This is a genomic window from Rhodoferax sp. AJA081-3 (assembly GCF_017798165.1).
In the GTDB taxonomy this organism is placed as follows: Bacteria; Pseudomonadota; Gammaproteobacteria; order Burkholderiales; family Burkholderiaceae_C; genus Allorhodoferax.
In genome coordinates, this window is record NZ_CP059068.1 from 3,889,641 (window position 1) to 4,002,850 (window position 113,210).

Here is a 113,210-nt window from a genome sequence, read left to right on the forward strand (position 1 = left end):
CTGGTGTACTGCGTCAGCAGGCTGTACTTCAAGCCCAGGTCGGTGATGGCCTTGCTGTAGCTGTCGCCACCCACCAGCGATTCCTGGTCGCTCAGCGATGCAATGCGGTGGCGGGCCCACAGGTGGCGCAGGGCGGCCGTGTCCGCAGCTGTGTTGGCGCTGATCTCCATGGTTTGTTGCACAGGGCCATTGGCAGAGTTGCCCTCCAGGATCAGCTTGCCCTTGGCCTCGCCGCGCCATTTGCCAAACACGATCACCGGGCGTTGCGCCAGCAGATCGGGCAGGTTGCGCGGCTCCACGTCGTACACGTCCAGGCCTTCGACGCGCAGTTTTACATTGGTCAACACGGGGGATTCGATCATGGTCTTGAAGCGGGCTGCTTGTTCGGCAGCCTCTGCGGGTTTGGTGATGATGAAAGGCTCACCCATGCCGGCGCGGGCCAGTCCTTCCATCAGGTGGCGGTTGACGCTGGAGCCAATGCCGAACGAAAACACATTGGCCTTGGAAAGGTTGTTGCGCACCAGGTCAAAAGCTTCGCGCTCCACGGTTACATAGCCGTCAGTCACCACGACCACGGTGCGTGACACGTCGGCAGCCTTGGGTTCGGCGTACACCCGTTTCAACGCGGGGATCAGTTCCGTGCTGCCTCCACCGCCCATTTGGTCAATGGTGCGCACGGCCTGTTCGATATTGGCCTTGGTGGCGGGCACCGAGTGGTCGTTCAGGAAGCGGTTGCTGCCGGAGAACAACAACACGTTGAACGTGTCGCTGGGGCGCAGGTTGCCAATCAGTTCACGCAACAGGGCCTTGGCAGTGTTGAGCGGAAAGCCGTGCATGGAGCCCGAGATGTCCACCACAAAGATGTAGTCGCGCGGCGAAATGGCACTGGCCGGCGGTGCCTTGGGTGGTTCCACCATGGCCAGGAAGAAGTTTTCATCCTGCCCTTTGTAGAGCATCACGCCGCTCTCGATCTTGTCGCCCGCCAGGCGGTAGTCCAGGATGAAGTCGCGGTTGTTGGCTGGCTCCACGTTGGGGTTCAGGCCAATGATGGTGGCGCCGCCCTGCTCGGTAGCGCTGCGGATGTCGTGTGAACTGGAGCGCACTTCCTTCAGGCCAATGGGCGTGTTCAGCGTGACATGGATATCAAACGCTGCGCCCGTGTGCTGGCCTTTGGGCATGAAGGGCTGTGCCACCCAGGTGGCGCCTGCCTGATTGCTCTGGGGGCTGTTGTAGCGGGGGCCTACAACCGTGGGGAACACAAACTGGTAGTTGCCGTTGGTAGGCACCAGCAGCTCGGTGTAGCGCAGCTCCACCTTTACATCGTCGCCGGGCAGGATGTTGGCCACATTCATCTGGAACACATTGGGCAGGTGTTGCTCCAGCAGCGCTGCCGTTTTGCCTTCTTGCTTGGCGGCGTCGTATTCCACGCGGGCTTGCTGTTTCTCCTTGATCTTGGCGGTGATCAGGCGGTCGGCCAGGCGCACATTCATGCCATGCACGGCCGCGCGGGTGGAGCCGGGAAATACGTACTTGGCTTCGATGGCGCGCTGGCCTTCATTCTTGTAGGTTTGCACGACCGTCACGTCGGCGATGACGCCGCTGACACGCACATCTACCTGGGTGGACTTGAGCGGCAACTGGTCTACACCAGGGTTGTCGCTTTTGACAAAGAAGTAGGGACTTTCGGTCTTGAGGCGGGGGGCGGTGTCACGGTCTTGTGCCTGTGCGGGGCTGCTGACCAGCACCACAAAACAGGCGGCTGACAGGGTGGTGGTGACGAGCCACAACCAGCGCGACATGCGAGCGGGCGCTTGCGAAGGGGGTGGTGCGGTAAATGCCGGGGCTGTGATAGCCATGGTGCTTTCTCCAAACGGCGTGCGGTATTGCACGGTGGAGAGAGCATCCCGCGCCAGCGAGAAAACAATGCGAAGGCTTTAGCGCCTTGTGTGAAAACTGTGTGAAATGTCGGTGAAAGCTGCGCCCATCAGCTTGCGCGTGTCTTGGTGCTGCGTGGCAGCCACAGCCTGGCAATGGCACCGGTTGCACCTGCTGCTTCGCCGGCATCTGAACGGTTGCCCAATGCGATTCGCCCCCGGTGCAGGGAGGCGATTTCCTTCACAAAACTCAGGCCCAGGCCGGTGCTCTTCTTGCGCGAATGCGGGCGGGCCAGCGAGTAAAACTTCTCAAACACCTTGTCTTCTGCATAACTGGGTATGCCCGCCCCCTGGTCACATACGGTGATGCAGACCCAGCGGCCATCCAGGTGCAGGCCCAGCTCCACCTGCCCGCCCTCGGGTGAAAAATCCAGCGCGTTGTCCAGCAGGTTGCTGACGGCGCGGCGCAGTAAAAAGGGGTCGGCCTCCACCGTGGCGTCTGTGTCGGCCGCCACCGTGATGCGGATGCGCCGTTGTGCCGCAGCGCCGTGGGATGCATGGGCCAATTCTTCCAGCAAGGGAAGCAGTGTTATAGGCTCTACGGTGTCCAGCACGCGGCGGGTTTCCAGCGCGGTCAGCTCCATCATGCGGTCCACCATCTCCTGGATGCGTTCAGTCTCCCGCTGGATGTTGCCCAGAAAGCGCTGGCGCTGTGCTTCTTCCATCGGCTCCTGCAACAGCTCTGCCGCTCCGCGTATGGCGGACAGCGGGCTTTTGACTTCGTGTGTCAGCGTTTGCACATAGTCGGCCACATAGTTGCGCCCGGCTAGTGCGTCGCGCATTTCGTCGTAGGCGGCACGTAGCAGCTGCCAGGCGCGCCGCACCAGGCGCCAGGGGTGGAAGCCCTGCTGCGCGTTGACATACCGCGCATAGTCGGCGATCAGGCCAAAGGGGCGCACCAGCCACACCGACACGGTCACCGCCAGCACCAGCACCGCCACCACAGACAACATGCCGGCGTACAGCGTGCGGCTGCGTGCGGCGGCCACAAACTGGCCAAAGGTCTGCACCGGTTTGCCCACGGTGACGACACCAATGATTTCGCCGCTGCCGGTGCCCTGTGCATTGGTGTTCCAGTACACGGGGGCGGCCATGTACATCACGGCGGAATTGGGGTCACCCGGGATATCCATCGAGGTGCGGGCGCCGTATTCACCCTTGAGTGTCATGCGCACATCGCGCCACTGCGAAAAGTCCTTGCCCAGCGATTGGCCGGTGGAGTCAAACACGACGGTGCCGTTGCGGTCGGTGACATAGGTGCGCAGCTCCACGCGGGTCTTGCGGATATCGAAGATCTGCGCCTCAAACTGGCGTGCATACACGGCCTTGAACAGCACCTCCAGTCGCGCCGTATCCAGTGCGCCATCACGCACGTCCTGCTCCACCAGCGCGGCCAGCACCTGGGAGGTTTCCACCAGCGACTCTTCGGCAGACTCACGGTAACGCGGGTCCAGGTCCGAGACCACGTGGTACAGCACGGCGGCCAGTCCGATGGCATAGATCAGCAGGATGCCTAAAAAAATACGCGTGCGTTTAGACAAAATGGCCGCCAGACTTCGCGATCAACTGGGTGTCCCGGGTAGGTCTTCGTTGAGCGCATACCCGGTACCGCGCAGTGTGCGGATGGGCTCCAGACCCGGCGCCACGGACTTGAGCTTGGCACGCAGGGTCTTGATGTGGGCGTCCACCGTGCGGTCAAAACTGTCGTTGGCATCGCCCCAGACCTTTTGCAGCAGCTCGTCGCGGGTGTACACGCGGCCCGGCTTTTGCACCAGCAGGCGCAGCACGCCGTATTCGTAGCGTGACAGCTCCAGCGCGCGGCCATAGAAGCGGATCTGGTGGCGCTCTTCGTCCAGCAGCCACAAGGCGGGTGTTGGCGCGGAAGTGGTGGGCGTGGGAGTTGCCGCGATTGCCACTGCGGTTGCGGTTGCTGCCACAGGCCGCGCACTGCGGCGCAGGATGGTGCGCACCCGTGCCACCAACTCGCGCGGCGAAAAAGGCTTGGCAATATAGTCGTCGGCCCCCAGCTCCAGTCCCACCACGCGGTCAATCTCGTCGCTGCGCGCCGTCAAAAACAGCATGGGCACCTGGTGGCCGCCGGGCAGAGCCTGCAGGCGGCGGAACAGCTCAAACCCGTTCATGTCCGGCAGGCCCACGTCCAGCACGGCCAGTGCTGGCGGCTCGGCGGCAAACTGGGCCAGGGCCTCGGATGCGGTGCTGCACCACACGGGTGCAAAGCCGTCGGTGGACAACACGTATTGCAGCGTGTCCGCAATGCCGGATTCGTCTTCCACCAAAAGGATACGCGGTTTGGGAGTCATAGGGTGGTAATGGTAACGGGCGGTCTGCGGCAAGGCTTGCGGCCGGGGTGGATGCGAAAAGTAACAATATTTTGTCGGTTGCTGCATCCGTTTGTCGCGCAACTTCGTTTGTAATGGGTGCGGTGCATGTTGCAGCGCATCCAATTTACCGAGGGTGGTGTGTATGAAAAGTTCTTTTGCTTTCCTGGTGCTGTCGGCCAGTATGGCCCTTCCGGCATGGGGCGCTGGCAGCGTAGACGCCGGGCGTCTGATTTTCCCCGTGTGCCAGAGCTGCCACACGGACCCGGTGACCGCGCCGCGTTTCACGCCCTACCGGTTCAACGGCACCGAACTGTTGGGCGCCTTCCAGAGAACACCGCAGATGAATGTGTATGCGGACCTGGGCACACAGACCATTGGCGACCTGGCCACCTACTTGGGGCTGCCAGACAGCAACGACACGGATCGCTTACTGGACTGGGGCGAAGACACCTTCCCGCAGCTGTTGTCGCCGCGCCGCCAGACCACCGGTCAGGCATTGGGCTATACCTACCGCTTTTACCCGGATACCGGCGTCTACGTGGGGACCAAGGACGGCATCGTCTGGCTCTACGAGAGCCGTGCACCCGGCGCATCACTGGATACCATCGTCCGCCTGGGCACCATGCGCAGCTACCTGGACCAGATGCCCAACAACCGCTGAACCACCGTTCCTGTTCTCCCATGCGTCAATTTTTTGCGCGAGCTGCGGCGCTGGTCTTGGGTGCTTTCCTCGGCCTGCCGGCCGCTGCGGTTGAGGTGGGGGATGTGCCTCCCGCCTTTAACCTGACCGGGCGTGTTGGTGCCGTCAAACTCAGCGACTATGCGGGCAAAACGGTGTACCTGGACTTTTGGGCCTCGTGGTGTGGGCCGTGCAAACAGTCGTTTCCGTGGATGAACGATATGCAGGCACGCTACGCGGCACAGGGGTTGCGTGTAGTGGCAATCAATGTGGACCAGAAAGCCGAGGACGCCCAGGCGTTTTTGCGCAAGACGCCGGCCCACTTTGACCTCGCATTCGACCCCACGGGCCAAACCCCCAAGGCCTACGCTATCAAAGCCATGCCCACCGCGGTGCTGATAGGCCCGGATGGCAAGGTGCTCAGCGTGCACAGCGGTTTCAAGGACAATGACCGCAGCGCACTGGAGCAAAACATTCGCCAGGCCCTGCGCCTGCCTTAAACACCCTGCAAGGATGACGGTTCAGATGATGAAAGCATTGGTTTGGAGCCTGCTCACGGTGGGCCTTGGGGGCGCTTTGGCTGGCTGCAGTACACCTGGTCCGGTGCAGGCCTGGGAAAAGGGCAACCTGGCCAAGCCCGGTATGGCCATGGACGCAGACCCGCTGGACCAGCGGTTCATGCAACACATCTACACCAGCAAAGAAAACTCCACCGGCGGCGCCAGTGTGGGTGGCGGCGGCTGTGGCTGCAACTGAAGAAGGGCCCCGCGTGCAAACCCCCGTTTTTACCCAACCAAGCCCTACCACCCGCCATCACTCCGCCGGTGGCAGTGTGCTGCTGGCGTCCCTGGTCTTGCCTGGCCTGGCCGCGCTGGCCTGTGTGGCGCCGCTGACTGCGGCCGCTGAAACGGCGCCCGACAAAACTACGGTGGCACTGAAATACGGCCACTACACCGACAGCCAACCGGGTTGGGAACGTGTGACCGCGCGCTCGCCCCAGCTGTATGTGCAGGCGCCAATTGCCGGAGATTGGTCCCTCGAAGCCTCTGCGGTGATGGATGCCGTGTCGGGCGCGACACCACGCTGGCACACCCAGAACGCCGCGTTTTCGGGTGCCAGCCGTATGGACGATGTGCGCCGGGCGGGCGACGTCAAGGTGACGCGTTACTTCGCGCGCGCCGCCGTGTCGGCCAGCCTGGCAAACTCCAATGAAAACGACTATGCCTCCCACGCTGCAGGGCTGGAGGCGCGCTGGTCCACCGAGGACAACAACCGCACCTGGTCTGCCGGGCTCGGCCTGTCCAATGACCGTATCGACGCGTCCAAAACGGGCGGCAGCGGCTCTGGCGGACAAAAGAGCACGCGGGAGTACCAACTGGGCCTGACCCAGGTGCTCACCACCGATGACTTGGTACAGTTCAATCTGACGCGTAGCCTGGGCCGTGGTTATTACAGCGATCCCTACAAGAGTTTTGACCAACGCCCGGACCTGCGGGATGCCTGGATTGCACTGGCGCGCTGGAACCACTACCTGGCGCCCTTTGACGCAGCATTACGCAGCAGCTACCGCTACTACAACGACAGTTTTGGCGTCTTGTCCCACACCCTGGGTCTGGATTGGGTGCAAAGCGCCGGCGCGTGGACGGTCACACCCGGCCTGCGTTACTACAGCCAAAGTGCGGCGCACTTTTACCTGGACCCTATCCTGAACGCCCAGGGCCAATACGACCAGATTGCGGTCATCACCCGTGCGGTCAATCAACGGGGCCGCAACCAATCCACAGACCAGCGCCTGGCCGCGTTTGGCGCGGTCACGTTGTCGGTCAAACTGGCCTATGCCTTCAACCCCGACACCTCGGTGGATGTCAAACTGGAAACCTATAGACAAAGTGCCAGCCTCCAACTGGGCGGCGAAGGCAGCCCCGGGCTGGACCCGTTCAGGGCCAATTTTGTGCAGCTGGGCCTGACCCACCGGTTTTAAGAGGCCACCGCCGTGAGCCGCTGGCGCAGCCTGCGCTTCGAGTTTTCTGCCATGGCCTCGCCCTGCAGCCTGCAGATGGATGGCCAGGATGAACAGGGCATGCGCACCGCCGCTGCCGCAGCCATTGCGGAGGTCCACCGCATTGAGGCAAAGTATTCACGCTACACCGAAGACAGCATCATCAGCCGCATCAACCGCGCGGCCGGCCAGGACGCCGTGGATGTGGATGCAGAGACTGCCGAGTTGTTGGGCTTTGCCGACAGCCTGTGGACGCTCAGTGGTGGCCTGTTTGACATCAGCTCTGGCGTGTTGCGCCGGGCCTGGGACTTCAAGGCAGGCAAGCTCCCTGCAGTGGATGCCTTGCAGGCTTTGCTGGCCACAGTGGGCTCGCAGCATGTGCAGCGGCAGGGGCATCAGGTGCGCCTGGCCTTGCCGGGCATGGAGCTGGACTTTGGTGGTTTTGGCAAGGAATATGCTGCCGACCGGGCGGCGGCGGTGTTGCTCCAGCATGGCATCCACCATGCGCTGGTCAACCTGGGGGGCGACATCCACGCACTGGGTGAACGGGGTCTGCCGGAACTGCAAGGCGCGCCGTGGAGCGTGCACATCCAGCACCCGCGCGCAGATGCAAGCGGGGGCGATACGACTCTGGCGGTGCTGCCGCTGGCACGCGGCGGCCTGGCGACCAGTGGTGACTATGAGCGGTTTTTGATGGTGGACGGCGTGCGCTACTGCCATGTGCTCGACCCGCGCACGGGCTGGCCAGTTGCGCACTGGCAGTCGGTGACGGTGCTGGCGGCCAACACCACAACCGCCGGTGCGCTGACAACCATTGCCATGCTCAAGGGCGTGGACGCCATCGCCTGGTTGCAGGCGCAAGGCGTGCGTTACCTGGCCGTACAACACGACGGTCAGGTGCTGTCACAGGGCGCGTCAGACGCTAGGTCATGATGGTCTTGCGGGGCGTGTCGGGCAGGGTCAGCACCAGCCCACCCGTTCCCCGCATGACCAACTGCGCGTGCTGGCTAAAGGCTGTGCCGTCAATCTCCGAGAGCTTTTTGGCGCTGCACCACAGTGTCTTTTCCAGCCGCGCCAGCGGAACTTCGTAGTACGCGGTGACATGGCCCCTGCTGTAGCAGGAGATGGCGCACGCTTCGTAGACCAGGTGGTCATCTTCCAGTCGGGCGGCATCGACCAGCCACAGCACCAGGGTTTCTTCCAGCTCGGTGCGCGCGGGGCCATCCTCCAGCCGCAGCGCATTCAGAAAACATTCGACGGTATGGGCGGTGTGTTGCAAGTCTTGCGGGCGCATGGTCAGGCTGTCATCAACACCGCGTTGGCAGACGCTGCACGGACCTGTTCAATGATCCTGGCAGACAGTGTGTCAAACCGGGTGGTCTTGCACTTGAGCAGGTTTTCTGCCATGCGTGTGCTGCGCGGAAACCTGCGGCGCTCCAACACAAACGCCGTGCCACTGGTGCACTCCAGCCGCAGCTTGCCCAAAGTGGGCGACAGGGTCATGCGTTTCACATTGCCAAAGTAGACGATGGTATTGCCGCACAACAGGTAGCGCGGCCCCAGCAGCAACTGGCGGGGTGTGGCCAGCCAGGCAATCAAGGGCACTGCCAACAGCACAGCCGCAGCGGCACTGGCCAACACCGCCGTGGCTACCACGGCGAGCAGCAGGCTGGCGCCCGTAAACAAAATGCGCAGCGGGCTGCGGCTAACCCCATCGGCGTGTTGGTAGCTGAAGCGGGTGAACGCGGGTTGCCATGTCATGGCAGGGCCTTCAGCGCCAGTGGCAGAGCAGTGCCCAACGCGGCCTGCACCGCCGCATCACTGCTGGCCCGAACACCGGCATCCAGCGCGCGCAGGAATGCTTTGGTATTGTGCATGCGCGCCAGACCGGCCTGGCTGGCAAATGCGTCATCCCATGTTTTCAACGGCGCGGGTGCTGCCAGCGTGCCGATATACCCGGTCCAGAAACCGGCATCCAGCAGGCCGCGCCGTGCCGCGTAGAGAACGGGCCGCGTCAGCCGATCCGCCTCACCGTAGATATAAAAATGTTCACCGGGCGGCGCGATCTGGCTCTGCACGGCCAACAACATGGCCTGCAGTTGTACCGCGTCGATGGCAGGGTTGAGTGCCAGCTGCAGCATCAGGTCGGCAGCATGGGCCACCGCATGGCGCCAGCCTTCACCGGTTGCGAAACCCCGGTAGTCTTTGATGCTGGTCAGGTACTCCGCGCCTGCTGTCACCAGCGCCGCGCGCTCATCGTTACTCAGGAAGGGTACCAGGCGATCCGCCCGCGCCACCTCGGACAACACCAGCGCCGCGAAGGGCTTGGCAAAACCATGGGTATCACTGGCCGTAGGGCTCAGCTGGGCTAATTGCGATTGGTAGATGGCGCGCTGGGTGACGGCAGATAACTGCTTGCTGCGCAAAAGCGCACTCAAACCCTCAAACGCCACGCCATCGCGCAGTGCAGGGTCGGCATGGCCCAGGCAGGGCACAAGGGCCAGTGCCACGGCCTGGCGCTGCGTGTCATCCGTCAGCTTCCATTGGTTGGCCTTGAGGCGCTGAAGATCTGCCGGGGGCCATGCAGGCGGCGGGCATTGTGCGTGGGCCACCGCACCACACCCCAGAAGCAGACCAAGGGCACCGTGCAGCAGGCCTGTCGTCAGGCGTCGCATAGGCTTTACTCCGCCAATGCCAGCGTGGCCGTGTCGATTTTTTCCAGCACCGAGGGCGTGAGCTTGTCCAGCACGGCCAGTGCGCCCAGGTTCTCCTGCAGTTGCGACATGCGTGATGCGCCGGTGATCACGGTGCTGACACGCGGGTTGTGTGCGGCCCAGGCAATGGCCAGTTGGCCCATGGTGCAGCCCAGCTCGGCTGCAACGGCCTCCAGCTTGGTCACGGCGGCATTCTTCGCAGCATCGGTCAGGCCCTTGAGCAAAAAGTCCATACCCTTGACCGACCCGCGGCTGCCTTCGGGCACACCGCTGCGGTACTTGCCGGTCAGCAGGCCACTGGCCAGCGGGCTCCAGGTCGTCAGGCCCAGGCCAATGTCTTCATACAGCCGGGCGTATTCCACCTCCACGCGTTTGCGGTGGAACACGTTGTACTGGGGTTGCTCCATGACGGGCTTGTGCAGGTGGTGGCGCTCGGCAATCTCCCAGGCCGCGCGGATGTCGCTGGCCGACCATTCACTGGTACCCCAGTACAGGGCCTTGCCCTGGCTGATCATGTCGCTCATGGCCCACACCGTCTCTTCAATCGGTGTGTGGGGGTCCGGGCGGTGGCAGTAGACCAGGTCGATGAAGTCCAGGCCCATACGTTTGAGCGATCCGTCTATGGCCTGCATCAGGTACTTGCGGTTCAGTGTGTCCTTGCGGTTGATGGGCTGCTCATCACGCGACAGGCCCCAGAAAAACTTGGTGGACACCACGTAGTTGATCCGTGGCCAGTTCAGGGCCTTGATGGCTTCACCCATGACCGTTTCGCTCTTGCCCAGCGCGTAGACCTCGGCGTTGTCAAAAAAATTGACACCGGCGTCGTACGCTGCGGCCAGCATCTCCTTGGCGGCGGATACATCGACCTGGTTGTGGTACGTGACCCAGGAACCCAGTGAGAGCGTACTGACTTGCAGGCCACTGCGGCCCAGACGGCGGTATTGCATAGATGCACCTTTGTAATTGGATAGAAATCTCAGTGAACCGATTCTGCCAGCTGCCTGTCTGCACCTGCATTTTTACGCTTTTTATACACCAGGCCCAGATATCTCAACTGCGTTTTTACGCGTCCAAAACCATACTCATCAGCATATTTCATAGAGAGGTCAATCATGGATGTTGTGTTTGTTGGCGGCGCCATTGGGCTGTGGTTCGCCATGGTCTTGGTGGTTTGGGGCTTGAAGAAACTGGAAACACCGGAGGCGACAAGGCCATGAACATCTTGCACGTGATGTATGGCGGCGGCGCCTTGGTTGCCGCCCTGTTGTTGGTCTATCTGGTTTATGCGCTGTTTCGCGCCGAGGAGTTTTGATGAGCGGCTCAGCTTGGGGCTTATTGGCCCTGTTCCTTGTGGTTTTGTTGGCGGCGTCCTGGCCCCTGGGGAAATGGATTGCCCGCATCAGTTTGGGCAGTCTTCCGCGCTGGATGTTGCGCGTGGAGGCCCCCCTCTACAAACTGGCAGGCACCTCTGCCGACCAGTCCATGAAGTGGTCGCACTACGCACTGGCCTTGTTGGCCTTTAACGCCCTGGGCGTATTGGTGCTGTATGCATTGCAGCGCCTGCAGGTTCATCTGCCGCTCAATCCCGCCGGAATGGCGGCTGTGTCTCCCGATTCGTCTTTTAATACCGCCGTGAGTTTTGTCACTAATACCAATTGGCAGGGTTATGCCGGTGAGTCGACCATGGCTTACCTGACCCAGATGTTGGGCCTTGCGGTGCAAAACTTTCTGTCGGCTGCTACCGGCGTTGCCGTGGTGTTTGCGCTGATCAGGGGTTTTGCTGCGCGCTCTACAGCGGTGATTGGCAACTTCTGGGTGGACATCACACGTATCACCATGTGGCTGCTGGTGCCGTTGTCTGTGGTGTTTGCGGTATTTTTGGTGGGCCAAGGTGTGATCCAGAATTTTGATGGTTACAAGGAGGCAACCACACTGGAGATCACCCCGTTCCAGACTGCAAAAGTGGATGTTCAAGGCGCGCCCGTAGTCGATGAAAAGGGTGCCCCCGTGATGGAAGTAGCGCAAACCGACAAACAAACCCTGCCCATGGGCCCGGTGGCCTCGCAAGAGGCCATCAAGATGTTGGGCACGAATGGTGGTGGTTTCTTCAATGCCAATTCTGCGCACCCCTATGAAAACCCCACAGCACTCAGCAATTTTCTGCAGATGCTGGCCATCTTCCTGATTCCGGCGGCTTTGTGTTTTGCATTCGGCATCGAAGTGGGCGACAAACGCCAGGGCTGGGCCATTTTGGCGGCCATGACCGTGATGTTCGTTTTGGCGGTCGTAATCATCACGCCGGCCGAACAGGTGGGCAACCCGCTTTTGCCGCCCTTGGGTGTGGACCAGTCGGCCAGTGCCATGCAGTCGGGCGGCAATATGGAAGGCAAAGAAACACGCTTTGGCATCAACGCGAGTAGCCTGTTTGCCGTCATCACCACGGCAGCGTCCTGCGGTGCGGTCAATACCATGCACGACTCCCTCACCCCCATCGGCGGCATGGTGCCCATGGTGATGATGCAACTGGGTGAAGTGGTGTTTGGTGGCACCGGAACCGGCCTGTACGGCATGTTGGTGTTCGCTATCCTGGCGGTGTTTATTGCCGGTCTGATGATTGGCCGCACACCGGAGTACCTGGGCAAGAAGATCGAGGCCCATGAGATGAAGCTCACATCCCTGGTCATCCTGGTCACCCCTATCCTGGTGCTGGCGGGTACGGCCATTGCGGTGATGTCGGATGCGGGCAGGGCTGGTATTGCCAATCCTGCCGCACACGGCTTCTCCGAAATCCTGTACGCCCTGACGTCTGCTGGCAATAACAACGGCAGCGCCTTTGCCGGCCTGTCCGCCAACACACCTTTCTACAACACGCTGCTGGGATTGGCCATGTGGTTTGGTCGCTTTGGTGTGATCGTGCCCGTGCTGGCCATTGCAGGGGCGTTGGCTGCCAAAAAGCGCCTGCCCGTGACGCCCGGTACCTTGCCAACACACGGCCCGCTGTTTGTGGTGCTGTTGATGGGAACCGTGTTGTTGGTGGGGCTGTTGAACTATGTACCCGCTCTGGCTTTGGGGCCTGTGGTCGAGCATTTGATTCTGTGGCCTGCCCATTGAACCGCACGGAGCAAAAGAACCTATTATGAAAACCAATACTTCTCTTACGCTGTTTGACCCGGTGCTGGTGGTGCCCGCCATCAAGGCATCGTTTACCAAACTCAGCCCACGCGCACAGTGGCGCAATCCGGTCATGTTTGTGGTCTATATCGGCAGCATACTGACCACACTGATCGGCATCCAGGCCTTGCAGGGCAATGGTGAAGCCTCCGCCGGGTTCATTCTGTCCGTGGCGGTCTGGCTGTGGTTCACCGTGTTGTTTGCCAACTTTGCGGAAGCACTGGCGGAAGGGCGTAGCAAAGCACAAGCCGCCTCGCTGCGCGGCCTCAAGAAAAGCACCTGGGCCAAGAAACTGCAGGAACCGGTGCATGGCTCCACATGGCTTCCCGAGCAGGCCGAAAACCTACGCAAAGGGGATGTTGTACTGGTGGAAGCGGGTGAAATGATCCCCATGGATGGAGAGGTCATCCAGGGCGTGGCTACCGTGGACGAAAGTGCTATCACCGGCGAGTCTGCACCCGTAGTGCGTGAATCCGGTGGCGACTTTGCCTCGGTCACCGGCGGCACCCGTGTGTTGTCCGATTGGCTGGTGGTGCGCATAGGCGTCAACCCTGGCGAATCGTTTTTGGACCGCATGATCAGCATGGTCGAAGGCGCCAAACGCCAGAAGACACCCAATGAAATCGCACTGACGATTCTGTTGGTGGCGTTGACCATTGTGTTCCTGGTGGTCACGGTTACTCTGCTGCCGTTTTCCATCTTTAGTGTGGATGCCGCTGGTTCCGGCTCGGTGGTCAGCATCACGGCCTTGATTGCACTGCTGGTGTGCCTGATCCCCACCACCATCGGCGGGCTGTTGTCCGCAGTCGGTGTGGCGGGCATGAGCCGCATGATGCAGGCCAATGTGATTGCCACATCGGGCCGTGCCGTGGAAGCCGCTGGTGACGTGGATGTGCTGTTGCTGGACAAGACCGGCACCATCACCCATGGCAACCGCCAGGCGTCGTCTTTTGTGCCGGCTCCGGGTGTGAGCCAGTCACAACTGGCGGTGAGCGCCGCCCAGGCTTCCATGGCCGATGAAACACCAGAAGGCCGCAGCATCGTGGCCCTGGCGCAGCGTGCCGGCAGCATCCCCGCTTTGCTGGGCGAAACCTTGGAAGTGCCTTTCACGGCGCAGACCCGCATGAGCGGTATGGACGTAAAGTTGCCCGATGGCAGCACGCGCCAGCTGCGCAAGGGTGCGGTAGATGCCGTGCGCAAACATGTCGAGGCCTTGGGCGGTCAATTGCCTGCCGAAGTGGTACGGGCTGCCGACGAGGTTTCGCGCCGCGGCAGCACGCCCCTGGCGGTGACCGACGGCAAGGTGGTGCTGGGCATTGTGGAGCTCAAGGACATTGTCAAAGCCGGTATCAAGGAGCGTTTTGGTGAGCTGCGCCGCATGGGTATCAAGACCGTGATGATTACCGGTGACAACCGGCTCACGGCTGCGGCCATAGCGGCGGAAGCCGGCGTGGACGATTTTCTGGCCGAAGCCACCCCGGAAGAAAAGCTCAAGCTGATCCGCCAGTACCAGGCGGAAGGGCGCCTGGTGGCCATGACGGGTGATGGCACCAACGACGCGCCCGCCTTGGCGCAAGCCGACGTGGCTGTGGCCATGAACAGCGGTACCCAAGCCGCGAAAGAGGCCGGCAATATGGTGGACCTGGATTCCAACCCCACCAAGCTGCTGGAGATTGTGGAAACCGGCAAGGCCCTGTTGATGACGCGCGGCTCGCTCACCACGTTCTCCATTGCCAACGACGTGGCCAAATATTTCGCCATCATCCCGGCGATTTTTGTGACCACCTATCCGCAGCTGGCGGCGCTGAATGTGATGCAACTGGGTAGCCCGTCTTCGGCCATTTTGTCGGCCGTGATTTTCAACGCCCTCATCATCATGTTCCTGATCCCCTTGGCACTAAAGGGTGTGAAGTACCGCGCCGTTGGTGCTGCCGTCCTGCTGCGCCGCAACCTGTTGATCTACGGCCTGGGCGGACTGGTGGTTCCCTTTGTCGGTATCAAGGCTATTGACCTGTTATTGGTCGCCCTGGGACTCGTTTAACTATTTAACTCAGAAATATTCCATGAACTTCAAAACCAAATCCATTCTTGTTCTTGCAACTGCTGCCCTGTTGGGCACCACGGCCATGGCCCAAACCGCGGCGCCTGCGTCCACGGTGAGCTTCAATGTGGGCGTCGTGAGCGACTACCGTTTCCGCAGCGTTGCACAAACATCGTTCAAACCCGCCCTGCAAGGCGGCGTGGACTTTTCCCATACCAGCGGTTTTTACGCGGGTGCCTGGGGCTCCAACGTCAGCTGGATCAAGGACTATGTGGGCGCCACCGATGGCACCTTGGAGATTGATCTGTACGGCGGCTTCAAGGGTGAAATCACCTCCGGCCTGAACTTCGACGTGGGTGTCATCACCTACCAATACCCCAACAACACCGCGGACCGCGTGCTGGTCAATGCCAATACCACTGAGGTGTATGGCGCACTGACCTTCGGCATCGTGACCGTCAAATACAGCCACTCCACCGGCAACTTCATTGCCAACCCCAACAGCTCGGGCAGCGCCTACCTGGAAGCAGCTGCAGCCTTTGACCTGGGCAACGGTTTCTCGCTGACACCCCACGTGGGTCGCCAGACCATCCCCAACCAGGGTGGCAATGGTGACTACACCGACTTTTCCCTGACCCTGGGCAAAGACTTCGGCAATGGCCTGTCCGCATCCCTGGCGGCCTACACCACCGATGCCAAAGACGTCTTCTACAAAGTCGGCACCTTTGACAACCTGGGTAAGAACGCCGTCACCGTCGGCGTGAAGTACACGTTTTAATTGGAGGCAAGCAAGATGAACAAGATTCTTCGCCCCGCACTGGTGACCTTTACCGTGTTGACGCTGGTGACCGGTGTGGCCTATCCGCTGCTGGTCACCGGCATGGGCCAGTCGTTATTTCCCACCGAAGCGGCTGGTAGCCTGATCCAGCGTGATGGCAAGTTGGTGGGCTCCGCCCTGATTGGGCAAAACTTCTCGGACCCAGGCCACTTTTGGGGTCGCCCATCCGCCACCGGGCCTTATGCCAACAACGCAGCGGCTTCCAGTGGTTCCAACCAAGGTCCGTTGAATCCGGCGCTGGTAGAGGCCGTCAAGGGTCGGGTGGAGGCGCTACGTGCAGCGGACCCCGGCAATACCTTGCCGGTTCCCGTCGAGTTGGTCACGGCTTCGGCCAGCGGCCTGGACCCCCACATCAGCCCCGCCGCAGCCCAGTACCAGGTGCAGCGTGTTGCGAAATCCCGCGGCGTGGATGCTGCGAAGGTCCAGGCCCTGGTGGCCGACCATACCCAACGCCCGCTTCTGGGCATACTGGGTGAGCCGGTCGTGAATGTGCTGCGCCTGAACTTGGCTCTGGACGCCGTGCGGTAATGCCATGAGCGGACAGTGGTTCGAACTCTTGCTGGCCCTAGCTGTGTTGTTGCTGCCCATGCTGGTGGCCTGGGCCTTTCTATCGTTTCAAGCGCGGCGCAGACGCGGACAGGGTGCATCCAAATGGCATGACACATCCCGGCGCCGTGGTCACAATTGAGTTCTGGAGGTTTCCGAGATGAGCGGACCAATAGACAGTACGCGGGCCACACGCCCATGCGCTGCATAGGCAAAAGATGGCTAACAGTACCGACTCCCGCCCCAACCCCGACGCCCTGCTGGCCCAAATGCAGGATGAAGACCGCGCCCTTCAGCGTGGCAAGTTGCGCATTTATTTTGGCGCCAGTGCCGGTGTCGGCAAGACCTACGCAATGTTGAGTGCCGCCCAGCGGGCGCAGCGGGCCGGGCAAAAGGTGTTGGTCGGCGTGGTCGAAACCCATGGCCGCAAGGAAACCATGGAGCTGCAGGCCGACCTGAAGCTGCTGCCTCTGCGCAAAATTCCGTACCGAGGGCAGGTGCTGCTGGAGCTCGATCTGGACGCTGCACTGGCGGCCAAACCCGATGTGTTGTTGGTCGATGAACTGGCGCATACCAATGCACCGGGCTCGCGCCACCCCAAGCGCTGGCAAGATGTGCAGGAGTTGCTGGACGCCGGCATCGACGTCTGGACCGCCTTGAATGTGCAGCATCTGGAAAGCCTGAATGGCACCGTCGGCGCCATCACCGGCATTCGTGTCAATGAGACGGTGCCCGACACCGTGCTCGACGGTGCCGATGAACTGATACTGGTAGACGTGACGGCAGACGAGTTGTTGGCCCGCTTGAAGGCCGGCAAGGTCTATGTGCCCCAGCAAGCCGAGCGTGCCACACAAAACTTCTTCCGCAAGGGCAACTTGTTTGCATTGCGCGAAATCGCCCTGCGCCGAACGGCGGAGCATGTGGGTGATGACGTGCGCAGCTACCGGGCCAAACAACACCTGTTGGCAAGCCACGGTCCCTCCAAAGGGAATCCCTCCTGGAATACCTCGGGCACCCTGTTGGTTTGTGTGGGGCCGGATGCGGGCGCCGAACATGCCGTGCGCTGTGCGGCGCGGCTGGCAGGGCAGCTCAATGTGCGCTGGCATGCTGCCTATGTGGAGACCCCGGCACTGCAACGGTTGCCAGCGGAAGTGCGTGACCGTACCTTGGCCGTCTTAAAACTCGCCGAAGAGCTGGGCGGGAACACGGCCGTATTAACGGGCGACGACATTGCCAGCGTGCTGCTCGAACAGGCACAGACGCTCAATTGCGCAACCGTTCTGCTGGGGCGCCCCCAGGAGCGTGTGTGGAGCCGGCCGGGACGCGCTTTTAAACCCACACTGACGCGCCAACTGGCGAGTTTGGCCCCCACGCTGGACATTATGGAAGTGGGCACAACCGAGAGTGTGCGCCGTTTGGCATCTGCCGTGCCGGTGGGTAAGCGGGACGACGATTCGGAGTCGGGCTGGCTGGAATCCTGGCCCCGTTATGCCTGGGCGCTGGGCGCGTGTATAGCAACCACCCTGTTGACCTTGCCCATGTTGGCGCTGTTTGATCTGGCCAACATTGTGATGCTGTTTCTGCTGTGTGTGGTGTTGGTGGCCGTCAAACTGGGGCGCGGCCCCGCCATGTTGGCAGCCATCCTGTCGGTAGCGTCCTTTGACTTCTTTTTTGTGGCACCACGCCTTTCGTTTGCGGTGAGTGATGTTCAGTACCTGGTGACCTTTGCGGTCATGTTGGGGGTGGGCCTGCTGATCGGACAGTTGACTGCCAATTTGCGGTTCTCGGCCCATGTGTCTGCCAGCAGGGAGCGCAGGGCGCTCGCGCTGTTCGAGCTCACCCGTGACCTCTCTGCGGCGCTCCAGTCGGTCCAGGTGGTTGAGTTGGGCGAGGCCGCCGTGCAGCGCATCTTTGGCGGACAAGCCCGCGTTTTTATCACCAGTGCCAATGACAAGCTGGAGTTGGGCGACAGCCTGCCCGACCAGCTGGATGCCAGCATTGCCGACTGGACGTTTCACAATGGGCAACGGGCTGGCATGGCCACCGCCACACTGCCCTCCAACGCCTGGCACTATGTACCGCTGCAGGCGCCCATGCGGATACGCGGCGTATTGGTATTGCAGCCCAACCAGCCCCGTTGGTTGGTGATTCCGGAGCAGGTGCAACTGCTGGAGACGCTGGCCAGGCAAATTGCCATCGCGCTGGAGCGGGTGCATTATGTGGAGGTTGCGCAATCGGCGGTGGTGGAGATGGAGTCGGAGCGGCTGCGCAACACCCTCTTGGCAACCATGTCGCACGATGTGCGTACACCCCTGACCGCCTTGATAGGCCAGGCGGAAACACTGGAGCAATCCCCCACCTTGACGCAGGAACAACTGGCGTCTGTCCGCGCGATTGCCCATGAGGCCCGCGAGCTCAGTGCCCTGGTGACGAACTTGCTGGATATGGCGCGCCTGGAGAGCGGGCAGGTTCAGCTGCGCAAGCAATGGCAGTCGGTGGAAGAGGTGGTGGGCAGTGCCATTCGCTCCGCACGCCACGCCCTGGGTGGTGTGTCGGTGGGCACAGCGCTGGAGGCAGACTTGCCCCTGGTCGAGTTTGACGCCGCATTGGTTGAACGCGTGTTGGTCAACCTGCTGGAGAATGCTGCCAAGTATGGTGTGCCCGCTGGTGCCCCGTCACCGGCCATCCTGGTTGCTGCCGAAGCCAAGCCCAGCTGTCTGGTGCTACGGGTCCGGGACCATGGGCCGGGTTTGCCAGCCTCCAGCCGCGGCCATGAACAGACGCTGTTTGACAAGTTCACGCGCGGGCAGGCCGAGTCGGCTACCCGCGGCGTGGGTCTGGGCCTTGCGATTTGCAAGGCCATTGTGGAGGCACACCGCGGCACCATCACAGCTGCGCAGGCAGGTGGCGGTGGTGCAGAATTCACCATCACCTTGCCGCGCACGCCCCCACCCGTTTCCCCTGAGCCAGAAGAAACCTGATCTCTTTCCAAGACGACCCACATCCATGTCTGCCCCCGTTGCCATACTGATCGAAGACGAGCCCCAAATTCGGCGCTTTGTACGCGCTGCTTTGGAAGCCGAGGGCTGGGTGGTGCATGAGGCCGATACGGCAAAGCGCGGCCTGCTGGATGCTGGCACCCGCAAGCCGGATTTGTTGGTGGTCGATCTGGGCCTGCCCGATGGTGACGGGCTGGACGTGATCCGCGATGTGCGGGGGTGGTCCAACGTGCCGATTGTTGTGTTGTCTGCCCGGGCGGACGAAACCGACAAGATTGCCGCACTGGATGCTGGAGCCGATGACTACCTCACCAAACCCTTTGGCGTGGGGGAGTTGTTGGCCCGGGTACGCGCCAATCTGCGCCGGCCCCGCGGTGGGTCTGGTGAGGCGTCTGCCCAGGCTGCAGGTGAAGCAGACCCCTTGTTTCGCTTTGGCGAGGTCGAAGTGGACCGGCAGGCGCGCCTGGTGCGCCGTGGGGGCGCAGAGGTGCACCTGACCCCGATTGAGTACCGGCTGCTGACGTTGCTGGTCGCCAATGCCGGTCGGGTGATGACCCACCGCCAACTGCTCAAAGAAGTGTGGGGCCCGGCGCATGCGGAGCAAAGCCACTACCTGCGCATTTACATGGGCCACCTGCGCCAGAAGCTGGAGCGAGATCCTGCACAACCCGAACATCTGCTGACCGAGACCGCTGTCGGATACCGCTTGCTGCGTGACAACTCAGGGCATTAACCGTGACCACCCCCGACACTGAAGCACCCCCCGCGCGGGTTCGCTTGTTCCATGCCAGCCTGGTATGGCCCTTGCAAATTGAACCGCTGTCGCTGGAAGTGGGTAAGGTGCGCCACTGGGAGGAACTGGTGCGCACCCAAGGCACCCATCCCTGGAAAAGCCTGGACGACGAATTCACCGAAGACCCCGGCATGTTCCGCGAGCGGCACTACCGGGAGTTCGTGTCTTTTTTGCCGTACGTGCAGCGTTTTCTGTATGGCGAGGGGCGCTGCGACCGGCCCAAGGGATCCGATAGCGTCAAAGACTCCCCCATGCACGTGTTCCGCCGCAAGGACATTGCTGTGCTGCGGGTGACACTGCGCGAAGGATCGGCACCGGTGGAGCTGGAAGTGGTGCATATCGACCTCTACTTCTTTGACGATCTCGACCTGGTCCAGTTGAATGTAGAGGTGCGTGCGCGCAACCTGTCGCTGGACACGGTACGCAACATCCTGTTCCGGTTTGGTAGGGCTTATCCCTCAGGCTGGGACGAAGAAGGTGGTGGCCTGCACAGCGCCCATGCGGTTGAATGGGTGGGGCTGGACGGGCAGGTGATGGCGCGGTCTGACACGGCCAATCGCGAGAAGTTTCTGAAGTTTGTGTGCCAGCACCGCAGCCCTTGCATCTCGGAGCACTGGGCCAGCCTATTGCGGCCCCTGGTGCTGGCCGATTCGGACGAACCCGGTGCCCTGCGCTTTCGCCTGATTGAATACCACCGCATGCCCATAACGGCTTATGTGGCCCTGGAGCAACCCCGTGCGCTGAGCGCCGAAGAGTGGATTCGCCTGGGGCTGGCCTCCAGGCTGCACCCGGACGAGCCACTGCCCATCCATGAGCCCACCGTCATTGATTTTGAAAAACTGTACTGCCAAGACCGTTTTTGGACCAACACCGAGGCAGGCCCCAATACCCGATTCATCTGCACCGGCAGTTCCATGATGATGGTGGGGGACTGCGACTCGGCATTTTTTATGGATGCGGAGCGTGGCGTGTTGGCCCAGTTTCGGCACCAGTATTTCCTCGTCTTTTTATTGGCCCATGTGCACCGTGCGGCGCTGCTGGTTTTTTCGGACATTCTGGTTGGCGCGGTGAATGCGCTCACCGTGAGCAACGACGACTCGGTGCGCGCTTTCAAGCGCCGCATCCGCAGCAATTTTGAAACCTTCTTGCGGTTTACCCACCGCTACTGGTTCCATGAACTGTCCGAGCGGCCCCATGTGCAGGCGGCCTTTCGCATGTGCTCCAACCACCTGCGCAACGACGCGTTGTACGACGAGGTGCGCGACGAAACCAAGGAGATGAGCCACTACCTGGACAGCGACTCGCAGCGCCGCCAGTCCAACACCGTGGTCCGGCTGACCGTGATCACCATTCTGGGCTTGATTACCACGGTCACCACCGGTTACTTTGGTATGAACATCATTGCGTTTGGAGATGGAGCGCCCTGGGAGAGGCTGTTGCACGGGGTGCTGGCGACCAGCGTTTTTGTGGGCATGGTGCTGTTTGCCATCGTGCGCTCCAAGAGTTTGTCTGAACTGTTGGAGGTGTTATCCGACGAACGCGCGCCCCTGCGCAGCAAGGCCCGCGCGCTCTGGCGGGTGATGACCTTTCGCAAACCCTGAATGCGCAGCGCCAACTTTATTTTCAAACCCGCGAATCCGTTTGCGTGCTGGGAGCCTCTTAGCTACTGGGAATGTTCCCGTATTGCTTGAATAAGGTCTCACCATGTCTGCTTTTTATGTCAAAAACGTCCCGGGTTGGGAGCGCGCATTGCGCATCGTGGCCGGCTCTGGCGCCGCCGCCTATGCGCTGTACAGCTTTGCCGGACCCATGGGATGGCTGCTGGCTGCCAGCGCGGCGGGTATTGCCATCAGTGGCCTGGTCGGCTTTTGCCCCATGTGCGCCATGGTCGGGCGCCGCCTGGACAAGAAGGCCTGACCGCCATGGCCCTGGACGCGCAGCAAACCCTGGTCTTGCAATCTGCCCACGCCGGCGACCTGGGCGCGCTGGACACGCTGCTGCGCCTGTGCCGCCCCGATGTGCGCCGCTACGCCCAGCGCCACTGCCTGATCAGTGATGTGGACGACGCAGTGCAGGAGGCGCTGATGGTGCTGGCGCGCAAGCTGCAGTCGGTGCGCACACTGGCTGCCTTCTCGGGCTGGCTGTTCCAGGTGGTCAAGCGTGAATGTCGGCGCCTGGGCCGCCAGGCATTTCAGTATGACCCCTATGACGAAGCTGCAGTGGAGCAATGGGTGACGAGCCACACAACGGATGAACTGCGGGTGGACCTGGCGGCCGCCCTGCAATCCCTACCGCCCACCCACCTGGAGGTCATCCTGCTGCGCGACTTTGAAGAGCTGTCGATCGCCGAGATTGCCACCCAGCTGCAGCTGACCAACGCAGCCGTCAAAAGCCGCCTGCACCGGGCCCGTACCCTGACGCGGGAATACCTGCTGGCCTGAGCGCCCGGCCCGGTTACCTGCGGGTTACCGCACGTTACAACTCACACACTTTGACGCGTCTTGGGCAGCACGGCCCCCCACACAATGGGCCACCCGCAACAGCCGTCCATTGGAGTCCACCCATGCAAGACCAGAGTCAACAAGCCTGCCAAGCCGCCACCGCCATCAAGGCACTCGACGCCCTGTACGCCAAGTTTGTGCAAAGCGCCAAACTGCCGTCGCCCAACTGGAAGCCGGAGCTGGGCAATATTGCCGCGGCGCCATCGGGTATCACCTGCTACGGGCTGGGCTGCAAGATCACGGCCGCACCCCGCGCGGTAGCCCTGCACGGGCGCATCCAAGCGCTGGATTTTGACTTTGTGCACACCTGGGCGGGAGGTGACGATCCGCTGCTGCGCCTTTACCTGCAACCCACTGGCTGGTTCACACGCGATCTGTTGGGCCAAGAGCAGTTCCATACCCATGACGACCCTGCCATCAAGGATGACCTGGTGCTGGAGCTGTGCACGGCCCTGCTGGCATCGCCCGCCTTTGCACCCAAGCCGGGTACACCAGTGGTTGACACCACCCGTGTGGTCAGCCTGGGCGCCTCGTACCGCGGGCGGGTGCAGGCGGTGGGATAACAACTCGTCTAATCAAACCGGTAGCCCACTCCATGCACGGTACAGATGATCTCGGGGTGTTTGGCGTCCCGCTCCACCAGTTTACGTAGCTTGGAGATGTGCTGGTCCAGCGTGCGGCTGTTGGGAAAGTATTCGCGGCCCCAGCAGGTGTTGAACAGCGTGTCGCGGTCCACCACTTGGCCGCGTTGTTCGAACAGGCATTGCAAAATCTTGACATCGCGCAGACTCAGGTCCATCTGCTGCTCGCCCCGACGGGCGCGCAACTGGGTGGGGAACACCTCCAGGTCGCCCAGGCGCAGCGATTCGGGCGACAGCTCTTGGGCCGGGCGTTGCGCCAGCGTGCGGCGCGTGACCGCTCGGATGCGCGCGATGACTTCGCGTACCCCAAAGGGTTTGACGATGTAATCGTCAGCGCCCAGTTCCAGACCCACCACCCGGTCAATCTCTTCCGATTTTGCACTGATGAAAATCACCGGTACTTGTGTGTCCACGCGGCGGATCTCGCGGCACACGGCATAACCATCGCGCTTGGGCATCATGATGTCCAGCAAGATCAGTTGCGGTGCATGGGCGTGGAACAGCTGCAAGGCCTGCTCGCCATCACGCGCCAACACCGGCGTATAACCTTCGGCCTCTACCACCGCACACAGACCATCACCAATGTGCTGGTCGTCCTCGGCAATCAGAATCTTCATGGGGTCTCCTTGGCCTGCGGGGTGTGCAACGTGACCTGGAAGCAGGCGCCCTTGTCCACGTCCTGCACCACCAGGTTGCCCCCATGCAGTTGCGCCAGTTCGCGGGCAATACCCAGCCCAATGCCGGTGCCACTGACACCATCGGTCAGCCGCGAGCTGACCCGGTAAAACGGCTCAAAAATGCGATTGTGGTCCTGCGGCGCAATGCCAGGGCCAAAGTCGCGCACTTCAATCGTACTGACGTCTTGGTCTTGCCGGCTGCTGATGTGGATGGCACCACCTGCCGCTGCATACTTTTCGACATTGCTGACCAGGTTGTTCAGAATCTGTTCCAGTGCCTCAGGGTCCAGCATGACCCTTGCGGCTGCGTGGGCGTCCACCTGCACGGCGATGCCTTTGGCGTCCAACGCAGGCTGAAATGCGGCTACACACCGCGTAATCACGTCATCCACGCAGGCCGATTGCCGTGCCAGTCGCAGTTGTGACTTTTGCGACTGGCCCAGGCTCAGCACATTGGCAATCAGGCGCGACAGGCGCAGGCTCTCGGTGGTGATCACGCCGATGTATTGGTGCGCCTTGGCGCCATCTTGCACCGGTGCGTCCGCAAAGCTATCGGCCACCTCGGCCTCCAGCAGCTCCGCATACATGCGGATATTGGTCAGCGGCGTCTTCAACTCGTGCGACACCTGGTTCACAAAATTCACCCGTTGCTGGGCGGTGCGCAGCTCACGCTGGTGCTCTCGGTACAGGTAAAGGGCCAGACCGGCGAGTGCCAGGCCAATACTCAGTACCGCCGCCAAGATGCCGAAGGTGTTGACTGCTGCGCCGCCTTGCAGGGCTGGCGCAAAGTACTCCAGCTTCCAACTGGCCAAAGGGTGGCTCAGCGGCAGCATGGCTAGGCTGCGTTCCTTGTCGGCGGGTTGGTAAGGTCCCCACTCGTAGACCGTCCGACCACTGCCATTGACCAGCCGTGTGCGGGTCTGGACCGGACTTGTTTCCCCGCCGGTATTGGGCAGGCGCGTGATCACGTCGGATAACAGCGTAACCGGCGCCAGCTCCAAAGCGATGAGCCGGTTTTGCGGGTCACGCCACCAGAACAGATGGTGCAGTTGCGCATTCCAATGCCAGGCATACCAACCCGACTGCGCGGGGCCGGCTTCTGCCTTGTCCATGCCCTTGCCCACGGGTGACAAACGGAATTTCTTTGCGGAGCTACCCAGGCTTGAAGTAGTGGGTGCCATAGGCAGTGGGCCGCCCTGGGTCAGCAGACTGGGGTTGTCCCACAGTGCCGACGTGCGTTGCATAAACTGCTTCTCCGACTCGCTAAGCGGGGCGCCTGGGGCCGGTAGCACGCGGCTGCCGTCCGCCGCCATCACCAGCACTTGCTGCACATGCGCGGATTCCAGCGCCATTTTTTTCAAGCTATCGTTGTCCAGTGGCCGCAGCGTCAGTTGCGCCAGCAGGCTATCTTGCAAGTCCAAAAAATAAGCCTGAATGGCCTCGTCTACACCCTGCAACTGCGCGTGGACGAGGCCCTGCACCTGCGCCGCCGCCATCTGCTTTTCGTTGTGCGCCATGCGCAAACCCAACCACGCCAGGCCCGCCACGGGCAGCAGCACGATCAGTAGCAGGGTGATGGCGATCTTTTTTTGCAAAGTGGGATTCCTGGGTGAGGGTGTGGCTCAGCGCTGTTGCTTTTCCAGCTTGTACTGCTCTTCCTTCATTTTCTTGCGAGACACATTCCACTCGGCATTGTCTTTGGAGTCTAGCTTCGAAGCCTGGCTGCGCGACTCGGCTTCCATCGCGGCTAGGGCTGGAGCCGGTGCGGCGGCGCTACCCAAGGAGACGGCCTTGTCGGCCAGGTAGTTGCTGTTGGCCTGCATCACCTGCTTGGCTTCTTCCACCTTGCCGCTGTCGCGTAGCCGCAGGGCCTCTTTGCTCATCTCGTTGGATACCTGTTGCACAGCCGATTCCATGACCTTCTTGTCCGTGGCCTTGGCAACTGCCTCGGTCGATGCGCTAAAGCTGACCGCAACCGCACGGCTCATGTTGTCCTTGCTCTTGCTCTGCATGTTCAGATACGAGACATCGACCGCGGCCAGGTCCATTTGGGCGCCTGCTTTTCCGGCGGGCACTTCCACTTCCAGCACCACATATTTCTCCTGCTGGCTGTAGAGCTGGTTCATGCGCAGGCGCACCACGCCGTTGGTGATTTCACCTTCACGGCCCAGAATACGCACGGGGCGAATGCCGTGTTTGAGCCGAATGGTCAGTTCCACCTCTTGCGCCACGACCGAGCCCACATCGCCAAACTCGCGCTGAAAGATGCGTACCAGGTCGCGCGAGTTTTCAACAAACGCATGGTTGCCATCGCTGTTGGCGGCCAGTTGTGTCATCAGGTCTTCGTTGTAGGACGTGCCCAGCCCAATGGTCGTGACGCTGATGCCCTGGCGCGCCAGCATGGCGCCCAATTGGCCCAGCTCGGCGGGTGAACTGGGGCCAATATTGGCCTGGCCGTCCGACAGCAAGATGACGCGGTTGACGCGGGTCTTGTCCAGGAACTTGTGCACCTCGGCCGCACCCTTGCTGACACCGGCAAACAAGCCTGTGCCACCGGCCACGCGGATATTGTGAATGGCTTGTGTGATGCGGGCCTTGTCCGACACCTTGGTGGCGGGCACCACCACGTCGACCGTGTTGTCAAACGCCAGGATGGCGACGATGTCGTTGCTGCCCAGCCCATTCACGGCCATGGCGGCGGCCTCTTTGGCGCGATCGATGCGTTCGCCCGACATGGAGCCGGACTTGTCAATCACGATGGCCACATTGGCCAGTGGTCTATCGCCCTGGCTCGCCAGCTCAAAGCCGGTGAGCGCCACCTTAAGGAATGCGGTCTGTGCCTTGCCCGCTTGCACCACTGGCGTGGCCAGACTGGCTTGGAAGTCTATGGTCTTGGCCTGTGCGCCGTGTGCGGCCAGCAGGGCGGCGGTCAGCACCTGCAATAGATGGCGCCAGCGGGGGAGAAGGGGAACGGTTTTCATGGGAGGCTCCTGAAATGAAGGGTATCGCAGTGATGAAGGGTCATTGCAAGGCCAGTGTTTCGGATTCTCCCTTTTAGGTGGTGAAGCAAAGTTGAGAAATTTGTGAGAAATTTGTATGCGGGTGGCCCAGCGACCGCGCGCAATTTAGGCGATGGGCAAACCGCCGCGAGCCTGGGACAAGGTGTCATGCAGGTCCAGCACGTCGCGGGCTTCGAGGTGCACGACGCCGTTGCCTACGCTTTCCAGGAAGCTGCACGCGGCGTGGGACTTGGCCGCCGCTTCGTAGTCGGCGATCCAGGCGTTGCGAAGCGGTAACCGATCCGCAGCCACGGGCCACACACCGGGGCGCGGCCGCATAGGGCTCTGGATGCCGATGCGCCAAGGCTTGGCGGTAAGGCGCGCACGAAAGCATTGCTGGTTCAGGCACATGGCCACGTACAGTGGGTCGGTGCCCAGCGCAGCGAAAAACTCCGCGACGGCGGGCTCGTTGGGTTGGAAGAGCCTGTGTGTTGCGGCCACACGCAGGCCCGCTGGCGTCTTGTACACGCGGAGATTCCAGTCGGGGTGCCGGGCCACGAATGCGGCGATACGTTTACGAGCGGCTTGCTCGGCTCCACCGGCAGCAGCCTGTACCAAACGAAAAACGGGGCTAACCAGCGCAAAACCCAGCAGCAGTGTCAATACCACCAGGCCAATGCCGACCGCGCGCGAGCCACTCAGCCAAGCCGCCGCGCCACTGAGCAGTAACAGCGTCAGCATGAAGGCTGCGGTAAACCGCAGCGGCTGCCCATTCGGAAAATCGATGTCCGCAAACAGCACGTTGGGTGTATTCAAACAGCGTGCCCCATACGAATTGCGGGTAATGATGGTCTCGCCCTGGCGGTCCACAATTTCCTCACGGATCGGCACGCCCGCCGCCCCGTTGTAGGGAATCTTGGGGTCGATGCGGGCCAGCTTTTCGCCGGACAAGATGCGGTCCAGCGCCTGCTTGACGCGCACATCGGCGCTTTGCTGCGCGTCGGCCAAGCTGGTGTCGGACCAACCAAAACGGCGCACCGTGACCTGGCGGCCTCTTGCTCGGTGTTGCAGGCGGCTCTCAGCCCAGAATTGGGGGACGATCATTGTGGTCTATATGAATGTAATGCGCTATAAATAGTATAGCTATATAGGCTTATATCACGGGGGCTAGGGTCCAATCTGACCACAAGGCTTCTTGGTTGCAAGCCATTGAGGGCAGGTTGGTTTCCACCACGTGCCACTATGGATTGCTCACGTCTACCTCGCCAGCATACCCGCGTGTTTGCATGGATGCGTCTGGAGATTCTCAACCGCTGGACCACGCTACGATAGCGCGCTTGGCGCCGGGCAAGTCTTTTGCGCCATACCACCACAATTGAGGGAGATGGTTTGATGCAAAGCCTGCACGAGAAGGTGAGATTGGCTGGCGCGTGGTTTTGGCGCGCGGTTTTGTTGGCGCTGTCACCCGTCGCCTGGCTGCTGCGTCAGGTGGTCGGCAGCCCAAATTGGCAGGCACCGGAATGGTTGCAGTGGGCCACCGAGCGCTTGGCGCCACTGGGGCGCAAGGCGCAAGACCAAGCGGCCTGGGTTGCATTGGCGGCTGCGTTGGCATTGGGCGGTGCCTGGGGCGCTCTGCACGGCCCGCAGGGTGGCTGGAAGAATTGGTGGAACTGGCAGACCTTTAATGGCGCCAAGGAAGATGCCGCCAAGGTCAGCCTGACCGGCCTCAATCTGACAGGCCCCGAGCGCACGCCCTACGACGGCGACGCCAAACCCCGCCCCGTGGTGTTGAACTTCTCCGCGTCGGCAGCACCGCTGGCCCGTGTGGGCAAGGAGGCGGTGGATGTGTCGCTGTCCCCCGCATTGGCAGGCAAGTGGACCTGGGCCACGGTCAACCGCCTGGAGTTTTTGCCCGACCAGGACTGGCCGATTGGCGAGACCTACACCGTGAACCTTGGCCCCAAGGCGCTGGCGCCCCATGTGTCGGCACAGCGCACGCTGACCTTTCGCTCGCCCGCTTTTGAAGTCGACTTCAAGAACGCCACCTTCTACCAAGACCCAGTCCAGGTGACCTTGCGCAAGGCCGTGTTTGATGTGGGTTTCTCGCACCCGGTCAACCCCGAGACGTTCGAGAAGCGGCTGCGCCTGGAGGCCGATGGCGCAGCGTCCGGCGTGTTTGCCAAATCAGGCGATGCGCTCAAATTCACGGTCACCTACGACAAGCTGCGCTTGAATGCATCGGTGCACTCCGAGCCGCTGCCCATTCCACAGGCCTCTGCCAGCATGGCCCTGCGCATCGCGCCGGGTGTGGTGGCGCAGCGCGGTGGCAATGCAACCAGCCAGGAGACGGTCAAGGCGGTGGCGATCCCCGGTCTGTTCAGCCTCGATATTGCCGAACTCAAACAAATGATCGTGACGGCCGACACTGGCGAGCCCGAGAACGTGTTGCAGATCACCGCTGGCATGCCGGTGCATGAGAAAGAAATGGCACGTGGCGTCAGCGCCTGGCTGCTGCCGCAGAAGAATGCGGCCAATGGCAACACGGACGAAGTCTACGCTTGGAGCGACCCCGAAGAAGTGACCGAGGCCGTGCTGAAGCAGGCCAAGAAAGTTGCGCTGAATGCCTTGCCGGTAGAGCGTGAGATCAACGAAACCCATGCCTTCAAATTTGCGACCGAACCAGGCCGCTACCTGCTGGTGCGCATCCAAAAGGGCTTGAAGTCTGCCGGTGGTTACCAGCTAGGCGCCACACGCGACGAGATTATTCGCGTCAAACGCTCGGCGCCCGAGCTGGCGATCATGAGCAAGGGCTCCCTGTTGGCTTTGTCAGGCGACAAAAAGCTGCCCATCATCGTGCGCGATCTGCCGGGCGTGAAGCTGGAGATTGGTCGGCTCTTGCCGCAGCAGTTGCAGCACCTGATCACGCAGGCACAGGGCGACATGACCAAACCCGAGTTTTATGCCGGCATCACACCAGACAACCTGACCGAGCGTTTTGAGAAGAAGCTGACCTACAACCAACGGCCTGGCAAGACCCACTACGAGACCATTGATTTCTCGGAGTACCTGAAGGCCGACGCCTCGGACCGCCGTGGTGTGTTTGTCGTGTCGGTGCAGGGTTTTGACCCTAAGGCCGGCGGAGCCCCTGAAGGCGAACAAGAGCCGGACAGCCAACGCAACCCCGACCAGGAGGGTTATGAGGGTGAGGGCGAACCGCAAGACCCCAGCGAGATGGTCCCACCATCCCAAATGAAAGACCGCCGCCTGGTCATCGTCACCGACCTGGGCCTGGTCTCCAAACTCGCGGTAGACGGCACGCGTGATGTGTTTGTGCAGTCCATCGCCAATGGGCAGCCCGTGGCCGGTGCCGTGGTGGAAATCTGGGCGCGCAACGGCAGCGTGTTGTCGACCCAGGTGACCGACGCCACAGGCCGCGCCCGCCTGCCCAGCACGGCCGGCCTGGTGCGAGAAAAAGCGCCGGTGGTGTTGGTCGTGAAGAAGGCCGGCGACCTGAGCTTCTTGCCGCTGAACCGCGCGGACCGCAATCTGGACCTGTCGCGTTTTGATGTGGGTGGCGTGCGTTTTGCCGGTCTGCCGAACCAGATCCAGGCCTATTTGTTCTCGGACCGTGGCATTTACCGCCCTGGCGACACCATGAACATCGGCATCGTTGCCAAGTCCACCAACTGGGCACAGAAGTTGACCGACCTGCCGGTGGAGGTGGAGGTGATTGATGCCCGCGGTCTGACCATCCGGCGGGACAAGCTCAAGCTGGGCGCCAGCGGCATGGCGGAGTTCTCACACACCACACAAGACGTGTCGCCCACCGGCAACTACACCGTTAACCTGAACCTGGCGCGTGACTCCGGCTCGGCCAACCCCGGCGCGCCCGAATCACCCGCGCAGCGCCTGGGCGCTGTCAGCGTCAAGGTGCAAGAGTTCATGCCCGATCGCATGAAGGTATCCGCCAAGCTGTCGACCGAAGTAGTCGAGGGCTGGATAACACCCAAGGACCTGAAGACGCGCGTCAACGTGCAAAACCTGTTTGGCACACCCGCACCCAACCGGCGTGTAGACGCCGCGTTGACGCTGGCGCCCGCCTTCCCGGCCTTCCGCAGCCACCCGGACTACAGCTTCTTTGACCCCAGCCGGGCCAAAGAAAGCTTCCGTGCCGACCTGGAAAATGGCACGTCCGACGACCAGGGTAATGCCGAGTTCGACTTGGGGCTACAGCGCTACGCCCAGGCCACCTACCAATTGCATGTGCTGGTCAAAGCCTTTGAGCCCGAGGGTGGGCGCAGCGTGGCGGCAGAGGTCAGCGCCTTGGTGTCCGACCGCCCCTACCTGGTGGGCAGCAAGGCCGATGGCGATGTGGGTTACATCACCCGCAACGGTGTGCGCAACGTCAGCTTTATCGCCATCGACCCCAACGCCAAGAAGAAGGCCGTGGGCGACCTGCGCCTGGCGCGCATCGAACGCAAGGTGGTCTCGGTGCTGGTCAAGCAGCCCAACGGCTTGTTCAAATATGAGTCGCGTGCCAAGGAAAGCGTGCTGAAAGAAGATCCGTTCAGCATCGCGGCCAACGGTACAAACGTGATTCTGGCCACACAAACGCCGGGCAACTTTGCCTATGCCGTGCGTGATGCCAATGGCCTGGAGTTGGCGCGCGTGGTCTACAGCGTGGCGGGCACGGGCAATGTGTCGCGCTCGCTGGACCGCAATGCCGAGCTGCAGATGACGCTGAACAAGAAGGACTATGAACCGGGCGACGAGATCGAGATCAGCATCCGCGCGCCCTATGCCGGCGCGGGCCTGATCACCATCGAGCGGGACAAGGTGTTCACCCACAAATGGTTCATGACCAAGGACACGTCATCGGTGCAAAAAATCACCCTGCCCAAGGACTTTGAGGGCAATGGTTATGTGTCGGTGCAGTTTGCCCGCGACCTGGGCTCGAACGAAATCTACATGAGCCCCATGAGTTATGGCGTCGTGCCCTTTGCCACCAGCCTGGCCAAACGCACCAACCCGATGACACTGCAGGTGCCCGAGCTGATCAAGCCAGGGCAGACCGCCAAGTTCAAGCTCGAATCCAAAGTGCCCAGCCGCGCCGTGTTGTTTGCGGTGGACGAAGGCATCTTGCAGGTGGCGCGTTACCAGGCGCCCGATCCGCTGAAGTTCTTCTTCCAGAAACGGGCGCTGGAGGTCAGCACCCAACAGACGCTGGACCTGATACTGCCGGAATTCAAGAAGCTGATGCAGGCCGCGCCCGGTGGTGATGGTGAAGGCCAGACCGGCAAACACCTGAACCCCTTCAAGCGCCGCACCGACAAGCCGGTGGTGTTCTGGTCCGGCGTGGTGGACATCAATGGCAGCAAGGAGTTCAGCTACACCGTGCCAGAGAGCTTCAACGGCAGCCTGCGGGTGATGGCCGTCACCATCAACGACGACACGGTGTCGGCCGCCACCAAACAAACCGTGGTGCGCGGCGATGTTGTGCTGCTGCCCAATGTGCCGGTGGCGATCACCCCCGGCGACGAGGTTGAAATCGGCGTGGGTGTGGCCAACAACACCAAGGGTTCGGGCAAGGATGCGGCGCTGGCATTGGCCCTGACCGTGTCCCCCGGCTTGGAGGTGGTGGGCCCCGCCACACAGCAACTGAAGGTGAGTGAGCGCTCAGAGGTCGCCACCAAGTTCCGCTTGCGTGCCAAGCCCGGTGCGCAAGCAGTGCTGGGCTCGGCCAGTGTCATCTTCACCGCCCAAGTGGGCGAGGCCAAGGCCCGTTTGTCCACGGATGTCAGCGTGCGCCCGGCATCGGCCTTTGTCACGCTGGTGCAAACCGGGATGTTCCGTGGTGACGCGGAGATCAAATCGCAGGCCGATATGTACCCCAACTTCAAGCGCAGCGAGGCCGCATTGTCGTCCTCGCCGTGGGCCTTCTCCACCGGCTTGATGCAGTACCTGGAGGTGTACCCCTACGGTTGCACCGAGCAGATCACCAGCCAGATATTCCCGGCCGTGCTGCTGGCGGCGCAACCCGGCGTGGCCGAGCAACTGCAGAAGATGAACCAGCAAGGTGGCAAGGCGCCGGACCCTAAAAAGTCGTTCGAGCGTTACCTGGCACAGGTGCGTGCACGGCAAACGGCCGATGGCGGCTTTGCCATGTGGCCGGGCGGACCGTCGGACCTGTTTGCCACCACCTATGTCGTGAACCTGCTGGTAGAAGCCAAGGACCGCAAGTTTGCCGTGCCCAACGACATGCTGCAACGGGCCAATGTCAGCCTGCAAACCCGCATTGCCGAGGTCAACAACCGCTACGACTACACCTGGCGCGTTCAGGCCCAGGCCGCCTATTTGTTGACACGCCAGGGGGTGGTGACAACGGCAGCACTGACCAACCTCAACGAGGGCCTGCGGCAAATGACTGCCAGCGCCAGCAACGACAAACAACGCGAAGCACTGCGCCGCGACCTGGGCGCCGTCTACCTGGCGGCCAGCTTCCAGATGCTGAAGCAGGAAAAGATTGCACAAGAGTTGTTGCAACCCGCGCTGAAAGAACTGCTGGCCAACACCGACCCGTGGAAGGATTGGTACTGGCGCTACTACTACGACCCGCTGGTGCACCAGTCCACCACGGTGCAATTGTTGGCCCAGCATTTCCCGGCGCAGATCAAAACACTGCCCATGGACTACTGGAGCCGCATGGCCACCGCCATCCGCGAGAACTACTACCAGAGCCTGTCCGCGGCCCGCATGTTGCTCGCCATTGATGCCTATGCCAACCTGGCGGCCCAGTCCGCTGCGGGCAAGGTGGCTATCAGCGCGGTGAATGCGGCCGGTGTGGCCAAGGCGCTGGAGCTGCCCCAGCAACTGGCGCTGGCCAAGCTGGCCGTGCCGCTGGACAGTACCAAGCTGACCATGAACAACGGCGGTGACTTGCCCTTGTTTTACAGCTGGGCCGAATCCGGCTTTGAGCGCACCGTGCCCAAAGAGGCCGTCAACAAGGGCCTGGAGATCATCCACGAATTTTTGGATGCCAAGGGTACTGTGGTGACGGAAGCGGCCGTGGGTGATGAGCTGACCGTGCGGGTGCGCGTGCGCTCCACCGAGCGCAGTGATGTACCCCAGGTGGCACTGGTAGACATACTGCCCGGCGGCCTGGAGCCGGTGTTGTCCGCAGCGTCAGATGACGATGCGCCCGACTTGCCCATCTGGCGCCGCCGCCTGGGAGGCAAGAGCAGCTGGAACATCGAATACGCCGACATCCGGGAAGACCGCGTCGTGTTTTACGGCGGTGTGGAAAGCCGCCTGACCGAGGTGACCTACAAGGTGCGTGCAACCAATATCGGCGAATTCATCGTGCCGGCTGCTTATGCGGAAGCCATGTACGAGCGCCGCATCTTCGGCCGCTCGGCCGGTGGCAAATTTGTGGTCAAGTCGGCCGGTAAATGATGCGTGGGTTGCCGCAGGACGTGGATGCGTGGGCCACCGCGCTGTTGCTGCGGTTGTCACGGGTTGGCCGGCGTGCCAAAGTAGGTCTGCTGTGCACACTCGCCCTGTTGGTGGTGCTGGTGTTGCCGCGTGTGCTGCTCAAGCCGCCGCTCTCCAGCCTGGCCCCATCATCACGCAGCATCACCGCTGCGGGTGGTGAACTGCTGCGGTTGACGTTGGCCTCTGACGAGCAATACCGCCTGTGGACGCCGTTGGACGACATTGCCCCGCCCATGCGCGAGGCGGTGCTGTTGTATGAAGACCGCTGGTTCTACTGGCACATCGGCGTCAACCCTTGGGCGCTTGTGCGGGCCGCAGGGTCCACGGCGGTGGGCCAGCGCCGCATGGGCGGCTCCACCATCACCATGCAACTGGCCCGGCGCGCCTATGGCATCGACAGCCGCGATTACCAGGGCAAGCTGCGCCAGGTGGCGGCGGCGCTGTGGCTGGAGTGGCGCTACAGCAAGCGCGACATTCTGGAGGCGTATCTCAACGTGGCGCCCTTTGGCGGCAATATTGAAGGCGTGGGCGCCGCCAGCCTGGTGTATCTGCGCAAGCCCGCACGCCTGCTGACGGCGGCCGAGGCGCTGAACCTGGCCGTCATTCCGCAGAACCCGCGCAAACGGCTGGGCGAGTTTGCGGGCACGTCAGCTTCCACCGAGCTGCGCGCAGCGCGCCAGCGCCTGGTGCAGCACTGGGTGGCGAAGTACTCGGCCGATGCGCGCCTGCTAGAGGCCAACGCCTTGCAGACGCCCTTCAAGACGCGCGCCAGTCTGCCGTTCCACGCCCCACACTTGGTGGACGCTTTGCTGCGCCAAAGTGGCGAGCGCGAGCTGGTGGCCAGCGTGGACCTGCCCACACAAAAGGTGCTGGAGCGGGTGCTGGGCGAATACGTCAAATCGCGGCACGATGTGGGCATCAACAACGCCTGCGCTCTGTTGGTGGATACGTCGAACATGCAAGTCAAGGCGCTGGTGGGCTCGGCGGACTACCGCAACGAAGCCATTGCTGGCCAGGTCAATTGCGCACTGGGTCGGCGCTCGCCTGGCTCCACGTTGAAGCCCTTTATCTACGGCCTGGCGCTGGACCAGGGGCTGATCCATTCGGCCTCCATCCTCAAGGATGCGCCCAGCAGTTATGGCGGTTTTTCGCCCGAGAATTTTGATGGGCGTTTTGCCGGCCCCCTGCCCGCGCAAGAGGCCCTGATCCGCAGTCGCAACCTGCCCGCAGTGGAGCTGGCATCGCGCCTGGCCCGCCCCAATCTGTACGACTTTTTGAAACTGGGCGGCGTGCAAAAAATGGCCTCCGAATCCCACTACGGCCTGGCCCTGGCCCTGGGTGGCGGCGAGCTGACGCCCGAGGAACTGGCGCAGCTCTACGCCATGCTGGCCAACCGGGGCCAGTGGCAAGAGTTGCAGTACCTGGCGAAGTCAAAGCCAACACAAGCCGCGTTGAGGCTGTTGAGCGAGGCCGCGTCCCAGATCACGCTGGACATGCTGCGCCAGACACCCCGGCCCGACACCTTTGCTCCCGCACGCCCGGCAGTGGCGTGGAAGACGGGCACATCCTGGGGCTTTCGCGATGCCTGGACAGCGGGTGTGTTTGGTCGCTACGCCTTGGTCGTGTGGGTCGGCAATTTCGATGGCTCCAGCAACCCCGCGCTGATCGGCATCGAGGCCGCCGCGCCCTTGTTCCTGCGCATCGTCGACGCCTTGCGCGCGGAACGCCTGGCCCCTGCTGAAATGGCCTTTACCCAGCCTGCGGACTTGCAAAAGATCGAGGTCTGCGCCGCCAGCGGCGACCTGCCCAACGACGCCTGCAAGGTGCGCCACAGCGCCTGGTTTATCGCCGGCAAGTCCCCCATCCGCCAAAGCACCTTGCACCGCACCGTGCTGGTCGATATGCGCAGCGGCAAACTGGCCTGCGCGCCCGGCCCGCACACGCGGCAAGAGACGTTTGAATACTGGCCGTCCGACATGCTGGCCTTGTTCAAGCGCGCCGGCTTACCCCTGCGCCTGCCACCCGGCGGTGAATGCGCCAACACCGCCGTGCTTGATGGCGCACCACACATCGTGCTGCCGCTGCGCGGCGTCACACACATGTTGCGCCTGAACCAGCCGCAGCCAATCCAACTGCGGGCCGAGGCGGGCAGTGGCACGCTGCTGCACTGGTTTGCCCAAGACACCTTGCTGGGCCAGAGCCGCCCCGGCGAGACCCTGGCCTGGACACCACCACAAGCCGGGCGCTACACGCTGCGCGTGGTGGATGCGGAGGGGCGTTCGGAGACGCGGGAGTTGGCGGTGGAGTTGGTGCAGTAACAATGTATGTGCTATCGTAAACGTAGCTAACTGCTTATATCCAACGGGGGCTAGAGGCTGTTTTCGTTAATCGACAGAAAGGCATAAACATGACACGCGTCCGAGTAGAGGGCTTCAGCATTTCGCTGGACGGATACGGGGCGGGGCCAAACCAAGACCTCAGCAACCCGCTCGGCGTGGGCGGGACCGATTTGCACCAGTGGCTGTTCCCCACCCGCACGATCCAACGGACGCTGTTTGGTGCCGATGGTGGCACAACGGGTGTTGATGACGACTTCGCTGCGCGGGGCTTCAACAATGTGGGCGCCTGGATTCTCGGCAGAAACATGTTCAGCCCCGATCGCGGCCCCTGGCCCGACAACAACTGGAAAGGCTGGTGGGGCGACAACCCGCCCTACCACGTGCCAACATTCATCTTGACGCACCACGCACGTGATTCCATCGAGATGGAGGGTGGAACCACATTCCACTTCGTCACGGGCGGTATCCACGAGGCGCTGGACCGGGCACGTATGGCCGCCAACGGAACAGATGTGCGCATTGGCGGTGGGGCCAACACGATCCAGCAATACCTTCGTGCGGGCCTTATCGATGAGATGCACTTCGCTATCTCGCCGGTCCTGCTGGGCGGGGGCGAGCGGCTGTTCGAGGGGGTTGATGCGCGCGCTCTGGGGTATGAGTGCGTGCAGTTCGTGGCGTCGGAGAAAGCCACCCAAGTTGTACTGCGGCGCCAAGGACGCACTGACGCCTAGCCGAGCACACCCAGTGGAACCTTCGAAGTGGTGAGCATCAAGACGAGCCGGGCGGTGGGCTGAGAGATGTTGTAAGCCATTTAGGCCTCTAGCCCCCGTAAAACAACACTATTACGCTGTTGATTTAGGAGTGCAATTTGGGGCACTGGCGCTTCGCGCGCCTGCGCCAACAGCCAGGTGCAAAACAGGTCCAGCTTCTGGCTGCGTTGCGCGCGCCGTTTGGCCACATAACGGTAGCCACTGTCGCAAAAGCCCAGCGGTGCCAGCAGGCGGCCTGCCTCAACATCGTCGGCCACCAGGTGCCAGGGCGCTACACACACACCCAGGCCCGCCACTGCGGCCTGCAGCGTGAAGTAGTAGTGCTCGTACACCGTGCCATTGACTGGTGGCGCTGCGCAGCCCTGGGCGGTGGCCCACATGGCCCAGGCGTTGAGCCGGGTTTTTGACTGCAGCAGGGTGTGCCGGGACAGATCGGCAGTGGTGTGCAGCGGCAGGCGCGATGCAAGCGCGGGTGCCAGCACCGGGCCTAGGCGTTCTGGGAAAAGTGGCAACGTGTTGTCGGCATCCCACGCGGGTTCTTGCGTGCCTTCCTCCACCGTGATGCTCAGGTCGCAGCGTGCGCGCTCCAGATCATCCAGCGGTCCACTGGTGCGCAGGCGCACCTCGATATCGGGGTAACGCGCGTTGAAGTCGAACAGCCGGGGTATCAGCCACTTGACGGTGAACGTGCTGAAGCAGGCCACATCCAGCGTGCCGGTGGTGTTGTCGCTGACGGCGCGCACGGCGGCCTCCATGTTGTCCAGCGCGCTGGACAGGGCTGGCAGCAGCATCTGGCCGGCGGGGGTGAGCTGGGGTTTGTTTTTGCTGCCCTCAAACAGGCGCTGGCCCAGGCTGTCTTCCAGCAACTGCACCTGGCGGCTGATGGCGCCGGGCGTGACGGACAACTCGTCCGCCGCGGCCGTCATGCGGCCCAGGCGGGCGGCGGCCTCAAAGGCGCGCAGGGCGTTCAGGGGCGGTAGACGGCGTTTCATGATTTGAGTTTAAGTCACATAGGGTCTGCGGAAGTTTCGCTTTTCTTGACGGGTAGCCTTGAGCAGAATTCTGGTTTCTTTACTTGATTTGAGAATTCATCACATGCCATTCATCCGCACCAACCTCCACCAAGACACCAGCCCGGCCCAGCAACAGGGCATTGTGGAGGGCATTCACCAGGCCCTGATCGACAGTATTGGCATGCCGGCCGACGAGCTGTTCAACATGGTTGCGCCATACGCGCCGGGGCAGTTCTGGTTCAGCCGCACGTTCAACGGCGGCGCCCGTTCAGACCGCATGGTTGTGGTCGAGATCACCATGCGCCGGGGCCGCAGCGACGCGATGAAACGTGCGCTGTACGCGGCCATTGCCAAGAACCTGCAGGATCGCGCGGGCGTGGCCCCGCAAGACGTGTTCATCTTCACACACGAGAACGACTACTCTGACTGGTCGGTGGGGGAGGGCCTGTTTGCGATGAACCTGGTGCAGCAGCCGGGATCAGCGCACTAGGGCCGCCGCCTGTGCCCATTGCCGCGCCATGGCCGGTGTGTTGTAGCAGGTGGTGGCGTGTTGTGTGCTGCACACCGCACGCTCCATCAGCTGGATGTCGGCCTCGTGCTGGCGCGCCACGTGCGGGTCTTCAAAAAAGATGACCTTGTCGCAGCGCTGGTCCAGCACCAGTTCGGCAATCTGCGCGTCGCCACCCAGCGGACCGCTCTGGTAGCAGGTCACCCAGGGCTGGTCCGCAGGCCATCCGCGCGACCAGGCCAAGGCGTTGAGGCGGCGGCCCGTGGTGCCGGTGGCCACACGGCCGGCAAAACGCGACAGGGTGTCGAAATGTTCGGCGGCAAAGGCCTCCATGGTGTCTTTCAGCGCATCGTGGGCAATCAGCGCGGCCACCTGCTTCTCCAGCGCAAACAGGGTTGCCACGCCGGGCACGCCGGGCGTGGTCAGGCCGGCATTGGCCAGTTCCACAGCCACCCATTCCATGGCACCGGCCAGCGTGGACACAAAAGGTTTGCCATGGATCACACACTGGCGTTTGAGCGCCAGGGCTTCGGGGTAGATGGAGGTGGGGTCCACCGGATCGATCAAAAAGAACACACCCTCCAGCGCGTCCTGCGGCTGCAGGCCACCGGCCATGCGCGATACCAGGCGCATCAACCCGCCGTCACGCCCATGGCCCACGGCGGTCAGCCGGTCGCTCAGCAGTTTGTGGTTGTTCAAGGCGTTGTAGGCACCGCCTGTGGCGTGCAAACGCAGGCCCAGGGCCTGCAGGCCTGGCTCGCAGGCTTGTGCCCAGCGCAGCAGGCTGCTGTTGGGTCCGTGTCGGTGTAGGCGGTGGGCGGCGAGTCCAAAGTTCATGGGTGTGTCAGCCAGGCGTTGGCCAGCTCTTCGTGTGCAGCAGGGAAATACTCAATCTGGAACGGCACCATACTGTTGAACAGGTACAGCAGAGCACTGTCGCGCCAGCGCAGGTCGCCCACCACGGCAAGGCGGATGACATGTTGCTTGATGTACTGGTCCACATCAATATCGTCCCAGCTGACCAGGGCCTGCATGCCCAACATGCCGGTTTCCAGGCGAATCATGATGACGCACCTGCCGTGGGCTTGCATCAGGTCGTGGATCTGGTGTTTGGCCGCGTCCACATCGGCACGCAGCATCAGGCCATCCACACGGACGTCCACGCGGTTGGACGGAGTGAATTCAACGCGAATCGTCATACGGGTGCGCTCACTTCTCTGGTGAGGGGTGGATAAAAAACACCATGCCGAAGGCACCCCAGGACACGGTTTTGCCGTTCACCGTGGTGTAAGACGCCACGCCCAGCGGGTGGTAGGTGGACGCAAAGGCGGCCAGTGCACCAATGCCCAGTGCCCCGGCCAGCGGGCTGCGTTCGGCAACAGCGGCCTTGATCTTGGCGCGGTGCTGGTCGGCAGACGGATTGAGCACAAAGGCCAGTGCGACCACGGCGCCGGCCACCAGGGCGTAAATGAGTGATTTTTGTGACATGTGTGGCATCCTAACTGTCAAACACCGTGTCCATGTTTTCAAAACCTTTGACCTCGATGGGGTTGCCCGACGGGTCCAGGAAAAACATCGTGGCCTGCTCCCCCGGTTGGCCCGCAAACCGTATGCCGGGCGGCATCACAAACGCAATTTGGTGTGCGATCAGCTTGTCGGCCAGCGCCTGCCATTCGGCCATCTGCAGGATCACACCCAGGTGTGGCATGGGCACCATATGCGCGCCCACCTTGCCGGTGTTGCTGGTGGCAAAAGGGGTGCCCAGGTGCAGGGAGATCTGGTGGCCGAAAAAGTCGAAGTCAACCCAGGTGTCGGTGCTACGCCCCTCGCGGCAGCCCAGCAGCGTGCCGTAGAACTGGCGTGCGGCCTCCAGGTCGTGGACGTGGAAGGCGAGGTGGAAGATGGATGGCATGGAAGTCCCTTTGAAGTCGCGCAGGCTTGGGAAGGGTGATTGTGCATTGCAACTCCGCAAGATTTGTCATGCCGCTGTTCCTAGACTGCAGACCATGTTCAACCCACCTGGAAACTGCACCATGACAACCCCTTCTTTCCCCCAACACTTTGATACCCTGGCCGACGCCATCACCGTGGTCGGCATTGAGCTGCGCACCGACAACACCGTGGCCGCGCAGACCATACCGCCGCACTGGCAGCGTTTTGGCCAGGAGAACGTGCTGGCCGCCATTGCGAACAAGCGCGGTGAAGACGTGTTTGCCGTCTACACCCACTTTGCCCATGCGGGCAGCAACAACACCGGCGTTTATTCGCTGGTCATTGGTGCGGCCGTGGCGCCCGATGCGCCGGTGCCCGCGGGCATGGTGCGGGTGGTGGTGCCTGCATCGCCGCGCGCGGTGTTTGCTGTGGAGAAGGGGCGTTTTGACCTGGTGGGCGCCGCCTGGCACGCCATCTGGCAGCGCAATGATCTGGCCAAGACTTTCATTGCAGAATACGAGCAGTACCACGCCAACGGTGACATCACCGTCTCGATTGGTCTCAGTGCCGCAAACCCCAACGCATGAATGAACAAAAGCCATAGCTGGACCGACTACCAGGAGCGCCTGAGCCGCGTCACCGCCTACATCCACGACCACCTGGCCGAGGAGCTGGACCTGAACAAGCTGGCGGAGGTGGCGCACCTGTCGCCCTACCACTGGCACCGGGTCTACCAGGCGCTAAATGGCGAGAGCATTGCCAACACCGTGCGGCGCCTGCGCCTGGCGCGCGGCACGGGTTACCTGGCCAACACCACACTGGCGGTGGAGCAGGTGGCGCGCAAATGTGGCTACCCCAATGCCCAGTCTTTCACCCGCGCCTTTACCGCGCTGTATGGCTTGAGCCCAAGCCGCTACCGCGCCGAGGGCGCCCATGTGGCCTTCCGCCAGGCACTGGCCCAGGGCCAGCAGGCCGACACGGGCGGTTACCCGGTAGAAGTGCGCTGGGTGCCCGCCGTGCCCATGGCGGGCTTTGCACACCGTGGCGCCTATTTAAAGATCGGCAAGGCCTTCGAGCAGGCCTACACACGCATGGCGGCGCAGGGCTTGGCGCGGCCCGACATGCGCTGGATCGGCGTCTACTACGACGACCCGTTTGCCGTGCCAGAGTCCCAACTGCAATCCCGCGCGGGCCTCAGCCTGCCGCAGGGCACCGTGGCCCAGCCACCGTTGGAGCCGTTCACGCTGGGCGGCTGCTGGTGCGCCGTGCTGCGCCACCAGGGGCCGTATGCAACGATGCGTGCGGCCTACCAGTGGCTGTATGGCTACTGGCTGATCCAGTCTGGGTATGAGGCGGCTGATAGCCCGGTGTTTGAGGACTATTTGAACAACCCGCGGGATACGCCGCCGGATCAGCTTTTGTCGGACATCTACCTGCCGCTGGTGGATGGTGCATTGCCCAGCGCCTAAACGCCTTGCGCTTGCCCAGGCGCCCAGGTGGAGGGCAGGCAAAACGTGCCGTCCACCACTTCCGCAAACGTGCGTTCCTCGCGCAGGATGAAACGTTTGGCCTGCGCTAGCTCAAAGTTCGCCCGGCCCTCGGCGTCGGTGCGCAGCCGGGCGCGGTAGGCCTCATACGCGGCCAGGCTGTTAAAGGCGATCAGGCCCCAGGCGATGTCGTTGGTGCCTTCGTGCGGCAAGAAGTAGCCCAGCAGGTGGCCACCGCAACGCGGGATGATGCGGCCCCAGTTTTGCGCATAGGCCTTGAAGGCCTCGCGCTGGAACGGGTCGATCTGGTAACGGATAAAGCAGGTGATGGTGGTGCTCATACAGATTCCTCGGCAGTGGTGGTCGTGTGGGTGGCAATGGATTGCAAAAATTCGTTGGTGTGGCGGTACAACACGTCGCGCTGGCTCTCCAGGTGCATCAAATGGGTGGCGCGTGCGATCTTGCAGTCGGCCCTGTGCATGCTGCCCAGTGCTTTGAGCAGGGTCGTGGCGTCTGCATCGGTGCACAGTGAATCCCATGCGCCACGCACCAGCAGCGTGGGTGCTTCCACGCAGGCGGGGTCATACAACCACTTGCCAGACCACCAGGCCTGTACGACCGCGCCGGGGCCAGCGGGAGTCCACACCGATGGAGGAGTGCGTGTAAGTGCCGTTGGGTCCGTCACCAGATAGGCTTCGCCCCAGGCCTGGAAGTGGGCTTCGTCCAAGACCTGCGGCTGGCCCCGTGGCACGTCTTCCACAAAACGGCGGTACTGCGCCCATAACGAGACGGGGTGGTGGCTGACCACGGGCGCCGCAGGTGCAACGCCATGTGTTGGTGTGCGCGGAGCTATGGGGCCAAACAGCACTAACGCACGTACGTCCTGCGGGTGCAAGGCTGCATAGGCTGCAGCCACATTGCCGCCCCATGAGTGCGCCACCAGGGCCAACGGGCGGTCACCATTGCGTGCGCGGATGGCGTCGACCACGCGCTGCAGTTGCGGCAGCACGTCAGCCATACGCCCCACCGGCGTGGTGACGCCTTGGGGGTAACGATCAGAGTGGCCGTAACCTGCCCAGTCAAAGCCCCACACCGTATGGCCGGCGCCATTCAGCGCATCGGCCCACGAGCGCCCGTCCAGGCGGTAGAAGACTGACAGGTCGGCACCAAAGGTGGAGCCGTGTAGATACAGCACATCGGACCTTTCATCCGCGCTGTGCGTTGGGTGCTGCACCTGCAAGGTCAAACTCGGTTGGCCGGGTGCACTGAGTGGGATACGGGGTCTGGTGGGAAAGGTCTTTTGCACAGGGCGGTCCTGGTCTGTTGGTGGTGGTTGCTGTGGGTCAAATGGTAGGTAGATACACCCTCCACATGCTTCGTCGCAGAACGAACCATCAACGCCATGGGCTGGTCTACCATGCACGCATGACGACATCCCCATCCACCCTGAAAGACGGCCCCCACATCGCCCGTATTGCCGCGCTGATTGGCGACCACGCCCGTGCCGAGGTGCTGACCGCGTTATTGGCCGACCGCGCAATGACCGCGACCGAACTGGCCGACGTGGCCGGCGTCAGCAAGGCGACGATCAGCGCCCACCTGGCCAAGCTGCTGGATGCCAACTTGATTGCAGTAGAGCCACAGGGTCGGCACCGCTACTTTCGCCTGGCCAACCATGATGTGGCGCATCTGCTGGAGAGCCTGATGGGTGTGGCCTTTCGCAGTGGCGCCGTGCGCCTGCGTGGCAGCCCGCGCGAGCCGGCACTGCGCAAGGCGCGGGTCTGTTACGACCACCTGGCAGGTGAACTGGGGGTGCTGGCTTTTGACGGACTGCAGCACAAGGGTGTCTTCAACAACGCGCCGCAAAGCGAACTGGAACTGACCGAAACCGGCCACACCTGGTTCAAGGCATTGGGCGTGGATGCCGTTGCCTTGTCTGCACAACGCCGGTGCTTTTGCCGCCCGTGTCTGGACTGGGGTGAACGCCGCAGCCACCTGGCTGGCGCCTTGGGTGCCGCGCTGCTCAGCCGTGTGTATGAACTGGGGTGGGCGCGCCGCGCCAAGGATTCGCGTGTGGTGCAGTTCACCGAGCCCGGTGAATATGCATTCCGCCAGTTATTCAGATCGTGACGGCTACAAGCCCCACGTAAACTGCCAGCCGAAAAAAGCCAGCAGGCCCAGCATGATGGTCAGCAATTGGTGGCGCGTGGTGATGCACACCGCTATCGCAAACAGCGCAGCCACCAGTTGTGGGTTGCGCCAGCTCAGTTCCAGCCCCTGGCCGTGGGGCGCTAGCACCATGGGCACGATGATGGCGGTCAGCACCGTGACCGGCACAAAAGCCAGGGCTTGCTTGGCGGTGGGTGAGAACGCAATGCGGTCGCCCAGAATGAAGACCAGTGCCTTGATGCCAAAGGTCAGCGCGGCCATGCCCAGGATGGTCAGCGTGGCGATCATGGGGCACTCCCTTGTGCCACAGCTTGCCCCCGCAATCGGGTCAACAACAGACCCACACCCACGCCTGCAGCCACGGCCGCCATCAGCCCCAGCTTGTAAGGCAGGTCCTTGAACAGATAGGCCACACTGCCCGCTGCCACCGCCGCTGCAAAGTGCGGCACGCGCACCAATTGCGGCACCACGATGGCAATAAAAGTGACTACCATCGCAAAGTCCAGGCCCAGGGTCTGCAGTTGGGGAAACGCGGCGCCAAACACCAGGCCCACCAGCGTCCAGCACTGCCAGTTGGCATACATGGCCAGGCCAGAACCCAGAAAATACCAATGGCCCAGCGTGGTGCCGGGGTGCTGGCGGTAGTAGCTGTCCACCACGGCATAGGTCTCATCCGTCAGCAGAAAACCCAGCGCCCAGCGCCAGCGCGCGGGCAGGTCCTGCACATGGGGTAGCAGGGCTGCCGCATACAACATGTGGCGCAGGTTGACGATGACCGTGGCCAGCCAGATCACCAGCGTGCTGGCCAGCCCCGCCATCAAGCCCACGGCAATAAACTGGCTGGAGCCGGCAAACACGCTGAGCGACATCAGTTGCCCCTGCCAGGGGGCCAGTTGTGCCGTGCCCACCAGGGCGCCAAAGATCATGCCGAAGGGCGCGGCCCCGACCAGCATGGGAACACTGTCGCGGGCGCCGGCCCAGAATAAACGGCGTGGAGAGGTTTCTGTCATGGGTTGGCATCTTATGGACGCCACCCCGGCCGCGCTTGTATGTTCTTGCGCTGGGGTCTACATCTGCCAGCGGCCAGGGGCCACACCAAAAGCCCGCTTGAAGTGGCGCGTGAAATGGCTCTGGTCGGTAAAGCCCTGGGCTGCGGCCACCTCGGTCACCGACAGTCCTTGGCGCAGCAAACCCTGGGCGCGGCTCAGGCGCACCTGGTTGCGCCAGGCATGGGGCGGCATGCCCACGGTGCGCGAGAACAGCCGCGCTGCATAAAACGGCGACAGACCCACGGCGGCGGCCAGGGTGGACAGAGCCAGCGGCGCGGTCATGTCTTCCACCAGCAGGGCCTGCATGCGCGCCACACGCACGGCGTCCGGGTGCAGTGCCTGGGCCTGCACGCGGTTGCGCGCGTAGCGCGACAGCAGCAGTGCAAAACCTTCGGTCAGTGCGGCCTCGGCCTGCAGGGCATCGGCCTGGGCCTCCAGCAGGCGGTGGGCCAGGCCCAGCTTGGCCGCCACCTCAGTATCGTGGATGCTGCCATCCGGCAGCCAGGGTATGTCCATGCGTTGGCCAGTGATGTCGGATGCCAGTGCTTGCATCCATGCCACCGACGGGTAAAACGCGCGGTAGGTCCAGCCGTCATCCGTGGCCCGCTCGCCGGTGTGGATTTCACCAGGGTTGATGGCCGCAATGCTGCCCACACCGGCAATACATTTAGCGCCACGGTAGCGGTAGCTTTGTGCACCGGTCTGTATGACCGGTATCGCAAAGCCATCGTGCCAATGCGGCGCAAACTCCTGGGCGTAATACTGCGCTGTCAGCAGTTCGGCATCGGGCAGCAGGGGGCTGCGCCAGAAGCGGGCCTTATCCTGTGGGGGCTTGGCCATGCCAGCTGCCATTGTGGGCTTAGCCGCGTACCGGTATCGCCAGGCCCCGCACCACTGCAGGCCGCGCCACAAAGGCCGCCAGCACACGCAGCACGTGTGGGAAGTTGTGGATGCCCACCAGCTCACCCGCGCCATAAAACTCGATCAGGTTGCGCACCCATGGGAAGACGGCGATGTCGGCGATGCTGTAGTCATCTCCCATGATCCAGTCGCGGCCGGCCAGGCGCTGGTCCAGCACAGCCAGCAGGCGTTTGGCTTCGTCGATGTAGCGGTCGCGTGGGCGTTTGTCTTCAAACGCCTTGCCTGCAAACTTGTGGAAGAAGCCCACCTGGCCAAACATGGGGCCCACACCGCCCATCTGCCACATCAGCCACTGGATGGTCTCGTAACGGCGGGCGGGGTCCTGCGGCAGAAACTGCCCGGTCTTTTCGGCCAGGTAGATCAGGATGGCGCCGGACTCAAACAACGCCAGCGGCTGGCCACCCGGGCCGTTGGGGTCGATGATGGCGGGGATTTTGTTGTTGGGGTTCAGCGACAAAAACGCGGGCGACAGCTGGTCGTTGGTCTCGAAGCTGACCAGGTGGGGTTCGTAGGCCAGCCCCAGTTCTTCCAGCAGGATGGACACCTTCACACCATTGGGCGTGGGCAGTGAATACAGCTGCAGGCGATCGGGGTGCTGGGCGGGCCACTTGGCCTGGATGGGATGTTGGGCGGATGTGTTGGGCATGGGTTCCTTGGCTGCGCTGGTTGGCGGGTGGTAGGGGTGTGCGTGCCATTGTGGCGAACGGGCAATAGGCATGTGCAAGCAGGGTTTTACGGATTTCTTATACGAAGAATTGCCCCCTAGCCCCCGTGAAATAAGTATGTATTGCTATCAATACAGGAGTATGTCGATCCACGAAGTTGCGCAAGCCTAGTACGCCAACAGCGCCGCCAGCACGTCCGCCGCGTGTTCACACTGCGCACGTGTCACATCCAGGTGGGTGACGGCGCGTATGGTGCGGGGGCCAAAGGCATTGACCAGCACACCCTGTTCGCGCGCCCGTGCACTCAGGGTGGGGGCATCCAGCGGCATGGCGTCGGGCAGGTGGAAGACCACGATATTGGTCTGCACCGTTGCCAGGTCCAGTTGCACCGGCACGGCCGCACTCAAGCGTTCGGCCAGAGCCCGTGCGTTGGCATGGTCTTCGGGCAGGCGGGCCATGTGGTGGTCCAGCGCATACAGGGCCGCTGCGCTGAAGATACCGTTTTGCCGCATGGCGCCACCCAGGCGGCGCTTGTGGCGGTCGGCCGCAGCGATCAGCTCTTTGGAGCCCGCCAATAACGAGCCGCCGGGTGCACCCAGTCCCTTGCTGAAGGCCACTGCCACCAGGTCAAAGGGCTCTGCCAGCACGTCCAGTGCCAGGCCGCTGGCGGCACTGGCATTCCACAGCCGGGCGCCATCCAGAAAGGTGGCCAGGCCCAGCTCACGCGCCACGGCGCAAATGCGCAGCACCTCCGGCTGCGGCACCACCACGCCGCCGGCCCGGTTGTGGGTGTTTTCCACCTGCACGAGTGTGGTCATCGGAAAGATGGCGAAGTTGCGCGGCTTGGTGGCGGTGCGCAACTCTTCGGCGGTGAAGACACCAGCCTGGCCAATCTCGTGGATCTGCACACCGGCGTTGGCCGCGGCGCCCCCTACCTCATGCCAGGCCGCGTGGGATTCGCTGCTGGTCACCACTTCGTCCCCCGGCCGGGTCAAGGTGCGCAGGGCCACCTGGTTGGCCATGGTGCCGCTGGGCAACCATACGGCAGCCTCTTTGCCCAGCATGTCTGCCACCCGGGCCTGCAGGCGGTTGGTGCTGGGGTCTTCGCCGTATTGGTCGTCGCCCACCTCGGCGGCGGCCATGGCGGCACGCATGGCCGCGGTGGGGCGGGTCACGGTGTCGGAGCGCAGGTCTATGGGTTGTGTGTGCATAGCGGTATGGGTAGCGGGGTTGCAGGGTATTGCGGGCAGGGGAGGGTGCGCTGCCGCACCGACCAAAACTGTGTGCGCCAACACACTCAGTGCATGTTACAACTGGACGACTTCGACACCCCTGCCTTAGCGGCAGACCCACGCCACACCACGCCGCATCTGTCCCTCGTGCCGGACCCGGCGCCGCTGGTGAGTGTGATTGTGCGCAGCATGGACCGCCCCATGCTGCACGACGCGCTGGAATCCATCGCACTGCAAACCTACAGCCATGTCGAGGTGGTGGTGGTCAATGCCAAGGGCACCGCCCACAGTACCCTGGGCGACACCTGTGGCCCCTTTCCCCTGCGTGTGGTGCAGGGCGCAGGCCCGTTGACCCGCTCGGCCGCTGCCAACCTGGGCATGGCCAACTCCACAGGCAAATACCTCATCTTTCTGGACGATGACGACTTCTTTTTGCCCAACCACCTGGCCAAGCTGAGCACTGCGCTGGCAAGCAGTGGCGCGCGGGCCTGTTACACCGGCGTGCAACTGGTGGGCAGCGAGGGGCAAACCGTGATGGTGCTGGACGAACCCTGGGACGCAGACCGCCTGCGGGGTGCCAACTTTCTGCCCATCCACGCGGTGCTGTTTGAACGCAGCTTGCTGAACGCGGGTTGCCGTTTCAGAGACGACCTGGAGTGCCTGGAGGACTGGGAGTTCTGGTTGCAGCTGTCTGCCCAGACGACCTTCCAGCATGTGCCCGAGGTCAGCGCGGTGTACCGCGTGGCGCTGGGCACATCCGGCCTGTCGGCAGAAGCGGACGCCGAAAAACACATCGCCAACCGGGCCCGCATTTTTGAGTCGTGGTTTCCCCGGTTCACGTCGCGCGACTGGGTGCGCTCCATCCACTGGTTTGAAAACGCCAGAAGCCACTTTTACCAAATGGCCTTGGACCGGTACCACGAGAACCAGCAGCTGGAAACCCGCCTGGTGGCCAGTGGCGAAGCGCTGGCAGACCTGCGCCTGCAACTGGCGGCCGCAGAAGCCCACGCCGTCACCATGCGGGCCAGCATGGACCGCCTGAACCGGCAACGCGGCGCCGCCAAGGATCTGGCGGTCAGAAACGCGGCCCGTGCCGACAGTCTGGAAAGGACGATTGAAGAACTGTTTGCCTCCACATCCTGGCGCGCAACCGCACTGCTGCGGTTTGTGTCACGGCTGGCGCGTGGTGAGCACGAGCAGGCGATGGACGGTGTGCGCCGCCGCTTGCGCGCCCTGGCGACCCGTGTGGGTTTGCACATGCCACCCCCAGCGACCGGAGTGGTGCCGGCCGAAGTGTTGACTGCTGCGGGTCTGAACAGTCCCGGTCCTATTGTCCACCTGCTCGCGCCTGCAGACACATCGCAGTCGCAGATGCTGGACATGGACGCCGTGGCGCCCATAGACACCGTGCCCGATGGCCGTATCGCCATCCACGCCCACATCTTTTATGCGGATGTGGCACCCGAATTTGCGGACTACCTGGGCCACGTGCCGTTTGCGTTCGATTTGTTCGTGTCCGTGCCCTCGGAAGACGTGCGCCTGGCCTGCGAGCCCCTGTTTGCGCGCCTGCACCGGCTGCGCCACCTGCGGACCGAGGTGGTGCCCAACCGCGGGCGCGATGTCGCCCCCATGTTCTGCACCTTTGGTGCAGAGCTGCGTGGTTACGACTACCTGGCCCACATCCACAGCAAGAAGTCGCTTTACAACGATGGTGCAACCCTGGGCTGGCTCGAATACCTGCTGGAGCAACTATTGGGCAGCCCCCAGCAGCTGCGCAAGATTTTTACCCTGCTGCGCAAGGACAGTGGCATTGGCCTGCTGTATCCGCAAAACTATTCCAAGCTGCCGTACTGGGCCAACACCTGGCTCTCCAACCGGGCAACAGGCCAGGCCTGGTGTGACAAGCTGGGCATTGCAGACATGCCCAAGGGCTACTTTGACTACCCCGCAGGCTCCATGTTCTGGGCGCGTACCGAGGCCCTGATGCCGCTGTTTGACGCCGGCCTGTGCCTGGACGATTTCCCGCCAGAGAGTGGCCAGCAGGACGCAACACTGGCGCATGGCCTGGAGCGGCTGTTTGCGCTCACCGCCAAGCAAGGTGGCTACAAAGTAGCCATCGTGCGGGATGCCGAAACGCCACGCGCCTCGGCCTGGGGGCTGGAACAGTACCTGGGCCAGACCGAAGCCGGTGTGCGTGCCGTGGTGGCCAGTGCGGACCTGAAGGTGGTGGTGTTTGATATCTTCGACACCCTGCTGCTGCGGCCCCTGTTGAACCCCGAGAGCACCAAAACCATCGTGGCCCAGCGGGCCGGTGGCGATGCGGGCACACGTTACCTGCAGTACCGGGCAGAGGCCGAGGGCCAGGCCCGCCAGCAGGCCGGGCGTGATGTGGACCTGGATGCCATCTTTGTGGAGTTTGCGGGCCTGTCGCAGTTGCCAGAAGACAGTTTGAAACTGCTGCGGCAACTGGAAGAAAGTGTGGAGCGGGCATCGGTCGCGCCGCGGCCCGACGTGGTGGGGCTGTTGCAGTTCGCGCTGTCCCAGGGCAAACGGGTGGTGCTGGCCAGCGACATGTATTTGCCGCGCGCGGTGATCGAATCCATGCTGGCGGCCCACGGCATTACCGGCTGGCACACGCTGTACCTGTCGTCGGACGTTGGGCTGCGCAAGGACTCGGGCGCGCTGTACCGCCACATGCTGACCCAAGAGCAGGTCACGCCGGACCAGATGCTGATGGTGGGCGACAACGAACACTCCGATGTGCAGATACCTGGCGACATGGGCATGAAGGTCTGGCATGTGATGCGGCCGGTGGAGCTGGCGCAGGCCGCCACCCGCCTGGGGCCGCTGGTGAAGCAGGCCCTGACTGGAAATGACCTGCACGAGGAACTGACGCTGGGCCTGCTGCTGCGAGCCAGCCTGGCGCCGGTTTTTTACCCGCAGTTCAGCTCGCGGGATCTGGTGCCAGCCAGTTACCAGGCCATGGGTTACACCGTGCTGGGGCCGCTGGTGTTGTCGTTTGTGCAGTGGCTGGCGCAACAAGCCGCAGCCGATGGCATGGACCGGCTGTACTTTTTGTCCCGCGAGGGTGAGTTCCTGAAGACGGTGTATGACCTGTGGACGCCGCAGTCGGACACGGCCCCGCCCTCCCAGTACCTGGTCATGTCGCGCCGCGCGGTGACGGTGCCCATGATCCGCGCGATGGAAGAGATAGAGGCCATCGCCCGCACGCCTTATTTCGAGAACGATGTGGCCGCGTTTGTGCGCGAACGCTACGGCGTGGTGCTGACCGAAGACGAATGGGCGTCCCTGGCACGCCAGGGGTTTTTGCGCGAAGACCGGCAGGTGGAGGTGACCGATGGGCAGATAGAGCACATCAAGCCGCTGCTCGCCGCACTGTCGCCGCGCATACTGGCGCAGGCCAAGGCGGAGTTGCCGGGTGTGCTGGCCTATCTGGATGGCATGGGGCTCAATGACGGCAAGAAGTTTGCGTTGGTGGATGTGGGGTATTCGGCCACCATCCAGGGGCGGCTGAACCAGCTGCTGGGCGGCAAGGTGCACGGGTATTACATGATGACCGACAGCCGTGCGCGGGCCGTGTCCAGCCGCTTTGATGTGATGGTGCAGGGCTGTTTTGGCCAGTATGTGCATTTCACCGACGATGCCACGGCCATGCTGCGCCAAAGTTTTGATCTAGAGAAGCTGCTGAGCTCGGACGAGGCGCAGATCATTCGTTACAACCTCCAGCCCGATGGCACGGTCGCACCCGAAGTGCGGGTGTTAAGCCGCGACGAAGTACGCTGCCAGCCCATCCGCGCCGACATCCGCAAAGGTGCGCTGCAGTTCATCACCGACGCCATTGCGACACGCACGCAGGTGTTGCCCGACTATGTGGTGCCCACACCGCTGGGCCGGCGTCTGTATGAGGTGCTGGTGAAAAGCCCCTCCGAGCGCGAAGTGGCCTTGCTGCGCGAGCTGGTGCTAGACGACTACTACTGCGGCCGCGACCTGGTTAATTGAGCGCGGCCCTGTGGGCGCTGAACACAAAAAACGGCACACCCATATGCCCCGCCCAAGGGCCCCAGTACAGGTTGGCCTTGGGCTGGGTAAAGCCTGCGGCCTGCAGCGTCTCCAGCAGGTCCCAACCAAAATTCTGGAAGCATAAAGAGCCTTCGTTGGAGACCGGGTTGCCGTGGAATTCGGGCGGCAGAATGTGCTGGATAGTGCCTTGTGCATCCACCGTGGCGCGGATGCCCGTCTTGGCCTGGTCGTAGAAAAACGGCACGGTGAACACCAGTGCGCCGCCGGGTTTCAGCACACGCGCGCACTCCGAAAACGTCTTGGCGTAGGCCGGTACGTGTTCAAAAACATCCTGGGTCAACACCAAGTCAAAACTGCCATCCGCAAAGGACAACCGGCTCAGGTCTTCATGCCGCACGTGCCCGTGGTTTTTGAAACCCGTGGCTATCTCACCGGGCTTGTAGTCGGGTCCCAGGTATTCGCTGCCGGTGACATCGGCAAACAGCTTTTGGAAGACCGAGAAAGACACTGTGGTCTGCTCCGCAATGTAGATGCGTGCGCTGGTGGGTGTGTTCAGCTGGCTGGTCAAAAAATCGATCAGTGCGCGCATGCGGCTGTTTAGGCCGCAGCGGTTGCAGGCGCAGGTCTCCGTCCACGCGGGGTGGACTGACCCGGCCGGGTTGGTTCCGCAGTAGTGCCAAGTCACACGCATGGGGGTCACGGCGCTGCAGGCCGCACACCAGGCCTTGATCTCAAACGCATGGCGCGACTGCAGCATGCGGTCGTCCATGGCGGAGATCACCTCCAGCTGCGCACTCAGTTCAGCGGCGCGGGTATCAAACTCCGCCTTGCTGCCGAAGGAGGCCAGCCATATCGAAGGCAAATGGGATTTTGCATGGGTCATGAAAGCACTCCTGTTTTTAAATGTTGTCTTTGCACCTAGGCCTGGGGAGTGCCTTACCGGTCGGCTTGGGGTTCGCCGCCTGCTCTGAGTATGGCCGAGAATGCGGGACTTGCCATCGCTTTAACCATGACCCCAAGTAATTCTTCTGCGCTTTTCCAGGCCTCTGTTCCGGTGTTTGTGCGGTACCTGGGCCGCTTGCAGCACCTGCTGGCGCGTGCCCAAGAACATGCAGCCCTGACGGATATGCCAGAACAGGTGCTACTGGACGCAGCATTGGCACCCGACATGTTGCCCTTCGCCACCCAGGTCGAGGTGGCCTGCAATTTCACACTGCGTGCCACCTTCCCGCTGGCGGGCCTCCCCATACCGCCGTACGGTGCGTTTGAGCGCTCGTTTGCCGGGCTGCAGCAACGCTTGCTGCGTGCCGAGCTTTTGTTGGATGAGCTGGACCCTGCGGCCTTTGATGCAGCGCCGGCACGCACCATCCAGGCCGAAGCCGGGCAGGCCACCCACACCATGACGGCCAGTGAATATCTGCTGCACTATGCCTCGCCCAACTTCTTCTTCCACACAACGGCTGCATTTGCCATCCTGCGCCAGCAGGGCGTGCCGGTGGGCAAGGCGGACTTTGACGGCTACCACGCCTACGGGCGGTAAGCCTATGGGGATGTTGCGGCACCCGAGAGCGAAGCCCGCAGGGACTCCACACGCGCGCGGTTCACGCCCATGTCGCCTTTGCCAATACGGGACGCCGATCGCACCTGTATGACCTGTTGGACCGGGTCAAACCAGAACTCCACGTCGTCAACAAACCGCATCCAGCGGCTGGTGTAGCGCACATACAGGTAGTCTGGCTCGCTTTTCACCACGGCCACATCGCCGCGCGCCTGAAGGATGGCCTTGAGCTTTGCCAGCGTGCTGGGGCCGTCGCCCTGGAGCGCCAGCGGTGCAATCTGCGCGAATGCGCGCTGCGGATGGTCTGGATACAGCGAAGCCTGGCTACTGACGCTGTTGGGCGTCAGCGCCGGTGGTTTCAATCGCCCGTTGTTCACGCCGAGATCGGTGGGGGCCGTACCGCCCAGCCAGCCCAACTGGCTAACGCCCAGCGCCGCCAGCACCAGAACGGCCAAGGCAATCAGTATCCATTTGACGACGACCATCTGCGCACTCCTATTCATCCGATTGACAAGGCAAGCCTACAGCGGCTTGGGTACAAAACCAATAACCAGCCCGGCATCCGTTACCGTGATGTTGCCGGGCTGCAGCCCCACCACATCGGCCAGTGCCAGGTCTTGCGGGCGCAGCTGGTGCAGCACCACCTCCAACATCGACTGTTGGGCCAGTGCCGGGCCATAGGTGTTGAGCATGTCCACTACGCCGGGTTGCAGCGTGGGAAACTGCAGGCGCTTGAAGCGCAGCTGGTGGGCGCGGATGCTGCGGTCACTGGCCTCGTAACGCAGCGCAAAACTGATCTCAAACGTGCCGTTATGGCTGCGGTTCAACGCGGGGCCTGCGGCGTTGGCAACCATCTCGGCGCTGATGCGGTTGTGCTCCGGCAGCAAGCGCAGCTGTGGCACCTGCAGGTCCAGGCTTAAAACGCCGGGCACCGGGTACCGCAGTGGAAAACGCGCTGCCACCGAACGTTGCAGTTGCGCGGCCGACACGGTGTAGCGGGGGCCTGGGGACTTGGCTTCGGTCTCTGTGCCGTCTTGCGGGGCTGGCTGCGCGGCGTGGGTCCAACCCAGAAGGCCAGCACACAGCACCGCGGCAACCCAAAGTTTGTGGGACAGGGCAGGTGTGTTGTGGCGCACGGGCTGGAGCCTCAGGCCGCGGTGGCCATGCGCAGCCTGCGTGCTGCGTCTTCGGCCCGTGCGTCGTCAATCTCGCGCAGCACGGCCTGCATGTCCACATCGGCATGGGCGCGCTCGAACTGTCCGGTCAAAGGTGTTTCGTTGCTCAGCCGCCCGGCCTGGTACAGGCTCCAGATCTCGGGGCCGAATTCGGTGGTGCGCAGCTCGGGGGCAAATTGGCCAAAAAAGTCGCGCAGGTTGGCCACGTCGCGCATCAGCATGCGTTGGGCGTGGTTGTTGCCCGCCGCGTCCACCGCCTGGGGCAGGTCGATGATGACGGGCACATCGACTCCGTCGGCGCCGTCTTCGCCGTGTAGGTGGGCCAGCAGGATGTTGAACTCCGACAAGTCCCCGTGCACCACACCGGCACACAACATGCGCACCACTTCCGCCACCAGGGTGGCGTGGTGGGCACGGGCTTGCTCGGGTGTAAAGGCCACATCGTTCAGGCGCGGGGCTGCGTCGCCCTGGGCGTCGGTCACCAGCTCCATCAGCAGCACACCGTCGTGGAAGTTATACGGCTGCGGCACCCGCACACCCGCGGCGGCCAGGCGGTACAAGGCGTCCACCTCGGCGCTTTGCCACGCGGCCTCCTGTTCCTGGCGGCCAAAGCGGCTGCCCTTGGCCATGGCGCGGGCCGAGCGTGAGTTTTTGACCTTGCGGTTTTCGGTGTAGTCCACCGCCTGGCGGAAGCTGCGGTGGGTGGCTTCTTTGTAGATCTTGGCGCAACGGGTGTCGTCACCACAGCGCACGACAAACACCATGGCCTCTTTGCCACTCATCAGCTGGCGCACCACGCTGTCGATCAGACCTTCTTCAACAAGGGATTGCAGTCGGGGAGGGGCTTTCATGGGTGGCGCAGTGCAGCGGGTAAAGAAGAGCGTTGGATTGTCTCCTACTCAGGTGGCCTGGGTCTGTGCGACAGCAGACACTCCGGTTGGGGCGCGGGTACAGGCCCGGTACACTTGAAAAGCAGTTGCCAACACACGTTTGTAGTGCCGAGTGCCTCATATGAAAAACTGGGCTGTAGCCCCCGTGAATATTGATGGTATCACTATTAAAAACATAGCAAATCCATGATCCCGCAAGACTTGTTCGACGCCGCGCTGCCGCCCGAAGCCGCGCACCAGCAGCTGGCTCCCGGCGCGGTGTTGCTGCATGGTTTTGCGCGCGACATGGACGCCGCGTTATTGCAAGCCATAGAAGCGGTCATTACCCAAGCGCCATTGCGTCATATGCAGACCCCGGGCGGATACACCATGTCGGTAGCGACCACCAACTGTGGTTCGCTGGGTTGGGTGTCGGATTCCCATGGCTACCGTTATGCCGTGCTGGATCCGCAGAATGGCACTCCCTGGCCCGCCATGCCAGCATGTTTCTTAGACCTAGCAGGTCGCGCCGCAGCAAAGGCGGGTTATGACCACTTTGCGCCCGAGTCCTGCCTGATCAACACCTACCTGCCTGGCGCCAAGCTGTCCTTGCACCAGGACAAGGACGAAAAAGATTTGTCTGCCCCCATCGTGTCGGTGTCACTGGGCTTGCCTGCAGTGTTTCTGTTTGGCACGCCCAACCGCAAGGACCGCGCGCAACGCTACCGTCTGGTGCATGGCGATGTGGTGGTGTGGGGCGGTCCATCGCGCTTGGCGTTCCACGGCGTGATGCCGCTGGCCGATGGTGCCCATGCACTGCTGGGGCGCAGGCGTATCAATCTGACGTTTCGCAGCCCGTTGGACAAACTGGCGCAAAGCTAGGGTGCTTCACTGTCCCCAGAAAGCGTCTTCTTGCGCCTGGTCGCTGGAGAACAGCTTGACTTCGACGATCTTGCCGTCTTCGATGCGGATCAGATCCACACCCGCTTGCCTCATCTTGAGGCCATTGGCCTCGCCCGCAAATTCAATGGTGATGGCGACCCAATCCCCATTGGCCATGTAGTGGTCGGCGCGGGTGATGGCAAACGTGCCTTTGGAGACTTCCATCATCGCGCCCAGCATGGGGCCGACAACAGCCATGCCGCGGTGTGTGCCAGAAAAGCGGTTCTTGCCTGGCTGGTGCCAAATCACGTCGGGCGAAATGATGCCGCCCAGTGTGGCCTGGTCGTTGGTTTGTACGGCCTTGATGTAAGCCTTGGCGATGTCGATGGTGTTCATGGTGCGTTCCTGTGTTGATTGGGATATGGTTATTGTTGGACAATCAAGCGCCGTTTACACGGTATATAGGCGCCCAATGCTGATACATATTGGACTTATTGGCTAAATCTCGTGCAGAGCTAACCAAGCGACACGACCAACACCAGGAGGGACCAAAGTGACGATGGAGATTCAGCGCCTGGGTTATCAACCGCAAGCGCTCTACAGGCTCGACCTGGAAGTTTTTTCGGTGGCCGACCTGAGGCTTCGGGCCAAGGAAGAATTGCGCCTCACCCATCGGTACGAGTTCCACACGCTGGTGTGTGTCACGCAGGGCACGTCCACCCAGATGGTGGACTTCCAATCGGTCACCTGTGCGCCGGGGTCCCTGCTGGTGGTGCGGGCGGGCCAGGCCCACAACTACGGGCCGGATGAAGAGTGGGACGGTTGGAACCTTTTGTTCCGCCCGGAATTTGTCTTGCCGGTTTCAACAACCTCGCACGATCTCAAGCTCTCGCTCGATTTGGAGCGGTTGCCTGAACACATGGTCCTCAGTGACTCAGAACTGCGCAAGGCAACGGACTTGCTGCAGCAGATGCGCGAAGACACTCTGCTCGACGCGCCGCAGGAAGACGTGCATGCATTGTTGCGCCACCAACTCCATACGCTCTTGACGCGCTTGAGTATTCTGCAAGGCAGACGGCAAACGCAGGCGCCGCTGATATCTCCAGCGTCGCAACGTTTCCAGCGTTTTCAGCAACTGGTGGACAAGCGCTTCGCGCAATGGCACCAGGTGGCCGACTACGCCAACCAACTTGGCTACACCGAAAAGAGCCTGGCACGCGCTGTGGCCGCGGCAGCAGGCACAACCGCCAAAGCCTTCATTGCTGCGCGCATCAATCTGGAAGCCAAGCGCCTGCTGGTGCACTTGGACATGCCCGTTGCCACCATCGCCGATCAGTTGGGGTTTGACGAGGCGACCAACTTCAGCAAGTTTTTCAAGCGGGAAGTGGGCTGCACGCCGGCAGAGTTTCGGCGGCGGCAAAGGCTCCCCTACAGTCAAACCAAATCGGGATGACGCAGCGGTAGTTACAACACGCTATTAGCCCCGCGCGTGCGTCACGCCGCCATCCACCACCAGCGTGGAACCCACCACATAGTCACCGGCGCGCGATGCCAGGTAGATAGCCGCACCGGCCATGTCTTCGGTGGTGCCAATACGCCCAGCCGGAATATGCGCTGACACTTCCGCTGCATGGTCGCGCGCATCTTTGTTCATCTCGGATGCAAAGGCACCCGGTGCAATGGCAGTGACGACGATGTTGTCCTTGACCAGGTGCAAGGCCATGCGGCGCGTCATGTGGATCAGGCCTGCTTTGCTGGCCGCGTACGAATAGGTTTCCATGGGGTTGACGGAGACGCCGTCGATGGACGCGATGTTGATGACCTTGGCCACCTGACTCTTGCCCGCTTTGCGCAAATGGCCATGCAAGGCCTGGGTCAAAAAGAAGGGTGTCTTCAGGTTCAGGTCCACCACCTTGTCCCAGCCGCTTTCGGGGAACTCGGCAAACGGCGCGCCCCAGGCGGCACCGGCGTTGTTGACCAGGATGTCGAGCTGGTCCTCGTGTTTGGCATACGCGGCCACCAGTGCGCGGGCGCCCTCCACGGTGGATACGTCGGCCGGTAGTGACACACAGGTGCCCAGTGCCGACAGCTCGGCCGCGGTCTGGTCGCAGGCGGCGGCCTTGCGTGCGCTGATGTAGACCTTGGCGCCCTGGCGCAAAAAGCCTTCGGCAATCATGCGGCCAATGCCGCGTGAGCCACCGGTGATGAGGGCCGTGCGGCCTTTGAGGGAGAAGAGTTCGTTCATTGCAATGCTCCAGCAAAAAAGTTGGCGTGGGCCAGTGGTGATGGCCGCAAGCTTAGGAGCAAAGAACGCAGTTGTCGGTCGCCTAGGTGATTGCTCCGTAGGCCTGGGCCACTGCGGACGCCAGTCGGGCGTTGTTCAGCACCAGTTGGATGTTGGCGGCCAGGCTGTCGCCACCGGTCAATTCGCAGACCCGGGCCAGCAGGAAGGGCGTCGATTCCTTGCCACCGATGCCTTGGGCCTGTGCCTCCTGCAGCGCCTGCTCCACCGCCGCATCAATGGCGGCGCGGGGCATGGCAAAGGTCTCGGGGATCGGGTTGGCCACTACCAAACCACCGCGCAGGCCCATGGCCCACTTGGCAAACATGACCTTGGCGATGGCCTGCGGCGTGTCCAGCTGGTAGTCCACCTTGAAGGCGCTGTCGCGGGTAAAGAAGGCGGGCAGCCATGGGGTCTGGTAACCGACCACCGGCACACCATGGGTCTCCAGATATTCCAGCGTCAGGCGCAGGTCCAGAATGGACTTGGCACCGGCGCAGACCACGGCCACCGGCGTCTGTGCCAGCTCCTGCAAATCAGCCGATACGTCAAAGCTGGTCTCGGCACCGCGGTGCACTCCGCCTATGCCACCGGTGGCAAATACGCGTATGCCGGCCATGGCGGCAATCACCATCGTGGACGCCACGGTGGTCGCACCGGTGGCACCCGCTGCCACGATGAAGGGAATATCGCGTCGGCTGACCTTGGTCACGCTGCGGCCCGTAGTGCCCAGCACTTCGATCTCGGCTGGCGTCAAACCCGCCTTGAGCCGTCCGCCGATGATGGCGATGGTGGCCGGCACGGCACCGTGTTTGCGCACTTCGGCTTCCACCTCCAAAGCAGTCGCCACGTTCTGCGGGTAGGGCATGCCGTGCGAGATGATGGTGGACTCCAGGGCCACCACGGGCTGGTTGTGTGCCAGGGCGTGGGCAACCTCGGGATGGATGTCGAGATAGGTGTTCGTGTTTGTGTTCGTCATAGTGGGTTGGCATTGTGCATGCACTGGGTCACGGCTGCTACCGACAGCCCGGGGTGGTTGGCGTGTTCAGACGCCAAGGTCAGCGCCGCACAGCCCAGTGCAAAGGGTAGGGATGTGCGCAGGTCTTGCCCATCTACAAACGCGTGGACCAATCCCGCCATCAGCGCGTCGCCCGCACCGGTGGCATTGACTACGGTGGTCGGTAGGGCGGTGTGCCAGCCTTGGCCCGCATGGCGTGCACTCCAGTAAACGCCTCGCTCGCCCAGGCTCAGCACAACCTGCGCCACGCCCAGCGTGTGCAGGCAGTGCGCGGCGCGCTCCATGTCGGCATCGGTGTGGATGCCAAAACCGCACAGTGCCTGTGCTTCCAGTCGGTTGACCTTGAGCAGGTGCACGTGGGCCAGCCAGGGCCGCACGCGTTCGCATTTAAAGGCTGACACCGCGTCCACAAACACCGGTGTGGCACTGCGGTGGGTAAAGAGCCACTCCAGCGCCGGTGCGCCCAGATTGCAGTCCACCACCAGTGCGTTGGCCTGCTGCACCTGCGGTGCGTGGGGCGCCAAGCGCTCGGGGGTGATGCAGTCCAGAATGCCCATGTCGTTCACGGCAACCGCCATGTCTCCATCAGGGCCGTGCAGCGACACATAGGTGGATGTGGCCTCGTCTGCCAGCACCCAACAGCCGACCACATCGACACCGGCCTGGCGGGTGGCATCCAGCAGGCTGCGGCCATACAGGTCGTCACCCACAGCCGTCAGCAGGCGGGTGGTGTTGCCCAGCCGCGCCAGGTTTTCTGCAACATTGCGGGCCACACCACCGGGTGCGCAGCGGATACGGCCCGGGTTGGAGTCGGACAGTACCAGTGGCCGTGTGGTGCTGCCCGAGATGTCCATATTGGCGCCACCGAGCACCAGCACACAACGGTCGCTGGTTCGGGTGTGTGGCAGGGTGGAATCTGGGGGGCTGTTTTGCATGGAGGGCATGGTAGTCGAAGCTACACAGCCCGCCACATGCAGCGGGCCCCCTGTTAAGGCGACAGCGTCATGCGCTTCGTGGCATGGGCTTCCACTTGTGCGGGGTCAAACCACCACGGCTGGCGTTCACCCTTGGCCCACAGTTTGGTCTGGTCATTCTGGTGCGGCTGGAAGTGCCGCTCACTGACACCACCGGCCAAGACGGCCTCCACCTTCTGGGTGTCGGCCAGGTCCATCACGATCTGCATGGAGCCGAAGAAGTTGACGTCGAACGGCTTCTGGAAGTCGTAGACACCACGGTGCAGCGTCTCACCGCTGCCGGAGCGCTCAAAGCTCATGCCGCCCACCAGCTCCTGGCCCCAGCCGTTTCTGCGCAGGGGGCTGACAAACCGCACGGGGTGTGCCTTGCCCCAGCGCCAGTTTGCCGGGTTGTCGCCCTGTGCTGCCGCAATCAGCGCGCGCGCACGCGGTGCCGCCGCGCGTATCACATCGTCCAGGTTTTCGCGTTTGCCCTGTGTTCCCACATCGTCAAACCAGATGGCGTCGGGCGTGGCTACCAGGGCATCAAAACGCTGCTGCCAGAAGTACCAGGTGGACAACATGTCTTTGGCGACGGACTCACCCAGCTCGTCGGTGAATGTGCCGATCACCATCTCGCGGTACAGCGCCTGGTAGACCAGGGGTGCGGCCTGTTCGGCGCGGTCCACACCATCCCATTGCGACAACAACTGCACCAGGTCTTTCTGTGCGGGGTCGTTGGCCAGAGCCGCCACCATGCGTGGTCGCAGCACATCGGACTGCAGGTTGCGGTCGTCGTGCATCAGGGCCCAATGATCCTGCACGCTCATCTTCTGCGCCGCACCCAGCACCTCACCCATGCGGCGGTAACGGTAGTTGGGCGACACATAGTTGGTGTAGTACCACGGAAAGTCTTGCGGCCGTGTGTCGTGGTTGGCCGTGCCCACCCAGGCGCGCGGCGGGTTGAACATGCCGGGCATGCGGTCCTTGGGGATATAGCCCGTCCAGTCGTCGCTGCCGTCGGCGGCGGGCAGGCGCGCAAAGCCACCATCGGCGCCGGATCGTATCGGCACGGCTCCGGTCGCGCGGTGGCCAATGGCACCCTGGTCATCACCAAACACAAAGTTGAACAGCATCAGGTCAATCTTTTGCACCTGCTGGTCAAAGGCGGCGGCGTTGGGTGTGTTCAGCAGGCCTTCGATGCCAATCTCACTACCCAGGCGCTCGGCGTCGGTAGAGCGCAGCACCAGCAGCTTGTCGCCCTTGGGGCCTAGGCCCGGGTGGTCGGTGATGACCGGCCCGCGCTTGGTGAAACGAATCTTCAAGGGCTGCGTGCGGTAGCCGCCGGGTGCCGACTTGTCTTTGATCTGGATGGTCTCGGTGACCACCTCAAACGGCACACTGCGCGCTCCGTCCATGTAGTGCTCGGCATTGGCCGGGTCGCGGGTTTCCACATACAGGTCCTGCACATCGCCATAGGCGTTGGTCACACCAAAAGCCACGTGTTGGGTGCGCCCCACCAGGATGCCGGGCATGCCGGGCAAGGCAGCGCCCACGGCCTGTATGCCGGGTGCAAACAAACCGATGGGGTGCCAGGTGCCAGGCAGGATGCGGTTGTCCAGGTGCGGGTCATTCGACACGATGGCCTTGCCCGAGGCCGAGCGTGTGGGCCCCACCGCCCAGTTGTTAGAGCCCAGGCCCTGGTGGTTCAGATCGTCCGGCGCAATGTTCAGGTCACTCCAGGCAATGTTCAGTTGCGCCGTTTGCGGGGCAGCGGTTGCACTGGCCTGCGGCGCAGGCTTGCCATCGTTCCAATCAGGGTTGATGGTCAGGGGGAAGATGGCCCGTGCCCGCTCCAGGCCCAGTGTGTCGATCAGCTTTTGCGCTACCACCTCGGCCTTGAAATTGGTGGAATGGGTGTAATGCACATAGTGGACCAGGGCCACCAGGTCGGCCACCTGCCACGCGCTGGGTTTCAGGCCCACGGCCTTGAGTTCCAGGGGGTGGTCGCCGGGGTGGGCGGAGATGTAGGCGTTGATGCCGTCCACATAGTGCTGGAAGAAGGCGCGGGAGGCGGGGCTCAGCTTCTCGGCATGTTTGTCGCCATTGCGGCGTATGCCCAGCACCCGCATGCGGATGTCGCTTGGCAGCAGGTCCGGGCCCAGGGTGGCCGCCATTTCTCCGCGCCAGGTGGCGCGGAACAGTTCCATCTGCATCAGGCGGTGTTGTGCGGTCACAAAACCCTGGGCCTTGATGAGGTCTGGTGTGTTGTTGGCAAAGATGTAGGGAATGCCCAACTTGTCGCGCAGCACCTTGACCGGAGCACTCAGTCCGGCGAGCTTCATGTCGCCTTCCACCTGTGTCTGACCGGCCTGGCGCAACTTGACATATGCCACAGCCCCTGCGCCCACCACAACGACCAGCAGCACCAGCGCGCCGCGTTTAACCACCGAACCCAACCGCATACCCATGGTGTCTCCAATTCTTGGTTGTCATTTTTTGCCGGCGTGTTGTACCCGGCAGGGCTGCATCGTAGGCAAGGCAGGGCTTTGCGCCAATACCTAAAATGGACATTCATGAAGCCAATACCGCCAACTCAACCGACCTCCACCCCACGGCGCCTGCATGTGGATCTGCTGGTCTACCCCGATTCGATGCTGGGCCTGACGCTGGCCGTGGTGGACCTGCTGCGCTTGGCCAACACCCTGGCACAGTTACAGGGTGGGCCCAAGGCGCAGCCGGTGTCGTGGCAGTTGCTGGATGCCCAGGCCAAACCTTTGTCGAGCGCCGACCCCTTGCTCGGCCCCTACTGCTGCCGGCGGCCTGTGCCTGCCGCCAGTGATACGTCGGTCATCCGCGCCTGTTTTGTGGCCCCGCTGTTTGCGCCCAGCGTGCCCACGCTGCGCACCGCGGTGCGGCGGCAGGCTGCCTTGCGCGGCTACCTGGCGCAGTACCTGCAGAACGGCGACATGGTGGTCAGCCTCAGCAATGGAGTCTGGCTGTTTGCCGGTGCGCCGGGCATGGAGGGGCGTGCGGTTGCGGTGGCCTGGTATTACGTGGCCAGTTTTACGCTGGACTTCCCGGCGCTGGTGCTGCACTCGGAATCGGATTGTGTGGAAGACGGGCCGGTGGTGACCGGCGGCACGATGTCGGCCTTGCCGCAAGTAGTAGTGAGCCTGCTGCGCCGCGCCCTGGGGGCCGAGTTCATGCAGGCCTATGAATCCCTGCTGCTGCACGCCGGAGAGCGCCACGCCATGGCACTGCAGGCCACGCGGCAAAGCCATATTCGCCCCACACGTGACAGTGTGATGGCGCGTGCCTTGTTGTGGCTGGACGAACACCTGGAAGACAGCTACAGCCTGGCAGCAGTGGCGCAGGCCGCGGCGGTCAGCCCGCGCACGCTGTTGCGGCATTTTCAGCAGGTCATGGGTTGCACACCACTGGACTACTTGCACAACCAACGCTGCAAGCGCGCACGCATCATGCTGGAGGTGACGCTGGACAGTGTTGCCACCATCGCACGTGCCTGTGGTTACACCGATACTGCCGCGTTTCGCCGTGTGTTTCTGCGTTACGAAAAGACCAGTCCGGCGGCCTACCGCAGCTCACATGCGCTGCGCACGTCACGCCTGCGCTGGCAGGTAGAGGATGTGCGTGCCGACCCGTGATCGATGGCCGGGTTTGGGCCCGTGGTATGCTTAAACCCATGTTGTGCCCCTCCAAGCTCCACCCCATCCGCACCGTGCAAACGGTCTGTGGCGGTGCGCCCGTGATGGCCCACAACATGATTACCACCATTATGAACACGGCCGCCTGAGCGTCGTTCAGGTGGCCGTTCCGGCTGCCTACTGGTGTCTCTCCCCCCCGATAGAACATTCCCAGCACAGGCAGCTGGGTTAGCAACTGTTCGTCGGAGAGAGTTTTATGTACCAAGATCACCAAGCCAGCTTTGCTGTCAAAAGCCCATTGCATGCTGTTGCGTCCTTGCGCGCCATTGCGCCTATGCACGCCATTGCGCCCCTGCGTATTGGCATGTTGGGCCTGGGCACGGTGGGCATGGGTACCTACACGGTGCTGCGGCGCAACGCGGAGCTGATTGCGGGGCGGACTGGCCGACCGATTGAGATGGTGATGGTGGCCGTGCGCAACCTTGCACGCGCTGCCCGCCTGGTGGACGATGAAGAGGTGGAGCTGGTGGATGACCCCTTCAGCGTCGTCAATCACCCGGACATCGATGTGGTGGTCGAAGTGATTGGTGGCACCACCCTTGCCCGCGAGCTGGTGCTGCAGGCGATAACCAACGGCAAACACGTGGTCACCGCCAACAAGGCACTGCTGGCTGTACATGGCAGCGAGATCTTTGCCGCGGCCCAGGCGCAGGGCGTCGTGGTGGCGTACGAAGGCGCAGTCGCCGTCAGCATCCCCATCATCAAGGCCCTGCGCGAGGGCCTGACCGCCAACCGCATCGAATGGATTGCCGGCATCATCAACGGCACAACCAACTACATCCTGTCCGAAATGAAGGACAAGGGCGCGAGCTTTGCCGACGCGTTGGCCGATGCACAGGCCAAGGGGTATGCCGAAGCCGACCCCGCGTTTGACGTGGAGGGCGTGGACGCCGCACACAAGCTGACGCTGCTGGCATCCAACGCCTTTGGGGTGCCCATCCAGTTCGACAAGGTGCATGTGGAGGGCATTACCCAACTGGACGCGGTCGACGTGGCCTTTGCCGAGCGCTTGGGCTACTGTGTCAAGCTGCTGGGCATAGCCAAGCGCAACCCCCAGGGGCTGGAGCTGCGCGTGCACCCCACGCTGGTGGCATCCAACCATCTGCTGGCCCAGGTGAACGGGTCGATGAACGCGGTAATGGTCAAGAGCGACGCCGCCGGTGTGACCATGTACTACGGTGCCGGTGCAGGGTCGGAGCAGACCGCGTCCGCCGTGATTGCCGACCTGGTGGACCTGGCCCGGTCCAGCAGCGTGGTGCACCGCCACCGCGTGCCCAGTCTGGCCTTCCAGCACAACGCCATTGTTGCGCTGCCGGTGGCGGCGATTGAAGACGTGGAGACCGCCTACTACCTGCGGCTGGATGTGGCCAAGTTGTCACGCACCTTGCCGCAGGTGCTGGCCCACCTGGCCTACGCCGGTGTGCGGGTGCAGCAGCTGGATGTGCTGGAGCATCCGCACGACCCCGAGCTGAGCGCCGTGGTGGTGCAGACTGAGCCCACACAGCAGCGCCTGCTACAGGTGGCATTGGCCGCGCTGGAACAGTTGCCGACCGTCATGGGCTTTGCCAAGACCCTCCGTATGGAGCGTCTGGAATAAGGTATGCAATCAAATCGGCCCCTAGACCCCGTGGAATAAGGGTCTATTGCTATACATTCAGGAATCTCCAACCCACCCTGCCGAACGGCATCGCCCCGTATGTTTCGCACCCACTACCTAGACTACGCCGAACTCACCGCCCAGCTATCGGCCTGGGCCACGTCCTACCCCGAATATGTGTCGGTGTCCAGCCTGGGCAAAAGCGCCGAGGGGCGCGACATCCCGCTGCTGACCATTGGCCGCAACCCGGAGCAGGTGCGCCCCGCGGTGTGGATTGACGGCAATATGCATGCCGTCGAGGTCTGCGGCTCCAGCGTCGCACTGGCCATGGCCGAAGACGTGATCGCCATCTACGGCGGCAAAAACGAGGCGGGCGGCAAGCCGCTGCCAGCGCACATGGCGGACGCCATTCGCAACACCCTGTTTTATGTGGTGCCGCGTATCTCGCCCGACGGTGCCGAGGCCATTTTGAAGACCGGGCGTTATGTGCGCTCCAGCCCGGTCAATGAGCGGGCCAACCAGGCCCACCCGCACTGGGTGGCGAGCGATGTGGATGGCGATGGAACCATGATCACCATGCGCCAGCAAGACCCGCATGGTGAAGTGGTGGAGCTGCGCGGTGACGACGGCCAGCCTTTGAACCCGCCGGTCATGGTGCCACGCCTGCCCGAAGATGTGGGGCCTTTCTACAAGCTATACCCGGAAGGGCTGATCGCCAATTTCGACGGACAGCACATTCCAGACCCCTATTTCCTGGGCGACAACCAGTACGACTTCAACCGCAATTTTTCCCACCACTGGAAGCCGGAGCCCGAGCAGGCCGGCGCCGGCCACTACCCCGGCAGCGCGCCCGAGACCCGTGCGGTGATGGACTTTGCTATTCGAAACCCCCACATCTTTGCCTGGCTGAACCTGCACACCTTTGGCGGCGTGGTGATACGCCCCATGGGTGACAAACCCGACAACAAGATGGACCAGACCGACCTGGCCATCTACAAACAGGCAGAAGCCTGGATGACCGAACACACCGGTTACCCCACGGTCAGCGGCTTCCATGAATTTTTGTACGAGCCCGACAAGCCTCTGCACGGCGATCTGGTGGACTGGGCCTACCACCAGCGCGGCTGCCTGGCGTATGTGGTGGAGCTGTGGGATCTGTTCACGCAGTTGGGCATCGAGCGCAAGAAGCCTTTTGTGGACCATTACACCCACCTGCAGCGCAAGGATTTTGTGGCGCTGTGGAAGATGGACCGCGACATCAACCAGGGCCGCATTTTCAAGCCCTGGCGTGCTGTTGACCACCCCCAACTCGGCCCCGTCGAGGTGGGTGGTTACGACGGGCGTGTGGGCGTCAGCAATCCGCCGCTGGCCAAACTGGCCGAAACCTGCGCGGCGCAAAGTGCGGCCTTCCTGCGGGTGGCCGCCCTGGTGCCGCGCATCCACGTGGAGCATGTCAGCACCGAGAAGCTGGGTGACGCCCATCTGCGTGTGGAAATCCGTGTGCGCAACAGCGGCTACCTGGGGAGTTACGGCCTGAGCTCGGCCAAGGAACTGCCAATCTCCGAGAGCCTGCGCCTGAATGTGGAGGGCGACAACTACACCGTGGTGTCACCCGCCGAATCGGTGCAGGACATGGGCCACCTGGACGGCTGGGGTCAGGGTCTGCACCACGGCATCAGCATTTTTATGCCGTGGACACGGGGCAATGTCAGCGAAAAAACCGTGAGCCTGGTGGTCAAGGGCGCGGGGGACTTGTGTATCAAGGTGGGTAGCTGCCGCGTGGGATGGCAATCGTTGGTGGTGGCAACGGATTAAGCGCTGCTCCAGGTGCTGCCTTATGGAAAACTGGCCTCTAGCCCTCGTGAAATCTATCTAATGCGCTATCGAGTTAATAGCAATCTCATGCCAACGGTGTGCCACCGGCAAAGGGCGGCTGTATCAGCGGTGCCAGCCGCTGCACCATCATTTCCACAAACGCCGTTACCGCGCGCGGCACGTGGTGGCGGCCAGCTTGTGTCACGACCTTCCTTGTAGAACCAAGGTAGACCCGACTTTAGATTGTTGACGTTTGCATTGGGTCACTGTCATGGATGATGACCAAAGCAGGTAGGGCGATCCCCAGACCTATGACCAGTATCTCAAGTCGATTACTCCTACTAAGCAGCCTCTCTGCACCCTCTTTCATTTTCATATGTAGCTTTGACGTTCTATCTTTGTAACCCAAGGGACGACCTGCTTTACAACTAAAGAGTTCACGCTGTGGCGTCAAAAAACCAGGGTGGAAATAAATCCACCCAATGACGAAAAGAAGAAGAACTGGACGGCTCGACCCCAGCGATTTCTGGTTCGATGGAACGTCCACGCTATCGGATCGTTAAGGTCTTTCAAAGCTCGCACTTCACCCCACAGATCATCTTTAAACGACCGCCCGAGTTGCGCAGACAGTTTCTTCTGAAAGTACCCAGCCCCTATTGAACAGATAGCAATTGGCGCACCAAACATCAAAAGTAACCACGCCGTGAGTTCATTCTCGGGAAAAAATTGAGCAAATACGAATCTATTCGCCCCCTTTATCGCAAACTGAGAGAGAAATGCAATAACTGCAATCCAAACTTCTTGGCGCTTCAGTGAAGTGACAATTTCTTCAACGTCATCCGTCATATCCATCGTGACAATTCCTGTTGCGTTTGCTTGGTATTCATTTGGCAATGCATGCTGATGGTGTTGGCCCACTGTCGCGTAAGGCATTGTTATGGTGTCTGTCTGACCGATTTTCTATTGGGGCGATGGTGGTTTTTTTGTTTACAGCACTCGTGCAGTCAGTGGTGTGCCCGCAAACGGCGGCTGTATCAACGGCGCCAGCCGCTGCACCATCATTTCCACAAACGCGGTCACCGCGGGCGGCACGTAACGGCGGCTGGGGTAGACCACGTACATATTGCCCACGCTGCTGGCCACGCCCGGTAGCACTTCCACCAGTTCGCCGGCGTGGAAGCTGGGTTGCAGCGAGCCAATCGGCAGCAGGCAGATGCCCAGTCCGCCGATGGCCGCCTTCTTCAGCGCCGGGCCCGAGTTGGCACTGAAACGGCCGTTCACGGTGACGTGTGTTGGGCCATCGGGTCCGTTCAGCCGCCACGTGGTGGGCCCTGCGGTCGCGCCCACGGCGCGTATGCAGTCGTGCGCCGCCAGGTCTTCCACGCTCTGCGGTGTGCCACGCGCTGCCAGGTAGACAGGGCTGGCCGCCAGGGCCAGGTAACCGCTGGCCACCTTGCGCGCCACCAGGCTGGAGTCTGGCAGTTCGCCGCTGCCGCGAAAGGCCACGTCAATGCCTTCGCCAATGAAATCGGCCATGGCGTCGGCCAGTACAAACTCCACCTGCACGCCGGGGTAACGGTCTAAAAACTCGGTGATCCACTCCATCTCAAAGAACTCCAGAAACCCGGCCGGCGCCGCCACACGCACGCTGCCCTTGGGCGTCTGGCTCTCACCGGCAAGCTGGCAGGCGGCGTCCCGCAGCGCGTCAATCTGCCCGGCGCACTGGTCAAACAACGTGCGGCCGGCGTCGGTCAGCGTCAGCTTGCGGGTGGTGCGCTGCAGCAGGCGGGCCTGCAGCGCGTCTTCCAGCTGCGCCACCTGGCGGCTCAGCGTGGTGGGCGGCATGGCGAGCCGGCGTGCGGCTTCGGCAAAGCTGCCGGCCTGCACCACTTGCACAAAAAGGGACATCTGGTTCAGGTCCAACATAGCATTACTCGCATAAATGGGATGGTGAATCCCGATTGTGGCGTCTATTCAAGCAATGGTTGCGACCTTAATCTACCAGCACCATGAATGCACGCACACCCCTCCATCGCAGCATCGTCCAGAGCACGCGCGGCAGCACGCACGGTCCCATCACCCGGCTGGTCAGTCCGTCGGACCTGGGCCAGGTGTTGAAGCCCTTTATTTTTCTGGACCGCTTCGAAGCGCCGGCCGGCGGCCAGCCGCCCGCATTCGGCATGCACCCGCACTCCGGCATTGCCACGCTGACCTATCTGATCAGCGGCCAGGCCGGGTATGAAGACACGACCGGCGAACACGGCGCCCACGGCACGCTGCCCACCGGTGGTGTGGAGTGGATGATGGCCGGTGGCGGTGTGTGGCACACCGGAACGCCCATCAACACCGAGCGTGTGCTGGGCTTCCAGCTGTGGGTGGCCATGCCGCCGGAGCTGGAGCTGGCCGCCGCGCACAGCATCTACCTGGGGCCGGAAAGTGTGCCCCACGTCGGGCCTGCGCGCGTGCTGCTGGGTAGTTATGGCGGGCAGACCAGTCCGATTCCAGCGCCGTCCGACATCAGCTACTTGGCCGTGCACCTGAAATCCGGCGAGAGCTGGCGTTTTGAGCCACCCGCAGGGCACACCGTGGCCTGGATGGCGGTGGGTGAGGGCGCATTGAGCGCTCCCATTACCCTGACCACCGGTGACCTGGTGGTATTTGACGAATCGGGCGGCGCCATTACGTTTGAGGCGCAGACCGACACCACCTTTGTGCTGGGCTCCGGCGTGTTGCATCCGCATGATTTGTTCATGGGGCCGTACTCGGTCCACACCAGTGCCGAGTCGCTGCGCCAGGGCCAGACCGGCATCCGCGAGCGGGCGCAGCTGTTGCGCCAGCAGGGTCGGCTGTGAACAACACCGCCCTGGCTATGACGCCGAGAGTTTTTTTCAATCGATGACCGCGCCGCGCTGCACTTGCAATCCCGCGCCGCAGCGCAACGTGTTCGTTTCCAACCCCGTAACCTGGAGCTTCTCTTGACCACTGCTACCAATCTTTTCGAACCCTACCGCATGGGCACCACCACCTTGGCCAACCGTTTTGTCATGAACCCCATGACCCGCAGCCGCGCCGACGCCACCGGCACGCCAACACCGCTGATGGCCGAGTACTACGGCCAGCGCGCCACGGCCGGCCTGATCGTGTCCGAAGGTATTGCACCCTCTGCCAATGGAAAGGGTTACGCCCGCATCCCCGGCCTGTGGAGCGACGCGCAAGTGCAGGCCTGGAAGCCGGTCACCAACGCCGTGCACGCCAAGGGCGGCAAGATTTTTGCGCAGCTGATGCACACCGGCCGCGTCAGCCACGCCGCCAACATGGATGCGGGCACCAAGATCGTCGCGCCCAGTGCAATCGCCTTGGTCGGCCAGATGTACACCGATGCATCGGGACCACAAGACTACCCCGTACCGCAAGAAATGACCGAGGCGGACATCGCCCAGGCCAAGGCTGAATTTGTGTTGGCTGCCAAAAACGCCATCGCCGCCGGTTTTGACGGCGTGGAACTACACGCTGCCAACGGCTACCTGCTGGAGCAATTCCTCAGCCCCACCACCAACCAGCGCACCGACGCCTGGGGCGGCAGTGTCGACAAACGCATCCAATTTGTAGTGGACGTGGCGCGCGAAACCGCCGCTGCCATTGGTGGTGACAAACTCGGCATCCGCCTGTCGCCTTACGGAACCAACTCCGGCATGGTGGCCTACCCTGAGGTCGAAGAAACGTATTTGAAGCTGCTGCCATTGCTGGCCGACGCAGGTCTGGTCTATGTGCATATTGCCGACCACGTCGCCATGGGTGCACCCGCAATACCTGCCGCGTTTAAGCAGGCACTGCGCAAGGCCTGGCCCCGCACCTTCTTCATTGGCGGCAGCTTTGACCAGGCTTCGGGCCAGCAGGCGGTCAATGATGGCCTAGTGGACTTGGTTGGCATTGGCCGTGCCTTCATCTCGAACCCGGATCTGGTGCAGCGCCTGCAAAAGGGCCTGGCGCTGAACGCGCCTGACATGGGCACGTTGTTCACACCCGGCGCCAAGGGGTATACGGACTACGCGCTGGCCGCGGCCTAAATGCTGACTGGGGCTAGTGCGCTTATGGAAAATTGGCCGCTAGCCCCCGTGAATGTTGATCTATGTGCTACTAAATAGATAGCTATTTGCTTTTGAGCACCGACCAACCGGCATGCCGGTTGACCTTGTTGTTTTCGTATTCCCACACCGTGCCGCAGCGCTCGCAGCGGTACTTGGTGATGGTGACCGAGCCATGTTTATGCGCCACCATGCGGTGGGTGCCTTGCATCAGCTCGGGGTGACCCTTGGCGCGGCGCCAGTGCTGCTGCACACCGGTGCAGGCTTCGCACATCTCCGGGGTGATTGTGGGCTCGGGGCGTGGGGGTAGGTCTTGGGGCATGGTGCGTGGGCTGCTAGCTGGTCTGTGAATGCTCAGATTGTCGCCGGTAGATGCAGGAAGGCTCGCAAGTGCTCCAACTCCGCCTCCAACGCACGTCGATACGCCGCACCACGCGGGGGCTTGCCAGCCACGTAGCCCAAGTCCACCTGCAGCGCGCCATCCGCCACGGCCACATTGCCCCAGCCAATCACCTGGTCCTGCCACAGCAGCGGCAGCGCGTAGTAGCCGCGCACCCGTTTGGGGGCCGGGGTGTAGGCCTCAAAACGGTAGGCCCATCCCCACAGATGCTCAAAGCGGCGGCGGTCCCACACCAGCGGGTCGAATGGGGCCAGCAGGCGCACGGCCTCCTCGGGCGCATGGCGGTGCGATGCGGGGTTTTCACCTGCGGGCCAGTAGTAGGTCAAACCATCCACCGCGGCGCTGGCCAACCGTTCTTTGGCACGCGCCAGCGCATCACGCCGCAGGTGCGCCCATTGCGGTGCGCCGCCGCGCAGGTGGCTGACCAGTTCGCTGAGGGACCGCTCGGGCAAGGGCGCGTATTTGTGCGCTATGACATCGACCAGTGCGTCCGTGGCCTGTGCCGGGTCGGGAGCATCGTGCGCAGCATCGCGGACCGCATAGGTGCGTACGCCGCTGGCGCGGGAGGCAATGCGCAGCAGGCCACGGTAGTGCATATCGTTCAGCAGTTCGGTACTGGCATTGCTGGAGCCACCAAACCAGTTCTGCGTCTTGCCATGCGCAAAGTGCGCGTCCACCGCGCGAGGGTGCACCACGCCGTGGGTTTGCACAAAGTCCAGCACGGCATCCATCTGTTTGCGCCGCGCAGTAGTGAGCGCGGTGCGTGGCGTGCGCGGGTGCATCAGCGTGTGGGTGGCGCGTGGCAAAAAGCCGTAGTTGACGAAGAAGTCTTCCTCAATGTCCAGCTTGGCATAGCGCCGCTCCAGGTCCCCCGCCCGGTAACCTTTGACGCGGTGGCGCAGCGTCAGGTCTTGCGCCCGTGCCGGCGCACGTATCGGATCGGCCTGCACAAAACCCAGTTTGGAGATGGCTTTGGCCAACGTGGTGGGCGCAAACAGGGTGCGCGCAACGGCGTAGCGGCGCAGAGTGTCCGGGGTGATGGGCATGGTTGCGGGCCTGAAAATACTGTGTAAAAATACAGTATATAGAAATCATAGGGACCGCACCATGAAGATTTTGCCGACCGACTTTGATGGCCAGTCCATCCGCCGGGTGTTTGATGAAGACACCGAGACGTGGTGGTTCTCGGTGGTGGACGTGGTGCAGGTGCTGACGCAGCAGCCGGACTACCAGACGGCCCGCAAATACTGGAACAAGTTGAAGGAGCGGCTAGGCAAGGAGGGCAGTGAGTCGGTGACAAACTGTCACCGACTGAAATTGCCCGCTGCCGACGGTAAAAACTACCTCACCGATGTAGCCACCGCCGAAACCCTGTTGCGACTGGTCCAATCCGTCCCCAGCCCCAAAGCCGAGCCCATCAAACTCTGGCTTGCCAAAGTGGGCTACGAGCGCATGCAAGAAATGGCCGACCCCGCCCTATCACTCGAACGCGCCCGCCAGACCTGGCAGCAGCATGGCCGCAGCGACAAGTGGATCCAGCAGCGCATGACTGGGCAAGAAACCCGCAACAAACTCACCGACTACTGGCGCGAGCACGATATCAAGGCCGGCCAGCAGTTCGCCATCCTCACCAACATCATCCACCAGGAATGGAGCGGCGTCAGTGTCAAAGACCACAAGGCGATCAAAAGCCTGGGCAGCCACAACCTGCGCGACCACATGACCGAGGCCGAACTCATCTTCACCGCGCTGGCCGAGTTGTCGACCCGCCAGATAGCCGAGACCACCGACGCTACCGGCATGGCAGACAACACCACGGCTGCCAAGGCGGGCGGCGGCATTGCCAAGCAGGCGCGCAAGCAACTGGAGAGTCGCACAGGCAAATCCGTGGTGTCTGGCCAAAACTACCTCGCACCCCAAGCGGAACACACGCCAAAAGTGACGCGAAAGAAGTAAGGTCTGCAGTAGGCTTCATTGCGAAATGGCCATCTAGCCCGCGAAAAATCTACGCAATACGCTATCAAAAAAAGAGCAGTTCATGATCCCTCTGGACCTCTTCGAAGACCCGCCGCCCGACACCGAGGCCCTGCGCGAGCCCCTCGCGCCCGGCGCGGTGCTGATGCGCGGCTTTGCGCGGGATGGGGACGTGGAACTGCTGCAGGCCGTGGAATCCGTCATGGCCCAATCGCCGCCGCGGCACTGGCAGACGCCGGGCGGTGGCACCATGTCCGTGGCGACCACGCGCTGTGGATTCAAGCCCTGGCCCGCCATGCCGGATTGCCTGATGGATTTGGCGCTTCGCGCTGCTACTGAGGCCGGTTACCCCCAATTTGTGCCGGACGCCTGCCTGATCAACCACTACGCTCCCGGCGCCAAGCTTGGCTTGCACCAGGACAAATACGAGACCGACTGGAGTGCACCCATCGTCTCGCTGTCGCTGGGCTTGCCGGCCGTGTTTCTGTTTGGTGGTTTTGCGCGCAGCGACCGTACACAGCGCTACCGGCTGGTGCATGGTGATGTGGTGGTGTGGGGTGGGCCGTCGCGGCTGTGCTTTCATGGCGTGTTGCCGGTGGCGGATGGTACCCACGCGCTGGTGGGGCGCAGGCGGCTCAATGTGACCTTTCGCAAGGTGGTTTGACGCGGTCTTAACGCTCGCTGGCCCGCTCCAGCGCAAACACCGGCAGGTCTGCCTTGCGGCTCAGCCAGACGCCGCCGCCCAATTCGATAAACCCATCGGCCAGACCTTGGCGGTACAGTTGGGCGCGGTGTTTGAACAGGCGCGGGTCGGTCAGCGTGTCGTCCACGATGTCCTGTTCAAAGTCTTCACGCGCCACGGCTTCCACATACAGCGCGCCGCAGCTTAAGCGGCCCAGGTTGTGCATGGCCCGCTTGGCATCGGCCGCACTCAGGTAGGGCAGCACGCCCTGGCAGATGACCAGGTCGAACGGTTTGTTGGCGGTGTAGTCCACCACCGAGCCGCGCTCCCAGCCGAAGCGGCCACACAAATACTCGCTGAACTCCACGCCGTGAAACTCGGCATGTGGGTAGTGGCGTTTGATCACATCACGCCACAGGCCTATGCCACAGCCCACATCCAGCACGCGGCGCACCGGCACACGGATGAATTGCAGGTAGCTGCACACAAAGGCGCCCAGGCGCTGCACATGCTCGGGGTCGGCCACGCTGGTCTTCTTGTTGAAGTAGTAGCGCTCGTAGTACGCCTCGTCAAACAAATTTTTATCCGCAGATTGCACGTTCATCCTCTTGATCGCTAACTTTTTGCATCACGCAGGGCGTGTGCGCTCGGGCAAGGGAATCCGCTCCGTCTCGCCCGGCACCTGGCCCATGCCCGCGCTGGCGTCGCCCGCCGTCCAGTCGCGCCCGGCCTGCTCGATACGCTCCTTGTTGGTGGACACAAAATTCCAGTAAATAAACCGCCGCCCCAGGGGCTGGCCGCCCACCACCACCAGGCGCGCACCCTCTGGGCCGGCAGTCAGCAGGGCTGTTTCTGACAGCACCGCCATCGTGTGCGGCGCCAAGGCTTCTGCGTCGATTTGCAGACCACCCTGCACCCCATACACGGCCTGCTCTTCGGCCAACATGGGCAGCGTCCAGCTGCAGCCCGCGGGCAACTGCACATCCAGGTACAGCGTGGGTGACAGGGTGGCCACGGGCGACTCGGCGCCTAGCGCCTGGCCCACCAGCACCCGTACCTGCGCCGCGCCGTCACGCACCTCGGGTATCGCATCGGCGGGCGTGTGGGTGAAGCTGGCCTTGATCTCTTGTTCAGACTCCGGCAGCGCCAGCCACAGCTGCAGGCCGTGGTTGACATATGTGACGTTGCGCTCGGCCTCGGGCTTGCGCTCGGAGTGCACGATGCCGCTGCCCGCTGTCATCCAGTTGATGGCGCCGGGCTCTATGCGCTGCGTGTAACCAACGTTGTCGCGGTGCAGGATCACACCGTCAAACAGATAGGTCAGCGTGGCCAGGCCGATGTGGGGGTGGGGGCGCACGTCGTGGTTGTCGGCCGGGGTGATGGTGACCGGGCCAAAGTGGTCGAAGAAGATGAACGGTCCCACCGCCTGGCGCTGGCCCGCAGGCAGCAGACGGCGCACCACAAAACCGCCGCCCAGGTCCTTTTCATGTGCGGTGAGTAACTGCGGTGTTGTCATGGCGCAGCACGCTCCACGGTGGTGGTGACCTCGGTGGTCACCGCGGTCATCAGCTTGTGCACGGGGCATTTCTCGGCCACGGCGGTCAGTTGGGCAAATTCGGCATCGCTAAACGTGCCGCTGATGACCACCTTGGTGTGTATCTTGTAGACCCCCGCGCGCTCCTGGCTGTCGTCGCTGGTCACCTCGGTATGGATGTCGTCCACCGCAATGCCCTTCTTCTTGGCAAACCACATCAGGCTCACCGCCTTACAGGCGCCCAGGGCCGCGTCGTACAGCTCGTGCGGGCTGGGGCCTTCGTCACCGCCGCCGTCGGCGATGGGGGCGTCGCTGATGAACTGGTGGTTGCGGATGTTGACCGTGCTGGCCAATGGGGCGCCGGGTTTGCGTTGGAGGTAGATGGTCATGCCTAGCTTTCTTTGGGGGCGGTCATTCCAGTGTAAGCCGTGCCAGGGGGCGCCGGGTCACGCAGGTAGCGCTGAAACGCTTGCCCTGTGGGGCAAATGTCATATGAAAAAAATGGCCTATAGCCCCCGTGGAATATGAAGGTATCGCTATCAAAATAGGAGTAATTCAACTGCTATGGGCCAAGCCCCGTAACTGCAGATGCGCCTTCCCCTCCCACTGCACCGGCAACTGGCTCTTGGCCCGCAGGTAGTGGTGGGTGAATACATCCAGATAGGCTTCCAGCGTTTGTGCCGCATGGGGCTCGCCCGCCAGGTCCAGGCACAGGGCCGCCACCTCGCTGGTGCAAAAGTGGTCGTCACGCCGCGAGCGGCGCAGCTTGTAGCGGGAGATCTGGTCCGAGGCCAGGCTCAACACCGGCAGCTTGTCCAGGTACGGGCTTTTGCGGAACATCTTGCGCGCCTCGGGCCAGGTGGCATCCAGCAGTATGAACAGTGGTCGCTTGCCGGGCACCGGCTCAACATCCGTTACCACGCGCTCAGCCGCCACAAACTCCCCGGGGAACACCACATACGGCTGCCACTGCGGATCGGCCAGCAGCGTAAGCAGGGCAGGGTCTACCGCTGTGCGTGCCCAGCCAAAGGCAAAGGTGTCGGCCACCACATCGGCAATCAGCCAGCCCGTGTTGCTGGGCTTGAGTGCTTCGATGTCGGCCATGATCAGGCACACACCGGCGCGGGTGCCCACCACCGGGCGCACGGCACACAGGCAATGGCTTACTACCAAGCGGCAGCCCGCGCAGCGCGGCACGTCCGACCCGCCGCGGGCGCGGAAAGGCTTGGAGGCGCGAGCCAGGCGGGCGGTGCGCAGGCGTGACACCGCGTGTGGGGGCAAGGCTGGTGCGGGGGGAGTGGGCAACGGACGGTTCAAACGGTTCTCTGCAGGTACTAAGGAATGCCCTTGCGATGGTACGCCAGGCCATCTGCCCACAATAATGCTGCGCTAAACCAACCAACAAGGAGCAACGCAATGGGAACCATGGTGAATTTCACACGCCCGGACGGCAAAGCCGTGCAGGGCTACCTGGCCGAGCCGGCCACCCGCAACGCACCTGCCATCGTTGTCATCCAGGAGTGGTGGGGCCTGAACGACCAGATCAAGGGCGTGGCAGACCGCCTGGCTGCTGCCGGCTTCCAGGCCCTGGTGCCCGACCTGTACCGCGGTAAAGCAACGGTAGAACAGGAAGAAGCCCACCACCTCATGACCGGCCTGGACTTTGGCGACGCCGCTGGCCAGGACATCCGCGGAGCGGTGCAGTTTCTCAAGGGCCGCGCGCCCAAGGTGGGCCTGACCGGCTTTTGCATGGGTGGTGCGCTTACCCTGCTGGGCGCCACCCAGTCGCCCGAGTTGGACGCAGCCACCGTCTGGTACGGCTGCCCACCGTTGGACTACATCGACGCCAGCAAGATCAAGATACCCCTGTTAGGCCACTGGGCCACGCAGGACGAGTTTTTCAAGATAGAAATCGTGGCTGGCTTGGAAGAAAAGCTAAGTGCCGCGGGTGTGGGCTTTGAGTTCCACCGCTACCAGGCCCACCACGGCTTTGCGAATGAGACCGCCGTAGGCCCCGGCCGCATTGCCGCCACGCAATACGACGCGGTGTGGGCCCAGCAAGCCTGGGACCGCACGCTGCGCTTCTTTGGCAAGCACCTGGGCTAGCGCGCTGCCACCGGCTTCACCAGCTTGAACGCATGCGCCCACTCGTTGCGCAGCAGGCCGGAAATGCACCACAGCATGCACAGCGGCTCAATCGCGCGGGCGGCGGTGGCGGCGCCCATGTCGGCGCTGTCCCAGCCCACGCTGCTCAGCAACTTGCTGACCGTCGCCTTGGCGGCGGCGTCGTTGCCGGCAATGAACATGGTCGGCGCGCCGCCTTCAAATTGCGGGTCGATCATGAAGCCGCTGCCCACCGAGTTGAACGCTTTGACGAAGCGCACGGCGGCAAACTCGGCCTGCAGCGTCTCCAGAAGAGACTCGTTGGGGCCGGTGAAGAACTGCAGCACGCCGTTGACCGGTGGTGCGTCGGCAATCGGGTTGCAGGCGTCAATCACCACCTTGCCTGCCAGGGCCTGAGCGCCCGCCGCCTTGACCGCTGCCACGGCGGCGTGGCCCTTGACGGCCAGCACCACCAGTTCACCAAACGCTGCTGCGTCGGCAAAGCTGCCCACTTGTGCCGCGCCGTTGGCGGCCTTCCAGTCTGCAAGTTTGGCGGGGCTTGAGGTACCCAGCAGGACCTGATGGCCCTTGGCTGTAAAGCCTGCGCCCAGTGCCTGAGCCACGTCGCCAGAGCCGATGATGCCGATTTTCATGGTGTGTTCCTTTGAAGGTTTGTGTTGCGATGGGTGAACTGTAGATTTGCAGCGAACAAAGAAAAAGTCATCAATGGTTGTTTGATTGCTGAGTGGAAGTTGATAATTGGCCGCATGAAAAACCTGCAAGGCCTGCTCGCGTTTGTGGAAATTGCCGCCAGTGGCAGCATCACCGCCGCGGCGGACCGCCTGGACCTGACAGCCGCCGCCGTCAGCAAAAGCCTGGCCAAGCTGGAGCAGCAGTTGGGTGTGCGGCTGTTGAACCGCAGCACCCGGCGCCTGTCGCTCACGCAAGAGGGCGAGGGCTTTCTGGAAGACGCCCGCCAGGCCCTGCGCCTGCTGGACGAGGCCGTGGCCGGTGTCTCGCAATCGGCCAGCACGCCGACAGGAAAGGTGCGCATCTCGGTGGGCATGGCGTTTGGCCGGCGCTGGGTCTTGCCGGCACTGCCCGTCATCAGCACCGCCTACCCCGGCCTGGCCATCGATGTGGACCTGGACAACCGCCCGGTGGACCTGGTGGCCCAGGGCTATGACATCGGTATTCGCGGGGGGCTGATTGAAGACTCCAGCCTCATCGCGCGGCGCGTGTGCGCGCTGCCGCTGGTGCTGCTGGCCAGCCCCGACTACCTGCGCACGGCTGGTGTGCCCGGCACGGTGGAATCATTGGCCCAACACCGCTGTGCCGGCGTGCGTCTGGCCAGCGGGCCACCCACGCCGTGGATGTTCAAACAGCCCGACGGCAGCCGCGTGGAACACACACCACAGGCCCAGCTCACCGTGAACGACCCCGAGGCCCTGATCGACCTGGCCCTGGCCGGTGCCGGCATCGTGCAGGGTGGCCTGACCCATGCCCTGCCGCACCTGCGCAGCGGCGCCTTGAAGCTGGTGCTGCCCGGGCTGCACGATACCGGTGTGCGCGAGGTCGTAGTGCACTACCCGCACCGTCGCTACCTGGCGCCGCGCGTGCGCGTGGTGGTGGACGCGCTGATGGCCCACTTTGCCGCCAGTGCGGACATGCACCTCAGCGTGGACGGCTTGGTGCGCGACCATCCGCAACTGGTGGCACAGGCGCTTCGCTAAAGTACGTGCATGAGCACGATAAACCGCACCCAATTGATTGCCACGCTGCGCCAGGCGCTGGAGCAAAACCCTGCCGTTTGCGCCGCGTGGGAGGGCGGCAGCGCCGCCTTCACCTACATGGATGAGCTGTCGGATGTGGACGCAGTGGTCGTGGTGGAAGACGATGCGGTTGCCGCAGTATTTGATGCTGTAGAAGCCGCCCTGGCCGCGCTCAGCCCTATAGACCTGCGCCACGACATCACCGGCACCGTGGGCTACCAGCAGCGCTTCTACCGGCTGCGCGATGCCTCGCCCTTCTTGGTGGTGGACCTGGTGCTGATGCGCCGTGGCGACCCACTGCTGTTCCGCGAGGTAGAGCTGCACGGCAAAGGCACCACCTGGCTGGACCGATACAACCTGCTAAGCACCAAGCACCTGGATGCGCAGGCCGACCTGGCCCAGGCCATGGCCCGCCTGCCCGCGCTGCGCGCGGCGTTTGACATGTTTCAGCACATCCCCACCAAAGAGCGCCTGCGCGGCCGCGCGGTGGAGGCGCTGAGCTTCTACCACGCCATGACCCTGCGCCCCTTGGTCGAAGCCCTGCGCATACGCCACTGCCCGCACCTGCGCAACTTTGGCCTGCGCTACCTGGACCGCGACCTGCCCGCCGATGTGGTGGCGCGCATCCGGGAGTTGATGTTTGTCAGCGACCTGGACGATCTGGAGCGCAAACATGCGCAGGCGCAAGCGTGGTTTTGGGAGACGGTGGGTTAAGCCACCAACCCATCCCACACCAGCTTCACCCCGGTCAAAAACATACCCGCATACAAGAAGCGGTAAAACACCACCTGGCTGATGCGCCGCGCCCAATGCACGCCAATCCACACGCCAATCGGCGCCAGGGGCAGCAGCACCAGCGATGTGGTCATGTTGCGCGTGTCCAGCAGGCCCAGCCAGGCATAGGGAATCCACTTGCACAGATTCACCACAAAGAAGAAAAACGCCATCGTGGCGGTGAACTTGACCGGCGACAGCTTCAACGGAATCACATACGCATTGATAGGCGGCCCGCCCGCATGCGCCACAAAGCTGGTGAAGCCCGACAGCGTGGTCAGCACCGCGCCCAGCCACTTGGGCGGCAAAGGGCTGTCGGGCTTGGGCGGAAACGCCACGCGCTGCGCCAGAAACAGCAAGGTGAACACACCCACGATGGCAGCCACCGTGTGTGCGTTCAGCAGCTTGAACAGCAGCGCCCCCACGATGATGCCCAGCACCCCAAACGGAAGGATGAAGCGCAACAACGCGCGGTCAAAGTCTTTGCGAAAGGCGGCGATGCCCAGCACGTCCATCAACAGCAGCACCGGCATCAGAATGGCCGCTGCCTGCGGCACGGTCACAGCCAGCGCCATCATGGGCACGGCCAGGGATCCGAAGCCAGCACCGAAGCCGCTTTTGCTGATGCCCAGCAGGAGTACGGCGGGGATGGTTACGGCGTAGAAGTAGGGATCGGTGATCAAGGTTTTGCAGCGGGCATGAGATGGCGAAACATTGGGTGGGCTTTTGGGGCTCTATCGGGGAGGGGACGATGGTAAGTGATGGACATCAGCCCGTTGCTTTCGTGCGTTGTGATGCTGTGTAAAAATACAGTAAAAAAACAAGCCATCAACCACCAGTGTGCGAGGACCCGCTATGAAGAAAACGCCGAACATTCCGGCCATCGACAAGACCGAGTCTGCGCTTTTAGCCCGCATTTGCACTCTGGTCGAATCGGCCCGAAACACGGTGGCCCGTGGCGTTGATCTGGTGCAAGTGCACACCAACTTTGAGATTGGTCGGCACATCGTTGAATTTGAACAACAAGGTCAGGGCCGGGCGGAATACGGTACGCAAATGCTCAAGCGCTTGGCTGAACGGCTGACTGCCGAATTTGGCAGCGGCTTTTCCGCCACCAACCTCAAACTTATGCGGCAGTTTTATGCACTTCACGCCCAAAGAATGGGTCAGACAGCGTCTGGCTTATTCGAGATCCAGACGCGACAGCCAATTGGTCAGACACTGTCTGACCAATTGGCCACCACGGAAAACCGCCCGTTCTCCCTTAGCTGGTCCCACTACGTTTTCCTGCTGGGAATCAAAAAGGCGGATGAACGCAGCTTTTACGAAATCGAATCTACTAACCAAAACTGGACGCTGCGCGAACTGCGCCGCCAGTTCCAAAGCGGCCTGTACGAGCGCCTGGCCCTGAGCCGCGACCAGGACGGCATTCGGCAACTGTCTCAACAAGGGCAAATCGTCAGTCAGCCAAAGGACCTGCTCAAAGAGCCGCTGGTGTTGGAGTTCTTGGGGCTGTCGGAGCAAGCCCGGTTTTCTGAGTCTGACCTTGAGGCCGCCATCATCAACCAGATCGAACACTTTTTGCTGGAGCTGGGCAAGGGCTTTCTGTTTGAGGCCCGGCAAAAGCGCTTCACTTTTGACGACGACCACTTCTTTGTGGACCTGGTTTTTTACAACCGCCTGTTGCGCTGCTATGTGCTGATCGATCTGAAGATCGGCAAGCTCACCCACCAGGATTTGGGCCAAATGCAGATGTACGTCAACTACTTTGACCGATATGTCAAAACCGATGCCGAGGCCGCCACCGTAGGAATCGTGTTGTGCAAGAAAAAACGCGAGGCGCTGGTGGAAATCACGTTGCCCAAAGACGCAAACATCCACGCCCGGGAATACCAGCTCTATTTGCCGAGTAAAGAAGAACTGCAACAGAAACTGGTGGAATGGGCGGAAATTGATGGTGAAAGTGGCGCGTAGCCCACGTGAAATATGCCCTAGCAGCTATCAAAAGCGAAGCGGCTATGCCATGGGCGTGCACAGTTCCACCAGAAAGCCGTTGATGTCGGCCACATAGGCAATGGTCTGGCCCCAGGGCATTACCTCCAGCGGGCGCATGGGCGTGGCCCCGGCGGCAATCGCGCGCGCCAGCGCGGCGGCCACATCTGGCGTGCACAGCGCTATCTCAAAGCAGGGTGCGGTGGGGCTGGCCGCCTGCGGGTTCTTGCCCAGTTGCTGCATGAGCCGGTGCGCTGAAAACGCCAGCGCCGTGCTGCCCGTCTCCAGCTCGCCGTAGTCTCCGCTTTCATGCAGAAAGCGCGTGGTGAGCCCGAAGGCGGCTTCATAAAATTTGAGCGTGGCGGGCACGTCTGGCACGTAGAGGATGGTGTAGCCCAGTTGCATGGCAAGTTTTCCTTTGGTTTGAATTACCCGCAGGATACGCTGGCGGTGCTGGCAGAGCGGCCAATAGCGGCGAATAAGCGCGGTATTCACCGCACATAAAGCGGCGAATGTACCGCATAATCGCCGCATGTTCCCCGAAAAGCCCCCACGCCGCCGCACCTTCCTCTGGCAGCGCCCCGACTGGCCGCAGTGGCGGTTTGACACGGCTGCGCTTGCCGCGCCGCTGGCGCAAGTGCACCGCGCGCAGGGCCATCTGGCGGGCCGCATGGCAGAGCTGGGGCTGGCGCAGCGCAACCAGGCCACGCTACAAGCCCTTACCCAAGAAGTCATCACCACCAGCGCCATTGAAGGCGAGGCGCTCAACCTGGACGCTGTGCGCTCGTCCATCGCCCGCAGGCTGGGTGTGGATATAGGCGCGCTGGCACCCGCCGACCGCAACGTGGATGGCGTGGTCGACATGGTGCTGGACGCAACCCATCAGCACGCCACGCCCCTCACGGCCGAGCGCCTGTTTGGCTGGCACGCGGCGCTGTTCCCCACCGGCTACAGCGGCAGGGTGCGCATCCAGGTGGGTGCGTGGCGCAACGACGCCGCAGGCCCCATGCAAGTGGTGTCCGGCCCCGTGGGCCGTGAAAAAGTGCACTTCGAGGCCCCACCCGCCACCGCGCTACCCACAGAGACTGCTGCCTTTCTGCAATGGTTTAACGCCGCCCCCGCGGGCGACGCACTCCTCCACGCCGGGCTGGCCCACTTGTGGCTCGTCACCCTGCACCCGTTTGACGACGGCAACGGACGCATCAGCCGCGCCGTGGGTGACATGGCGCTGGCGCGTGCAGAGGGCACGACACAAAGGTTCTACAGCCTGAGCGCCCAAATACAGCGCGAGCGCAAACAGTATTACGACCAGCTAGAAGCTAGCCAGCGTGGCACGTTGGATGTCACCCCCTGGCTGAACTGGTTTTTGGCCTGCCTGCTGCGTGCCGTGCAGGGCGCAGATGGCTTGCTGGCCGGCGTGCTAGACAAAGCCCAGTTTTGGCAACGCTGGGCTGGCACGCCCATGAACGCACGTCAAACACTGGTGCTGAACAAAGTGCTGGACGGAATGGAAGGCAAGCTGACCAACGCCAAGTGGGCGGCCATGAGCAAGTGTTCTGCAGACACGGCGCTGCGCGATATCAACGACCTGCTGGAGCGCGGCGTGCTACGTAGACTGGACGGTGGCGGCCGGAGTACAGGGTATTCGTTGTGTGTCAAATAGGCCTCTAGCCCCCGTGAAATATGCATCAGTCGCTATCAATTCATGAGCAAGCCAGTACACCAAACCTTTGAAACGCATGAGCAGCTGCACACATGGCTGCAGGCAAACCACGCCAGCGAGACCGAGCTATGGGTGCGCATCTACAAAAAGGCTACCGGCCAGCCCAGCGTGACGTGGGAAGACTGCGTGGTGGCGGCTATTTGCTGGGGCTGGATCGACGCGGTGCGCAAGTCCCTGGACGACACCTCGTTTCTGCAACGCCTGACCCCGCGCCGCGCACGCTCCAACTGGTCGCAGAAGAACGTGCAGCATGCCGAGCGGCTAATAGAGCAAGGGCGCATGCAAGCCGCCGGCCTGGCGCATGTAGAGGCCGCCCGCAGCGATGGCCGCTGGACCTCCGCCTACGCCGGCAGCGCCACCATGGTCATGCCCGAAGACTTTTTGGCGGCGCTGCAACAAGACCCCGCTGCCCACGCTTTCTACGCCACGCTCAAACGCGCGAGCCAGTTCACCATTTACTACCGGCTGCAGAATGCGAAGCGGCCAGAGACGCGGCAGAAGCGCATGGCGGAGATGCTGGCTAAGTTGGCGCGGAGTGAAAGCCCTTGAAATTTTCCGCCGGAGGGAGGGGTGTGCAAGCGCTAATTTCGTAAACCATATTGGACCATGGCCCCATAAAATATTCGAGAGCAAGCTGTATTTCCACTAACTGCAAGTGCATCTCCGGGTACATCGAAATTCTGGTTTAGCGATTTAACAGATACTTAAAATGCAAACTTTAGTTTAACTACAGAGGAATCCAGAGGATTTTTAATGAGCATCGCGCGAATGCACATAATATATCTTGGATCAATTATTCTGTATTCTTTTGTTTTAGGATTCCTCTTCAGTAGAGGTGAATCCCCGCAGGATAATTCGTTTAGTATTCCTCCGACTCCCATGCCACCATTTGCGATGGTCAAAGGAAATTCCTCTGTGATTTTTTCCACAATTTTCGTGGAATCGAATTGATGGGTGTTGAGTATTCCCATACAAAATATTACTTGATTTCTTCTGGCTACTGCAGTGTTTCGACTATTTAGATGCGATTCAACTACGGTATAGGCCTTTCTCAATCCTATACATAACCATTCTCTATCTGCTTCTGGCACTAACTTTTCTTCGAAGTTGCCTTTGTTGTCTTCAATTTTGTAAGCAAGCTTTTCACAGTACTCTTGAACGCGTTGCGCAACACCCATTGTTACGTAATGAATGTGATCTGACGTTTTTAGTAAATGTCCGGCAGAAATATCGTAATTCAACAGATTGTTGAATCCTCTATCGAGGATTGTGTTAATCATGGATTTATTTAGACCGCCCACCTTGGGTAGCTCTTCGAGTCTGTTTGAAACAGATTCAAGGTTTTTAGTTTTTGCAAAGTACTCTAAAACCCCATTTGGTACTCCGACGATAAGAAATTTTATTTTATGTTTTGCATATCTTTCATCGTCAAGTAGAATCAAAATGTCTGCTAGTTCGTTCATCAAATCAATTTGATCGAATATAGACTCTAGATTGTCCAAGACCAAAACGGCATACTCGGAATTGATGCTTTCACGAAAAATAGAAAGTGCTTCAACCAGTGGTTCTGCGCATTGAATTGCATATTGATTTTGGTGGGCAAGTTTTCCTTCTGCAACCAATGCTTTGATTGCCGCCTCTTTGTTTTCGGTATACCCTGTTTTCTTTGAGGTGCCAGTCGGAGTTAACGCATTGACAATTTCTTGTGTAAGAGACTTTAACCTAGAGGCGTTTGCGCAATTCGCTGTTCGATAAGCAATGCCCTCTTGGTCCATTACTTTTTTGTATAGCCATGATTTTCCGTTACCACTTTCGCCGAATAGCAGACTGTGCATTGATCCTTTAATTGATCGGAGTAAACGTTGTTCTAGATCATGACGTGGGACATATATCTTCAAATTAACAGTTGAGCTGCGGGGGGTAAAAACATCGCTGATTTGTGTTTCACGCTTTGTAGTAGAAATAATGGCCATATTTGTAAATTGGTTGTTAAAAATTCGATTTGTTTCTTTTGTCATATATCAATACAAAGTTCCACTAAGGCTTTAAAAAGTCTCAAAGTCCACCGTCCCCACATACCCCTATCAACAACCGCTAGGTCGCCCGCGTTGCCGCCACATAAAACACCCGCGCCGCTGCCTTTTCGTCCTCCCCCGCCGCTGGCACGTGCGCATCGCCGGGTAGTGCCACCACGGGGAATTCGAGGTCTTTGCTGACATTCATGGTCATGACCTTGATTTTGTTGCTGGTGAGGTCAAAGTCGCCAGAGCGCAGCCGGTTTTCTATGGGCAGTTTGCGTTGGGCAAGTGCCTGCGCGCACAGATCGCGCTCTAGCGCATTGACGACTTGGTGTGCGCATTTGCGCGCTTGCTCCAACGGGTTGATGACGCTTTTAGGGACACCGTCGGGGATGATTTCCCAGGTCTGTTTGTCGGCCTGCTGTAAGGTGGACAGCTTCCAGTCCTTCACCTCCAGCACCAGGATGCCCCGGCGCGGGTGCATCACGCAAAAGTCGGGGTGGGCGTTCTTGGGCCCCATGGGCACGTCGTACCACAGCAAGTAGTCGTCATCAAGCTTGTCTTCCAGCCGCTGGGCCACGCGCCGCTCGCCGCTGGTCATACGGTACGCACACGTACTGATGGAAGGAATGAGAGTGGCCATCCCGGAATCACCCCCCTGCGAGTGAGTTGTATCGTTATGTAGGCATCATGCCGACTTTGTGGGCACGCGGCTAGGGGGTTAATGCCAGAGTGTGGGGTTTAGGTAAAGAAAATATGCCGCTAGCCACCGTGCAACATACGCATCTCGCTATCAAAGTGATAGTGAATGTAGTGAGTCGCTGTGTTGCTACTCTGACTACGCCGCCTCAGCCGGCGGCACGATCACCATCCACCCCACGCCAAACTGGTCTTCCAGCATGCCAAAGCAGGGCGACCAGAATGTGGGGCCGAGCGGCATCACCACCTTGCCGCCTTGGGCCAGCGCGTCAAACTTGCGGTGGGCCTCGGCCGTGTCGTCCACGCCCAGGGTCAGGCTGAAGCCTTTGAAGCTGGGCGCCATGTCGCTGTTGCCGTCGGTCACCAGCAGGTTCATGCCGCCGATGCGCAGGCTGGCGTGCATGATCTTGTTGTCAAACCCTGGGGGAATGGCGCCGGGTGGTGGTGGGTCTGGCGCTTCGTTCATGCGCATCTTCACCGTCACCTCGGCGCCGATGGCGTGTTGGTAGAAATCCATGGCCTCTTCGCAGCGGCCGTTGAAAAACAGGTAGGGTTCCAGTGTCATGGGGTGCTCTCCTTGTTGTGGATTGATTGTTGGCTCTATCAGTCGGGGATGTTGGGCTCAACCAGTGCGGCCAGTTGCAGCAGCGATTCTTGCCAGCCCAGGTAACACATCTCCACCGGTATCACCGCGGGCAGGCCTTCTTGCAGGACATGCATCTCGGTGCCGCACAGCACGGGCTTCAGCGTGATGGTGTTGGTGATCGTGCCGGGCAGGTTAGGGTCGTCAAACTGGTCGGTGTAGACGATCTTGGCGCCGGGCACCAGCTCCAGGTATTCGCCACCAAAGCTGTGGCCGTTGCCGGTGCCAAAGTTGGTGAACGACATTTTGAAGGTGCCGCCCACCTTGGCCTCCATGTGGTGCACCGTGCAGATGAATCCATAGGGTGGCAGCCATCTGGCGATGGCGCCGGGCTCCAGAAAGGCGCGGTAGACGCGGTCGGCCGGGGCGCGCAAGACGCGGTGCAATACAACGGTGTGGGGTGGGGTTGGGGTAGTCATGTTTGTCATTTTGTACGGAAAAGCGCTGCGCTGCCAGCCGGGTGGCGTGCATCTTGGCCATGGCGCAAAAGCCTGCACACCCGGTCATTAGCGTCCCTCCATGGTTTACCCCCAACCCGGATTTACAGGCCTGTGCTAACGTCTGCGCCTTGTCTTTTTTGACCCGAAAGAACCATGAAACGACTTCTCCTTACCGCGGGCCTGTTGCTGGCATCGGTGCTGTCACAAGCAGCACCCGTGGCAGTCAAGGGCTACACCCACGTTAAAACCGTGGGCAGCATTGACGAATACACCCTCGCGTCCAACGGCCTGCAGGTCTTGCTGATGCCCGAGCATTCCAGCCCCACGCTGACCTTTATGGTCACCTACCGCGTGGGCTCGCGCGACGAGGTGACCGGCACCACCGGCGCCACGCACCTGCTGGAGCACCTGATGTTCAAGGGCTCCAAGAACCACACCCGCGAAAAGGGCAACAACGTGGACCAGTTGCTGGAGCGCACCGGCGCCCTGTACAACGCCACCACCTGGCTGGACCGCACCAATTACTACGCCAACATGGGCAACGAGCACCTGGGCACGGTGATGGCCATGGAAGCCGACCGCATGCGCAACCTGCTGTTGCGTGAAGAAGACCGCAAGCCCGAGATGACCGTGGTGCGCAACGAGTTTGAGCGCGGCGAGAACTCGCCTATCCAGGCTCTGTACAAAGAGATCTACCAGACCGCCTTTGTGGCCCACCCCTACCACCACAGCACCATTGGCCACCGCAGCGATATCGAGAAGGTGTCCATTGCCAAGCTGCGCGAGTTTTACGATACCTATTACTGGCCCAACAACGCCACCATCACCATCATTGGAGATTTCCCGCCGGCCAAGGCCTTGGAGATGGTGAAAAAGACGTTTGGTGCCTACCCCCGTTCGCCCAAGCCCATTCCACAGGTCTACACCGAAGAGCCCACACAAAACGGCGCCCGCCGCACCATCGTCAAGCGCCCGGGGCAACTGGGTGTGGTGGCCGTGGGGCACAAGATACCGGCCGCCACCCACGCAGACTTTGCTGCCGTGGCGCTGATGAGTGCCATCCTGGCGGACGGCAAAAACAGCCGCATGTACAAAGCCATCACCAACAAAAACCTGTCCACCGGGGTGGAGGGTGAGTTTGGCATCTTCCGCGACACATCCATGCACATCGTGTTTGCACCGCTGGCCCCTGGGGCCAAGCATGACGAGGTGGAAGGCATCGTGGTGCAAGAGATCGAGCGCCTGAAGAAAGAAGGCGTGACCGATACCGAGCTCAAGGCTGCTGCAGCCAAATACGCCGCCGACTCGGCCTTCAAACTGGATGGCTCGTTTGGCATTGCCGGCAACATCAATGAATTCATTGCCGCCGGTGACTGGTCCCTGTTCTACGGCCTGGACGAGGCCATCAAGAAGGTCACTGCCGCCGACATCCAGCGTGTGGCCAACAAATACTTGGTGGAAGACTCCAGCACCACCGGCTGGTTTGTGCCCACCGTTGCGGGCGCTGCGCCACCTGCAGCGGGCGCCAAGGCTGGCCTGAAGGCGGGTCTGAAGGAAAGCGCGTCGGGTGGTCCTTTCTACTACCGCGAGCCAGGCCATGACCACGGCATGTTGTCCCGCTCGGCGGCAGCCAATGGGGCCAAAGAGGCCACTGCGGGTGGAGCCGCGAGCGCCGCTGCTGCTGGTGGCAGCAAGATTGCCCCCAATGCCAAGCGCAGCACGGTGGCGGGTATCGACGTCATCGCCTACCCCATGGGTGTTAAAGATGTGGTGACCGTGCGGGCCAATTTGCCGGCTGGTCGCGCCTTGGGCGCGGGTGGCAACCCGGCCATCCCCACACTCACCGGCATGCTGCTGGACCAGGGCACCAAGACGCAAGACAAGTTTGCCATCGCTGAAAAGCTGGAGTCCGTGGGTGCCAGCATCAACTTCCGTGTGGGCACCGATGTGCTGGACATCAGCGCCCGTGCCCTGAAAAAAGACGTGCCCATGGTGCTGAGCCTGATTGCCGAGCAGCTGCGTACACCCGCCTTCAGCGCCGAAGAGTTTGCCAAGGCCAAGAAACAGATGGCCGGTGGCATCAAGCGCAGCCTGGAGAGCACCGACTACCGTGCGGCCGATGCCTTCAGCCGCGCCGCCTACCCCGTGGGCCACCCCAACCGCAGCGTGGCGCCTGACGACATGCTGGCCGCCATCGAGTCCGCCACGCTGGACGAGGTACAGGCCTTCCACAAGGCCAACTACGGCCCCGCGGGCATGAAGCTGGTGCTGGTGGGTGACCTGGATCTGCCCGCCATGCAGGCCGAGATCGCCCGCGGCTTTGGCGGCTGGACCGGTGGCAAGGCCGTAGTGCGTGCCGCCAAGCCTGCCAGCGCCTTGGCCGGTGGTGTGCAAGACGTGGCCATGGAGGGCAAGACCAGCGTGTCCGTGGTCTGGGGCCAGCCCAGCGGCCTGCGTTACAACGATGCCGACTACCAGGCCCTGCGCTTGGCCACTGCCATTCTGGGCAGCGGTTTTACCGGACGCCTGATGGCCAATGTTCGGGACAAGGAAGGCCTGACCTACGACGCCCGTGCCGGCATGGGCAATGACATGTTCAACGACGGCGACTGGCGCATGCAGGCCACGTTTGCGCCAGACCTGCTGGACAAGGGCATTGCCTCGGCACAACGCCAGCTCAAGCTCTGGTACGAGGCCGGTGCCACACCCGCCGAAATCAGCGCCCGCAAGACCAACCTGATCGGCAGCTTCAAGGTGGGCCTGGCCACCACCGGCGGCATGGCCGAGAACCTGATCGCTGCGGTCAGCCGGGGTTACGATGTGACCTGGCTGGATGATTTTCCGGTGAAGGTCAATGCCCTGAGCAACGAACAGGTCAACGCTGCTATCAAGAAGTACCTTAAGCCTGAGAGTATGGTGACCGTCAAGGCCGGTACGTTCGGCGCAGCCGCTGCTGCCAAGTAAGACCACAGCAAGTGCTCGACCCGGTGGAAAGCCAGGCCGGGTGCTTGCCTTCCCGGCCGTTTTGGCGCAGAGTCTGTCATTGATATGACACCACCCACTCTGCACAAACCGACCTTGCTGCTGGTGGATGACCAAATCCTCAATATCCAGCTGCTGCACCACATCTTCCACGACGACTACACCATCTGCTCGGCCACCACGGGCGCCCAGGCCTTGGCCCTGTGCGCACGCCAGCTGCCCGACCTGATCTTGCTGGATGTGGTGATGCCCGTCATGGACGGCCACGAGGTCTGCACCCAGCTCAAGGCCGACCCGCGCACGCGCGATATCCCCATCATTTTTGTGACCGGCCACAACAACCCGGAAGAAGAGTCCGCCGCCCTGCGTTTGGGTGCGGTGGACTTTATTTCCAAGCCGGTCAACGCTTCGGTGGTGAAGGCGCGGGTCAGCTCACAGCTGATGCTGCGCCAGACGCTGCGCCAAGTGCAGGATCTGAACCAGAACCTGGAAACCCGCGTGGCCCAGCGCACCGCAGAGCTGCAGCAGGCGCTGGAGCATCTGCACCATTCGCAGGAGGAACTGGCACACAATGCCGCCAATGCCACCCTCAGCACCATGATCGCCGGTGTTTCCCATGAGCTGCACACGCCCCTGGGCAATAGCAAAATGGTGGCCGGCACCCTGGCCGAACACACACGCGATATGGTGCGCGACCTGCATGCCGGCCTGCTCAAACGCTCGGGCCTGGAGCACTACATGGAGCAAATGACCGAAGGCGTGGCCCTGCTGCAGCGCAACCTGGAGCGGTCGGTCGAGCTGTTGGCCGACTTTCGCCAGGTGGCGGCCGACCAGGCCAGCGAACAGCGCCGCCAGTTTGACCTGGCCCCCATGGTCCACGAGATACTGCACACGCTCAGCCCCAGCCTCAAGCGCCACCCGCACAAGGTGGTGATTGACATACCCGACGGCATCGCCATGGACAGCCTGCCCGGCCCCTTGGGCCAGGTGGTGATCAACCTGGTGAACAACGCCTACCTGCACGCCTTTGAAGGGCGCACCAATGGGGTGTTGACCATACAGGGCCGCCAAGAGGGCGCGCAGGTGCAGTTGGCCTTTATCGACAACGGCGTGGGCATGGCGCCAGACCACCTGGCCAAATTGTTCGTGCCCTTCTTCAGCACCAAGATCGGCAAGGGCGGCACCGGCCTGGGCATGGCCATTGTGCGCAACCTGGTGGGCAAAACCCTGGGTGGGCGTATCACGGTGTCGTCGGTACTGGGCGAGGGCACCCGCTTTGACCTGGTGTTGCCCCGCGTGTTGCCGGGAGCGGCAGTATGATGAATGCTATAAATAATATAGCTATTGAATGAGTAATAACGGGGGCTAGAGGTCAATTTGGCTTGTAAGCACTGGGCGAAAGGTGTTTGCACCCCACGCCCAAGTATTTATACAAAGCATCTGCTTGCTATAAATGCTTGCATTTGTTATCGTCGGGTCTATGAAGCCAGACGTAGCGCCACCGCCCGCCGAATCCTCCGCCAAGCGCCCGCGCGGCCGCCCCCGCAAAACCGAAGACGAACGCGACGACGGCAACCGCCGCTTGGCCCTGTTGACGGCCGCCGCCCAGCTCTTTCGCCGCAAGGGTTTTGCCGCCACCACCACGCGCGATATTGCCGCCGCCGCCGGCATGCAAAGCGGCTCACCCTTCTACCACTTCAAAAGCAAAAACGCGCTGCTGTACGCCGTCATGGAGGAGGGCATGCGCTCCGCCTTGGCCCGTCTGCACGCCGCCACCCAGGCGCCGGGTTATGACGCCCTGGCGCCATCCGCCCAGTTGCGGGTGCTGGTCACGGTGCATTTTGAGGTTCTGCTGGGGCCGGGCAGCGACTTTGTGCCGGTGATGCTGTATGAGGCGCGCTCGCTGCCACCGCGCCAGCACAAGGCCCTGGGCCAGCTGATTGCCGAATACGAAACCCTGTGGCTGCCGGTGCTCAACGCATTGCATGCCAGTGGTGAACTGCGTGCGCCGGTGCGCCTGGCACGGCTGCTGATTCTGGGTGCGCTGAACTGGTCGGTGCAGTGGTTTGATCCCAAAAAGGGCGCGTCGCTGCAGGAGCTGTCGGACGCGGCCATGGACTTATTTTTACAACCTTGTGGGACGGACCAAGAATTACGTAGCAATTTTGCTCGGTCCCCAACTGATTAGAGGTCTTGTATGTCTTACGGTTCTGTTTTTGCGCCCGGCCTGTTTGCGGGCAAGGTCGTTATCGTCACCGGCGGTGGCTCGGGCATTGGCCGCTGCGCCGCGCACGAGCTGGCCGCGCTGGGCGCCACCGTGGCGCTGGTCGGCCGCAAGCTGGAGAAGTTGCAAAAGGTGGCCGACGAAATCACCGAGGACGGTGGCAAGGTCAGCTTCCATGTGTGCGACATCCGCCAGGAAGAGGCGGTCAAACAAACCGTGACGGCCATCGTGGCGCAGCACGGACGTGTGGATGGCCTGGTCAACAACGCGGGTGGCCAGTTCATGACACCGCTGGAGGCCATCAGCGCCAAGGGCTGGGAGGCGGTGGTCAACACCAACCTGACCGGCGGCTTCTTGATGGCGCGCGAATGTTTTCTGCAGGGCATGAACAAGACCGGCGGCGCGATTGTCAACATCGTGGCCGACATGTGGGGCTCCATGCCCGGCATGGGCCACAGCGGCGCGGCGCGGGCCGGCATGGTCAGCTTCACCGAAACCGCTGCGGTGGAATGGGCGGGTAAAGGGGTGCGTGTCAACGCGGTGGCGCCGGGTTACATCGCCTCTAGCGGCATGGACAACTACCCCGTAGAGATGGCACCCATGATCCGCGAGATGGCCAAGACCATACCCGCCGGGCGCTTTGGCACGGAGGCCGAGACCGCCGCTGGCATTGTGTTCCTGCTCAGCCCTGCGGCATCCTTCATCAGCGGCACCACGCTGCGCATCGATGGTGCCCGGCCGCAAGCTCGCAGCGGCTACCCCATGCGGGTGCCCGATGCCACGGTGCAGGCGCGGGATGCTGTCAAACCCTTCAGCGGATTCCACCGCGCCCAAACACCGAAGGTGTTTCAGGTCTGATTCCCCCCATCTTCTTTGAACCCATCACCATGCAATTCACCCACGAACACCACGAAATCCAGAAAACCCTGAAGCGCTTTATCGACGCCGAGATCAACCCCCATGTCGACGAATGGGAGGCCGCCGAGCAGTTCCCAGCGCATGAGGTCTTCAAGAAGCTGGGCAACCTGGGCCTCTTGGGCCTGACCAAACCCGAGGCCTATGGCGGCGCGGGGCTGGACTATTCCTACGGCATGGCCATGGCGGAAGCGTTGGGCCATATCGACTGCGGCGGTGTGCCCATGGCCGTTGGTGTTCAGACCGATATGTGCACACCCGCACTGGCGCGTTTTGGCAGTGAAGAGTTGAAAAAAGAGTTTCTGGTTCCGGCCATTGCCGGTGACACCGTGGGCTGCATTGGTGTCAGCGAGCCGGGCGCTGGAAGCGATGTGTCGGCCATCACATCCAAAGCCCGCAAGGACGGCGGCGACTATGTGATCACCGGCCAGAAGATGTGGATCACCAACAGCCTGCAGGCCGACTGGATGTGCATGCTGGTCAACACCGGCGACGGGCCCGCACACAAGAACAAAAGCCTGGTCATGGTCCCCATGCGCGAGAACGGCAAGCTGCGCAAGGGCATTGAAGTGGCGCAGAAGATCAAGAAGATCGGCATGCACTCCAGCGACACCGGTCTGATCTATTTTGATGAGGTGCGGGTGCCCCAACGCAACCTGATCGGCCAGGAGGGCGCAGGTTTTGTCTACCAGATGCAGCAGTTCCAGGAAGAGCGGCTGTGGTGCGCGGCCAGTGGTTTGCAGAGCCTGAACAACTGCATCCAGTGGACGGTGGAGTGGGCACAAGAGCGCAAGATGTTTGGCGCCACGCTGGCCGACCAACAGTGGGTGCAGTTCCGGCTTGCCGAAATGAAAACCGAGGTGGAGGCTCTGCGCGCGTTGACCTACCGCGCCTGCGAGTTGTATGTCAGTGGGCAGGATGTGCTGGAGTTGGCCTCCATGGCCAAGTTAAAGGCCGGGCGGTTGAACCGCATCGTGGCCGACGGCTGCCTCCAGTTCTGGGGCGGCATGGGTTACACGTGGGAGAACAAGGTGGCACGCCTGTTTCGCGATGGACGCCTGGGCTCCATTGGCGGTGGTGCGGACGAAGTCATGATGGGCATCATCGCCAAGACCATGGGCGTTGCCAAACGCAAGACGGTATGAGCGAGCTTGATATTCGCGCGGAAGACATTGCGGCTGTGGAAGACGGCGTGCGCCGCTTTGTGCAGACCGAGGTCAAGCCACATCTGGAAGTCTGGGAAGAGGCTGGTGAATTCCCCCTCAGCCTATACCAGCGCGCTGCTGATCTCGGATGGCTTGCCATGGGATACCCAGAGCAGTTCGGCGGCACTCCCGCACCCTGGAGCCTGCGCAACGCAATGACCATTGCCCTGGCCCGCTATGGCGGCAGCGGTGGACTGATGGCCAGCCTGTTCAGCCACAACATTGGTCTGCCGCCCGTGGTGCGCCATGGCAGTGCAACCTTGCAGCAACAAGTCATTCCCGATGTGTTGGCCGGCAAGAAGATTTCGGCGCTGGCCATTACCGAGCCCGGAGGCGGAACCGATGTGTCTGCACTCAAGACCACGGCACGCCGTGAGGGAGGCGAATACGTCGTCGACGGCGAGAAGGTGTTCATCACCTCCGGCGTGCGCGCCGACTGGTTGACCGTGGCCGTGCGTACCGACCTGCAAAACAAGGGGCCTATGGGCATATCCATGCTGATGGTGCCGGGTGATTCGGTGGGGCTGAGCAGAAGCCCGCTCAAGAAAATGGGATGGTTGTGTTCGGACACAGCGCAGATCCGTTTCGACGGTGTGCGGGTGCCGGTGGGCAACCTGGTGGGCGAAGAGGGTTCGGGCTTCAAGATCATTCTGACCAATTTCAATGGTGAACGCCTGTCCATGGCAGCCATGGCCCTGGGTTTTGCCGAGTGTTGTTATGACGAAGCCTTGGCCTGGGCGCAGCAGCGCAAGACCTTTGGCACCGCGCTGGTGGACCACCAGGTGATACGCCATAAGCTGATGGACATGAAGATGCGTATTGAGTCCACCCGTGCTTGGTTGAACGCGGTGTCGGCCCGCGCGGATGCGGGCGACCGGGGTGACAAGTCCGCCAAGGGCGCCGAATGGGTGGCGCAGGTTTGCCTGCTGAAGAACCACGCCACCCAGACCATGCAGTTCTGCGCCGACCAGGGGGTGCAGATTCTGGGTGGTATGGGCTTTATGCGCGGCACGGCCAGTGAACGTATCTACCGCGAGGTCAAGGTCATGATGATTGGTGGTGGTGCCGAAGAGATCATGAAAGAGTTGGCCTCGCGTCAGCTGGGTATTTGATACTGCACCATGCCTAAATCTCCCCACACTGCCAGTACAACAGCACCCGTGGAATTCGAACCCGAATTCCTGCAGGGCCTGACCCGCATCTTTGAAGAGTCCATCGTCTTCAACAAGGTGCTGGGCCTGAAGATCGCGTCCATCAAACCCGAACAGGTGGTGGCCCATATTGCGATGAAGCCCGAGCTGGTCGGGCACTACAGCTTTAACCGCATCCACGGGGGTGTCATCAGCGCGGGGTTGGACGCCATGGGCGGCCTGGCGGTAATGGCGGCCATTGGTGCGCGCCACATGGACGAGGCACCGCTGCAGCGTCTGCACCGCTTCAGCAAGCTGGGCACCATAGACCTGCGCATCGATTACCTGCGACCAGGTATTGGTGAAAGTTTTGAACTGCGCGCCGAAGTCATGCGCCTGGGCTCGCGCGTGGCGTCCACCCGTATGGAGTTTCTCGGGGCCGACGGCAAGCTGCTGTCCACGGGTGCAGGGGCCTACATCGTTTCCTGATACAAACGGGGTTTTCTGCCCAGGCCGCACTTGCGGAACCTTTCACCATGTCCATCACTGTTCGCCGCGCCAGCGTGCAAGACGCTGCAGCTTATGCCCGCATCATGGGGGACCCCAGTGTCTACCCGGGCCTGATGCAAATGCCTTATGCCAATGAGGAGCTGTGGCGCACGCGCCTGGCCGATACCAATGCACCCGGCAAGACCGACCTGCTGCTGGTCGCCGAGTTGGACGGTACCGTGGTGGGCACGGCCGGGCTGCACCCGGCGGGGGCATCCCAACGCCGGCGCCACGCGCTGATGCTGGGTATCTCTGTGGTGGCCGATGCCCAGGGCCGGGGTGTGGGCAGTGCGCTGATGCAAGCCCTGTGCGACTACTCCGACCGCTGGGTGGGGGCATTGCGCCTGGAGCTGAGTGTGTACACCGACAATGCCCGCGCCATCGGGTTGTACAAAAAATTCGGCTTCGAAATCGAAGGCACGATGCGGGGCTACGCCCTGCGCGACGGCCAGTTCACCGACACCCACGCCATGGTCCGCTTCCACCCCCAACCGCCCGGCATAGCGGTGCCGGCATAAACCGTGGCGTGGCCGCTGCACTTGTGTCCCAAAAGGCTGCGTGTAGTGGCACAAGCTGTGGAAAGAGTATTTAAACTGTGTAGCGCGCAATACCGCCAAACAGATAGTTTCCAGGGAGATTCGAAATGAAATTTGCCATCGTTTTCACCGCCTTATTGGCTTGCACCGCCCCGTTGCATGCTGCCCAGTCCTGCGAAGAACTCAAGTCCAAAGTAACTGCCAAACTCGATGGCAAAAACGTCAAGGGTTATACGTTGGAGATTGTGGCCAACGACAAGGTGGGTGACACCAAGGTGGTGGGCAGCTGCGAAGGTGGCGCCAAGAAGCTGACCTACAGCCGCAAATAGCCCGCCTGCGGGTCTGCACAACGACCTGCTGCACCAGTAAAAAAGCCACCTTGCGGTGGCTTTTTTTGCGTGGGGAAGGGGAGATTACTTCTTGGCAGGTGCCTTAGGTGCTGCGGTATTGCCAAAGTAGTCAGACACTGTTTTCCACTTGCCGTCTGTAATCTGCGACAGGCGCGACGCATCGTTGCCCAGGCGCTTGGTGGCGGTAAAGGTCTGGGCGGCACCGCCGAAGAAGTCGGGCTCAATGGTCAGGTTGTCCATCACCTTGATGAAGCTGTCGGTGCTGAGGTTTTTACCCGCACGACCGGCTGCTGTCGCAAAACTGGTGATGATGGTGTAGCCATAAACCGAAAACACGGTAGGGTCTTCGTTGAACTTGGTCTTGTACTTGTTGGCCCAGAAACGGATGGGGGGCGATTGTTCATCCGTGTAGGGGTTTTGCACCGTCATGGTGGCATACAGGCCGTTCATAGCAGGCCCACCCAGCTTGTGGATCAGGTCGGTGTAGGCCGCGCTGGACCCCAGGAAGGTGGGGCTGTAACCCAGTTTGCGTGCCGTGCCGATGGCACCAATGGTCTCGCGGATGATGGTGCCCAGCACAATCATGTCGCAACCGCTGGCCTGCATTTTGGAGATCTGTGAAGAGAAGTCGGTCGCGCCGCGTTTGTAGGATGTCTTTTCGGCAAACTCCATGCCCACGGTCTTCAGGCCTTCTTCGCCACCACGCAGCACTTCCAGGCCAAAGTCGTCATCCTGGTACATGGTGCAGACCTTCTTGGCGCCTTTTTCTTTCACCAGCTTGGGCACCGCATTGCGCATCTGGTCAAAGTAGGTGGCGGCGTAGGAGTATTTGAGCTTGTGGAAGGGCTCATACATTTCACGGGCGGCCGTGATAGGGAAGAAGTTGATGACGTTTTTCTCGAACTGCACGGGCATGGCGGCCATGTTCTGTGCCGTGCCGATGTGGCCCACCATCATGAAAATCTTGTCCTGGTTGACCAGCTTTTGCGCCGCCAGCACGGCCTTCTTGGGGTCGTAGGCCGAATCTTCCACAATGATCTTGAGCTTGCGGCCGTTGATGCCGCCCTGCTCGTTGATTTCGTCCACCGCGAGCAACATGCCCAGGCGGGCCTGTTTGCCAAAGCCCGCAATGGGGCCCGACAAATCCTGGATAGAGCCCAGCAATATTTCATCTTTGCTGACGCCTTGGGACGCATGGGCCGTGGTGGCCGCGATGGCCAGTGTCGCAAGGGCTAGGGCAGTCTTGATATGCATACGGAGTCTCCTGTTAAAACGTGGTGGACAGTGGGGTATTGCAGTGTTTACTTGTTGGCGTAATCGATGACAACCTTCCAGCGGCCGTCCTGAATCTGCGACAGCCGCGATTCATCACTGCCCAGTCGCCGGGTGGGTGTGAATTTCAATGCAGGCGCGCCAAACATGTCGGCTGGAATCTTGGTGACTTCCATGGCGCGGATGAATTTGGAGGTGTTGGGGCGTTCACCGGCGTCACGCATGGCATTGGCAAACACTTGGATGGTGGTGTAACCAAACACGGAAATGACGGAGGGGTCTTCGTTGAACTGGGTCCTGTACTTGGTGGCCCAGCGGCGCACAGGTTGTGACGCGTCATCCACGTAGGGGAACTGCGCAGTCATGGTGGCATAAAACCCCTCCATGCCCTTGCCGCCCAGCTTGTGGATGATGTCGGTATAAGACGCGCTGGAGCCCAGGAACAAGGGGTTGTAGCCCATCTTGCGGGCCGTGCCGATGGTGCCAATGGTTTCGCGGATGATGGTGCCCAACACCACCAGCTCACAGCCACTGGCCTGCATTTTGGCGACCTGGGACGAAAAATCGGTGGAGCCGCGCTTGAACGAGGCCTTGTCGGTGAGTGTCAGTTTGACGGCCTTGAGAGCCTCTTCCGTACCTTGCAGGACCTCTTGGCCAAAGTCGTCGTCCTGGTAGATGGAGCAGACCTTGGTCACATTCTTCTGGCGGATGAGCTTGGGCAGCGAGGAGTGGATCTGCTCGAAGTAGGTGGGCGCCACCGAGAACTTGAGCCGGTGGAAGGGCTCGTACATGGAGCGCGCGGCGGTCAAGGGGAAGAAGTTGATGACGTCTTTCTCAAACTGCACCGGCATGGCCGCTTCGTTTTGAGCGGTGCCGATGTGGCCCAGCATCATGAAAATCTTGTCCTGGTTGACCAGCTTCTGGGCCGCCAGAATAGCCTTCTTGGGGTCGTAGCCCGAGTCTTCGACCAGCAGCTTGATCTTGCGGCCGTGTATGCCGCCCAGCTCGTTGATCTCTTCAATGGCCATTTGCATGCCGGCGCGTGCCTGCTTGCCGTAACCGGCCAGCGGGCCCGACAAATCCTGGATGGTGCCGATCAGGATCTCGTTCTTGCTGATGCCCTGCTGGGCATTGGCCATGCCTGCGCACAGGGTGAGCGCCGTTACGGCGAGGGTGGTTGTGAATTTCATGTTTGTACTTTTAAGTGTTGGTGGAAAGGATTGAGTTCTTCTCAGTGGTACATGGCGTCAATTTGCGCGGCATACTTTTTTTCCACCAGCTTGCGTTTGAGCTTCATGGTGGGGGTGAGTTCCTCGTCTTCGGCCGTGAGCTGGGTTTCCAGCAGGAAAAACTTTTTGAGCTGTTCAACCCGCGCAAACTTTTGGTTCACCCGGTCCAGTTCGGCCTGGATCAGTGACTGCACCTCGTGCGACTGTGTGAGCGAGGCATAGTTGCCAAACGGCACATCGGCGTCCTGCGCGAATTTCTCCACGTTCTCCTGGTCAATCATGATGATCACGGTCAGGTAGGGCCGCTTGTCGCCAATGACCACGGCGTCGGTGATGTAGGGTGAGAACTTGAGGTCGTTTTCCAGCTCGCTGGGGGTCACGTTTTTGCCGCCCGCGGTGATGATGATGTCGTTCATGCGGTCAGTGATGCGGAAGAATCCGTCCGCGTCCACCACGCCCACGTCACCGGTGTGAAGCCAGCCGTCTTTGTCTATGGTCTGGGCCGTCTTCTCGGGCAGGTTCAGGTAACCGGCGAACACGTTTTTGCCGCGGACCAGGATCTCGCCGGTCGCAGGGTCCAACCGGACTTCGTTGTAACCCGCTGCAGGGCCAATGGAGCCGGGTTTCATTTTGTTGGCGGGTATACCGGTCGATGCGCCGCATGTCTCGGTCATGCCCCAGACTTCCAGCATGGGAACACCCAGTGCCAGGTACCAGCGCACCAGGTCGGGCGATATGGGCGCGGCCCCCGTCACCAGGAAACGCGCGCGGTGTATGCCGATGAGCTTGCGCACATTGTTCAGCACCAGCCACTGTGCCAGCTTGAACTGGACCTTGAGCCAGCCGCTGACCGGTTGTCCGGCCAGCACCCGGTCTGCAATACGGGTGCCCACACCAATGCCCCAGGCATACGCAGCCTGCTGCACCTTGCCAGCCTCTTTGAGCGAAATCATCACTCCGGAGTAAAACTTCTCCCACACGCGCGGCACGCCGGTGAAGACCGTGGGCGCGATCTCGCGCACGTTTTCGGGAATGGTTTCGGGGTTCTCCACAAAATTGATCTTGGCGCCGGTGTACAGCGCAAAATACTCACCGCCCATGCGTTCGGCAATGTGGCACAGCGGCAGGAAACACATGCGTTCATCGCGTGCGTCTTGTGCCACCAGGGTGTTGTAGCCGCGCACGGTGTAGACCAGGCCTTCATGCAAATGCATCGCGCCCTTGGGTTTGCCCGTGGTGCCCGAGGTGTACACTAGGATGGCCAGATCACTGGGCTTGCACCCAGCCACCCGCTGCTCCACCGCGCCAGGGTTCTTGCTAAGGTAGTCCCGCCCTACGATGCGCAGGGTCTCCAGGCTGATGACGCCGGGGTCATTCAGGCTGCGCAGACCGTCCATGTCAAACACCACAATCTTGCGCAACGCTGGTAACTCGGCCCGGACCGACAAGGCCTTGTCCAGCTGTTCATCGTCCTCCACAAACAGGATCGAGGTATTGGAATCCGCACACAGGTATTGCACCTGCGAAGGTGCGTCAGTAGGGTAGATGCCGCTGGAGACGCCACCGGCAGACAACACCGCGAGATCGGCAAAAACCCAGTCCACCACGGTGTTGGCCAGAATAGAGGCGCAATCGCCCTTGGCAAATCCCAGTGACATCAAACCGGCGGTTATCTCGCGTACCGCCTCACCGGTCTGGTCCCACGTCCAGCTGCGCCACAGGCCCAGGTGTTTTTGCCGCATCCAGATATTGGGGCCGCGTTGGGCCACGCCGTTCCAGAACAGGGCGGGTATGGTTTCGCCCTGCAGGACGATGTCGGTGCAGGGCTGTATCGAGGAGGTATCCCAGAGTTGAGTCATTCGAGTGTCCTAATAATTTGCCGCCGGGCCGCCCCAAGGCAAATTGGCCCCCTTTGGGGGGCAGCGACCCGCGTAGCGGTGGAGCGTGGGGGCCACATTCATCTCCAGGTTTTCTTTTTCTTCCAGCGCCGCTCGCCGCGCACACCGTCTTCCTTCAGGCCCAGGTAGAACTCCTTGATGTCGTCCTTCTCCCGCAGATGGGCGCAGGTGTCTTCCATGACGATGCGGCCGTTTTCCAGCACGTAGCCATAGTCGGATGCGTTGAGCGCCATGTTTGCGTTTTGCTCGACCAGCAAAATGGTGGTGCCGCGTTCGCGGTTGATACGCACCACAATTTCAAAAATCTCCTTGGTCAGCTTGGGTGACAAACCCAGGCTGGGTTCGTCCAGCAGGATCAGGTCCGGGTTGGCCATCAACGCGCGGGATATGGCCAGCATTTGCTGTTGCCCGCCGGAGAGCAAACCGGCATCCTGGTTGGCGCGCTCTTTCAGGATGGGGAAATACGCAAACACGGTTTCCATGTCGCGCGCCACCCCATCGCGGTCCGAGCGAGTGTAGGCACCCATCAGCAGGTTGTCATGCACGCTGAGCAGGGGGAATACTTCGCGCCCCTCGGGCACATGGCTCAGGCCCTGTTGCACGATGATGGCCGGGTCTTTGGCGGTGATGTCTTCACCCTTGAACTCGATAGAACCCTTGCGCGGATCGATGATGCCGGAGATGGTTTTCAGAATCGTGGTCTTGCCGGCGCCGTTGGAGCCCAGCACGGTGGCAATCTCGCTGCGGCGCACCTGCAGGCTGACGCCGCGTATGGCCTTGATGGGGCCATAGGCACTTTCCACATTCAGCAGTTTGAGCACCGGGAGGTCGCTGATGGCAGGTGGCAAGGTGCTCACTGGATAACCTCCGTGCTACGCACTGCGGCGCGAGCTTGCTTGGGGCGGCCCGGCGCGGCGCCTCATGTGGCCCCACTGTGGTTGCGTGGTGGCCCGAAGCCTGGCGGCGCAGAGACGACACATCGTCCACCGAGCCGAGATAGGCCTCAATCACACCGGGATCGTTTTGCACCTCGCGCGGTGTGCCCATGGCCAGCATCTCGCCTTGGTTCATGGCCAGCACCCGGTCGGAGACCTTGGATACCAGCGACATGTCGTGCTCCACCATCAGTACCGTGATGCCCAGTTCGTGTTTGATGTCCTGTATCCAGAAGGCCATGTCGTCTGTCTCTTCCACATTCAGGCCGCTGGAGGGTTCGTCTAGCAGCAGCAGTTTGGGCTCGGTGCACAGTGCGCGGGCCAGCTCCACCACCTTGCGCACACCATAGGGCAGGCCGGCGACAAAGGTATCGCGGTAGTGCTGCAGGCCCAGAAAGTCGATCACTTCTTCAGCCTTCTCACGGGCCTTGAGTTCGGCCTCGCGCACCTTGGCGGTAAAGAACAGGTCTTGCCACAGGTTGGTGGCCCTGTGGGTATGGCGGCCGATCAGCAGGTTGTGCAAGACGGATGCGTGTTCAAACAGCTCGATATTCTGAAAGGTGCGCGCAATACCCAGCGAGGCCACGCTCTGCGGGGGCTGCTCGGTCAGCTTGAGCATGCCATCCGGACCCATGAAATCGATGCTGCCCGTGGTGGGGGTGTAGATGCGGCTGATCAGGTTGAACACGGTGGTCTTGCCCGCACCATTGGGGCCAATCAGGGTGAACACCTCGCCCTGTTTGACGTCAAAACTCACGTTGTTGACGGCCAGCACACCACCGAAGCGCACGCTCAGATTCTTCGCCGACAGGAGATTGTTGTTCGTCATTTCAGGCGATCCGATTTTTGGAAAGACTTCTGCCGTTTGAACATGCCCTTGCGGTAGAAAGGGAACATCTGCAGATAGGTACGCACCTTGAGCCAGCGGCCATACAGCCCCATGGGCTCAAACAGCACAAAGGCAATCAGCACAGAGCCGTAAATCACGCTTTTCAGGCCGGGTGCCTGGCCAATAAACTCGGGCAAAAATCCTTTGACCGCCGAGATGCCCTGGGGCAGGATGATCAGGAACACAGCACCCAGAAACACGCCGTGTACCGAACCCAAGCCACCGATCACAATCATCAGCAGCAGGTCAATCGACTGCAACAGGTTGAACTGGTCCGGCGAAATGAAGCGCAGGTTGTGGGCGTAGAGTGCGCCGGCCAGGCCGGCCAGCGCGGCTGAAATGGAGAAGGACAGGGTCTTGTAGTAGGCCAGGTGGATCCCCATGCTTTGCGCAGAAATCTCCGAGTCGCGTATGGCGACAAAGGCGCGCCCTGTGGGGCTGCGCAGCAGGTTGAGAATGCCCAGGGTGCAGGCCACGGTGATGGCCAGGCACACAAAGTAGAAGCCTTCTCCACTGCCAATGTCGTAACCGAACAGAACGATGCTGGCGATGGACTTGCCCGCATTGCCGCCGGTGACCGACTCCCAGCGGGCAAATACTTCTTCAATGATGAAGCCAAACGACAGCGTCGCCATGCCCAGGTAAATGCCCTTGAGCCGTAGTGCTGGCAAGCCCACCACAATACCGATCAAGGCCGACAACAGACCCGAACAACCCAACGACAACAAGAAGGGCACGCCTATGCCCGTCAGATAGGCCTGTGTGTAGGCCCCCACGCCCAGGAAAGCGGCATGCCCCAGCGAGAACTGCCCGGTAAAGCCTGCCAGCAGCATCAGCCCCAGGCCCGCAATGGCGTAGATCAGCACCAGGTTGAGCTGGGCCAGGCTGTACTCGGCCAACAGCCAGGGGGCGGCCAGCAGCAGTAGCATGAGCACGCTGTACCAAAAGACATGCCCGCCATGTTTGGCGAGATTGATGTCCTGCGCGTAGTCGGTCTTGAAGATAAAGCGCATGTCAGACCTTCTTGCGGAGTTTTTCGCCAAACAGGCCGTTGGGCTTGACCATCAACATGACCAGAACCACCACATAAGCTGCGGTGTCCTTGAAGCCATCGGGCAAATAGAAGCCAGCCAGTGACTCCACAATGCCAATGACGAGACCACCCACAATGGCGCCGGGCAGGCTGCCAAAGCCCCCCACCACGGCGGCCGGGAAGGCCTTGAGCCCGATGAAGCCCATATTGGCGTGGACAAAGGTAATCGGTGCCAGCAAGATGCCCGCAATGGCGGCGACCGCCGCCGCCAGGCCCCAGGCAATACCGTTGAGCCTCTGCACAGGGATACCCATGTAGTAGGCTGCCAACTGGTTTTGCGAAGCGGCCTGCATGGCAATGCCCAGCTTGCTGTAACGGAACAGGGCGAACAACAACACGCACAAAATGCCGGTGGCGCCGATGATGACCAGATGCTCCACATTGAGCACCAGCGCGCCAATGCCCATCTCATTGCCGCCAAACTTCAGGATCTCATCTTTGTAGGGTACGGGCAGGGCATTGGTGTCGGTGCCAATGCCAGGGATCATGGTGATCAGGCCGCGCGCCACGTAACCAATGCCGATGGTCAGCATCACAATAGAAAACGCGGGCTGCCCCAGAATAGGGCGAATGACAATACGCTCCAGCAAGACGCCAAAGACAGACATCGCCACCAGTACGCTGATGATGGACAGCCAGTAAGGAAAGCCCATCATGGTCATGCAGACCAAGCCACCAAAGGCGCCGAGCATCATGAGTTCGCCCTGGGCGAAGCTCACGGTTTCGGTGGCCTTGTAGATCAACACAAAGCCGAGTGCAATCAGACCGTAGATGCACCCCTGTGCAATCCCGCTGATCACCAGTTGAAGAAACAGCACGTCGTCTCCTAATGTTTTGAGCTTCACGTTTATAGCTGTTGCGATTCATTTCCCCGCTAGGGTTCTCACTGATACTGTGTCCCGCGCGAGACTGTTTAATCAGATGGATGAATGCCCCCGTAGAAACCCGCAAACACGGTGCCATCACCGTAGTAACCCTTGACCGTATGGATGTTCGCAACGCGGTGGATGCCGATACGGCACGCCGGTTGTACGACGCGTTTGTGGCGTTTGATGCGGACCCCCATGCGCGTGTTGCTGTCTTCCACGGTGCCCACGGCCACTTCTGCGCAGGTTGGGATTTGCAAGCCGGAGCACGCATGGCCCAGCAGCTGCAGCAAGGCGCGGATCCTTTTGCCGCACTGAACTTTTCAGGTGCTGACTATGCGGCGGGTGCACCGGGGCCCGCGGGCCCCATGGGGCCTTCGCGTCTGTTGCTGTCCAAGCCGGTGATTGCCGCAATCAGTGGTGCCGCGGTGGCGGGTGGCATGGAGTTGGCGCTGTGGTGCGATATGCGTGTGATGGATGCCGATGCCTACTTCGGCGTGTTTTGCCGCCGCTTTGGTGTGCCGCTGATAGACGGTGGCACCGTGCGCCTGCCGCGCCTGATCGGCATGGGCCACGCCATGGACTTGATACTGACCGGGCGCAAAGTGGAAGCCACTGAGGCCTTGCAGATGGGGCTGTGCAACCGCGTGGTACCCACTGGCGAGGCACTGGCGGCAGCGGTGGCCTTGGCAGGGCAGTTGGCAGGTTTTCCACAAGACACCATGTTGGCCGACCGGGCCAGCGCGTATGCCCAGTGGGACTTGGGACTGCCGCAGGCCCTGCAGCAGGAGTGGGAGCGGGGCAGGGCCTGTATTGCCACTGGATTGGAAGGCGCAGCGCGCTTTGCCGCAGGGGCAGGGCGGCACGGGAAGTTTTAGTGAAGTGTGCCTCTAGCCCCCGTGAAATATAACCGTATAGCTATTGATTAAATAGCAAGTGCACCGCCGATACTAGCCTGCAGTGCTGGCCAGCGTGGTGGTATCGGAATGCGGGGTCAGTGTGGTGACCAAAGTGGTGGTCGCTGGCACCGCTGACGCGTAGCCAAGCTTTGCTGGCTGACCATTGGCATCGAATTGCCGCATCGCGTCCACCACGTCTTGTAGACCATCACCCGAGGCATATACGGGCGTAGGTGTTTGCGCTGCAGAAGTTGTCAGTTGCACGGAACTGGACGATGGTGTTGCCGCGACAGTCGCCATGAACGACGCCATGGCGTCCACCATGCCAGGCACCGCAAACTGCTGCGCGTCCATGGCAGTCGGTGCCAAGGTGTTGCTGTTGCTCGCGGTGTCCTGGATCGCCGGTGGCAGCTGTAGTGGAGGTACTGGGGCGGGCGCCGGGATGCCGGACGGCAGTCCAACACCACCGCTTGCACTGGCCGTGGGGTCACTCGTGGCAAACCACACGTCAACCATGTCATGGCTTGCACCATCGGTTGTGGTGTAGCTGGACGCCAGGCCGATGACGTTGCCGTTGTCCACAACAAACGTGGATTGCGCCGCGAGGTCCAGTTGCGCGATATTCAGCGATGACAGGCTGTGCAACTCCGTGGTTTCACTCACGCCGTCTGAGTTGCCATCGACCCACACCATCAATTCCGAGAAGGCGGAATCTGCCGTGGTGATTTGCCCATCGGCATTGGTGTCCAGTTCTGCCAAGGCCTGGTAACCGTTGCTTGCCTTTTGGCCGTTTGCCAGGTTGGTACCCTCGCCAAACAACTCCTCACCGCCATTGATGCTGCCATCACGGTTTCTGTCCAGCACCAGCAACCCATTGTCCGGCGCGACCCACCCGGTATGCACCTGCTGGCCGTTGCCGTAAATGTCAAACAGCACGCCGTTTGTGATGCTCTGCGTGGAGATGCCGTTGCCGGTAAGGTCCAGGACAATAGGGGAACCCAGCGCCAATTGGGCGATCTGGTCCGGGCTCAACGCGCCGTATTGGTCGGGACTTAATGCCATCACCTGTTCGGGTGTCAGTGCAGCGATCTGGTCTGTTGTGAGTGCGACCATCTGGTTGGTCGTCAGGCCCGCCTGTATCTGTGTGGTGGTCAATACCGCAATGTCCTGGGTGTCCAGCGCCGCGGCACCATCGGTGGTGAAGGCTGCCACGGCGTCCGTCCGCAATACCACCACTTGATGCGTTTGCAGTGCAACAACCTGGTTGGTCGTCAGCGCCGCAACCTGATCTGTTGTCAGTGCGCCGACCGCGTCGGTGTTCAATGCGGCTACGTCCCCAGTTTCCATAGCGACCATCTGGTCCGTGTTCAGAACGATGACCTGGCTGGTGTGGAGCGCCGCAACCTGGTCGGTGCGCAGCGCGACGATCTGGTCTGTCGTCAAACCGGCGCTGATTTGGTTGGTGTTCAACGCAACAACCTGTTCGGTCGTCAGCGCCGCCACTTGGTTGGTGGTGAGTCCTTGGCTGATCTGGTCTGTAGTCAGCGCGCCGACTGCGGCGGTGTTCAGTGCTGCGACGTCCTGGGTTTCCATCGCGGTCAACTGGTCCGTGCTTAATACGATGACCTGGTTCGTGTGAAGCGCCGCAATCTGGTCGGTGCGCAGTGCGACGATCTGGTCGGTGGCCAAACCTGATGCAATCTGATCGGTGCTCAACGCGGCAACGGCGTTGGAGGAGAGGGCTGCCACCTGTCCGGTGGACAATCCCGCTACATCCTGTGTCGATAGTGCGCCGATCTGCGCCGTTGTCAGCGCCGCCATCTGGGTGGTCTGGATTGCGGCGATCTGGTCGCTGCTCAGCGCCACAATCTGGTCGGTGTTGAGGGCTGCCACTTGAGCTGTGGTCAGCGCCGCCACTTGGTTGGTGGTGAGTCCTTGGCTGATCTGGTCCGTTGTCAGCGCGCCGACTGCGGCGGTGTTCAGTGCTGCAACATCCTGGGTTTCCATCGCGGTCAACTGGTCCGTGCTTAATACGATGACCTGGTTCGTGTGAAGCGCCGCAATCTGGTCGGTGCGCAGTGCGACGATCTGGTCGGTGGCCAAACCTGATGCAATCTGATCGGTGTTCAACGCGGCAACGGCGTTTGAGGAGAGGGCTGCCACATGTCCGGTGGACAAGCCCGTCACATCCTGCGTCGAAAGTGCGCCGATCTGCGCCGTTGTCAGCGCCGCCATCTGGTTGGTCTGGAGTGCGGCGATCTGGTCGCTGCTCAGCGCCATGATCTGGCTTGTAGTCAACGTCCCTACTGCAGCAGTGTTCAAGGCGGCAACGTCCTGGGTTTCCATGGCGCTGAGTTGCGCAGTGCTCAGTGCGACTGCCTGGTTTGAACTGAGTGCGCCAGCCTGGTCGGTACGCAACGCAACAACTTGTGCGGTGGTCAGTGCGGCGATTTGGTTGGTGGACAAACCCAGGGTGACCTGGCCGGTCGTCAGCGCGCCTACGGCGGCCGTTGTCAGTGCAGCGATGTCCTGGGTTACTAGCGCGCCCAGTTGGTTGGTGGTCAGGGCGACCACCTGGAGCGAGCTAAGCACTGCCGCCTGGTCCGTACGCATAACGCCGACCTGGGTCACCGTCATGCCCAACTGAATCTGCTCGGTAGTCAGTACGGAAACCTGGGCCGTGGTCAGGGCTGCGAATTGTTCGGTGGACATGAAGCTGATGCTTTGCGGCGTCAACGATGCAATCAGTGACGTGGGCAATGCCGCAATCTGGTCGGTGGTCAACACACCGTTGTTGACCGGGCTGGTGACCAGGGCGGGAACCTGTGTCGTTGGTGTTGTTGTTATCGTGGGCTCCAGACTGGCTTGGCTCTGGTCGACCAGTTTTGTGCCGAGGGCCGCAATGCCTGCTGCAGACAGCGCCGCGATGTCTTGCGCCGAAAACGCGGCAACCTGTGCTGCAGTCAAGGCCGCCAGCTGGTCGGTCCGCAGGGTAGCTACCTGGGCGGTTGTCAAGGCCACAATTTGGTCTGTGGTCAGTGCGGCAACCTGATCGGTCCTCGCGGCGGCTACCTGAGCAGTTGTCAGCGCGGAAATTTGGTCTGTGGTCAGCGCTCCAACCTCTTTAGCCACCCATGCCGTGAAGATCGCCCTGGCTTCGGCCGCCACGGCATTGATCTGCATTGGATTGGTCATGCCCAACTGTTGGGCGAACTGAACCAGGTCACCACCCTGGGTCAGGAACTCGCTGATTTGCTGGGGCGTGTAATACCTGCCACCCACGGCCAGGCCACCAGCATGTGAGGCCGGAGGGGTCAGCGTGCCGTTTGCTCCCCAACTGTAGCCATGTTGGGATGCATAACCCACGATGTCCGCCGCCGACACGTTTTGCCCGCCAATTGCCAGCGCCTGCTGAATCTGCGCCACACCCAGGCCCATGTAGGCTGCCTGCACGGCGATAACGTCCAGACTGGGGTTGCCTGCAAAAAAGCCTTGTATCTGGCTATCGGAAAAGGTATTCCCGTTGGCTGCGGTGATTGGCATGCTGTCTCTCCCCCTGTCAGAGCTGCGCCTTGACGGAATGCGTGGTCAAGCGACACAGCAGAGTGCAAGCGTCAGCATACTGCGACTATCGCCAAAGATGTACTGACTATTACCGAACGCATCGGTATGTGGTCTGTCAAAGTGACCCGGGATGCCGCGTCAATTCACCGGTTTAACGGGGCCTGTCCAAGCGCTGGAGCAATCCGTTGGCCGCTTTCGGATCGAAACTCACAAGAGTTCGTACAGGGCTGCGTTGGCACGGGTTGGTCGCCCCCACCCGTATTCATCGGAGCCTCCAACGACCAGCACGGAGCCGTCACGCAAGAGGGTTGCCGTGTGTCCCGCCCGAGGGCCCAATACCAAAGGGGTTGTCGCCGACCAGGTGTTGGTAGCTGGGTCATACAACTCGCTGGTGTCGGTCGCTGTGGATTCGGTATAGACCCCACCACCGGTTATCAGCACCGTACCGTTGGATAACAGCGTTGCAGTGTGGTCTCCGCGGTTGGTCGAAATGGTCCCAGCCAATGACCATGTATCGGTAACGGGGTCATACACCGTGGCGTTGCGCTCGGCCACCCGGCCGGGTACAAACAGCACCTTGCCGTTGGCTAACAGCGTGGCAGAAACCCTCAAGGAAGTAACTGGGGGCCTGGCGGCAGTAGTCCAGCGGTTGGATGCGGGATCATAAATTTCGGCTACGCCTGCACCTCCATATACGAGTGTTCTCCCGTCGCGGAGCAAGGTGGAGGTATGAAAAGACCGCGCTGCAGCCATGGGGGGCACATCGGCCCAGGTATTGGTCGCCGGATCAAAAAGACGGGCAGCCTTTGAGTCGGTGTTGTCACCCAGATAGCCTCCGGTAAGCAGTACTTTGCCATTCGGCAGCAGTGTGGCAGCCAGGCCGTAATAACCGACCAAGTCGCGCCCCACCGTGCTGGGAGACGGAAGGGCGGTCACGGTATTGTTGGCCGGGTCATACAGTTCAAATCCGACCAGCAACTTACCGTTGGGCAATAACGTTGCAGTGTGCCCATAGGGGCTTACAGAGGTTCTCCCGACAAGTTTCCAGTCCTTTGACACCGGGTCATACAGCTCAACTGCGGAGGCTGCTACACCGGCCGCAGACGTTGTTCCACCTACAACCAGCACTTTTCCATCGGGTAACAGGGTCGCCGTGTGGCCGGCACGCGCGGTCTGCAGGCTACCTGTGGCGCTCCAATGCACGGGCTGCTCAGGCGTCGCCGTATTGGAAACACCGGATGCGACACTGACGCCGGCGGCATTTGTTGCAGTGACGGTAAACGTGTAGCTGACCCCATTGGAGAGCCCCGTCACAACATGGTTCAACGTGGTGCTTCCTGCATCGCTGTCTATGCCACCGGCTGGGGATGTGCTGACCGTATACCCGGTGATGGCGCTACCGCCGTTGTTGCCAGGTGCAGTGAAGCTTACAGTCGCTGATGCCCGCCCGGCAATAGCAACAACGTCG

The 113,210-nt window shown here is 61.7% G+C and carries 106 protein-coding genes and 2 pseudogenes (2 of these 108 cut by a window edge); 50 read left to right on the plus strand and 58 right to left on the minus strand.

Annotated features, from left to right (window positions below):
* The 3 genes from HZ993_RS18285 to creB form a co-directional block, all read right to left on the minus strand.
* On the minus strand, positions 1 to 1,856 hold the 5' portion of the coding sequence (locus tag HZ993_RS18285; protein WP_371816942.1) for a VIT domain-containing protein. 238 nt of this gene lie to the left of the window's left edge; 1,856 of the gene's 2,094 nt are visible here — the first part of the coding sequence; its start codon is at positions 1,854 to 1,856; its stop codon lies off the left edge, out of view.
* A 128-nt stretch (positions 1,857 to 1,984) separates the two neighbouring features.
* On the minus strand, positions 1,985 to 3,475 hold the full coding sequence (gene creC / locus HZ993_RS18290) for a two-component system sensor histidine kinase CreC (protein ID WP_209394153.1): 1,491 nt from the start codon (positions 3,473 to 3,475) through the stop codon (positions 1,985 to 1,987).
* Positions 3,476 to 3,496: 21 nt separating this feature from the next.
* Complete coding sequence (creB, locus tag HZ993_RS18295) at positions 3,497 to 4,255, minus strand: two-component system response regulator CreB (RefSeq protein ID WP_209394154.1); 759 nt, start codon at positions 4,253 to 4,255, stop codon at positions 3,497 to 3,499.
* A gap of 163 nt (positions 4,256 to 4,418) precedes the next feature.
* On the opposite strand from creB, the gene HZ993_RS18300 reads away from it, so the two are divergent.
* The 5 genes from HZ993_RS18300 to HZ993_RS18320 are packed head-to-tail and all read left to right on the plus strand — an operon-like array spanning position 4,419 to position 7,887.
* On the plus strand, positions 4,419 to 4,937 hold the full coding sequence (locus HZ993_RS18300; RefSeq protein ID WP_209394155.1) for a hypothetical protein: 519 nt from the start codon (positions 4,419 to 4,421) through the stop codon (positions 4,935 to 4,937).
* A gap of 20 nt (positions 4,938 to 4,957) precedes the next feature.
* Positions 4,958 to 5,455 (plus strand): TlpA disulfide reductase family protein, encoded by a 498-nt coding sequence (locus HZ993_RS18305; protein ID WP_209394156.1) that lies wholly within the window; start codon positions 4,958 to 4,960, stop codon positions 5,453 to 5,455.
* A gap of 28 nt (positions 5,456 to 5,483) precedes the next feature.
* Entirely contained in the window at positions 5,484 to 5,711 is a 228-nt protein-coding gene (locus tag HZ993_RS18310; RefSeq protein ID WP_209394157.1) for a DUF4266 domain-containing protein, read from the plus strand.
* 13 nt (positions 5,712 to 5,724) lie between these two features.
* On the plus strand, positions 5,725 to 6,936 hold the full coding sequence (locus HZ993_RS18315) for a DUF3570 domain-containing protein (RefSeq protein ID WP_245213685.1): 1,212 nt from the start codon (positions 5,725 to 5,727) through the stop codon (positions 6,934 to 6,936).
* A 12-nt stretch (positions 6,937 to 6,948) separates the two neighbouring features.
* Positions 6,949 to 7,887: an FAD:protein FMN transferase gene (locus tag HZ993_RS18320; protein WP_209394158.1), complete on the plus strand. Its 939-nt coding sequence runs from the start codon at positions 6,949 to 6,951 to the stop codon at positions 7,885 to 7,887.
* Here the strand turns inward: HZ993_RS18320 and HZ993_RS18325 are convergent.
* The 5 genes from HZ993_RS18325 to HZ993_RS18345 are packed head-to-tail and all read right to left on the minus strand — an operon-like array spanning position 7,877 to position 10,782.
* The gene (locus tag HZ993_RS18325; RefSeq protein WP_209394159.1) at positions 7,877 to 8,248 is read right to left on the minus strand and encodes a hypothetical protein; all 372 of its coding nucleotides are present in this window, start codon (positions 8,246 to 8,248) and stop codon (positions 7,877 to 7,879) included. The genes HZ993_RS18320 and HZ993_RS18325 overlap by 11 nt on opposite strands.
* A 2-nt stretch (positions 8,249 to 8,250) precedes the next feature.
* Positions 8,251 to 8,715, minus strand: a complete 465-nt coding sequence (locus tag HZ993_RS18330; RefSeq protein ID WP_209394160.1) for a hypothetical protein — start codon at positions 8,713 to 8,715, stop codon at positions 8,251 to 8,253.
* Positions 8,712 to 9,629, minus strand: a complete 918-nt coding sequence (locus tag HZ993_RS18335) for a DUF2785 domain-containing protein (protein WP_209394161.1) — start codon at positions 9,627 to 9,629, stop codon at positions 8,712 to 8,714. Before HZ993_RS18335 ends, HZ993_RS18330 begins: the two co-directional genes overlap by 4 nt.
* Before the next feature lie 5 nt (positions 9,630 to 9,634).
* Positions 9,635 to 10,615, minus strand: a complete 981-nt coding sequence (locus tag HZ993_RS18340) for an aldo/keto reductase (RefSeq protein ID WP_209394162.1) — start codon at positions 10,613 to 10,615, stop codon at positions 9,635 to 9,637.
* Positions 10,616 to 10,644: 29 nt separating this feature from the next.
* Positions 10,645 to 10,782 carry a hypothetical protein gene (locus HZ993_RS18345; RefSeq protein ID WP_209394163.1) on the minus strand — a complete coding sequence of 46 codons (138 nt, stop codon included), beginning with the start codon at positions 10,780 to 10,782 and terminating at the stop codon, positions 10,645 to 10,647.
* A gap of 99 nt (positions 10,783 to 10,881) precedes the next feature.
* Here HZ993_RS18345 and kdpF point away from each other — a divergent pair, with 99 nt between their 5' ends.
* The 11 genes from kdpF (at position 10,882) to HZ993_RS18400 (ending at position 23,120) form a co-directional block, all read left to right on the plus strand.
* Entirely contained in the window at positions 10,882 to 10,980 is a 99-nt protein-coding gene (gene kdpF / locus HZ993_RS18350) for a K(+)-transporting ATPase subunit F (protein ID WP_209394164.1), read from the plus strand.
* On the plus strand, positions 10,980 to 12,779 hold the full coding sequence (kdpA, locus tag HZ993_RS18355; protein WP_209394165.1) for a potassium-transporting ATPase subunit KdpA: 1,800 nt from the start codon (positions 10,980 to 10,982) through the stop codon (positions 12,777 to 12,779). Before kdpF ends, kdpA begins: the two co-directional genes overlap by 1 nt.
* Positions 12,780 to 12,804: 25 nt before the next feature.
* Positions 12,805 to 14,880 carry a potassium-transporting ATPase subunit KdpB gene (gene kdpB / locus HZ993_RS18360; RefSeq protein WP_209394166.1) on the plus strand — a complete coding sequence of 692 codons (2,076 nt, stop codon included), beginning with the start codon at positions 12,805 to 12,807 and terminating at the stop codon, positions 14,878 to 14,880.
* 22 nt (positions 14,881 to 14,902) lie between these two features.
* The gene (locus tag HZ993_RS18365) at positions 14,903 to 15,658 is read left to right on the plus strand and encodes a TorF family putative porin (protein ID WP_209394167.1); all 756 of its coding nucleotides are present in this window, start codon (positions 14,903 to 14,905) and stop codon (positions 15,656 to 15,658) included.
* A 15-nt stretch (positions 15,659 to 15,673) separates the two neighbouring features.
* On the plus strand, positions 15,674 to 16,246 hold the full coding sequence (gene kdpC, locus HZ993_RS18370) for a potassium-transporting ATPase subunit KdpC (RefSeq protein WP_209394168.1): 573 nt from the start codon (positions 15,674 to 15,676) through the stop codon (positions 16,244 to 16,246).
* A gap of 236 nt (positions 16,247 to 16,482) precedes the next feature.
* The gene (locus HZ993_RS18375; protein ID WP_209394169.1) at positions 16,483 to 19,245 is read left to right on the plus strand and encodes a DUF4118 domain-containing protein; all 2,763 of its coding nucleotides are present in this window, start codon (positions 16,483 to 16,485) and stop codon (positions 19,243 to 19,245) included.
* Positions 19,246 to 19,270: 25 nt separating this feature from the next.
* Positions 19,271 to 19,996 carry a two-component system response regulator KdpE gene (gene kdpE / locus HZ993_RS18380; protein WP_209394170.1) on the plus strand — a complete coding sequence of 242 codons (726 nt, stop codon included), beginning with the start codon at positions 19,271 to 19,273 and terminating at the stop codon, positions 19,994 to 19,996.
* A gap of 2 nt (positions 19,997 to 19,998) precedes the next feature.
* Complete coding sequence (locus HZ993_RS18385) at positions 19,999 to 21,657, plus strand: hypothetical protein (protein WP_209394171.1); 1,659 nt, start codon at positions 19,999 to 20,001, stop codon at positions 21,655 to 21,657.
* 103 nt (positions 21,658 to 21,760) lie between these two features.
* Positions 21,761 to 21,973 carry a DUF2892 domain-containing protein gene (locus HZ993_RS18390; RefSeq protein WP_209394172.1) on the plus strand — a complete coding sequence of 71 codons (213 nt, stop codon included), beginning with the start codon at positions 21,761 to 21,763 and terminating at the stop codon, positions 21,971 to 21,973.
* A 5-nt stretch (positions 21,974 to 21,978) separates the two neighbouring features.
* Entirely contained in the window at positions 21,979 to 22,497 is a 519-nt protein-coding gene (locus HZ993_RS18395; protein WP_209394173.1) for an RNA polymerase sigma factor, read from the plus strand.
* 122 nt (positions 22,498 to 22,619) lie between these two features.
* Positions 22,620 to 23,120, plus strand: coding sequence for a hypothetical protein (locus HZ993_RS18400; RefSeq protein ID WP_209394174.1), 501 nt, complete (start codon positions 22,620 to 22,622; stop codon positions 23,118 to 23,120).
* Between the two features lie 8 nt (positions 23,121 to 23,128).
* Here the strand turns inward: HZ993_RS18400 and HZ993_RS18405 are convergent, their stop codons facing one another.
* The 4 genes from HZ993_RS18405 to HZ993_RS18420 form a co-directional block, all read right to left on the minus strand.
* The gene (locus HZ993_RS18405) at positions 23,129 to 23,815 is read right to left on the minus strand and encodes a response regulator transcription factor (protein WP_209394175.1); all 687 of its coding nucleotides are present in this window, start codon (positions 23,813 to 23,815) and stop codon (positions 23,129 to 23,131) included.
* Positions 23,812 to 25,470, minus strand: coding sequence for a cell wall metabolism sensor histidine kinase WalK (locus HZ993_RS18410; RefSeq protein WP_209394176.1), 1,659 nt, complete (start codon positions 25,468 to 25,470; stop codon positions 23,812 to 23,814). The genes HZ993_RS18405 and HZ993_RS18410 overlap by 4 nt, the downstream gene beginning before the upstream one ends.
* A 27-nt stretch (positions 25,471 to 25,497) precedes the next feature.
* Positions 25,498 to 26,856: a VWA domain-containing protein gene (locus tag HZ993_RS18415; protein WP_209394177.1), complete on the minus strand. Its 1,359-nt coding sequence runs from the start codon at positions 26,854 to 26,856 to the stop codon at positions 25,498 to 25,500.
* 144 nt (positions 26,857 to 27,000) lie between these two features.
* Positions 27,001 to 27,978 (minus strand): hypothetical protein, encoded by a 978-nt coding sequence (locus HZ993_RS18420; protein ID WP_209394178.1) that lies wholly within the window; start codon positions 27,976 to 27,978, stop codon positions 27,001 to 27,003.
* Positions 27,979 to 28,266: 288 nt separating this feature from the next.
* On the opposite strand from HZ993_RS18420, the gene HZ993_RS18425 reads away from it, so the two are divergent.
* The 3 genes from HZ993_RS18425 to HZ993_RS18435 all read left to right on the plus strand — a co-directional run bounded on the left by HZ993_RS18425 (position 28,267) and on the right by HZ993_RS18435 (position 37,435).
* Positions 28,267 to 34,326: an alpha-2-macroglobulin gene (locus tag HZ993_RS18425; RefSeq protein ID WP_209394179.1), complete on the plus strand. Its 6,060-nt coding sequence runs from the start codon at positions 28,267 to 28,269 to the stop codon at positions 34,324 to 34,326.
* Positions 34,323 to 36,683, plus strand: a complete 2,361-nt coding sequence (gene pbpC, locus HZ993_RS18430) for a penicillin-binding protein 1C (RefSeq protein WP_245213686.1) — start codon at positions 34,323 to 34,325, stop codon at positions 36,681 to 36,683. Before HZ993_RS18425 ends, pbpC begins: the two co-directional genes overlap by 4 nt.
* Before the next feature lie 89 nt (positions 36,684 to 36,772).
* Positions 36,773 to 37,435: a dihydrofolate reductase family protein gene (locus HZ993_RS18435; protein ID WP_209394180.1), complete on the plus strand. Its 663-nt coding sequence runs from the start codon at positions 36,773 to 36,775 to the stop codon at positions 37,433 to 37,435.
* An 80-nt stretch (positions 37,436 to 37,515) separates the two neighbouring features.
* On the opposite strand, the gene HZ993_RS18440 is transcribed toward HZ993_RS18435, so the two are convergent.
* Positions 37,516 to 38,466 carry a LysR substrate-binding domain-containing protein gene (locus tag HZ993_RS18440; RefSeq protein ID WP_209394181.1) on the minus strand — a complete coding sequence of 317 codons (951 nt, stop codon included), beginning with the start codon at positions 38,464 to 38,466 and terminating at the stop codon, positions 37,516 to 37,518.
* A gap of 103 nt (positions 38,467 to 38,569) precedes the next feature.
* Between HZ993_RS18440 and HZ993_RS18445 the strand changes: the two genes are divergently transcribed.
* Positions 38,570 to 38,977 carry a tautomerase family protein gene (locus HZ993_RS18445; RefSeq protein ID WP_209394182.1) on the plus strand — a complete coding sequence of 136 codons (408 nt, stop codon included), beginning with the start codon at positions 38,570 to 38,572 and terminating at the stop codon, positions 38,975 to 38,977.
* On the opposite strand, the gene HZ993_RS18450 is transcribed toward HZ993_RS18445, so the two are convergent.
* Genes HZ993_RS18450 through HZ993_RS18465 form a run of 4 tightly spaced genes read right to left on the minus strand, consistent with a single transcriptional unit; the run spans position 38,966 to position 40,907 of the window.
* A complete protein-coding gene (locus HZ993_RS18450) occupies positions 38,966 to 39,832 on the minus strand; it encodes a methylglyoxal synthase (RefSeq protein ID WP_209394183.1) in 867 nt (288 codons plus the stop codon). The genes HZ993_RS18445 and HZ993_RS18450 overlap by 12 nt on opposite strands.
* The gene (locus tag HZ993_RS18455; RefSeq protein ID WP_209394184.1) at positions 39,829 to 40,194 is read right to left on the minus strand and encodes an STAS/SEC14 domain-containing protein; all 366 of its coding nucleotides are present in this window, start codon (positions 40,192 to 40,194) and stop codon (positions 39,829 to 39,831) included. Before HZ993_RS18455 ends, HZ993_RS18450 begins: the two co-directional genes overlap by 4 nt.
* A 10-nt stretch (positions 40,195 to 40,204) precedes the next feature.
* Entirely contained in the window at positions 40,205 to 40,483 is a 279-nt protein-coding gene (locus HZ993_RS18460) for a hypothetical protein (RefSeq protein ID WP_209394185.1), read from the minus strand.
* Positions 40,484 to 40,493: 10 nt separating this feature from the next.
* On the minus strand, positions 40,494 to 40,907 hold the full coding sequence (locus HZ993_RS18465; RefSeq protein ID WP_209394186.1) for a VOC family protein: 414 nt from the start codon (positions 40,905 to 40,907) through the stop codon (positions 40,494 to 40,496).
* Positions 40,908 to 41,028: 121 nt separating this feature from the next.
* Here HZ993_RS18465 and HZ993_RS18470 point away from each other — a divergent pair, with 121 nt between their 5' ends.
* Together HZ993_RS18470 and HZ993_RS18475 are read left to right on the plus strand one after the other, a co-directional pair.
* The gene (locus HZ993_RS18470) at positions 41,029 to 41,514 is read left to right on the plus strand and encodes a GyrI-like domain-containing protein (RefSeq protein WP_209394187.1); all 486 of its coding nucleotides are present in this window, start codon (positions 41,029 to 41,031) and stop codon (positions 41,512 to 41,514) included.
* Positions 41,515 to 42,396, plus strand: coding sequence for a GyrI-like domain-containing protein (locus tag HZ993_RS18475; RefSeq protein ID WP_209394188.1), 882 nt, complete (start codon positions 41,515 to 41,517; stop codon positions 42,394 to 42,396).
* On the opposite strand, the gene HZ993_RS18480 is transcribed toward HZ993_RS18475, so the two are convergent.
* Both HZ993_RS18480 and HZ993_RS18485 read right to left on the minus strand, forming a co-directional pair.
* A complete protein-coding gene (locus HZ993_RS18480; RefSeq protein WP_209394189.1) occupies positions 42,393 to 42,755 on the minus strand; it encodes an NIPSNAP family protein in 363 nt (120 codons plus the stop codon). The two genes, HZ993_RS18475 and HZ993_RS18480, sit on opposite strands and share 4 nt — an antisense overlap.
* Positions 42,752 to 43,720 carry an alpha/beta fold hydrolase gene (locus HZ993_RS18485; protein ID WP_209394190.1) on the minus strand — a complete coding sequence of 323 codons (969 nt, stop codon included), beginning with the start codon at positions 43,718 to 43,720 and terminating at the stop codon, positions 42,752 to 42,754. The genes HZ993_RS18480 and HZ993_RS18485 overlap by 4 nt, the downstream gene beginning before the upstream one ends.
* A gap of 140 nt (positions 43,721 to 43,860) precedes the next feature.
* On the opposite strand from HZ993_RS18485, the gene HZ993_RS18490 reads away from it, so the two are divergent.
* Positions 43,861 to 44,544, plus strand: coding sequence for a helix-turn-helix transcriptional regulator (locus HZ993_RS18490; RefSeq protein ID WP_209398593.1), 684 nt, complete (start codon positions 43,861 to 43,863; stop codon positions 44,542 to 44,544).
* 3 nt (positions 44,545 to 44,547) lie between these two features.
* Here HZ993_RS18490 and HZ993_RS18495 read toward each other — a convergent pair whose 3' ends face one another.
* The 5 genes from HZ993_RS18495 to HZ993_RS18515 all read right to left on the minus strand — a co-directional run bounded on the left by HZ993_RS18495 (position 44,548) and on the right by HZ993_RS18515 (position 48,429).
* On the minus strand, positions 44,548 to 44,871 hold the full coding sequence (locus tag HZ993_RS18495) for an AzlD domain-containing protein (RefSeq protein ID WP_209394191.1): 324 nt from the start codon (positions 44,869 to 44,871) through the stop codon (positions 44,548 to 44,550).
* A complete protein-coding gene (locus HZ993_RS18500) occupies positions 44,868 to 45,593 on the minus strand; it encodes an AzlC family ABC transporter permease (RefSeq protein ID WP_209394192.1) in 726 nt (241 codons plus the stop codon). Before HZ993_RS18500 ends, HZ993_RS18495 begins: the two co-directional genes overlap by 4 nt.
* Before the next feature lie 57 nt (positions 45,594 to 45,650).
* Positions 45,651 to 46,472: an AraC family transcriptional regulator gene (locus tag HZ993_RS18505; protein WP_209394193.1), complete on the minus strand. Its 822-nt coding sequence runs from the start codon at positions 46,470 to 46,472 to the stop codon at positions 45,651 to 45,653.
* A 19-nt stretch (positions 46,473 to 46,491) separates the two neighbouring features.
* Positions 46,492 to 47,199: a glutathione S-transferase N-terminal domain-containing protein gene (locus HZ993_RS18510; protein WP_209394194.1), complete on the minus strand. Its 708-nt coding sequence runs from the start codon at positions 47,197 to 47,199 to the stop codon at positions 46,492 to 46,494.
* Positions 47,200 to 47,385: 186 nt separating this feature from the next.
* Positions 47,386 to 48,429 (minus strand): low specificity L-threonine aldolase, encoded by a 1,044-nt coding sequence (locus tag HZ993_RS18515; RefSeq protein WP_209394195.1) that lies wholly within the window; start codon positions 48,427 to 48,429, stop codon positions 47,386 to 47,388.
* A gap of 93 nt (positions 48,430 to 48,522) precedes the next feature.
* Between HZ993_RS18515 and HZ993_RS18520 the strand changes: the two genes are divergently transcribed.
* Positions 48,523 to 52,470: a rhamnan synthesis F family protein gene (locus HZ993_RS18520; RefSeq protein ID WP_209394196.1), complete on the plus strand. Its 3,948-nt coding sequence runs from the start codon at positions 48,523 to 48,525 to the stop codon at positions 52,468 to 52,470.
* Here HZ993_RS18520 and HZ993_RS18525 read toward each other — a convergent pair.
* Positions 52,463 to 53,374: a class I SAM-dependent methyltransferase gene (locus tag HZ993_RS18525; RefSeq protein WP_209394197.1), complete on the minus strand. Its 912-nt coding sequence runs from the start codon at positions 53,372 to 53,374 to the stop codon at positions 52,463 to 52,465. The genes HZ993_RS18520 and HZ993_RS18525 overlap by 8 nt on opposite strands.
* Positions 53,375 to 53,500: 126 nt before the next feature.
* Between HZ993_RS18525 and HZ993_RS18530 the strand changes: the two genes are divergently transcribed.
* Positions 53,501 to 54,031, plus strand: a complete 531-nt coding sequence (locus HZ993_RS18530) for a DUF1993 family protein (RefSeq protein WP_209394198.1) — start codon at positions 53,501 to 53,503, stop codon at positions 54,029 to 54,031.
* Positions 54,032 to 54,033: 2 nt separating this feature from the next.
* Here HZ993_RS18530 and HZ993_RS18535 read toward each other — a convergent pair whose 3' ends face one another.
* Genes HZ993_RS18535 through HZ993_RS18545 form a run of 3 tightly spaced genes read right to left on the minus strand, consistent with a single transcriptional unit; the run spans position 54,034 to position 56,075 of the window.
* On the minus strand, positions 54,034 to 54,534 hold the full coding sequence (locus HZ993_RS18535; RefSeq protein WP_209394199.1) for a DUF1499 domain-containing protein: 501 nt from the start codon (positions 54,532 to 54,534) through the stop codon (positions 54,034 to 54,036).
* A 36-nt stretch (positions 54,535 to 54,570) separates the two neighbouring features.
* Positions 54,571 to 55,185, minus strand: coding sequence for a DUF1439 domain-containing protein (locus HZ993_RS18540; protein ID WP_209394200.1), 615 nt, complete (start codon positions 55,183 to 55,185; stop codon positions 54,571 to 54,573).
* Between the two features lie 11 nt (positions 55,186 to 55,196).
* Entirely contained in the window at positions 55,197 to 56,075 is an 879-nt protein-coding gene (locus tag HZ993_RS18545) for a PA4780 family RIO1-like protein kinase (protein WP_209394201.1), read from the minus strand.
* Between the two features lie 228 nt (positions 56,076 to 56,303).
* Between HZ993_RS18545 and alkB the strand changes: the two genes are divergently transcribed.
* Entirely contained in the window at positions 56,304 to 56,975 is a 672-nt protein-coding gene (alkB, locus tag HZ993_RS18550; protein ID WP_371817004.1) for a DNA oxidative demethylase AlkB, read from the plus strand.
* A 6-nt stretch (positions 56,976 to 56,981) separates the two neighbouring features.
* Here the strand turns inward: alkB and HZ993_RS18555 are convergent, their stop codons facing one another.
* Positions 56,982 to 57,371, minus strand: a complete 390-nt coding sequence (locus HZ993_RS18555; RefSeq protein WP_209394203.1) for a nuclear transport factor 2 family protein — start codon at positions 57,369 to 57,371, stop codon at positions 56,982 to 56,984.
* A 163-nt stretch (positions 57,372 to 57,534) separates the two neighbouring features.
* Here HZ993_RS18555 and HZ993_RS18560 point away from each other — a divergent pair, with 163 nt between their 5' ends.
* Positions 57,535 to 58,428 (plus strand): AraC family transcriptional regulator, encoded by an 894-nt coding sequence (locus HZ993_RS18560; protein ID WP_209398595.1) that lies wholly within the window; start codon positions 57,535 to 57,537, stop codon positions 58,426 to 58,428.
* Between the two features lie 24 nt (positions 58,429 to 58,452).
* Here HZ993_RS18560 and HZ993_RS18565 read toward each other — a convergent pair whose 3' ends face one another.
* The 4 genes from HZ993_RS18565 to HZ993_RS18580 form a co-directional block, all read right to left on the minus strand.
* A complete protein-coding gene (locus tag HZ993_RS18565) occupies positions 58,453 to 59,220 on the minus strand; it encodes an SDR family oxidoreductase (RefSeq protein WP_371816943.1) in 768 nt (255 codons plus the stop codon).
* Between the two features lie 82 nt (positions 59,221 to 59,302).
* The gene (locus HZ993_RS18570; RefSeq protein WP_209394204.1) at positions 59,303 to 60,235 is read right to left on the minus strand and encodes a pseudouridine-5'-phosphate glycosidase; all 933 of its coding nucleotides are present in this window, start codon (positions 60,233 to 60,235) and stop codon (positions 59,303 to 59,305) included.
* Positions 60,232 to 61,209: a PfkB family carbohydrate kinase gene (locus tag HZ993_RS18575; protein WP_209394205.1), complete on the minus strand. Its 978-nt coding sequence runs from the start codon at positions 61,207 to 61,209 to the stop codon at positions 60,232 to 60,234. The genes HZ993_RS18570 and HZ993_RS18575 overlap by 4 nt, the downstream gene beginning before the upstream one ends.
* Before the next feature lie 53 nt (positions 61,210 to 61,262).
* Positions 61,263 to 63,698, minus strand: coding sequence for a penicillin acylase family protein (locus HZ993_RS18580; RefSeq protein WP_209394206.1), 2,436 nt, complete (start codon positions 63,696 to 63,698; stop codon positions 61,263 to 61,265).
* Positions 63,699 to 63,803: 105 nt separating this feature from the next.
* Between HZ993_RS18580 and HZ993_RS18585 the strand changes: the two genes are divergently transcribed.
* From HZ993_RS18585 to HZ993_RS18595, 3 genes are all read left to right on the plus strand, one after another.
* Positions 63,804 to 64,895 carry a GlxA family transcriptional regulator gene (locus HZ993_RS18585; RefSeq protein WP_209394207.1) on the plus strand — a complete coding sequence of 364 codons (1,092 nt, stop codon included), beginning with the start codon at positions 63,804 to 63,806 and terminating at the stop codon, positions 64,893 to 64,895.
* A 343-nt stretch (positions 64,896 to 65,238) separates the two neighbouring features.
* Positions 65,239 to 66,552, plus strand: coding sequence for a homoserine dehydrogenase (locus HZ993_RS18590; RefSeq protein WP_209398599.1), 1,314 nt, complete (start codon positions 65,239 to 65,241; stop codon positions 66,550 to 66,552).
* A 99-nt stretch (positions 66,553 to 66,651) separates the two neighbouring features.
* On the plus strand, positions 66,652 to 68,367 hold the full coding sequence (locus HZ993_RS18595) for a M14 family metallopeptidase (protein WP_209394208.1): 1,716 nt from the start codon (positions 66,652 to 66,654) through the stop codon (positions 68,365 to 68,367).
* A 450-nt stretch (positions 68,368 to 68,817) separates the two neighbouring features.
* Here HZ993_RS18595 and HZ993_RS18600 read toward each other — a convergent pair whose 3' ends face one another.
* Both HZ993_RS18600 and HZ993_RS18605 read right to left on the minus strand, forming a co-directional pair.
* Positions 68,818 to 69,300 carry a hypothetical protein gene (locus HZ993_RS18600; protein WP_209394209.1) on the minus strand — a complete coding sequence of 161 codons (483 nt, stop codon included), beginning with the start codon at positions 69,298 to 69,300 and terminating at the stop codon, positions 68,818 to 68,820.
* Positions 69,301 to 69,354: 54 nt separating this feature from the next.
* On the minus strand, positions 69,355 to 70,293 hold the full coding sequence (locus HZ993_RS18605; RefSeq protein WP_209394210.1) for a LysR family transcriptional regulator: 939 nt from the start codon (positions 70,291 to 70,293) through the stop codon (positions 69,355 to 69,357).
* Positions 70,294 to 70,376: 83 nt separating this feature from the next.
* Here HZ993_RS18605 and HZ993_RS18610 point away from each other — a divergent pair, with 83 nt between their 5' ends.
* Together HZ993_RS18610 and HZ993_RS18615 are read left to right on the plus strand one after the other, a co-directional pair.
* On the plus strand, positions 70,377 to 71,219 hold the full coding sequence (locus tag HZ993_RS18610; protein ID WP_209394211.1) for a pirin family protein: 843 nt from the start codon (positions 70,377 to 70,379) through the stop codon (positions 71,217 to 71,219).
* A gap of 123 nt (positions 71,220 to 71,342) precedes the next feature.
* Positions 71,343 to 72,434 (plus strand): alkene reductase, encoded by a 1,092-nt coding sequence (locus tag HZ993_RS18615; RefSeq protein ID WP_256440923.1) that lies wholly within the window; start codon positions 71,343 to 71,345, stop codon positions 72,432 to 72,434.
* Positions 72,435 to 72,516: 82 nt separating this feature from the next.
* On the opposite strand, the gene HZ993_RS18620 is transcribed toward HZ993_RS18615, so the two are convergent.
* A complete protein-coding gene (locus HZ993_RS18620; protein ID WP_209394212.1) occupies positions 72,517 to 72,774 on the minus strand; it encodes a hypothetical protein in 258 nt (85 codons plus the stop codon).
* 32 nt (positions 72,775 to 72,806) lie between these two features.
* The gene (locus HZ993_RS18625; protein ID WP_209394213.1) at positions 72,807 to 73,898 is read right to left on the minus strand and encodes a DNA glycosylase AlkZ-like family protein; all 1,092 of its coding nucleotides are present in this window, start codon (positions 73,896 to 73,898) and stop codon (positions 72,807 to 72,809) included.
* Between the two features lie 61 nt (positions 73,899 to 73,959).
* Between HZ993_RS18625 and HZ993_RS18630 the strand changes: the two genes are divergently transcribed.
* Both HZ993_RS18630 and HZ993_RS18635 read left to right on the plus strand, forming a co-directional pair.
* On the plus strand, positions 73,960 to 74,808 hold the full coding sequence (locus HZ993_RS18630; protein WP_209394214.1) for a Bro-N domain-containing protein: 849 nt from the start codon (positions 73,960 to 73,962) through the stop codon (positions 74,806 to 74,808).
* A gap of 85 nt (positions 74,809 to 74,893) precedes the next feature.
* Positions 74,894 to 75,490, plus strand: coding sequence for an alpha-ketoglutarate-dependent dioxygenase AlkB (locus HZ993_RS18635; protein WP_371817005.1), 597 nt, complete (start codon positions 74,894 to 74,896; stop codon positions 75,488 to 75,490).
* A 7-nt stretch (positions 75,491 to 75,497) separates the two neighbouring features.
* Here HZ993_RS18635 and HZ993_RS18640 read toward each other — a convergent pair whose 3' ends face one another.
* The 4 genes from HZ993_RS18640 to HZ993_RS18655 form a co-directional block, all read right to left on the minus strand.
* Positions 75,498 to 76,106, minus strand: coding sequence for a class I SAM-dependent methyltransferase (locus tag HZ993_RS18640; protein WP_209394216.1), 609 nt, complete (start codon positions 76,104 to 76,106; stop codon positions 75,498 to 75,500).
* Between the two features lie 30 nt (positions 76,107 to 76,136).
* A complete protein-coding gene (locus HZ993_RS18645) occupies positions 76,137 to 77,024 on the minus strand; it encodes a pirin family protein (RefSeq protein ID WP_209394217.1) in 888 nt (295 codons plus the stop codon).
* The gene (locus tag HZ993_RS18650; RefSeq protein WP_209394218.1) at positions 77,021 to 77,431 is read right to left on the minus strand and encodes an OsmC family protein; all 411 of its coding nucleotides are present in this window, start codon (positions 77,429 to 77,431) and stop codon (positions 77,021 to 77,023) included. Before HZ993_RS18650 ends, HZ993_RS18645 begins: the two co-directional genes overlap by 4 nt.
* Before the next feature lie 166 nt (positions 77,432 to 77,597).
* Entirely contained in the window at positions 77,598 to 78,359 is a 762-nt protein-coding gene (locus HZ993_RS18655) for a tRNA-uridine aminocarboxypropyltransferase (RefSeq protein WP_245213687.1), read from the minus strand.
* Between the two features lie 99 nt (positions 78,360 to 78,458).
* Between HZ993_RS18655 and HZ993_RS18660 the strand changes: the two genes are divergently transcribed.
* Positions 78,459 to 79,148 (plus strand): dienelactone hydrolase family protein, encoded by a 690-nt coding sequence (locus HZ993_RS18660; protein WP_209394219.1) that lies wholly within the window; start codon positions 78,459 to 78,461, stop codon positions 79,146 to 79,148.
* Here the strand turns inward: HZ993_RS18660 and HZ993_RS18665 are convergent.
* Positions 79,145 to 79,798: an NADPH-dependent F420 reductase gene (locus HZ993_RS18665; RefSeq protein WP_209394220.1), complete on the minus strand. Its 654-nt coding sequence runs from the start codon at positions 79,796 to 79,798 to the stop codon at positions 79,145 to 79,147. The two genes, HZ993_RS18660 and HZ993_RS18665, sit on opposite strands and share 4 nt — an antisense overlap.
* A 114-nt stretch (positions 79,799 to 79,912) precedes the next feature.
* Between HZ993_RS18665 and HZ993_RS18670 the strand changes: the two genes are divergently transcribed.
* Together HZ993_RS18670 and HZ993_RS18675 are read left to right on the plus strand one after the other, a co-directional pair.
* Entirely contained in the window at positions 79,913 to 80,878 is a 966-nt protein-coding gene (locus HZ993_RS18670; protein WP_209394221.1) for a LysR family transcriptional regulator, read from the plus strand.
* 9 nt (positions 80,879 to 80,887) lie between these two features.
* Positions 80,888 to 81,631, plus strand: a complete 744-nt coding sequence (locus tag HZ993_RS18675) for a hypothetical protein (RefSeq protein WP_209394222.1) — start codon at positions 80,888 to 80,890, stop codon at positions 81,629 to 81,631.
* Here the strand turns inward: HZ993_RS18675 and HZ993_RS18680 are convergent.
* Positions 81,628 to 82,374, minus strand: coding sequence for a sulfite exporter TauE/SafE family protein (locus tag HZ993_RS18680; RefSeq protein ID WP_209394223.1), 747 nt, complete (start codon positions 82,372 to 82,374; stop codon positions 81,628 to 81,630). The genes HZ993_RS18675 and HZ993_RS18680 overlap by 4 nt on opposite strands.
* 172 nt (positions 82,375 to 82,546) lie before the next feature.
* Between HZ993_RS18680 and HZ993_RS18685 the strand changes: the two genes are divergently transcribed.
* Positions 82,547 to 83,665, plus strand: a complete 1,119-nt coding sequence (locus tag HZ993_RS18685) for a YhcG family protein (protein WP_209394224.1) — start codon at positions 82,547 to 82,549, stop codon at positions 83,663 to 83,665.
* A gap of 42 nt (positions 83,666 to 83,707) precedes the next feature.
* On the opposite strand, the gene HZ993_RS18690 is transcribed toward HZ993_RS18685, so the two are convergent.
* Positions 83,708 to 84,088, minus strand: a complete 381-nt coding sequence (locus tag HZ993_RS18690; RefSeq protein ID WP_209394225.1) for a VOC family protein — start codon at positions 84,086 to 84,088, stop codon at positions 83,708 to 83,710.
* Positions 84,089 to 84,215: 127 nt separating this feature from the next.
* Here HZ993_RS18690 and HZ993_RS18695 point away from each other — a divergent pair, with 127 nt between their 5' ends.
* Positions 84,216 to 85,346 carry a Fic family protein gene (locus tag HZ993_RS18695; RefSeq protein ID WP_209394226.1) on the plus strand — a complete coding sequence of 377 codons (1,131 nt, stop codon included), beginning with the start codon at positions 84,216 to 84,218 and terminating at the stop codon, positions 85,344 to 85,346.
* Between the two features lie 42 nt (positions 85,347 to 85,388).
* Complete coding sequence (locus HZ993_RS18700) at positions 85,389 to 85,955, plus strand: YdeI family protein (protein ID WP_209394227.1); 567 nt, start codon at positions 85,389 to 85,391, stop codon at positions 85,953 to 85,955.
* Positions 85,956 to 86,110: 155 nt separating this feature from the next.
* Here the strand turns inward: HZ993_RS18700 and HZ993_RS18705 are convergent, their stop codons facing one another.
* From HZ993_RS18705 to HZ993_RS18720, 5 genes and pseudogenes are all read right to left on the minus strand, one after another.
* Complete coding sequence (locus HZ993_RS18705) at positions 86,111 to 87,424, minus strand: AAA family ATPase (protein WP_209394228.1); 1,314 nt, start codon at positions 87,422 to 87,424, stop codon at positions 86,111 to 86,113.
* 76 nt (positions 87,425 to 87,500) lie between these two features.
* Positions 87,501 to 87,728, minus strand: coding sequence for a 3'-5' exonuclease (locus tag HZ993_RS24805; RefSeq protein WP_256440994.1), 228 nt, complete (start codon positions 87,726 to 87,728; stop codon positions 87,501 to 87,503).
* Positions 87,729 to 88,067 (minus strand): annotated as a pseudogene (locus HZ993_RS24660) (nuclease-related domain-containing protein); the annotation flags it as partial. It abuts the gene before it with no gap.
* A gap of 195 nt (positions 88,068 to 88,262) precedes the next feature.
* Positions 88,263 to 88,688 carry a VOC family protein gene (locus HZ993_RS18715; RefSeq protein WP_209394230.1) on the minus strand — a complete coding sequence of 142 codons (426 nt, stop codon included), beginning with the start codon at positions 88,686 to 88,688 and terminating at the stop codon, positions 88,263 to 88,265.
* A 38-nt stretch (positions 88,689 to 88,726) separates the two neighbouring features.
* On the minus strand, positions 88,727 to 89,185 hold the full coding sequence (locus HZ993_RS18720; protein ID WP_209394231.1) for an SRPBCC family protein: 459 nt from the start codon (positions 89,183 to 89,185) through the stop codon (positions 88,727 to 88,729).
* A 174-nt stretch (positions 89,186 to 89,359) separates the two neighbouring features.
* Between HZ993_RS18720 and HZ993_RS18725 the strand changes: the two genes are divergently transcribed.
* The 9 genes from HZ993_RS18725 to HZ993_RS18765 all read left to right on the plus strand — a co-directional run bounded on the left by HZ993_RS18725 (position 89,360) and on the right by HZ993_RS18765 (position 99,076).
* Positions 89,360 to 92,170, plus strand: coding sequence for a pitrilysin family protein (locus HZ993_RS18725; RefSeq protein WP_209394232.1), 2,811 nt, complete (start codon positions 89,360 to 89,362; stop codon positions 92,168 to 92,170).
* Between the two features lie 84 nt (positions 92,171 to 92,254).
* Positions 92,255 to 93,508, plus strand: a complete 1,254-nt coding sequence (locus HZ993_RS18730) for a hybrid sensor histidine kinase/response regulator (RefSeq protein ID WP_209394233.1) — start codon at positions 92,255 to 92,257, stop codon at positions 93,506 to 93,508.
* 133 nt (positions 93,509 to 93,641) lie between these two features.
* Positions 93,642 to 94,376, plus strand: coding sequence for a TetR/AcrR family transcriptional regulator (locus HZ993_RS18735; protein WP_245213688.1), 735 nt, complete (start codon positions 93,642 to 93,644; stop codon positions 94,374 to 94,376).
* Between the two features lie 9 nt (positions 94,377 to 94,385).
* The gene (locus HZ993_RS18740; RefSeq protein ID WP_209394234.1) at positions 94,386 to 95,270 is read left to right on the plus strand and encodes an SDR family oxidoreductase; all 885 of its coding nucleotides are present in this window, start codon (positions 94,386 to 94,388) and stop codon (positions 95,268 to 95,270) included.
* Positions 95,271 to 95,299: 29 nt separating this feature from the next.
* Positions 95,300 to 96,472, plus strand: a complete 1,173-nt coding sequence (locus HZ993_RS18745) for an acyl-CoA dehydrogenase family protein (RefSeq protein ID WP_209394235.1) — start codon at positions 95,300 to 95,302, stop codon at positions 96,470 to 96,472.
* The gene (locus HZ993_RS18750) at positions 96,469 to 97,644 is read left to right on the plus strand and encodes an acyl-CoA dehydrogenase family protein (RefSeq protein WP_209394236.1); all 1,176 of its coding nucleotides are present in this window, start codon (positions 96,469 to 96,471) and stop codon (positions 97,642 to 97,644) included. Before HZ993_RS18745 ends, HZ993_RS18750 begins: the two co-directional genes overlap by 4 nt.
* A 9-nt stretch (positions 97,645 to 97,653) precedes the next feature.
* Entirely contained in the window at positions 97,654 to 98,151 is a 498-nt protein-coding gene (locus HZ993_RS18755) for a thioesterase family protein (protein ID WP_209394237.1), read from the plus strand.
* A gap of 47 nt (positions 98,152 to 98,198) precedes the next feature.
* Positions 98,199 to 98,729, plus strand: coding sequence for a GNAT family N-acetyltransferase (locus tag HZ993_RS18760; protein WP_209394238.1), 531 nt, complete (start codon positions 98,199 to 98,201; stop codon positions 98,727 to 98,729).
* A 125-nt stretch (positions 98,730 to 98,854) separates the two neighbouring features.
* Positions 98,855 to 99,076: a DUF1161 domain-containing protein gene (locus HZ993_RS18765; protein WP_209394239.1), complete on the plus strand. Its 222-nt coding sequence runs from the start codon at positions 98,855 to 98,857 to the stop codon at positions 99,074 to 99,076.
* Between the two features lie 84 nt (positions 99,077 to 99,160).
* Here the strand turns inward: HZ993_RS18765 and HZ993_RS18770 are convergent, their stop codons facing one another.
* The 7 genes and pseudogenes from HZ993_RS18770 to HZ993_RS18800 all read right to left on the minus strand — a co-directional run bounded on the left by HZ993_RS18770 (position 99,161) and on the right by HZ993_RS18800 (position 107,231).
* A complete protein-coding gene (locus tag HZ993_RS18770; protein WP_209394240.1) occupies positions 99,161 to 100,351 on the minus strand; it encodes an ABC transporter substrate-binding protein in 1,191 nt (396 codons plus the stop codon).
* A gap of 47 nt (positions 100,352 to 100,398) precedes the next feature.
* The gene (locus HZ993_RS18775; protein WP_209394241.1) at positions 100,399 to 101,559 is read right to left on the minus strand and encodes an ABC transporter substrate-binding protein; all 1,161 of its coding nucleotides are present in this window, start codon (positions 101,557 to 101,559) and stop codon (positions 100,399 to 100,401) included.
* 41 nt (positions 101,560 to 101,600) lie between these two features.
* On the minus strand, positions 101,601 to 103,457 hold the full coding sequence (locus HZ993_RS18780; protein WP_209394242.1) for a long-chain fatty acid--CoA ligase: 1,857 nt from the start codon (positions 103,455 to 103,457) through the stop codon (positions 101,601 to 101,603).
* A 98-nt stretch (positions 103,458 to 103,555) separates the two neighbouring features.
* Complete coding sequence (locus tag HZ993_RS18785) at positions 103,556 to 104,332, minus strand: ABC transporter ATP-binding protein (protein ID WP_209398607.1); 777 nt, start codon at positions 104,330 to 104,332, stop codon at positions 103,556 to 103,558.
* Positions 104,333 to 104,450: 118 nt separating this feature from the next.
* A pseudogene (locus HZ993_RS18790) lies at positions 104,451 to 105,260 on the minus strand (ABC transporter ATP-binding protein); the annotation flags it as partial.
* The gene (locus HZ993_RS18795; protein ID WP_209394243.1) at positions 105,257 to 106,333 is read right to left on the minus strand and encodes a branched-chain amino acid ABC transporter permease; all 1,077 of its coding nucleotides are present in this window, start codon (positions 106,331 to 106,333) and stop codon (positions 105,257 to 105,259) included. The pseudogene HZ993_RS18790 and the gene HZ993_RS18795, both read right to left, overlap by 4 nt.
* A 1-nt stretch (position 106,334) precedes the next feature.
* Complete coding sequence (locus HZ993_RS18800; RefSeq protein WP_209394244.1) at positions 106,335 to 107,231, minus strand: branched-chain amino acid ABC transporter permease; 897 nt, start codon at positions 107,229 to 107,231, stop codon at positions 106,335 to 106,337.
* Between the two features lie 107 nt (positions 107,232 to 107,338).
* On the opposite strand from HZ993_RS18800, the gene HZ993_RS18805 reads away from it, so the two are divergent.
* On the plus strand, positions 107,339 to 108,157 hold the full coding sequence (locus tag HZ993_RS18805; protein ID WP_209394245.1) for a crotonase/enoyl-CoA hydratase family protein: 819 nt from the start codon (positions 107,339 to 107,341) through the stop codon (positions 108,155 to 108,157).
* A 72-nt stretch (positions 108,158 to 108,229) separates the two neighbouring features.
* Here HZ993_RS18805 and HZ993_RS18810 read toward each other — a convergent pair whose 3' ends face one another.
* Positions 108,230 to 111,721, minus strand: a complete 3,492-nt coding sequence (locus HZ993_RS18810) for a heme utilization protein (RefSeq protein ID WP_209394246.1) — start codon at positions 111,719 to 111,721, stop codon at positions 108,230 to 108,232.
* 228 nt (positions 111,722 to 111,949) lie between these two features.
* On the minus strand, positions 111,950 to 113,210 hold the 3' portion of the coding sequence (locus HZ993_RS18815) for a kelch repeat-containing protein (RefSeq protein ID WP_209394247.1). 149 nt of this gene lie beyond the right edge of the window; only the last 1,261 of its 1,410 coding nucleotides appear in the window; its start codon lies off the right edge, out of view; the stop codon is at positions 111,950 to 111,952.

Bases quoted from the DNA above. Each gene is read 5' to 3' on its own strand.
- creB (WP_209394154.1), bottom strand. From the start codon at position 4,255: ATGACTCCCAAACCGCGTATCCTTTTGGTGGAAGACGAATCCGGCATT.
- HZ993_RS18300 (WP_209394155.1), top strand. From the start codon at position 4,419: ATGAAAAGTTCTTTTGCTTTCCTGGTGCTGTCGGCCAGTATGGCCCTT.
- HZ993_RS18305 (WP_209394156.1), top strand. From the start codon at position 4,958: ATGCGTCAATTTTTTGCGCGAGCTGCGGCGCTGGTCTTGGGTGCTTTC.
- HZ993_RS18310 (WP_209394157.1), top strand. From the start codon at position 5,484: ATGAAAGCATTGGTTTGGAGCCTGCTCACGGTGGGCCTTGGGGGCGCT.
- HZ993_RS18325 (WP_209394159.1), bottom strand. From the start codon at position 8,248: ATGCGCCCGCAAGACTTGCAACACACCGCCCATACCGTCGAATGTTTT.
- HZ993_RS18330 (WP_209394160.1), bottom strand. From the start codon at position 8,715: ATGACATGGCAACCCGCGTTCACCCGCTTCAGCTACCAACACGCCGAT.
- HZ993_RS18335 (WP_209394161.1), bottom strand. From the start codon at position 9,629: ATGCGACGCCTGACGACAGGCCTGCTGCACGGTGCCCTTGGTCTGCTT.
- HZ993_RS18340 (WP_209394162.1), bottom strand. From the start codon at position 10,615: ATGCAATACCGCCGTCTGGGCCGCAGTGGCCTGCAAGTCAGTACGCTC.
- HZ993_RS18345 (WP_209394163.1), bottom strand. From the start codon at position 10,782: ATGATTGACCTCTCTATGAAATATGCTGATGAGTATGGTTTTGGACGC.
- kdpF (WP_209394164.1), top strand. From the start codon at position 10,882: ATGAACATCTTGCACGTGATGTATGGCGGCGGCGCCTTGGTTGCCGCC.
- kdpA (WP_209394165.1), top strand. From the start codon at position 10,980: ATGAGCGGCTCAGCTTGGGGCTTATTGGCCCTGTTCCTTGTGGTTTTG.
- kdpB (WP_209394166.1), top strand. From the start codon at position 12,805: ATGAAAACCAATACTTCTCTTACGCTGTTTGACCCGGTGCTGGTGGTG.
- HZ993_RS18365 (WP_209394167.1), top strand. From the start codon at position 14,903: ATGAACTTCAAAACCAAATCCATTCTTGTTCTTGCAACTGCTGCCCTG.
- kdpC (WP_209394168.1), top strand. From the start codon at position 15,674: ATGAACAAGATTCTTCGCCCCGCACTGGTGACCTTTACCGTGTTGACG.
- HZ993_RS18375 (WP_209394169.1), top strand. From the start codon at position 16,483: ATGGCTAACAGTACCGACTCCCGCCCCAACCCCGACGCCCTGCTGGCC.
- kdpE (WP_209394170.1), top strand. From the start codon at position 19,271: ATGTCTGCCCCCGTTGCCATACTGATCGAAGACGAGCCCCAAATTCGG.
- HZ993_RS18390 (WP_209394172.1), top strand. From the start codon at position 21,761: ATGTCTGCTTTTTATGTCAAAAACGTCCCGGGTTGGGAGCGCGCATTG.
- HZ993_RS18395 (WP_209394173.1), top strand. From the start codon at position 21,979: ATGGCCCTGGACGCGCAGCAAACCCTGGTCTTGCAATCTGCCCACGCC.
- HZ993_RS18400 (WP_209394174.1), top strand. From the start codon at position 22,620: ATGCAAGACCAGAGTCAACAAGCCTGCCAAGCCGCCACCGCCATCAAG.
- HZ993_RS18405 (WP_209394175.1), bottom strand. From the start codon at position 23,815: ATGAAGATTCTGATTGCCGAGGACGACCAGCACATTGGTGATGGTCTG.
- HZ993_RS18415 (WP_209394177.1), bottom strand. From the start codon at position 26,856: ATGAAAACCGTTCCCCTTCTCCCCCGCTGGCGCCATCTATTGCAGGTG.
- HZ993_RS18420 (WP_209394178.1), bottom strand. From the start codon at position 27,978: ATGATCGTCCCCCAATTCTGGGCTGAGAGCCGCCTGCAACACCGAGCA.
- HZ993_RS18425 (WP_209394179.1), top strand. From the start codon at position 28,267: ATGCAAAGCCTGCACGAGAAGGTGAGATTGGCTGGCGCGTGGTTTTGG.
- pbpC (WP_245213686.1), top strand. From the start codon at position 34,323: ATGATGCGTGGGTTGCCGCAGGACGTGGATGCGTGGGCCACCGCGCTG.
- HZ993_RS18435 (WP_209394180.1), top strand. From the start codon at position 36,773: ATGACACGCGTCCGAGTAGAGGGCTTCAGCATTTCGCTGGACGGATAC.
- HZ993_RS18440 (WP_209394181.1), bottom strand. From the start codon at position 38,466: ATGAAACGCCGTCTACCGCCCCTGAACGCCCTGCGCGCCTTTGAGGCC.
- HZ993_RS18445 (WP_209394182.1), top strand. From the start codon at position 38,570: ATGCCATTCATCCGCACCAACCTCCACCAAGACACCAGCCCGGCCCAG.
- HZ993_RS18450 (WP_209394183.1), bottom strand. From the start codon at position 39,832: ATGAACTTTGGACTCGCCGCCCACCGCCTACACCGACACGGACCCAAC.
- HZ993_RS18455 (WP_209394184.1), bottom strand. From the start codon at position 40,194: ATGACGATTCGCGTTGAATTCACTCCGTCCAACCGCGTGGACGTCCGT.
- HZ993_RS18460 (WP_209394185.1), bottom strand. From the start codon at position 40,483: ATGTCACAAAAATCACTCATTTACGCCCTGGTGGCCGGCGCCGTGGTC.
- HZ993_RS18465 (WP_209394186.1), bottom strand. From the start codon at position 40,907: ATGCCATCCATCTTCCACCTCGCCTTCCACGTCCACGACCTGGAGGCC.
- HZ993_RS18470 (WP_209394187.1), top strand. From the start codon at position 41,029: ATGACAACCCCTTCTTTCCCCCAACACTTTGATACCCTGGCCGACGCC.
- HZ993_RS18475 (WP_209394188.1), top strand. From the start codon at position 41,515: ATGAACAAAAGCCATAGCTGGACCGACTACCAGGAGCGCCTGAGCCGC.
- HZ993_RS18480 (WP_209394189.1), bottom strand. From the start codon at position 42,755: ATGAGCACCACCATCACCTGCTTTATCCGTTACCAGATCGACCCGTTC.
- HZ993_RS18495 (WP_209394191.1), bottom strand. From the start codon at position 44,871: ATGATCGCCACGCTGACCATCCTGGGCATGGCCGCGCTGACCTTTGGC.
- HZ993_RS18500 (WP_209394192.1), bottom strand. From the start codon at position 45,593: ATGACAGAAACCTCTCCACGCCGTTTATTCTGGGCCGGCGCCCGCGAC.
- HZ993_RS18505 (WP_209394193.1), bottom strand. From the start codon at position 46,472: ATGGCCAAGCCCCCACAGGATAAGGCCCGCTTCTGGCGCAGCCCCCTG.
- HZ993_RS18510 (WP_209394194.1), bottom strand. From the start codon at position 47,199: ATGCCCAACACATCCGCCCAACATCCCATCCAGGCCAAGTGGCCCGCC.
- HZ993_RS18515 (WP_209394195.1), bottom strand. From the start codon at position 48,429: ATGCACACACAACCCATAGACCTGCGCTCCGACACCGTGACCCGCCCC.
- HZ993_RS18520 (WP_209394196.1), top strand. From the start codon at position 48,523: ATGTTACAACTGGACGACTTCGACACCCCTGCCTTAGCGGCAGACCCA.
- HZ993_RS18525 (WP_209394197.1), bottom strand. From the start codon at position 53,374: ATGACCCATGCAAAATCCCATTTGCCTTCGATATGGCTGGCCTCCTTC.
- HZ993_RS18530 (WP_209394198.1), top strand. From the start codon at position 53,501: ATGACCCCAAGTAATTCTTCTGCGCTTTTCCAGGCCTCTGTTCCGGTG.
- HZ993_RS18535 (WP_209394199.1), bottom strand. From the start codon at position 54,534: ATGGTCGTCGTCAAATGGATACTGATTGCCTTGGCCGTTCTGGTGCTG.
- HZ993_RS18545 (WP_209394201.1), bottom strand. From the start codon at position 56,075: ATGAAAGCCCCTCCCCGACTGCAATCCCTTGTTGAAGAAGGTCTGATC.
- HZ993_RS18555 (WP_209394203.1), bottom strand. From the start codon at position 57,371: ATGAACACCATCGACATCGCCAAGGCTTACATCAAGGCCGTACAAACC.
- HZ993_RS18560 (WP_209398595.1), top strand. From the start codon at position 57,535: ATGGAGATTCAGCGCCTGGGTTATCAACCGCAAGCGCTCTACAGGCTC.
- HZ993_RS18565 (WP_371816943.1), bottom strand. From the start codon at position 59,220: ATGAACGAACTCTTCTCCCTCAAAGGCCGCACGGCCCTCATCACCGGT.
- HZ993_RS18570 (WP_209394204.1), bottom strand. From the start codon at position 60,235: ATGACGAACACAAACACGAACACCTATCTCGACATCCATCCCGAGGTT.
- HZ993_RS18575 (WP_209394205.1), bottom strand. From the start codon at position 61,209: ATGCAAAACAGCCCCCCAGATTCCACCCTGCCACACACCCGAACCAGC.
- HZ993_RS18580 (WP_209394206.1), bottom strand. From the start codon at position 63,698: ATGGGTATGCGGTTGGGTTCGGTGGTTAAACGCGGCGCGCTGGTGCTG.
- HZ993_RS18585 (WP_209394207.1), top strand. From the start codon at position 63,804: ATGAAGCCAATACCGCCAACTCAACCGACCTCCACCCCACGGCGCCTG.
- HZ993_RS18595 (WP_209394208.1), top strand. From the start codon at position 66,652: ATGTTTCGCACCCACTACCTAGACTACGCCGAACTCACCGCCCAGCTA.
- HZ993_RS18600 (WP_209394209.1), bottom strand. From the start codon at position 69,300: ATGCCTTACGCGACAGTGGGCCAACACCATCAGCATGCATTGCCAAAT.
- HZ993_RS18605 (WP_209394210.1), bottom strand. From the start codon at position 70,293: ATGTTGGACCTGAACCAGATGTCCCTTTTTGTGCAAGTGGTGCAGGCC.
- HZ993_RS18610 (WP_209394211.1), top strand. From the start codon at position 70,377: ATGAATGCACGCACACCCCTCCATCGCAGCATCGTCCAGAGCACGCGC.
- HZ993_RS18620 (WP_209394212.1), bottom strand. From the start codon at position 72,774: ATGCCCCAAGACCTACCCCCACGCCCCGAGCCCACAATCACCCCGGAG.
- HZ993_RS18625 (WP_209394213.1), bottom strand. From the start codon at position 73,898: ATGCCCATCACCCCGGACACTCTGCGCCGCTACGCCGTTGCGCGCACC.
- HZ993_RS18630 (WP_209394214.1), top strand. From the start codon at position 73,960: ATGAAGATTTTGCCGACCGACTTTGATGGCCAGTCCATCCGCCGGGTG.
- HZ993_RS18645 (WP_209394217.1), bottom strand. From the start codon at position 77,024: ATGACAACACCGCAGTTACTCACCGCACATGAAAAGGACCTGGGCGGC.
- HZ993_RS18650 (WP_209394218.1), bottom strand. From the start codon at position 77,431: ATGACCATCTACCTCCAACGCAAACCCGGCGCCCCATTGGCCAGCACG.
- HZ993_RS18660 (WP_209394219.1), top strand. From the start codon at position 78,459: ATGGGAACCATGGTGAATTTCACACGCCCGGACGGCAAAGCCGTGCAG.
- HZ993_RS18665 (WP_209394220.1), bottom strand. From the start codon at position 79,798: ATGAAAATCGGCATCATCGGCTCTGGCGACGTGGCTCAGGCACTGGGC.
- HZ993_RS18670 (WP_209394221.1), top strand. From the start codon at position 79,913: ATGAAAAACCTGCAAGGCCTGCTCGCGTTTGTGGAAATTGCCGCCAGT.
- HZ993_RS18675 (WP_209394222.1), top strand. From the start codon at position 80,888: ATGAGCACGATAAACCGCACCCAATTGATTGCCACGCTGCGCCAGGCG.
- HZ993_RS18685 (WP_209394224.1), top strand. From the start codon at position 82,547: ATGAAGAAAACGCCGAACATTCCGGCCATCGACAAGACCGAGTCTGCG.
- HZ993_RS18690 (WP_209394225.1), bottom strand. From the start codon at position 84,088: ATGCAACTGGGCTACACCATCCTCTACGTGCCAGACGTGCCCGCCACG.
- HZ993_RS18695 (WP_209394226.1), top strand. From the start codon at position 84,216: ATGTTCCCCGAAAAGCCCCCACGCCGCCGCACCTTCCTCTGGCAGCGC.
- HZ993_RS18700 (WP_209394227.1), top strand. From the start codon at position 85,389: ATGAGCAAGCCAGTACACCAAACCTTTGAAACGCATGAGCAGCTGCAC.
- HZ993_RS18705 (WP_209394228.1), bottom strand. From the start codon at position 87,424: ATGACAAAAGAAACAAATCGAATTTTTAACAACCAATTTACAAATATG.
- HZ993_RS18715 (WP_209394230.1), bottom strand. From the start codon at position 88,688: ATGACACTGGAACCCTACCTGTTTTTCAACGGCCGCTGCGAAGAGGCC.
- HZ993_RS18720 (WP_209394231.1), bottom strand. From the start codon at position 89,185: ATGACTACCCCAACCCCACCCCACACCGTTGTATTGCACCGCGTCTTG.
- HZ993_RS18725 (WP_209394232.1), top strand. From the start codon at position 89,360: ATGAAACGACTTCTCCTTACCGCGGGCCTGTTGCTGGCATCGGTGCTG.
- HZ993_RS18730 (WP_209394233.1), top strand. From the start codon at position 92,255: ATGACACCACCCACTCTGCACAAACCGACCTTGCTGCTGGTGGATGAC.
- HZ993_RS18735 (WP_245213688.1), top strand. From the start codon at position 93,642: ATGCTTGCATTTGTTATCGTCGGGTCTATGAAGCCAGACGTAGCGCCA.
- HZ993_RS18740 (WP_209394234.1), top strand. From the start codon at position 94,386: ATGTCTTACGGTTCTGTTTTTGCGCCCGGCCTGTTTGCGGGCAAGGTC.
- HZ993_RS18745 (WP_209394235.1), top strand. From the start codon at position 95,300: ATGCAATTCACCCACGAACACCACGAAATCCAGAAAACCCTGAAGCGC.
- HZ993_RS18750 (WP_209394236.1), top strand. From the start codon at position 96,469: ATGAGCGAGCTTGATATTCGCGCGGAAGACATTGCGGCTGTGGAAGAC.
- HZ993_RS18755 (WP_209394237.1), top strand. From the start codon at position 97,654: ATGCCTAAATCTCCCCACACTGCCAGTACAACAGCACCCGTGGAATTC.
- HZ993_RS18760 (WP_209394238.1), top strand. From the start codon at position 98,199: ATGTCCATCACTGTTCGCCGCGCCAGCGTGCAAGACGCTGCAGCTTAT.
- HZ993_RS18765 (WP_209394239.1), top strand. From the start codon at position 98,855: ATGAAATTTGCCATCGTTTTCACCGCCTTATTGGCTTGCACCGCCCCG.
- HZ993_RS18770 (WP_209394240.1), bottom strand. From the start codon at position 100,351: ATGCATATCAAGACTGCCCTAGCCCTTGCGACACTGGCCATCGCGGCC.
- HZ993_RS18775 (WP_209394241.1), bottom strand. From the start codon at position 101,559: ATGAAATTCACAACCACCCTCGCCGTAACGGCGCTCACCCTGTGCGCA.
- HZ993_RS18780 (WP_209394242.1), bottom strand. From the start codon at position 103,457: ATGACTCAACTCTGGGATACCTCCTCGATACAGCCCTGCACCGACATC.
- HZ993_RS18795 (WP_209394243.1), bottom strand. From the start codon at position 106,333: ATGCGCTTTATCTTCAAGACCGACTACGCGCAGGACATCAATCTCGCC.
- HZ993_RS18805 (WP_209394245.1), top strand. From the start codon at position 107,339: ATGAATGCCCCCGTAGAAACCCGCAAACACGGTGCCATCACCGTAGTA.
- HZ993_RS18810 (WP_209394246.1), bottom strand. From the start codon at position 111,721: ATGCCAATCACCGCAGCCAACGGGAATACCTTTTCCGATAGCCAGATA.